Annotated in this window: 98 protein-coding genes, 2 tRNA genes and 3 pseudogenes (1 of these 103 running past the window's edge); 54 read left to right on the forward strand and 49 right to left on the reverse strand. The window is 63.3% G+C overall.

Annotated features, from left to right (window positions below; all coding sequences use genetic code 11):
• From NKI72_RS08845 to NKI72_RS08890, 10 genes are all read right to left on the reverse strand, one after another.
• A partial coding sequence (locus NKI72_RS08845; protein ID WP_352850060.1) for a transglutaminase family protein occupies window positions 1–1,946 on the reverse strand: 1,946 nt, incomplete at its 3' end.
• Window positions 1,947–2,391: 445 nt separating this feature from the next.
• Window positions 2,392–3,597, reverse strand: coding sequence for an acyl-CoA dehydrogenase (locus NKI72_RS08850; protein ID WP_352577767.1), 1,206 nt, complete (start codon window positions 3,595–3,597; stop codon window positions 2,392–2,394).
• 242 nt (window positions 3,598–3,839) lie between these two features.
• Window positions 3,840–6,152 carry a Tex family protein gene (locus NKI72_RS08855; protein WP_352850062.1) on the reverse strand — a complete coding sequence of 771 codons (2,313 nt, stop codon included), beginning with the start codon at window positions 6,150–6,152 and terminating at the stop codon, window positions 3,840–3,842.
• 119 nt (window positions 6,153–6,271) lie between these two features.
• Entirely contained in the window at window positions 6,272–7,453 is a 1,182-nt protein-coding gene (locus tag NKI72_RS08860; protein WP_352833786.1) for a serine hydrolase domain-containing protein, read from the reverse strand.
• A gap of 28 nt (window positions 7,454–7,481) precedes the next feature.
• Window positions 7,482–8,678: a serine hydrolase domain-containing protein gene (locus tag NKI72_RS08865; protein ID WP_352833783.1), complete on the reverse strand. Its 1,197-nt coding sequence runs from the start codon at window positions 8,676–8,678 to the stop codon at window positions 7,482–7,484.
• 62 nt (window positions 8,679–8,740) lie between these two features.
• Window positions 8,741–9,769, reverse strand: a complete 1,029-nt coding sequence (locus NKI72_RS08870; RefSeq protein WP_352524551.1) for an extracellular solute-binding protein — start codon at window positions 9,767–9,769, stop codon at window positions 8,741–8,743.
• 27 nt (window positions 9,770–9,796) lie between these two features.
• The gene (locus NKI72_RS08875; protein WP_352833781.1) at window positions 9,797–10,609 is read right to left on the reverse strand and encodes an ABC transporter permease; all 813 of its coding nucleotides are present in this window, start codon (window positions 10,607–10,609) and stop codon (window positions 9,797–9,799) included.
• Entirely contained in the window at window positions 10,602–11,531 is a 930-nt protein-coding gene (locus NKI72_RS08880; protein WP_352524553.1) for an ABC transporter permease, read from the reverse strand. The genes NKI72_RS08875 and NKI72_RS08880 overlap by 8 nt, the downstream gene beginning before the upstream one ends.
• Window positions 11,531–12,625, reverse strand: coding sequence for an ABC transporter ATP-binding protein (locus tag NKI72_RS08885; RefSeq protein WP_352767160.1), 1,095 nt, complete (start codon window positions 12,623–12,625; stop codon window positions 11,531–11,533). Before NKI72_RS08885 ends, NKI72_RS08880 begins: the two co-directional genes overlap by 1 nt.
• 139 nt (window positions 12,626–12,764) lie before the next feature.
• The gene (locus NKI72_RS08890; RefSeq protein ID WP_352814309.1) at window positions 12,765–14,432 is read right to left on the reverse strand and encodes an amidohydrolase; all 1,668 of its coding nucleotides are present in this window, start codon (window positions 14,430–14,432) and stop codon (window positions 12,765–12,767) included.
• 141 nt (window positions 14,433–14,573) lie between these two features.
• Between NKI72_RS08890 and NKI72_RS08895 the strand changes: the two are divergent.
• The 6 genes and pseudogenes from NKI72_RS08895 to NKI72_RS08920 all read left to right on the forward strand — a co-directional run bounded on the left by NKI72_RS08895 (window position 14,574) and on the right by NKI72_RS08920 (window position 21,471).
• A pseudogene (locus tag NKI72_RS08895) lies at window positions 14,574–15,604 on the forward strand (histone deacetylase family protein).
• Between the two features lie 237 nt (window positions 15,605–15,841).
• Window positions 15,842–17,485, forward strand: a complete 1,644-nt coding sequence (locus NKI72_RS08900) for an MFS transporter (protein ID WP_352469562.1) — start codon at window positions 15,842–15,844, stop codon at window positions 17,483–17,485.
• A gap of 137 nt (window positions 17,486–17,622) precedes the next feature.
• On the forward strand, window positions 17,623–18,483 hold the full coding sequence (locus NKI72_RS08905; protein ID WP_352742808.1) for an FAD binding domain-containing protein: 861 nt from the start codon (window positions 17,623–17,625) through the stop codon (window positions 18,481–18,483).
• Complete coding sequence (locus NKI72_RS08910; protein WP_352539334.1) at window positions 18,483–18,959, forward strand: (2Fe-2S)-binding protein; 477 nt, start codon at window positions 18,483–18,485, stop codon at window positions 18,957–18,959. Before NKI72_RS08905 ends, NKI72_RS08910 begins: the two co-directional genes overlap by 1 nt.
• A 2-nt stretch (window positions 18,960–18,961) precedes the next feature.
• Window positions 18,962–21,226, forward strand: coding sequence for a xanthine dehydrogenase family protein molybdopterin-binding subunit (locus NKI72_RS08915; RefSeq protein WP_352767312.1), 2,265 nt, complete (start codon window positions 18,962–18,964; stop codon window positions 21,224–21,226).
• Window positions 21,226–21,471: a MoaD/ThiS family protein gene (locus NKI72_RS08920; protein WP_023675441.1), complete on the forward strand. Its 246-nt coding sequence runs from the start codon at window positions 21,226–21,228 to the stop codon at window positions 21,469–21,471. The genes NKI72_RS08915 and NKI72_RS08920 overlap by 1 nt, the downstream gene beginning before the upstream one ends.
• A gap of 85 nt (window positions 21,472–21,556) precedes the next feature.
• Here the strand turns inward: NKI72_RS08920 and NKI72_RS08925 are convergent, their stop codons facing one another.
• Complete coding sequence (locus NKI72_RS08925; protein WP_352682548.1) at window positions 21,557–22,009, reverse strand: Lrp/AsnC family transcriptional regulator; 453 nt, start codon at window positions 22,007–22,009, stop codon at window positions 21,557–21,559.
• 118 nt (window positions 22,010–22,127) lie between these two features.
• On the opposite strand from NKI72_RS08925, the gene NKI72_RS08930 reads away from it, so the two are divergent.
• On the forward strand, window positions 22,128–23,138 hold the full coding sequence (locus tag NKI72_RS08930) for a nucleoside recognition domain-containing protein (protein ID WP_352837043.1): 1,011 nt from the start codon (window positions 22,128–22,130) through the stop codon (window positions 23,136–23,138).
• 57 nt (window positions 23,139–23,195) lie between these two features.
• On the opposite strand, the pseudogene NKI72_RS08935 reads toward NKI72_RS08930, so the two are convergent.
• A pseudogene (locus tag NKI72_RS08935) lies at window positions 23,196–23,396 on the reverse strand (chloride channel protein); the annotation flags it as partial.
• Between the two features lie 179 nt (window positions 23,397–23,575).
• On the opposite strand from NKI72_RS08935, the gene NKI72_RS08940 reads away from it, so the two are divergent.
• Window positions 23,576–23,860: an SCP2 sterol-binding domain-containing protein gene (locus NKI72_RS08940; protein ID WP_352448193.1), complete on the forward strand. Its 285-nt coding sequence runs from the start codon at window positions 23,576–23,578 to the stop codon at window positions 23,858–23,860.
• 60 nt (window positions 23,861–23,920) lie between these two features.
• Here NKI72_RS08940 and NKI72_RS08945 read toward each other — a convergent pair whose 3' ends face one another.
• Both NKI72_RS08945 and odc2 read right to left on the reverse strand, forming a co-directional pair.
• Window positions 23,921–24,523 (reverse strand): GNAT family N-acetyltransferase, encoded by a 603-nt coding sequence (locus NKI72_RS08945; RefSeq protein ID WP_352837053.1) that lies wholly within the window; start codon window positions 24,521–24,523, stop codon window positions 23,921–23,923.
• Between the two features lie 208 nt (window positions 24,524–24,731).
• Window positions 24,732–25,865, reverse strand: a complete 1,134-nt coding sequence (gene odc2, locus NKI72_RS08950; protein ID WP_352612858.1) for an ornithine/lysine decarboxylase — start codon at window positions 25,863–25,865, stop codon at window positions 24,732–24,734.
• A gap of 563 nt (window positions 25,866–26,428) precedes the next feature.
• On the opposite strand from odc2, the gene NKI72_RS08955 reads away from it, so the two are divergent.
• The 4 genes from NKI72_RS08955 to NKI72_RS08970 all read left to right on the forward strand — a co-directional run bounded on the left by NKI72_RS08955 (window position 26,429) and on the right by NKI72_RS08970 (window position 30,426).
• Entirely contained in the window at window positions 26,429–27,628 is a 1,200-nt protein-coding gene (locus NKI72_RS08955) for an amidase (RefSeq protein ID WP_352837046.1), read from the forward strand.
• A gap of 1 nt (window position 27,629) precedes the next feature.
• The gene (locus NKI72_RS08960) at window positions 27,630–28,529 is read left to right on the forward strand and encodes a LysR family transcriptional regulator (RefSeq protein ID WP_352469556.1); all 900 of its coding nucleotides are present in this window, start codon (window positions 27,630–27,632) and stop codon (window positions 28,527–28,529) included.
• 86 nt (window positions 28,530–28,615) lie between these two features.
• Window positions 28,616–29,284, forward strand: coding sequence for a DUF1007 family protein (locus NKI72_RS08965; RefSeq protein WP_352469555.1), 669 nt, complete (start codon window positions 28,616–28,618; stop codon window positions 29,282–29,284).
• Window positions 29,281–30,426 carry a nickel/cobalt transporter gene (locus NKI72_RS08970; protein WP_352682650.1) on the forward strand — a complete coding sequence of 382 codons (1,146 nt, stop codon included), beginning with the start codon at window positions 29,281–29,283 and terminating at the stop codon, window positions 30,424–30,426. The genes NKI72_RS08965 and NKI72_RS08970 overlap by 4 nt, the downstream gene beginning before the upstream one ends.
• A gap of 25 nt (window positions 30,427–30,451) precedes the next feature.
• Here NKI72_RS08970 and denD read toward each other — a convergent pair whose 3' ends face one another.
• From denD to NKI72_RS08990, 4 genes are all read right to left on the reverse strand, one after another.
• Window positions 30,452–31,429: a D-erythronate dehydrogenase gene (gene denD, locus NKI72_RS08975; RefSeq protein ID WP_352682541.1), complete on the reverse strand. Its 978-nt coding sequence runs from the start codon at window positions 31,427–31,429 to the stop codon at window positions 30,452–30,454.
• 1 nt (window position 31,430) lies between these two features.
• On the reverse strand, window positions 31,431–31,637 hold the full coding sequence (locus tag NKI72_RS08980; RefSeq protein WP_352539338.1) for a hypothetical protein: 207 nt from the start codon (window positions 31,635–31,637) through the stop codon (window positions 31,431–31,433).
• Between the two features lie 62 nt (window positions 31,638–31,699).
• The gene (locus tag NKI72_RS08985) at window positions 31,700–32,683 is read right to left on the reverse strand and encodes a cation diffusion facilitator family transporter (protein WP_352682539.1); all 984 of its coding nucleotides are present in this window, start codon (window positions 32,681–32,683) and stop codon (window positions 31,700–31,702) included.
• Window positions 32,684–32,796: 113 nt separating this feature from the next.
• Window positions 32,797–33,483, reverse strand: coding sequence for a GNAT family N-acetyltransferase (locus NKI72_RS08990; RefSeq protein ID WP_352469551.1), 687 nt, complete (start codon window positions 33,481–33,483; stop codon window positions 32,797–32,799).
• A gap of 83 nt (window positions 33,484–33,566) precedes the next feature.
• On the opposite strand from NKI72_RS08990, the gene NKI72_RS08995 reads away from it, so the two are divergent.
• Together NKI72_RS08995 and NKI72_RS09000 are read left to right on the forward strand one after the other, a co-directional pair.
• Window positions 33,567–34,751, forward strand: a complete 1,185-nt coding sequence (locus NKI72_RS08995) for a pyridoxal phosphate-dependent aminotransferase (protein ID WP_352568120.1) — start codon at window positions 33,567–33,569, stop codon at window positions 34,749–34,751.
• A 22-nt stretch (window positions 34,752–34,773) separates the two neighbouring features.
• Complete coding sequence (locus NKI72_RS09000; RefSeq protein ID WP_352837050.1) at window positions 34,774–35,154, forward strand: YciI family protein; 381 nt, start codon at window positions 34,774–34,776, stop codon at window positions 35,152–35,154.
• Here the strand turns inward: NKI72_RS09000 and NKI72_RS09005 are convergent.
• From NKI72_RS09005 to NKI72_RS09020, 4 genes and pseudogenes are all read right to left on the reverse strand, one after another.
• Window positions 35,151–35,458, reverse strand: a pseudogene (locus tag NKI72_RS09005) (transposase); the annotation flags it as partial. The gene NKI72_RS09000 and the pseudogene NKI72_RS09005 overlap by 4 nt on opposite strands.
• A 25-nt stretch (window positions 35,459–35,483) precedes the next feature.
• Window positions 35,484–35,936, reverse strand: coding sequence for a hypothetical protein (locus NKI72_RS09010; protein WP_352448203.1), 453 nt, complete (start codon window positions 35,934–35,936; stop codon window positions 35,484–35,486).
• A 191-nt stretch (window positions 35,937–36,127) separates the two neighbouring features.
• Complete coding sequence (locus tag NKI72_RS09015) at window positions 36,128–36,883, reverse strand: SDR family oxidoreductase (RefSeq protein ID WP_352469547.1); 756 nt, start codon at window positions 36,881–36,883, stop codon at window positions 36,128–36,130.
• A 221-nt stretch (window positions 36,884–37,104) separates the two neighbouring features.
• On the reverse strand, window positions 37,105–37,851 hold the full coding sequence (locus NKI72_RS09020) for a tellurite resistance TerB family protein (protein ID WP_352488764.1): 747 nt from the start codon (window positions 37,849–37,851) through the stop codon (window positions 37,105–37,107).
• A gap of 276 nt (window positions 37,852–38,127) precedes the next feature.
• Here NKI72_RS09020 and NKI72_RS09025 point away from each other — a divergent pair, with 276 nt between their 5' ends.
• Window positions 38,128–38,487: a YybH family protein gene (locus tag NKI72_RS09025; RefSeq protein WP_352539344.1), complete on the forward strand. Its 360-nt coding sequence runs from the start codon at window positions 38,128–38,130 to the stop codon at window positions 38,485–38,487.
• 22 nt (window positions 38,488–38,509) lie between these two features.
• Here NKI72_RS09025 and trhO read toward each other — a convergent pair whose 3' ends face one another.
• Window positions 38,510–39,430 carry an oxygen-dependent tRNA uridine(34) hydroxylase TrhO gene (gene trhO, locus NKI72_RS09030; protein ID WP_502898571.1) on the reverse strand — a complete coding sequence of 307 codons (921 nt, stop codon included), beginning with the start codon at window positions 39,428–39,430 and terminating at the stop codon, window positions 38,510–38,512.
• A 169-nt stretch (window positions 39,431–39,599) separates the two neighbouring features.
• Between trhO and NKI72_RS09035 the strand changes: the two genes are divergently transcribed.
• Entirely contained in the window at window positions 39,600–40,238 is a 639-nt protein-coding gene (locus NKI72_RS09035; RefSeq protein ID WP_352469543.1) for a 2-dehydro-3-deoxy-phosphogluconate aldolase, read from the forward strand.
• A 43-nt stretch (window positions 40,239–40,281) separates the two neighbouring features.
• Here NKI72_RS09035 and NKI72_RS09040 read toward each other — a convergent pair.
• From NKI72_RS09040 to NKI72_RS09050, 3 genes are all read right to left on the reverse strand, one after another.
• A tRNA-Gln gene (locus NKI72_RS09040) sits at window positions 40,282–40,355 on the reverse strand.
• A gap of 81 nt (window positions 40,356–40,436) precedes the next feature.
• On the reverse strand, window positions 40,437–42,290 hold the full coding sequence (gene mepK, locus NKI72_RS09045; protein WP_352850064.1) for a peptidoglycan L,D-endopeptidase MepK: 1,854 nt from the start codon (window positions 42,288–42,290) through the stop codon (window positions 40,437–40,439).
• Between the two features lie 359 nt (window positions 42,291–42,649).
• Window positions 42,650–44,212 carry a sigma-54-dependent transcriptional regulator gene (locus tag NKI72_RS09050; RefSeq protein WP_352832442.1) on the reverse strand — a complete coding sequence of 521 codons (1,563 nt, stop codon included), beginning with the start codon at window positions 44,210–44,212 and terminating at the stop codon, window positions 42,650–42,652.
• Window positions 44,213–44,364: 152 nt separating this feature from the next.
• Here NKI72_RS09050 and NKI72_RS09055 point away from each other — a divergent pair, with 152 nt between their 5' ends.
• The 13 genes from NKI72_RS09055 to NKI72_RS09115 all read left to right on the forward strand — a co-directional run bounded on the left by NKI72_RS09055 (window position 44,365) and on the right by NKI72_RS09115 (window position 58,892).
• The gene (locus NKI72_RS09055; protein ID WP_352850065.1) at window positions 44,365–46,200 is read left to right on the forward strand and encodes a M3 family oligoendopeptidase; all 1,836 of its coding nucleotides are present in this window, start codon (window positions 44,365–44,367) and stop codon (window positions 46,198–46,200) included.
• Window positions 46,201–46,590: 390 nt separating this feature from the next.
• Window positions 46,591–47,388 (forward strand): helix-hairpin-helix domain-containing protein, encoded by a 798-nt coding sequence (locus NKI72_RS09060; protein ID WP_352832446.1) that lies wholly within the window; start codon window positions 46,591–46,593, stop codon window positions 47,386–47,388.
• 157 nt (window positions 47,389–47,545) lie between these two features.
• Entirely contained in the window at window positions 47,546–48,697 is a 1,152-nt protein-coding gene (locus NKI72_RS09065; protein WP_352539351.1) for an aminodeoxychorismate synthase component I, read from the forward strand.
• Window positions 48,646–49,308, forward strand: coding sequence for an aminotransferase class IV family protein (locus tag NKI72_RS09070; protein WP_352469537.1), 663 nt, complete (start codon window positions 48,646–48,648; stop codon window positions 49,306–49,308). Before NKI72_RS09065 ends, NKI72_RS09070 begins: the two co-directional genes overlap by 52 nt.
• 17 nt (window positions 49,309–49,325) lie before the next feature.
• Window positions 49,326–49,613, forward strand: a complete 288-nt coding sequence (locus NKI72_RS09075; protein WP_352469536.1) for a YciI family protein — start codon at window positions 49,326–49,328, stop codon at window positions 49,611–49,613.
• A complete protein-coding gene (locus NKI72_RS09080) occupies window positions 49,610–50,566 on the forward strand; it encodes a heme-dependent oxidative N-demethylase family protein (protein WP_352832449.1) in 957 nt (318 codons plus the stop codon). Before NKI72_RS09075 ends, NKI72_RS09080 begins: the two co-directional genes overlap by 4 nt.
• Window positions 50,550–51,788 carry a hypothetical protein gene (locus NKI72_RS09085; protein WP_352832451.1) on the forward strand — a complete coding sequence of 413 codons (1,239 nt, stop codon included), beginning with the start codon at window positions 50,550–50,552 and terminating at the stop codon, window positions 51,786–51,788. Before NKI72_RS09080 ends, NKI72_RS09085 begins: the two co-directional genes overlap by 17 nt.
• 122 nt (window positions 51,789–51,910) lie before the next feature.
• Window positions 51,911–53,356: a homospermidine synthase gene (locus tag NKI72_RS09090; RefSeq protein ID WP_352448220.1), complete on the forward strand. Its 1,446-nt coding sequence runs from the start codon at window positions 51,911–51,913 to the stop codon at window positions 53,354–53,356.
• A gap of 187 nt (window positions 53,357–53,543) precedes the next feature.
• Entirely contained in the window at window positions 53,544–53,918 is a 375-nt protein-coding gene (omp10, locus tag NKI72_RS09095; RefSeq protein ID WP_023720183.1) for an outer membrane lipoprotein Omp10, read from the forward strand.
• Window positions 53,919–54,093: 175 nt separating this feature from the next.
• Window positions 54,094–56,121 carry a 5'-nucleotidase C-terminal domain-containing protein gene (locus tag NKI72_RS09100; protein ID WP_352850066.1) on the forward strand — a complete coding sequence of 676 codons (2,028 nt, stop codon included), beginning with the start codon at window positions 54,094–54,096 and terminating at the stop codon, window positions 56,119–56,121.
• Window positions 56,122–56,271: 150 nt separating this feature from the next.
• The gene (gene hemH / locus NKI72_RS09105; RefSeq protein WP_352832456.1) at window positions 56,272–57,336 is read left to right on the forward strand and encodes a ferrochelatase; all 1,065 of its coding nucleotides are present in this window, start codon (window positions 56,272–56,274) and stop codon (window positions 57,334–57,336) included.
• Window positions 57,337–57,466: 130 nt separating this feature from the next.
• Complete coding sequence (locus NKI72_RS09110) at window positions 57,467–58,417, forward strand: SPFH domain-containing protein (RefSeq protein WP_352539357.1); 951 nt, start codon at window positions 57,467–57,469, stop codon at window positions 58,415–58,417.
• A gap of 10 nt (window positions 58,418–58,427) precedes the next feature.
• Window positions 58,428–58,892 carry an NfeD family protein gene (locus NKI72_RS09115; protein ID WP_352539358.1) on the forward strand — a complete coding sequence of 155 codons (465 nt, stop codon included), beginning with the start codon at window positions 58,428–58,430 and terminating at the stop codon, window positions 58,890–58,892.
• 7 nt (window positions 58,893–58,899) lie between these two features.
• Here NKI72_RS09115 and NKI72_RS09120 read toward each other — a convergent pair whose 3' ends face one another.
• Window positions 58,900–59,901 (reverse strand): KpsF/GutQ family sugar-phosphate isomerase, encoded by a 1,002-nt coding sequence (locus NKI72_RS09120; RefSeq protein WP_352832537.1) that lies wholly within the window; start codon window positions 59,899–59,901, stop codon window positions 58,900–58,902.
• A 177-nt stretch (window positions 59,902–60,078) separates the two neighbouring features.
• Between NKI72_RS09120 and NKI72_RS09125 the strand changes: the two genes are divergently transcribed.
• Window positions 60,079–61,818 carry an outer membrane beta-barrel protein gene (locus tag NKI72_RS09125; RefSeq protein WP_502896416.1) on the forward strand — a complete coding sequence of 580 codons (1,740 nt, stop codon included), beginning with the start codon at window positions 60,079–60,081 and terminating at the stop codon, window positions 61,816–61,818.
• Between the two features lie 132 nt (window positions 61,819–61,950).
• On the opposite strand, the gene galU is transcribed toward NKI72_RS09125, so the two are convergent.
• Window positions 61,951–62,856 (reverse strand): UTP--glucose-1-phosphate uridylyltransferase GalU, encoded by a 906-nt coding sequence (galU, locus tag NKI72_RS09130; protein ID WP_352469528.1) that lies wholly within the window; start codon window positions 62,854–62,856, stop codon window positions 61,951–61,953.
• Between the two features lie 207 nt (window positions 62,857–63,063).
• On the opposite strand from galU, the gene NKI72_RS09135 reads away from it, so the two are divergent.
• The gene (locus NKI72_RS09135; RefSeq protein WP_352564889.1) at window positions 63,064–64,290 is read left to right on the forward strand and encodes a lytic murein transglycosylase; all 1,227 of its coding nucleotides are present in this window, start codon (window positions 63,064–63,066) and stop codon (window positions 64,288–64,290) included.
• Between the two features lie 26 nt (window positions 64,291–64,316).
• On the forward strand, window positions 64,317–65,564 hold the full coding sequence (locus NKI72_RS09140; protein WP_352818145.1) for an SGNH/GDSL hydrolase family protein: 1,248 nt from the start codon (window positions 64,317–64,319) through the stop codon (window positions 65,562–65,564).
• Between the two features lie 22 nt (window positions 65,565–65,586).
• Here the strand turns inward: NKI72_RS09140 and NKI72_RS09145 are convergent, their stop codons facing one another.
• Window positions 65,587–67,041, reverse strand: a complete 1,455-nt coding sequence (locus tag NKI72_RS09145) for a glutamate synthase subunit beta (RefSeq protein WP_352818148.1) — start codon at window positions 67,039–67,041, stop codon at window positions 65,587–65,589.
• Between the two features lie 143 nt (window positions 67,042–67,184).
• Window positions 67,185–71,915, reverse strand: a complete 4,731-nt coding sequence (gene gltB, locus NKI72_RS09150) for a glutamate synthase large subunit (RefSeq protein ID WP_352832460.1) — start codon at window positions 71,913–71,915, stop codon at window positions 67,185–67,187.
• Between the two features lie 475 nt (window positions 71,916–72,390).
• Here gltB and NKI72_RS09155 point away from each other — a divergent pair, with 475 nt between their 5' ends.
• Window positions 72,391–73,443, forward strand: coding sequence for a threonine aldolase family protein (locus NKI72_RS09155; RefSeq protein WP_352501928.1), 1,053 nt, complete (start codon window positions 72,391–72,393; stop codon window positions 73,441–73,443).
• Between the two features lie 90 nt (window positions 73,444–73,533).
• Here the strand turns inward: NKI72_RS09155 and NKI72_RS09160 are convergent, their stop codons facing one another.
• Window positions 73,534–73,998, reverse strand: a complete 465-nt coding sequence (locus tag NKI72_RS09160) for an Hsp20 family protein (RefSeq protein WP_023675381.1) — start codon at window positions 73,996–73,998, stop codon at window positions 73,534–73,536.
• Between the two features lie 475 nt (window positions 73,999–74,473).
• Between NKI72_RS09160 and NKI72_RS09165 the strand changes: the two genes are divergently transcribed.
• Together NKI72_RS09165 and NKI72_RS09170 are read left to right on the forward strand one after the other, a co-directional pair.
• Complete coding sequence (locus NKI72_RS09165) at window positions 74,474–75,448, forward strand: alpha/beta fold hydrolase (RefSeq protein ID WP_352818154.1); 975 nt, start codon at window positions 74,474–74,476, stop codon at window positions 75,446–75,448.
• A 133-nt stretch (window positions 75,449–75,581) separates the two neighbouring features.
• Complete coding sequence (locus NKI72_RS09170; protein ID WP_352469520.1) at window positions 75,582–76,040, forward strand: styrene oxide isomerase; 459 nt, start codon at window positions 75,582–75,584, stop codon at window positions 76,038–76,040.
• A 145-nt stretch (window positions 76,041–76,185) separates the two neighbouring features.
• On the opposite strand, the gene hisN is transcribed toward NKI72_RS09170, so the two are convergent.
• Window positions 76,186–76,959 (reverse strand): histidinol-phosphatase, encoded by a 774-nt coding sequence (gene hisN / locus NKI72_RS09175; RefSeq protein ID WP_352448234.1) that lies wholly within the window; start codon window positions 76,957–76,959, stop codon window positions 76,186–76,188.
• 327 nt (window positions 76,960–77,286) lie between these two features.
• The gene (locus tag NKI72_RS09180; RefSeq protein ID WP_352539364.1) at window positions 77,287–78,228 is read right to left on the reverse strand and encodes an N-formylglutamate amidohydrolase; all 942 of its coding nucleotides are present in this window, start codon (window positions 78,226–78,228) and stop codon (window positions 77,287–77,289) included.
• Between the two features lie 153 nt (window positions 78,229–78,381).
• Between NKI72_RS09180 and cpdR the strand changes: the two genes are divergently transcribed.
• Window positions 78,382–78,744 (forward strand): cell cycle two-component system response regulator CpdR, encoded by a 363-nt coding sequence (gene cpdR, locus NKI72_RS09185; protein ID WP_006199474.1) that lies wholly within the window; start codon window positions 78,382–78,384, stop codon window positions 78,742–78,744.
• Between the two features lie 104 nt (window positions 78,745–78,848).
• Window positions 78,849–78,923, forward strand: a tRNA-Val gene (locus tag NKI72_RS09190).
• Window positions 78,924–78,989: 66 nt separating this feature from the next.
• On the opposite strand, the gene fcl is transcribed toward NKI72_RS09190, so the two are convergent.
• On the reverse strand, window positions 78,990–79,952 hold the full coding sequence (gene fcl, locus NKI72_RS09195; RefSeq protein ID WP_352814368.1) for a GDP-L-fucose synthase: 963 nt from the start codon (window positions 79,950–79,952) through the stop codon (window positions 78,990–78,992).
• A gap of 162 nt (window positions 79,953–80,114) precedes the next feature.
• Window positions 80,115–81,269, reverse strand: coding sequence for a dihydrodipicolinate synthase family protein (locus NKI72_RS09200; protein WP_352832464.1), 1,155 nt, complete (start codon window positions 81,267–81,269; stop codon window positions 80,115–80,117).
• A gap of 244 nt (window positions 81,270–81,513) precedes the next feature.
• Here NKI72_RS09200 and NKI72_RS09205 point away from each other — a divergent pair, with 244 nt between their 5' ends.
• The 13 genes from NKI72_RS09205 (at window position 81,514) to NKI72_RS09265 (ending at window position 96,201) form a co-directional block, all read left to right on the forward strand.
• Window positions 81,514–82,569, forward strand: a complete 1,056-nt coding sequence (locus NKI72_RS09205; RefSeq protein ID WP_352832466.1) for a LacI family DNA-binding transcriptional regulator — start codon at window positions 81,514–81,516, stop codon at window positions 82,567–82,569.
• A complete protein-coding gene (locus tag NKI72_RS09210) occupies window positions 82,566–83,582 on the forward strand; it encodes a Gfo/Idh/MocA family protein (protein ID WP_352832469.1) in 1,017 nt (338 codons plus the stop codon). The genes NKI72_RS09205 and NKI72_RS09210 overlap by 4 nt, the downstream gene beginning before the upstream one ends.
• Window positions 83,579–85,180 (forward strand): acyl CoA:acetate/3-ketoacid CoA transferase, encoded by a 1,602-nt coding sequence (locus tag NKI72_RS09215; protein WP_352832471.1) that lies wholly within the window; start codon window positions 83,579–83,581, stop codon window positions 85,178–85,180. Before NKI72_RS09210 ends, NKI72_RS09215 begins: the two co-directional genes overlap by 4 nt.
• Window positions 85,173–85,949, forward strand: coding sequence for an enoyl-CoA hydratase/isomerase family protein (locus NKI72_RS09220; RefSeq protein WP_352832474.1), 777 nt, complete (start codon window positions 85,173–85,175; stop codon window positions 85,947–85,949). The genes NKI72_RS09215 and NKI72_RS09220 overlap by 8 nt, the downstream gene beginning before the upstream one ends.
• Before the next feature lie 15 nt (window positions 85,950–85,964).
• Window positions 85,965–87,476, forward strand: a complete 1,512-nt coding sequence (locus NKI72_RS09225) for an aldehyde dehydrogenase family protein (protein ID WP_352832477.1) — start codon at window positions 85,965–85,967, stop codon at window positions 87,474–87,476.
• 59 nt (window positions 87,477–87,535) lie between these two features.
• Window positions 87,536–88,789 (forward strand): ABC transporter substrate-binding protein, encoded by a 1,254-nt coding sequence (locus NKI72_RS09230; protein ID WP_352850068.1) that lies wholly within the window; start codon window positions 87,536–87,538, stop codon window positions 88,787–88,789.
• A 144-nt stretch (window positions 88,790–88,933) separates the two neighbouring features.
• Complete coding sequence (locus NKI72_RS09235) at window positions 88,934–89,893, forward strand: carbohydrate ABC transporter permease (RefSeq protein WP_352469510.1); 960 nt, start codon at window positions 88,934–88,936, stop codon at window positions 89,891–89,893.
• Window positions 89,890–90,834 carry a carbohydrate ABC transporter permease gene (locus NKI72_RS09240; RefSeq protein WP_023675367.1) on the forward strand — a complete coding sequence of 315 codons (945 nt, stop codon included), beginning with the start codon at window positions 89,890–89,892 and terminating at the stop codon, window positions 90,832–90,834. Before NKI72_RS09235 ends, NKI72_RS09240 begins: the two co-directional genes overlap by 4 nt.
• Window positions 90,835–90,838: 4 nt before the next feature.
• Window positions 90,839–91,954 carry an ABC transporter ATP-binding protein gene (locus NKI72_RS09245; protein ID WP_023675366.1) on the forward strand — a complete coding sequence of 372 codons (1,116 nt, stop codon included), beginning with the start codon at window positions 90,839–90,841 and terminating at the stop codon, window positions 91,952–91,954.
• Window positions 91,955–91,959: 5 nt separating this feature from the next.
• Window positions 91,960–93,480 (forward strand): GMC oxidoreductase, encoded by a 1,521-nt coding sequence (locus NKI72_RS09250; protein WP_352612924.1) that lies wholly within the window; start codon window positions 91,960–91,962, stop codon window positions 93,478–93,480.
• Window positions 93,477–94,238, forward strand: a complete 762-nt coding sequence (locus NKI72_RS09255) for a 3-ketoacyl-ACP reductase (protein WP_352612926.1) — start codon at window positions 93,477–93,479, stop codon at window positions 94,236–94,238. Before NKI72_RS09250 ends, NKI72_RS09255 begins: the two co-directional genes overlap by 4 nt.
• Before the next feature lie 12 nt (window positions 94,239–94,250).
• Window positions 94,251–95,879 carry a GMC family oxidoreductase gene (locus tag NKI72_RS09260; RefSeq protein WP_352832482.1) on the forward strand — a complete coding sequence of 543 codons (1,629 nt, stop codon included), beginning with the start codon at window positions 94,251–94,253 and terminating at the stop codon, window positions 95,877–95,879.
• 10 nt (window positions 95,880–95,889) lie between these two features.
• The gene (locus NKI72_RS09265) at window positions 95,890–96,201 is read left to right on the forward strand and encodes a Dabb family protein (RefSeq protein WP_352612930.1); all 312 of its coding nucleotides are present in this window, start codon (window positions 95,890–95,892) and stop codon (window positions 96,199–96,201) included.
• Here NKI72_RS09265 and NKI72_RS09270 read toward each other — a convergent pair whose 3' ends face one another.
• The 13 genes from NKI72_RS09270 to NKI72_RS09330 form a co-directional block, all read right to left on the reverse strand.
• On the reverse strand, window positions 96,202–97,047 hold the full coding sequence (locus NKI72_RS09270) for an EamA family transporter (RefSeq protein ID WP_352539371.1): 846 nt from the start codon (window positions 97,045–97,047) through the stop codon (window positions 96,202–96,204).
• A gap of 7 nt (window positions 97,048–97,054) precedes the next feature.
• Entirely contained in the window at window positions 97,055–97,969 is a 915-nt protein-coding gene (locus tag NKI72_RS09275) for an endonuclease/exonuclease/phosphatase family protein (RefSeq protein ID WP_352612932.1), read from the reverse strand.
• Between the two features lie 89 nt (window positions 97,970–98,058).
• Window positions 98,059–99,609, reverse strand: a complete 1,551-nt coding sequence (locus tag NKI72_RS09280; RefSeq protein ID WP_352539373.1) for a cation:proton antiporter — start codon at window positions 99,607–99,609, stop codon at window positions 98,059–98,061.
• Between the two features lie 176 nt (window positions 99,610–99,785).
• Entirely contained in the window at window positions 99,786–100,850 is a 1,065-nt protein-coding gene (locus NKI72_RS09285) for an ABC transporter ATP-binding protein (RefSeq protein ID WP_352612935.1), read from the reverse strand.
• 23 nt (window positions 100,851–100,873) lie between these two features.
• A complete protein-coding gene (locus NKI72_RS09290; protein ID WP_352539375.1) occupies window positions 100,874–101,665 on the reverse strand; it encodes an ABC transporter permease in 792 nt (263 codons plus the stop codon).
• A complete protein-coding gene (locus NKI72_RS09295) occupies window positions 101,662–102,576 on the reverse strand; it encodes an ABC transporter permease (RefSeq protein WP_023675356.1) in 915 nt (304 codons plus the stop codon). Before NKI72_RS09295 ends, NKI72_RS09290 begins: the two co-directional genes overlap by 4 nt.
• 64 nt (window positions 102,577–102,640) lie before the next feature.
• Window positions 102,641–103,747 carry an ABC transporter substrate-binding protein gene (locus tag NKI72_RS09300; RefSeq protein ID WP_352539376.1) on the reverse strand — a complete coding sequence of 369 codons (1,107 nt, stop codon included), beginning with the start codon at window positions 103,745–103,747 and terminating at the stop codon, window positions 102,641–102,643.
• Window positions 103,748–103,989: 242 nt separating this feature from the next.
• Window positions 103,990–105,162: an iron-containing alcohol dehydrogenase gene (locus NKI72_RS09305; RefSeq protein WP_352612939.1), complete on the reverse strand. Its 1,173-nt coding sequence runs from the start codon at window positions 105,160–105,162 to the stop codon at window positions 103,990–103,992.
• Window positions 105,163–105,200: 38 nt separating this feature from the next.
• Window positions 105,201–105,686 (reverse strand): DUF2569 domain-containing protein, encoded by a 486-nt coding sequence (locus tag NKI72_RS09310; RefSeq protein ID WP_352767095.1) that lies wholly within the window; start codon window positions 105,684–105,686, stop codon window positions 105,201–105,203.
• A gap of 42 nt (window positions 105,687–105,728) precedes the next feature.
• A complete protein-coding gene (locus NKI72_RS09315; RefSeq protein WP_352612942.1) occupies window positions 105,729–107,117 on the reverse strand; it encodes an aldehyde dehydrogenase family protein in 1,389 nt (462 codons plus the stop codon).
• 180 nt (window positions 107,118–107,297) lie between these two features.
• Entirely contained in the window at window positions 107,298–108,668 is a 1,371-nt protein-coding gene (locus NKI72_RS09320) for a glutamine synthetase family protein (protein ID WP_352850069.1), read from the reverse strand.
• A 100-nt stretch (window positions 108,669–108,768) separates the two neighbouring features.
• Window positions 108,769–110,331 (reverse strand): amino acid permease, encoded by a 1,563-nt coding sequence (locus NKI72_RS09325; protein ID WP_352850070.1) that lies wholly within the window; start codon window positions 110,329–110,331, stop codon window positions 108,769–108,771.
• Between the two features lie 22 nt (window positions 110,332–110,353).
• A complete protein-coding gene (locus NKI72_RS09330) occupies window positions 110,354–111,178 on the reverse strand; it encodes an N-formylglutamate amidohydrolase (RefSeq protein ID WP_352818212.1) in 825 nt (274 codons plus the stop codon).
• 146 nt (window positions 111,179–111,324) lie between these two features.
• Between NKI72_RS09330 and NKI72_RS09335 the strand changes: the two genes are divergently transcribed.
• From NKI72_RS09335 to NKI72_RS09345, 3 genes are all read left to right on the forward strand, one after another.
• Window positions 111,325–112,152, forward strand: coding sequence for a MurR/RpiR family transcriptional regulator (locus NKI72_RS09335; RefSeq protein WP_352832490.1), 828 nt, complete (start codon window positions 111,325–111,327; stop codon window positions 112,150–112,152).
• A gap of 506 nt (window positions 112,153–112,658) precedes the next feature.
• A complete protein-coding gene (locus NKI72_RS09340) occupies window positions 112,659–113,474 on the forward strand; it encodes an SDR family oxidoreductase (protein ID WP_352832493.1) in 816 nt (271 codons plus the stop codon).
• Window positions 113,475–113,512: 38 nt separating this feature from the next.
• Window positions 113,513–114,007 (forward strand): MaoC family dehydratase, encoded by a 495-nt coding sequence (locus NKI72_RS09345; RefSeq protein WP_031211357.1) that lies wholly within the window; start codon window positions 113,513–113,515, stop codon window positions 114,005–114,007.
• Between the two features lie 41 nt (window positions 114,008–114,048).
• Here NKI72_RS09345 and NKI72_RS09350 read toward each other — a convergent pair whose 3' ends face one another.
• Window positions 114,049–114,750, reverse strand: coding sequence for a hypothetical protein (locus NKI72_RS09350; protein ID WP_352469493.1), 702 nt, complete (start codon window positions 114,748–114,750; stop codon window positions 114,049–114,051).
• 189 nt (window positions 114,751–114,939) lie between these two features.
• Between NKI72_RS09350 and NKI72_RS09355 the strand changes: the two genes are divergently transcribed.
• Window positions 114,940–115,343: the 5' portion of a TetR/AcrR family transcriptional regulator gene (locus NKI72_RS09355; RefSeq protein ID WP_352850072.1), read on the forward strand. Its footprint extends 238 nt past the window's final position; the window shows 404 of its 642 coding nt (coding positions 1–404); the start codon lies at window positions 114,940–114,942; its stop codon lies beyond the right edge, outside the window.

The raw sequence follows: 115,343 nt of genomic DNA on the forward strand, positions 1-115,343 counted from the left end.
CCTTTCGACCCTGCTACCACACCCCCCCCCGCCGCCGCGGCGGGCCCCCCACAACCCCCGCGCCGGGGGGGGGCGCGCCCCCCCCCCCGGGCCCCCCCCCCCGCCCCGCCGATCTCGGTGATCTCCTGTTCGACGCGGTCCTGCTGGCCGGTAACGGCCGTAAAGGATACCGCCTGCTGGCGTCGTGCCATCTCGTCGGCGCCCTCCAGTTCGGCCGGAGAAGCAGAACCGGGCAAGATCGCCTCGCGCGCCGGCAATGGTCCGCGCGGCAGCGATGGATCGACCGGGACTATGTAGGGGAACTGCGCCGGCGGCACATAGGGCAGCGTGCCGAGCGGCAGGCGGTAGCCGACCGGCGAATCGCCGGGCACCAGGAACAGCCTGCCGCGCCGCGTCTTCCACTTCTCCGAGCGCCAGCGCGGTCCGGACGCCTGGCTGTTCCAGCGCTGGACAGGCAGCACATAGCCCGACGGCTTGGTCAGCCCGCGTTCGAACACCCGCGCCATGCGGCTGCGCTCCTCGGGGTCCTCCAGCTTCGAATTGGAAGGATCGACGTTGTCCGGCAGCTTGCCTTCCTTGAGCAGCCATTCGGCGGGATCCTCATAGGCTTCGCTGACCATCGTCTTGTCGATGCCGAGTTCGTCGGCGATCGCCGTCAGCAGGCCTTCGGCCTGCTTCGGTCCGACATCCGCCTCGCTCTTTTCATGCGCGATCAGCGACGGGTCGCTCCACACCGGCTCGCCGTCGGTGCGCCAGTAGAGCGAGAAGGTCCAGCGTGGCAGGCTTTCGCCGGGGTACCACTTGCCTTGCCCGTAATGCAGGAAGCCGCCCGGCGCGAAGCGTTCGCGCAGCCGGCGGATCAGGGCATCGGCCTTTTCCCGCTTGGTCGGCCCGACGGCGGCGGTGTTCCACTCTGCAGCCTCGAAATCGTCGATCGAGACGAAGGTCGGCTCGCCGCCCATGGTCAGCCGCACATCGCCGGCCCGGAGCGCAGCATCGACCTGGACCCCCAGCGCGTCCAGCGCCTGCCAGCTCTCGTCGGAGAACGGCTTGGTAATGCGCGGACGCTCGGCGATGCGGTCTACCCGCATGTCGAAGCCGAATTCGACATTGGCGAAGCTCGCCATGCCGGAGATCGGCGCGGCATTGCGGAAATGGGGCGTTGCCGCGAGCGGCACATGGCTTTCGCCGGTGAGCAGGCCGGAGGTCGGGTCGAAGCCGATCCAGCCGGCGCCCGGCAGATACACCTCGCACCAGGCATGGAGGTCGGTGAAATCGGTCGCCGTGCCGGGCGGCCCGTCGAGCGCAACGAGGTCGGGTTTGAGCTGGATCAGGTAGCCGGAGACGAAACGCGCGGCGATGCCGAGGTTCCTCAGTATCTGCACCAGGAGCCAGCTCGAATCGCGGCACGACCCCTTGCCGGCGGCCAGCGTTTCCTCGGGCGAGAAGACGCCGGTTTCCATGCGCACGATATAGGCGATCTCGCGCTGCAGCCGCGCATTGAGGTCGACGACAAAATTGACGGTGTTGGTCGGGTGGCGCGCGATGGTTTTCAGGAATGCCTCCAACAGCGGCCCCGCCGGTTCCGGCGTTCGGTAGATGGTCAGATCGTCCCGGATCTCTTCGGGGTATTCGAATGGAAACGTCTCGGCCGACGGTTCGACGAAGAAATCGAACGGATTGTAGACCGTCATGTCGGCAACGAGATCGACCTCGATCTTCAACTCCGTCACCGGCTCGGGAAAGACGAAGCGGGCCAGGAAATTGCCGTAGGGGTCCTGCTGCAGATTGACGAAGTGATTTGCCGGCCCGACCTTCAGCGAATGGCTGAGCACCTTGGTGCGGGAATGCGGCGCAGGCTGCAACCTTATGACTTGCGGGCCCAAGACGACCGGCCGGTCGTATTTGTAGTGGGTCAGGTGATAGACGGCTGCCAGAATTGCCATGGTGCCCCTGAAGTCGGCGTTTCAAAAGGAGTTCGCTGAACCCTGACACGAATGCTGACCATTCTCCAAGCAGAGATGTTGCGCTGCACCTAAATCAAGCAGCTTTCACAGCTTCACGAAACGGAGCGCCGACCCCGGGATTCCGCAGTGTGGCGGCAAGACGTTGCAACGCTGCAGAGCCGAAGTCCGGCGGGTCAGCACCGGGCGCTTCCCGCCGATATCGATGATCGGCAGCACACGCGATGCTTCGTCGAAAAGAGCGGAAAAGAAAAAACCCGCCTCGGCGGGCGGGTCGTTGGAGCCAATTAGCACCATACCCAGATTAGTAGCATAACTGCCGGCACAAAGCAAGAACAAAATGTGGCATGGTCGACGAAAGTTGCCGATCTCCCGCTTTGCGAGGGGAGATACCAGGCACGGGCATCCTGGAAGCGGAGCCTGAACCCTAAAAGAATGCCTGCAACCCGGTCTGCGCCCGTCCGAGGATCAGCGCATGCACGTCATGCGTGCCCTCGTAGGTGTTGACGGTTTCCAGGTTCTGGGCGTGGCGCATGACGTGATAACCGATCTGGATGCCATTGCCGCCATGCATGTCGCGGGCCTGGCGGGCGATGTCGAGCGCCTTGCCGCAATTGTTGCGCTTGACGAGCGAGATCATCTCCGGCGCCATCTTGCCTTCATCCATCAGCCGCCCGACGCGCAGGCTGCCCTGCAGGCCGAGCGCGATCTCGGTCTGCATGTCGGCGAGCTTCTTCTGGAAAAGCTGCGTACCGGCCAGCGGCTTGCCGAACTGCTTGCGGTCGAGGCCATACTGGCGGGCGCGGTGCCAGCAATCCTCGGCCGCGCCCATGGCGCCCCAGGAAATTCCGTAGCGCGCCCGGTTGAGGCAGCCGAACGGTCCCTTGAGACCCGAGACATTGGGCAGCAACGCGTCCTCGCCGACCTCGACGCCTTCCATCACCACTTCGCCGGTAATCGAGGCTCGCAGCGACAGCTTGCCGCCGATCTTCGGCGCCGATAGCCCGTTCATGCCCTTTTCCAGGACAAAGCCGCGAATCTGGTTGTCATGCGCGCCCCCACTTTCGTCGGACAACTTTGCCCAGACGACGAACACGTCGGCGATCGGCGCGTTGGAAATCCACATCTTCGAGCCGGAGATCCTGTAGCCGCTCGCGGTCTTTTCGGCCCGCGTCTTCATGCCGCCCGGATCGGAGCCGGCATCCGGCTCGGTCAGGCCGAAGCAGCCGATCCATTCGCCCGACGCCAGCTTCGGCAGGTATTTTTTGCGCTGCTCTTCCGAGCCATAGGCATGGATCGGATACATCACCAGCGACGACTGCACGCTCATCATCGAGCGATAGCCCGAGTCGATCCGTTCCACTTCCCGCGCGACCAGCCCGTAGGTGACGTAGTTGGCGCCGAGCCCGCCATATTCCTCGGGGATGGTGATGCCGAGCAGTCCGGCCTCGCCCATCTCGCGAAAGATCCCGGCGTCGGTCTTCTCCTCGAGATAGGCTTCCTCGATCTTCGGAGCGAGCTTGTCGGCGGCAAACGCCGCGGCGCCATCGCGCACCATGCGCTCGTCCTCCGAAAGCTGGTCCTCGATCAGGAAAGGATCATCCCAGACGAATGCGTTCTTGTCGGCGGCCATGGCTCTCGGTCTCCCAAACTCATGCATGTCGCCCAAAGCTTGCCCGCGGGCCTGACCCGAGGGTGTTCCGCAGCTTGGGGATAACGACATGCATCGAAACAGAAATTTTGAAACGCGCGGCTTATCGGCTCCCGTCCTGAAAAAATCAAACGAAATAGCTTCGCCGATCCATGAGCATTGGTGATGGATCATCAATGTCGAGCGCCGCCGTCTGACCTGGCGGCGCAGCCCGGCTCGCGAAATTACTTCCGCTTCAACGCATCGGCCAAAGCGGCGCCGAACGCGCCCTGCTGCACCGGCCGCTCCGGCTGGCGTTGGGGCGCGGGCGCGCGCGGCACCGGCCTGCCGCCATTGTCGCGCGGCTTCGGTGCGCCACCGCCACCATCCTTGCGCATCGACAGGCCGATGCGCTTGCGCTTGATATCGACATCGACGACACGCACCTTGACCACGTCGCCGGCCTTGACCACCTCATGCGCGTCCTTGATGAACCGATCGGCCAGTTGCGAGACGTGCACCAATCCGTCCTGGTGCACGCCGATATCGACGAAGGCGCCGAAGGCCGCGACATTGGTGACGGTGCCTTCAAGCTGCATGCCGGGCTTCAGATCCTTGATGTCGTCGATGCCGTCGGCAAAGGTCGCGGTCTTGAAGCCGGGGCGCGGATCGCGGCCGGGCTTTTCCAGCTCCGCCAGGATGTCGCGCACCGTCGGCAGGCCGAAGCGCTCATCGACGAAGACGCGCGGATCGAGCGCCTTGAGTGCGGCGCTGTCGCCCATCAGCGAGCGGACGTCGCGCCCGCAGGCCGCGACGATCTTCTTGGCAACGCCATAGGCCTCCGGATGCACGGCCGAGGCATCGAGGGGTTCGCTGCCGTTTGGAATGCGCAGGAAGCCGGCGCATTGCTCGAACGCGCGGGGTCCAAGGCGGGAGACCTTCAACAGTTCGCGGCGGCTGGCGAACGGGCCGGAGGCATCGCGATGCGCAACGATCGCCTCGGCCAGCGATGCGCCGAGACCCGAAACGCGCGCCAGAAGCGGTGCGGACGCCGTGTTGAGATCGACGCCGACGGCGTTGACCGCATCCTCGACCACGGCTTCCAGCGAGCGGCCGAGGCGGTACTGATCGACGTCGTGCTGGTACTGGCCGACGCCGATCGACTTGGGCTCGATCTTGACCAGTTCGGCGAGCGGATCCTGCAGGCGCCGCGCGATTGACACCGCCCCGCGCAGCGACACGTCGAGGCCTGGAAATTCAGCTGCCGCCGCTGCCGAGGCGGAATAGACCGAGGCACCGGCTTCGCTGACGATCACCTTGAGCGGCTTCGGCCCGGACCCGGCAGGCATATCAGCCAGCATGTCGGCCACCAGCCTTTCGGTCTCGCGGCTGCCGGTACCATTGCCGATCGAGATCAGCTCGACCTTGTGCAGCCGGATGAGCTTGGCCAGTTCGGCCTGCGTGCCGCGCACGTCGTTCTTCGGCGGGAACGGATAGACCGTTGTCGTCGCCAGCAGCTTGCCGGTGCCGTCCACCACCGCCACCTTGACGCCGGTGCGAATGCCCGGATCGAGCCCCATCGTCGGCCGCGAGCCGGCGGGCGCGGCAAGCAGCAAATCCTTGAGATTGCGGGCGAAGACATGGATGGCTTCTTCTTCGGCCCGCTCGCGCAGATCGCGCATCAGATCGAGCGTCAGGTGCAGCGACAGCTTTATGCGCCAGGTCCAGCCGGCGACCTCCATCAGCCAGCGGTCTCCCGGCAACTGGCGGCCGATGGCGTAGGCGTCGGCGATCATCCGCTCAACCGGTTTCACCGGAGAGGCGTCATCGGCATCGACTTCGATGTCGAGCGACAGAACCTCCTCGTTGCGGCCGCGCAACATGGCCAGCGCGCGATGACTCGGCACGTTGGCCCAGCGCTCGACATGGTCGAAATAGTCGGAAAATTTCGCGCCGGCCTCCTGCTTGCCGTCGACGACGCGCGAGCGCAGGAAGGCGCGTTCCTTCATGTAGGTCCGCAATCTGCCGACCAGGTCGGCATTCTCGGCGAACTGTTCGGACAGGATGTCGCGCGCACCCTCGAGCGCCGCCTTGGCGTCGGCCACGTCCTCGCTGATGTAGGCCAGCGCCAGCTCGGCGGGTACAGCCGTACGGTCGGCGAGAATAGCTTCCGCCAGAGGCCCGAGCCCGCGCTCGCGTGCGATCTCGGACTTGGTCCGGCGCTTCGGCTTGTAAGGCAGGTAGATGTCTTCGAGTTCGGCCTTGGTAGCGGCTGCAGCGATCTTTGCTTCGAGCTCCTCGGTCAGCTTGCCCTGCTCGCGGATCGAACCAAGGATGGTGTCGCGGCGCGCGTCGAGTTCGCGCAGATAGGCGAGCCGCTCGGCGAGGTCGCGCAGCTGCGTGTCGTCGAGGCCGCCGGTGACCTCCTTGCGGTAGCGCGCCACGAACGGCACGGTCGCACCGTCATCGAGCAAGCCGATCGCCGCCGCGGCCTGCTCGGGCCGGGCGGCGATCTCGGCGGCTATGATGGTTGCGATGCGCTTGATGTCGGCTGCCATGTCGTACCTGTCGCTAGTCGAAACGAGCAGCGACCATAGGCGCAGAGCACTGCCGCGCCAACTGCGCCATTTTCAACCCGGCGAGAGGTCCACAGGAAAGGTCGGGGCGTCTGGATGGATCAGACCATCCGGCTCAGCGCCTCGAAGAAAGAAATCATATCCAGATCGAGCGGATCGTCGACCGGTACCGGCTGCGACGACATCTTTGCGATTACCATTTCGGCCTTCGGATTGACGTAAAGCCACTGGCCGTGGATGCCGATGCCGCAGAAGGCGCCGCTTGCCGCGCCCGTCTGGTACCATTTGTTGCGATAGCGGCCACGCTGAAACAGGAACGCCATCGTGCCGCGCCGCCAGGCCCCGGCGTCACCGCCAGTTTCGGTCGTGTCACGCATCCAGGCTTCCGGGACGACGCGGCGGCCATTGGCCACGCCGCCTTGCCACATCATCTCGCCGACGCGTGCAAGGTCGCGCGGCGTCACCGAAATGCCGCCGGCAGTGCGCGCCGTGCCTTCCGTGTCGACTGTCACCGAGGCGTCGCTGACGGCGCCGAGAGGCTCCCATAATTTTTCGCGCATCAGATCGGCGAAGCGCCGGCCCGACGCACGTTCGAGCAGGATGCCGAGCAGGTCGGAATTGGGCGAGCGGTAGCGGAACGTCCGGCCATGCGGCTCGGCCAAGCCCTGCAGCGTCATGAGGAAAGTGGCCAGGCTCTCGATGCCCCCGCCCGGATTCCACAGCATGGCGCGGCGGTAGCGGGCGAAGGCGCTTTCCGGATCGAGATAGGCCTCTTCGAAATCGAGGCTGACACTCATGTCGAGCACGTGCCGCACACGCGCATCGCCATAGGCCGAGCCGGCGGCTTCGGGCAGATAGCGGCTTACCGGTGCCTGCGGATCGAAAATCCCCTCGCCTTCCAATATGCCGGCAACAATGGCGGTCAGCGACTTGCTGATCGAAAAGACGATGTGGCGCGCCCCAAACTCCATATGCGGCGCGAACCAGTCGCCGACGAATTTGCCGCGTTTCATGATCGTCAGCGCGTCGGTATCGGAGCGCCTGAGAAAAGCCGCGACCGTCTCCGCGCCGCCTGCAAGAGCGACCTTTTCGCCAAGTAGCCCGCCGAAATCCTGCGCCGGCGCCTCGCTGCTGCCCGGCCTTGCCGCCACGGCAGCGCTCGGCACCAGCTCGCCGACATTCTGGAACGACCACCGGCTGAACGGGCTTTCCCGCCAGTTGCCGAGCAGAACCTCATTGCGGGCAAAGCCATACCTGGTCTCGAACGCGGTCTTGCCAGCCATAGGCGCTTCCTTCCGGGTCTTTGGCGTTCTAGGCGAGCGCCGCGGCAATGGCGTGCACGGCTTTCAGAGTGGCCACCGAATAGGCGACGTTGGTAAAATCCGGATAGCTCGAAAGCTTCACCACGACCATTTTCATATTCCAGTCGATGTGGATCAGCTGCCCGAACACGCCCCGGCACATCAGCGCGCGCGAGCGCGGGTCCTCGATCCAGAACTGGTTGCGGTAGCTGCCTTCCGGCAGGCTGGGACTGAAATCCGGTCCATGCCTGCCATTGCGCGTCGCCTCGATCCAGTCGGCCGGCACGATGCCGCCCCCATTGTCGAGGATCAGCTGGCCGAAGCGGCCATAGTCGCGCAGCGTGGCGTTGAAGCCCCCGTCGGCGACCGCATAACCGGCGCTGTCGACGGTAAAGCAGGCACTTTCATCGGCGCCGAGTTTTTGCCAGAGTTCGTCCGAAACCAGCTGCGCCAGCCGTTTGCCGCTCACCCGTTCCATGATGAAGGCAAGCACGTCGGTCTCGATCGAGCGGTATTCGAAGGCAGCGCCGTGCGGCCGGCTCTTTTCCTTGACCCCCAGGATCAGTTCGAACATATGCGATGGCCAGCGGAAGGCCGGATCGCTGCCCGGCGGCACCGGCTTCCAGCTGGTGGCGACATCGACCTGGCCGATATCGGAATAGGGGTCGGTGTATTCCTCGGAAAAGCGCACCCCGCTCGTCATGTCGAGCACATGCTGCACGCTGGCGCCTGCCCAGCCGGTCGCTTCCAGCTCCGGCAGATAGGCCGTCACCGGCAAGGCCGGATCGATCAGCCCGCGCCCGACCAGTATGCCGAACACCGAGGCCGTGACAGACTTCGCCATCGACTGTGATAGATGCAGCGTCCGTTCGGCCATGCCGTTGAAATAGCGCTCATAGGCGACCTTGCCGTCCTTGAGCACGAGAAACCCGTCCGTATAGGTCTCATCGAGCAGTCCGGCGAGCGTCGTCGGCTGCCCCATGCTGTCATTCACCGACAGCGCGTCGAGATCGACCTCGGCGCGCTCGAAGCGATGCCGATGGCCATTGCCGCGCCAGACTTCGACGGTCGGCAGAAATTCGCGGATGTGCTGGAACGCCCAACGATTCCATGGCGGCCGGTCCCAGTCGAGCTTCGGCGGCACCATCCGCGGCGGCGAACCCTGCATGATCGGCGGCGCCGGTTCGCTGTTGCGATAAGATTTCATCCAATCCCCTTGTCGCAAAGAAGGGAGGCCGAAGCCTCCCTTCGATCGATCCCACGTCGAGCCTATTTGCGCAGATTGGTCCAGATCTTGTTGTAGATCTCGACCACTTCCGGTGGGCAAGGTGGCACGAATTCCGCAGTCGGCGCACCAGCCGGTGGATTGATTTCCGGCGCGCTGGCGAAATCCGGCGACAGGAACTTGTGACTGCCGGTAATGCCGTTGTCGTAGCCGGCGAATTCCGAAATCAGCGCCGCGTTTTCCGGAGCCATGACGAAGTCCTGGAACAGCTTCGCATTTTCAAGGTTCTTCGCGCCCTTCAACACGGCCACATTGTCCATCCAGCCTTCGATGCCTTCCTTGGGATAGGCGTATTTGATCGCCGGAATTTTCTGGCGCGCACGATAGGTTGCGCCGTTCCACGCCTCCGTGACGATCACATCGCCCGAGGTGATCTTGGTGATGGTGTCGTAGCTGAAGGTCTTCCATGACGGCTTGGCGGCCATGAGAATGTCGTTGACCTTCTTCAGATTGGCCTTGTCGGCGCCGCAACGCGGCACGCCGGCATAGCGCTCGGCCGCGTGCATCACGGTGTTGACATCGTCGAGCATGTTGATCTGGCCTTTCAACTCGTCCGGCGGGTCGAACAGGATTGCCAGCGTGTCGATGTCGCCCTTGTATTTGTCGGTGTTGACTTCGAACGCGGTGGTGCCGAACTGCCACGGCACGGTGTAGTGACGGCCACTATCCCAGTAGATGTCGACGAAGCGCGGGTCGAGGTTCTTGCCGTTCGGCATCGCATTGGGCTCGGTCTTTTCGAGCAGGCCCTCATCGATCATGATCTTCACGGTGTAGTCGGACGGGACGACGATGTCGTAGCCGGAATTGCCGGCGCGCACCTTCGACAGCATGGTCTCGTTGGAATCGTAGTCGTCCAGCGTCACCTTGACGTTGTATTGTTTTTCGAATTTCTCGATCAGCTTGGGGTTGGTGTAATCACCCCAATTGTAGATGTGCAGCTCACCATCGGCGAGTGCAGGTACTGCCCATAAAAGTGCTGCCGTCGAAACGGCAGCCATCAGTTTCCTAGACATCACAGTCTCCTTTGCCTTCCCATTGACTCACTTGGCGCGGCGGCGCGCGATCAGGAACGATATCGAGACGAACAGGATCGACACCAGCAGCAGGATGGTGGAGATGGCATTGATCTCCGGCGTCATCGGCCGCCTGATCTGGTTCCAGATGTAGAGGGGCAGCGTCGTCTGCCCGGGGCCGGCGACCAGCTGCGTGATGGTGAAATCGTCGAAGGAGACGATGAAGGCGAGCGCCCCACCCGACAGGATGCCGGGAACCAGCAATGGCAGCGTTATGCGCCGGAAAGCATGCCAGGGCGTGGCATAGAGATCGGCCGCGGCAGCTTCGAGCGTCAGATCCATGTCCTCGAGACGCGCCCGGATCGGCATATAGGCGAAAGGAATGCAAAAGACGGTGTGGGCGAGGATCAGATTGCCGATGCCGAAATTGAGCCCGAGAGTGCCCGCGATCAGCGCAAAGAACGAGAGCGTTGCCACCGCCGTAATGATTTCCGGCACCATCAGCGGCAGGTTGATGACCATGAAGGCGGCCGACAGCCCGCGCCACGGCTTCACCCGGGTCATGCCGATCGCCGCCAGCGTCGCCGCGATCGTCGAGATGATGGTGGCGCTCACCGAGATGATCAGCGTGTTCTTGGCGGCGTTGTGGAATTCCTCGTTGAGCAGCGCACTGCCATACCAACTAAAGCCGATGCCTTCCCAACGAGTGACCAGCGACCCGGTGTTCAGCGAAAAGATCATCAGGATCAGGATCGGCGCGTAGAGCACGCAAAGGCAGATGATGGCGATCGAGCGGAAGCCCGGTTGGTCCTTGATATCGGCGCTGCGGGGGTCAGCCATGCCTCATCTTCCCCGACGTGTTGCGGACATAGAAGTAGAGCGCGACCAGCACCGCTGCCATCAGGATCAGCGCCTGCGCGCAGCCGAGCGGCCAGTTGCGCCCGGAGCCGAATTGCTGGGCGATGAGATCGCCGATCATCAGGTGGATACCGCCGCCGAGGATCAGCGGCGTCACATAGGCGCCGAGGGCCGGAATGAACACAAGCAGGCAGCCGGCGATGATGCCGGGCAGCGACAGCGGGATGATCACCCGCCATAGCACCTGCCGACGGGTCGCATAGAGATCGTAGGCGGCCTCGACCAGCCGGAAATCCAGCTTCTCCAGGCTGGAATAGAGCGGCAGCACCATGAACGGCAGGAACGAGTACAACAGGCCGAGCTGGATGGCGAAGTTGGTGTAGAGCATGGTGATAGGTTTCTCGATCACCCCCAGAGCCATCAGTGCGTTGTTGATGAGGCCCTCGTCGCGGATGATGAACATGATGGCGAGCGTGCGCACCAGCAGGTTCGACCAGAACGGGATGGTGATCAGCAGCACCCACCAGTTGCGCTGCGCCGGCGGTCGCGTGGCCATGAAATAGGCTGTCGGAAAGCCGAGCAGCAGGCAGATGACCGTCGTCACCACGGCGAAGACGAACGAGCGCAGATAGATAATCAGAAAATCCGGCGTAAACTGCAGCGTGTCGTCGAAAATATCGCGCTGGAACAGGAAGTTCAGATAGGCGTCTGTCGAGAACTTCCACTGCACGCCGCCGTAAGGTGCTGCGGCAAGAAATGAATAGATGAGGATGATGAGAAGCGGCAGCACGCCGAAAATGCCGATGATTATCAAAGCTGGTAACGAAAGCAGGCGGTGGCGCCTGGCGCTGGCCTTCTCCGCCTCTGCTTCGAACAATGCAGCTTGGGAAAACGTGACTGCCATCAATCCCTCAGCACTTGCGCGGCGTCGTTGCCGATCGAGACGCCGACCTTGTCGCCCCGCTCGAAACCGCAGCCTGCGCTGCGCGTGTTCTGCTGGCGCACGGTGAAGGCTTCGCCGCTGTCCAGTTGGACATGAATATGCGTGTCGGTGCCGAAATAGACGATGTTTTCGACGGTTCCGGAAAGATCGCCCTTGCCGCCGGTCAGCTTGGCGTGTTCCGGCCTGACCACCAGCGTCGCATTCTCCTTCGGCTGGAAGCCCTCAGCCACCGTCGCGTCGATCGTCGCGCCGGATTTTAGTGTCGCGCGCGCCTTGCCGTTGCCGATGCCGGTGATGGCCGCGGTCAGGAAATTGGTTTCGCCGATGAAGTCGGCGACGAAGCGCTCGGCCGGCTTGTCATAGATGTCCCAGGGCGTGCCGACCTGCAGGATCTTGCCGGCCGACATCACGGCGATGCGGTCGGACATGGTCAGCGCTTCTTCCTGGTCATGGGTGACGAAGATGAAGGTGATGCCGGTCTGGTGCTGCAGCCGTTTCAGTTCGATCTGCATTTCCTTGCGCAGCTTGTAGTCGAGTGCCGACAGCGGCTCGTCGAGCAACAGCACTTTCGGCTGCGGCGCCAGCGCGCGGGCCAGTGCGACGCGCTGCTGCTGGCCGCCGGAGATCTGGCTGGTGCGGCGGGCACTCAGCGCCTCCATCTTGACCAACTTCAGCATCTCGGCGACGCGCGCCTTGATTTCGGTCTTCGGCTTGCCCAGCATCTCCAGCCCGAAGCCGATATTCTCGGCCACTGTCATGTGCGGGAACAGCGCATAGGACTGGAAGACGGTGTTGACCGGCCGCTTGAACGGCGGCAGCGGCGCGATGTCGTGGCCGTGCAGCAGGATTTCGCCTTCGCTGGGAAAATCGAAGCCGGCGATCAGCCTGAGCAGCGTCGTCTTTCCGCAGCCCGACGGCCCCAGCAGCGTGAAGAACTCGTTCTCGCGGATCGACACCGAAACCGTGTCGAGAGCGGCGACTTGTGCGTCCCCGGTACCGAACACCTTGCGGACGCTGCGGACCTCGATTGCACTCTTACCCGGTTGATCCGGCACGCATTACCCCATTTTCATGTCCGCTCTTGATGGCGGATCCAGTTCCCATTCGATTGTCAGCATATGCCGGTCGGCTTGGCAACCATGCATCTGGATCTCGGTTCAGAACGCAAGCCCCATGCCATAGTCAGCGCCATCATCAACCCCGGTAAGTGATCTTGCCGCCGCAGATGGTGCTGACCGAACGCACCTTGTGCAAGGAAGCCGGTTCAGTTGCCTCGATATCGGCCGACAGCACCACCAGATCGGCCAGATAGCCTGGTTTCAGCCGGCCCTTACGGTGTTCCATGAATTCGGCATAGGCCCCTTCGACCGTATAGCCCGCAAGCGCTTCCAGCAGCGAGAAGCTCTGGTCGGGATCGCCCTCTGCCCAAGGTTTGCGCAGCACCGCCGCCTGAATGCCCAGGATCGGGTCGACCCGCGACACCGGCCAGTCGGAAGCGAAAACGACATGCGCGCCCGCCTGCTTCAGCGTCCGCCAGGCATAGCTGAGCGGCCATCTTTCGCGGCCAATGCGCGAGAGCGTCGGCTCCAGCGGGAAGTCCATGGCGCCGGGCGGGTGCGGCGGCTGCATCGAGGCGACGACGCCGAGTTCGGCAAAGCGCGGCACGTCGGCGGCAGTGGTGACCTCGATGTGCTCGACCCGGTGCCGGCTGTCGCGCCTGCCGTTCTTCCGCCGCGCCGCCTCGTAACCGTCGAGGACCGCGCGCACAGCGCCGTCGCCTATCGAATGCACGGCGATCTGCAGGCCGCGCCGGTCGGCCTCCACTGCCACCTCGGCGAAATGCTCTGGCGTGAACAGCGGCTCACCGCGCCAGCCCGGCCGGTCGGCATAGTCGTCGACCATGACCGCGGTCCAGCCTTCCAGCACGCCGTCGTAAAACATCTTGACCATGCCGGACGACAGCCATTCCGATCGATAGGAGTTGGCCATGCTCGATGCCTTTTCCAGCTTGTCGAGCGTCATGAAGTTCTTGAAATGAAAAGGTATCTTGGTGCGGCAGAGCAGCCGCCCTTCCTGCTCCAAACCGGCAAGCAGTTCGAGCTGGTAGAGATTGCCGTCCATGTTCTGGATCGAGGTGATGCCGTGGCGGGCGCACCATTCCAGACCGCGATGCATCAGGTCGCGATCGGCCGCGACTTCGGCTGCGGAGGGGTACGGTTCGGGCTCGCCGCCTGTCGCAAGGCCGAGCCGCACGCGGTTCTGCCCGGAAAGCTCGAGGATCGGCCCAAACGCCTCGCCCTCACGCAATTCGCCGGCCGCGAGGCCGTCGGCGCCCATGACGATCTCGTTGCCGGGGCCGAGTTGCTTGCCGTGCAGGATGCCGGCCAGCTTCAGCGCCTTGGTGTTGGCCCACATCGTGTGGTGATCGGAAGCCGACATGGCGAACGGCCGGTCGGCGATGATGCGGTCGAGATGATGGCGGGTGACCGGCTCTTCCTTGGAAAGGATGGTATAGTCGACGCCGGCCCCAAGCAGCAATTTGGCGTTCGGCCGTGCCGCAGCGTAGGCGCGGATCGCGTCGCTCAGCGCATCGAAGCCATGCACGCCCTGAAGGTGCAGATTGTCCAGTTCGGCGGCGCCGCCGAAAAGGTGCATATGTGCTTCGATGAAGCCCGGCACCACCGAACCGCCTTGCGCATCGATGATCTTCGTGGCCGGCCCTTTCAGCGCCTCGATCGTCCGGCGATCGCCAACCGCCAGGATGTTGCCGTCCTTTATCGCCACCGCTTCGGCTGTCGGATTGCCTTCGTCCATGGTCAGCACACGGGCATTGGTGACGATCAGGTCGGCATTTGAACTCATGATTACCCGCAGGTCGGTTGCGCTGCCGGCAGGCTAGACGACCGGCTGCCGGGCCAGCAAGCCATGGCTGGTTGGCCCAGCGCCTTGTGAAAGGCAGTGCAGGACGGTTAGGGTCGCCGCGTCTCACCACGGAACAATTTCATGAAGACTGTTTTTTCGCCTTTCCATGCCGGCCATTCCGGCAATGTCGAATTGATCGCCGGCGCCATCGTGCCGGCCTTTGAAAAGCCGTCGCGCGCCGAGTTCATCAGGGCGCGGGTGGAGAGCGAGAAGCTCGGTCCGATCCTGCCGCCGGAAAGCCACGACCTCGCCGCCGCCAGGAAGGTGCATGCCAGCGACTACATCGATTTCCGCCGACCGTGTGGCCGCTCTGGGAAGCATCGGGCCGCAGCGGTTCGGCCATTCCCTTCACCTGGCCGACGCGCGGCCTGCGCGGCGACGTGCGCCCGAAAGGCATCGATGCGCTGCTCGGCTTCTACTCCTTCGACGGTGGCGCGACGTTCGTCAAAGGCACATGGGATGCGATCAAGTCGTCCTATGACGTCGCGTTGACCGCCGCCGCGCTGGTCAAGGCCGGTGAGCCTTCCGCCTTCGCGCTGTGCCGCCCGCCAGGGCACCATGCGGGGGCGGCCTTCATGGGCGGCTATTGCTTCATCAACAACGCCGCCGTCGCCGCGCAATGGTTCCGCGACCATGGCGCCGGGCGCGTTTCGATCCTCGACGTCGATTATCACCACGGCAACGGCACCCAGGAGATATTCTATCGCCGCGGTGACGTTCAGGTGCTGAACCTGCATGGCGATCCGATGACCGAATATCCCTTCTTCCTCGGCCATGCCGACGAGCGCGGCGAGGGCGACGGCGAAGGCTTCAACGACAATTACCCGATGCCCTTCGGCACCGGCTGGGAGGTGTGGAACGCCTCACTCGAGGACGCTTGCACGAGGCTTTCGGCTTATGCTCCTGATGTTGTCGTGGTTTCACTCGGTGTCGACACCTTCGAGAAGGACCCGATCAGCCAGTTCAAGCTGAAGACCCCCGACTATCCCAGGATCGGCCGCCGCATCGCCAGGCTCGGCCTGCCGACGCTGTTCGTCATGGAAGGCGGCTACGCCGTCGAGGAGATCGGCATCAACGCCGTCGGCGTGCTGACCGGCTTCGAGGACCGCTAGAAGTGCCGCCGGTGCCTGCCAATCAGATGGCAGCGCTCGGCAAGCGGTACCGCCTGCCTGACCGATCGTTCAGCCTGCGGCGGCACGCGCTGACCCGCCCGCTATCCTGTTGTTGGACCATGATGTTTTTCCAGAATGCGTTCGCCCTTTGCGAAATGATGTTCTATTTTTTGAACCCACGGCTTGCGGGGCCTATTGATCGGAAGAACAAACGCATTTGAGCCCGGGAAAGCATTTATGAACGACGACACACCGGAAAGCGAAAGCGCCTCGGCGCTGGCGCCGTTCCGGCACGGCATCTTCCGGGCGGTGTGGTCCGCCAGCCTCGTCTCCAACTTCGGTGGCCTCATCCAGGGCGTTGGCGCCGCCTGGATGATGACGACGATCGCCACCTCGTCCTACCAGGTGGCATTGGTCCAGGCCTCGACCACCTTGCCGATCATGCTCTTCGCGCTGCTGGCCGGCGCCATCGCCGACAGCTTCAACCGGCGCAAAGTCATGCTGATCGCCCAGATCTTCATGCTCGTCGTCTCGGCTCTCCTGACCGTCTTCACCTATCTCGACCTGATGACGCCGTGGACGCTGCTCGCCTTCACCTTCCTGATCGACAGCGGCACCGCGCTCAACAGTCCGTCCTGGCAGGCTTCGGTCGGCGACATGGTGCCTCGCACCAAGGTGCCGGCGGCGATCGCGCTCAACTCGATGGGCTTCAACCTGACGCGCAGCGTCGGCCCGGCGATCGGCGGCATCATCGTTGCCGCGGCAGGCGCTGCCGCGGCCTTCGCCGTCAACACGCTGAGCTATGTCGGCCTCATCGTCGTGCTGGCCCGCTGGAAGCCGGAACTGCCGGCATCGACCTTGCCGCGCGAGACGCTGGGCGCCGCCATGGGTGCCGGCCTGCGCTATGTCGCCATGTCGCCCAATATCGGCAAGGTGCTGGTCAGGAGCTCGGCTTTCGGCTTCAGCGCCGGCGCGGTCCTGGCACTGCTTCCGCTGGTCGCGCGTGACGTCGTCAAGGGCGATGCGCTGAGCTACGGCATCATGTTAGGGGCTTTCGGCATCGGCGCCGTCGGCGGCGCGCTGACCAGCGTCAGGCTGCGGCAGCTGCTGTCCAGCGAGACCATGGTACGCATGGCATTCGCCGGCTTCGCCGTCTGCGCCTTCAACGCCGCCGTCAGCGATCATGCCTGGCAGACGTCGCTCGGCCTGCTGCTCGGCGGCGCCTGCTGGGTGACGGCGCTGTCGCATTTCAACGTCACCGTGCAGATGTCGACGCCGCGCTGGGTGGTCGGCCGCGTGCTTTCGGTCTACCAGACCGCGACCTTCGGCGGCATCGCGCTCGGCAGCTGGGTCTGGGGTGTCGTTGCCGACGCGCATGGCGCCGAAGTCGCCCTGATGGCGGCCAGCGTCGCCATGCTGGCGGGAGGCGCCATCGGCCTGCTGCTGCCGCTGCCGCAGCAGGCCGTGCTCAACCTCGATCCGCTCAACCGTTTTCAGGAGCCGCATCTGGCGCTTGATCTCAAGCCGCGCAGCGGTCCCATCGCCATCATGATCGAATATGTCATCCGCAACGAGGACGTACCGGAATTCCTCGCCACCATGGCCGAGCGCGGCCGCATCCGCCGCCGTGATGGCGCCCGCAACTGGACCTTGGCGCGCGATCTCGAAAATCCCTCGATATGGATCGAGCACTACCACACGCCGACCTGGGTCGAATATATCCGCCACAATCGGCGCGCCACCTACGCCGACGCCGTCATCGGCGAGCGCATAAGGGCGCTGCACAGCGGCAACGAGCCACCGCGCGTCCGCCGCATGATCGAGCGCCCGACGACAGCCGGCACCGCGCTGGTGATGCCGAAGGGACCGATCGAGCATTAGTGGCTGGCGGTGCGTCCAGTTGGACGAGCAAAATGAGATTGCGGCGCCTGGCCCAATCCGCGAGTGCACGAACAGGATGGCCATTGTGGAGAGACGGTTATATCAGTTGGTGTGACTATGACCACTAAGGGGAGACGATGCGCTACATACGTCCGCTTTCAATGGAAGATGCCGTTGGCCAGTTGGCCGGATCAGCCGGCACGGCCGCCATCCTCGCCGGAGGCAGCGACCTCTTGGTGCGAATGAAAGGCGGGTTTATCGAACCCGACCTGATCGTCGATATCAAGGCGATCGACGGGCTTGGCGAGATCAGGGAAACAGCCGAGGGCTTCAGCATCGGCGCGGCGGTCTCCTGCGCATTGCTGGGCGAGAACACGGCCCTGCAGAAGGCATGGCCTGGCGTCGTCGAAGCGGCCAAGCTGATCGGCTCGAAGCAGGTGCAGGGACGCTGCACCATCGTCGGCAATCTGTGCAACGCCTCGCCGGCCGCCGACAGCGTGCCGGCGCTGGTCGCCGCTGGCGCCAAGGCTGTGGTCGTCGGCCCGGGAACCAGGCGCACGATTGCCGTGCAAGCGGTGCCGACTGGGCCGGGCAAGACGTCGCTGGCCAAGGGCGAGATCATCGAGGCAATCCTGCTCGACAGCCGTCTGCCGCGTTCGGGCGATGCCTATCTGCGTTTCATTCCGCGCACGGAGATGGACATAGCGGTGGTAAGCGCCGGCGTGAACTTGACGCTCGATGAGCAAGGTCGCGTCAAATCCGCCCGTCTGGCGTTGGGCGCCGTGGCGCCGACGGTGATTCTGGTCGAGGAGGCCGCCGAGGTTCTCATCGGCTCCAAGCTGGACGAAGCCACGCTGGAGAGGCTCGCCAAGGTCTGCTCGGGCGCCTGCCGGCCGATCGACGACAAGCGCGGCACCATCGAATTCAGACGGAAAGTCGCGGGTGTGCTGGCCAAGCGGGCCGCCACGACCGCCTATGCACGCGCAGGAGGCAAATGATGGCTGGTGTGGCAGTATCAACGACAATCAACGGCGACAATGTCGAGTTCCTTTGCCAGCCGGACGAGACGCTGCTTGATGTCCTGCGCGACCGCCTGGGGCTGACGGGCGCCAAGGAAGGCTGCGGCACCGGCGACTGCGGGGCCTGCAGCATCATCCTCGACGATCGGCTGGTGTGCTCGTGCCTGGTGCTCGGCGCGGAGGCCGAGGGCCGGCACGTCGAGACCATCGAGGGCATGGCGCACGGCGACAGGCTGCATCCGCTGCAGCAGAAATTCCTGGAGCACGCCGCACTTCAATGCGGCGTCTGCACGCCGGGCTTTTTGATAGCGGCGAAGGACCTTTTGGCCAAGAACCCCGATCCGACCGAGGAGGAGATCCGCTTCGGCCTCGCCGGGAACCTCTGCCGCTGCACCGGCTATGACAAGATCGTGCGTGCCGTTCAGGACGCGGCCAGCGTGATGAAGGGAGCATGACGATGAATTTCGATCCGCGTTACTCCGGACGCAATTTCACCTCTGTCGGCACGCGTCCCATCCGTCCCGACGGCGTCGACAAGGTGACGGGCCGCGCACGCTATGGCGCCGACTTCAACATGGCCGGGCAACTGGTCGGGCGCGTTCTCAGAAGCCCCCATGCGCATGCCACGATCAGGAAGATCGACACGTCGAAGGCGGAGAAGCTCGCCGGCGTCAAGGCCGTGATCACCGCGGCCGACCTGCCCGACCTCACCGACGGCGATGCCGCCATGTACGACATCCTCGACAACTGCATGGCGCGCAAGAAAGCGCTCTATGACGGCCATGCCGTGGCCGCGGTGGCTGCGGTCGATGCCCGCACGGCGAGGCAGGCACTGAAGCTGATCGAGGTCGACTACGAGGTGCTGCCGCATGTCACCGACGTCGACGAGGCGATGAAGCACTCCGCACCTCTGGTCAACGACGCCATCTTCACCGAGGGCCTCGAGCAAAAGCCCGTCAAGCCTTCCAATGTCACCAAGCGCACCCAGTACGGCCATGGCGACATCCACGTAGGTTTCGGCCAGGCCGACTTCGTCGTCGAGCGCTCCTTCAAGACCGAGCAGACGCACCAGGGTTATATCGAGCCGCATGCCTGCGTGGCCAATGTCAGCTCCGACGGCACCGCCGACCTGTGGGTCTGTACGCAAGGCCATTTTGTCTACCGCCAACATTGCGCCCAACTGCTTGGCATGGAAGCCTCGAAGCTGCGCGTCACCTCCTCGGAGATCGGCGGCGGTTTCGGCGGCAAGACCCATGTCTGGGCCGAGCCGGTGGCACTGGCGCTGTCACGCAAGGCCGGGCGGCCGGTCAAGCTGGTCATGACGCGCGACGAGGTGTTCCGCGCCTCCGGCCCGACCAGCGCCACCTCGATCGACGTTCGGATCGGCGCCCGCAAGGACGGCACGATCACGGCGGCCGAGGCGACGCTGCGCTATAGCTGCGGCCCCTATGCCGGTACGTGGGCCGAGATCGGCGCCATGACGGCCTTTGCCTGCTACAAGCTCGAGAACGTCAGGACGGTCGGCTACGAAGTGCTGGTCAACCGGCCCAAGACCGCGGCCTATCGCGCGCCGTCGGCTCCGATGGCGGCGTTTGCAGTGGAAAGTGCGGTCGACGAGCTGGCCAAGGAGATCGGCATGGACCCGGTCGAGTTCCGGATCAGGAACGCGGCGCAGGAAGGCACCAGATCGTCCTATGGACCGGTATACGGCCCGATCGGCATCGGGCCGACGCTGGAGGCGGTGAAGAACCATCCGCACATGAAGGCGCCGCTCGGCAAGAACCAGGGCCGCGGAATGGCCTGCGGCTTCTGGTTCAATTTCGGTGGCCAGACCTGCACCGACCTCAACATCGGCATGGACGGCTCGGTCTCGCTTGCCGTCGGCACGGTCGATGTGGGTGGTTCCCGCGCGTCGCTTTCGCTGGTCGCGGCGGAGGAGCTCGGCATCCCCTATGAGCAGGTCAAGGCGGTGGTCGCCGATACCTCCAGCCTCGGCTACAACGACATGACGGACGGCAGCCGCGGCACCTTCTCCTCCTCCATGGCGACGATCTCGGCCGCCCGCAACGCCATCAAGGTGTTGCGGGAACGCGCCGCACAGATGTGGGACATTCCCGTCGACGATGTGGTCTGGGAAAAAGGTCACGCGATTGCCAAGGGCGAGAAATACGGCAACCTTGCAGCATTGTCGCTGAAGGAGATCGCAGCCGCGTCAGGGAAGACGGGGGGACCGATCGCAGGCCACAGTGAACTCGTCGCCGACGGCGCCGGCGTCTCCTTCGCCACCCATATCTGCGATATCGAGGTCGATCCCGAGACCGGCTCCACCAGGGTGCTGCGCTATACCGTCGTTCAGGACGCCGGCAAGGCGGTGCATCCGACCTATGTCGAGGGGCAATACCAGGGCGGTGCCGCACAAGGCATCGGCTGGGCGCTCAACGAGGAGTATATCTACGGCAAGGACGGGCGGCTGCAGAACCCTGGCTTCCTCGACTACCGGATCCCGGTCTGCTCGGACCTGCCGATGATCGACACGCAGATCCTCGAGATCCCCAATCCCAACCATCCCTACGGGGTGCGCGGCGTCGGCGAGACCTCGATCGTGCCGCCGCTGGCGGCGATCGCCAATGCGGTGTCGAACGCCGCGGGCGTGCGCATGACCCATATCCCGATGTCGCCGCCGCGCATCCTGGCGGCGATCGAGGCGGAACGGGGAGGCTGATGGTCGAAGTAACGCTCTGGGGGTCGCTCGGCGCGATCGCCGGAGGCAAGAGCAAGGTCGAAATCGAGGCGAAGGATATTCGGGAGCTGTTCAGGAAACTGGCTGAGCAGTATCCCGGCCTCGAGCCCTACATCGATCGCGGCATCGCCGTCGCCATCGACGGGACGATCTACCGCGACACCTGGTCGAAAGAACTGCCGGAAGGGGCGGAGATTTTCCTGCTGCCGCGCCTTGCCGGGGGATGATTTGGGCTCGAGCTCAAGCCGCGCTCCGTGCGGCCAATGCTCGTTTATGAATTCGCGGCCTAGCAAGTCTATCGCAACCTAACATCTACAGTGGAATTGCGGTCACTTCTTTGGCCGTTCGGATCACGAACATCGTGTGGTACCGCGCGACGTTGCTTCGGTCTCGGAACAGTCGCTCGCACAGCGCATCGAACTCTTCCATATCCGTCAGGCGGAGCATGAGGACGGCGTCGGTTTCGCCGCTTACACTGTGGGCCTGAGTGACGGCCGGTTCCTGGGCGGCCAACTCGAGAAAGTCCCGCATATACTGCTCACCATGACGCTCCAGTTCGACGGTGACGATCGCCTTCAAGCCCCGGCCAGCCTTTGCCGGTGCGAGAAGCGCGACGACGCGGCTGATGACACCGCTTTTCTTCAGTCGTCGTATGCGGCGCAGGCAGCTCGAAGGGGAAAGCCCGATTAACCCCGCCAGTTTGGCGTTAGTTCGTGAGGCATCATCCTGGAGCAGGTTGAGAAGCCTTCTGTCGATCTTGTCCATGTCGGTCGCGCTCAGCGTCGGTGCGTTGCAATTTTATTGCACGGAATCGCAAACTTTGACCACAAATGCGAAGCGTCTCACGCTACTCAGATGGCTCCAGGGATGATGGAGCAGCATGATGGCAATTTGCGCCGCCTTCTATCGCAAGACATTGGAGACGCTTGAAATCTATTGGGAACTGGTTCGCGTGATCGTTCCGGTTGCGATTGCCACGCGGCTGCTGCAGGACCTTGGCGTCATCCAGGCGATTTCTCCGTTCTTCTCCCCGCTCATGTTGCAGGTGGGGTTGCCACCTGAACTCGCCTTTGCCTGGCTGACGGGATTGCTGGTCGGGATCTGGGGCGCGCTTGTGATCGTATTCACCTTGGTTCCGGTTTCGGCGCTCAGCACTGCCGACATGACGGTTCTTTCGGCTCTCTTGCTGTTTGCACATGCTATTCCGATCGAGCAACGGATCATTAAGAGGGCCGGGCCGAGCTTCCTGGTCACCGCGGCGCTTCGTATTGGCGGGGGTTTGGTCTTTGCTGTCCTTCTGCATCAGATATTCGCCGTGACCGGATGGCTGTCAGGACCGGTGAAGCCGGCGTGGATGCCGACAAATGAAAGCACCGACTGGGGCGGCTTTCTCCTGGGTACGCTCAAAACCCTGGGCATCATGCTCGTTGTTCTGCTTGCGCTGAGCTGGGTGATCGAGCTTCTCAAGATGTCGGGCATTTTGGAGTGGATGAACAGAGGGCTTGCACCGCTCTTTCGGCTCGCCGGCATCGAAAAGCAGACGGTACCTTTCGCCGCTGTCGGCCTGTTTCTCGGGATTTCCTATGGCGCAGGACTGCTGATCCGCGAGGCGCGCACGCCTAGCGCGGAGCCGCGTCAGATATTCCTTGCCTGCGTGTTCATGGGTTTTGCCCATAGCCTCATTGAGGATACGTTGGTCGTTGTCACACTTGGCGCTGATGTTACGAGCGTGCTTCTCGGTCGCCTAGCGTTTGCCGTGCTCGCGACCGCCGTGATCGCAAAAGTAATCAAGGCGGTTCCCGACGCTCTTTTCTTCAAGACACTCTTCCACAAGGAAGAAGACAGTCCGCGCAATCGGATTTCGGAGCCGGCGATTAGCGGGCCGTTGACGTGAGCCCTCCTTACGCAGCAGCCGACATGTGTGTCGAATCGCTATCGGGACAGGACGCGGCTACCCCTCGCCCGACAGATCGCGCCGCGCCTTGTCGAGTTCTTCGGCATAGCGCCGCATCAGGTGGCCTTCGGTCAGCAGCCCGACCACCTTGCGGTCGGTGAAATCCTCGACCGCCGCCAATTCCTCGGCGCCGGCGCGCTGGAAGGTCTCTGCCGCCGACTGCACGTTCATGCTCGGCACCAGCACCGCATCCCTGAATTTGGCGAAGGACAGCACCGGCAACCATGCCCGCGTGATGCTGCGGCGATAAAGCCCATCTTCACCTCGGGGAACTGCGTTGACGTAAACGTCAACCCGAAGCTATATGCGCCGGCGGCCGTGGCTGTAAAACCAGGCAAGCGGCGAGCGACAAACGCAAGCAGACGAGGAGAACCGCCATGAGCGTTCAGGAGATTGCCGACAACATCAGGTCGCGCGTGGCGAGTGCCGGGTTCGATCGCTCGGTGAAATTCGACACCGGCAGCGACGGCGTTATCGTCATCGACGGCGCCGATGTCTCGACCACCGATGCGCCGGCCGATTGCACCATAAAGCTGTCGCTCGACGATCTGGACTCGCTGATATCAGGCGACCTCAACCCGACGATGGCCTTCATGTCCGGCAAGATAAAGGTCGAAGGCGACATGAGCGTCGCCATGGCGCTGAGCCAGCTGATCGGCTGATCCACTCCGGTCAGGGATGAAAACAAGCCGCCGTGCAATGGGCGGCTTGTTTCTGATCCGTCACGCAGCGAGCGGCAGCCTCTGCGCCTTCAACTTGCGCCCTGCCGCCTTCAGGGTGCCTTGCGCGCCGTCGAGCGCGCCGACAACCAGTTCCCGCGCCAGCAGGCGGTGCCGCTCGTAAGGCCCCGGCATGGCCAGCGAGCCGGTCTTTGCGGCCGAAAACCCGAAGCGCTCGTAATAGGGCGCGTCGCCGACCAGCAGGATCGCCACATGGCCAAGCCGCTCGGCCTCGGTGACCGCATGGCGCATCAGCGCCGAGCCGATGCCGGCATTTTTCAGCGCCGGGTCGACCGCAAGCGGGCCGAGCAGCAGCGCTGCCGTGCCGCCCTCGCCCAGCACCACGTCCCACAGCCGCACCGTGCCGGCAACAGTGCCCGACGCATCGCGCGCGACAAAGGCAAGGCCCTCCGAAGGCCGGCGGCCGCGCCGCAGCTTTTCCGACGACTTCTTCCGGCGCTTCGGCCCCATGGCGCGATCGAGCAAAGCCTCGCGCGCCGGGACGTCGGCGGCGGTTTCGGCGACGACCGCAATCTCCGCCCTCGAGGGGGAGATGTCGCCGAAGGCGACAGAGGGGGTTGTCGCGCGTGAAGCGCCGGCCTCCATCTGCGGCAGGAGGCCGAGTCCAGTCGAACCGACCCCCTCTGGCCGCTTCGCGGCCATCTCCCCCTCGAGGGGGGAGATTCCCACGCCTTCAACAATGAGATCTGCAATGTTCATTTCCGCGATCCTGCACAAGCGGATTGTTCCACAGGCGAGCCCGGGCGGGCGACAGGCGCCCACCGGGGATGATCTGAGCAACTCTTGCGAGCCCTCAGATCACGTAGGATCGGAGAGGCTCGAAGCCGTTGAAGGCGACCGAGGCGTAGGTCGTCGTGTAGGCGCCGGTGCCCTCGATCAGCACCTCGTCGCCGATGGTCAGCGACAGGGGCAGCGGGTACGGCGTCTTTTCGTACATCACGTCGGCCGAATCGCAGGTCGGGCCGGCGAGCACGCAAGGCGCGGTCTCGCTGCCGTCATGCGCGGTGACGATCGGGTAGCGGATCGCCTCGTCCATCGTCTCGGCGAGACCGCCGAACTTGCCGATGTCGAGGAACACCCAGCGCACATTGTCGTTATCGGCTTTCTTCGAGATCAGCACGACTTCCGACTTGATGACGCCGGCATTGCCGACCATGCCGCGGCCCGGCTCGATGATCGTCTCGGGGATCGCGTTGCCGAAATGCTTCCTGAGCGCCGAGAAGATCGCCTGGCCGTAGGCCTGCGCCACCGGCACATCCCTGAGATAGCGGGTCGGGAAGCCGCCGCCCATATTGACCATCTTCAGCACGATGCCTTCGTCGGCCAGCGTCGCGAACACCTTCTTGGCGTCGGCCAGCGCGCGGTCCCAGGCGGTCAGGTCGGTCTGCTGCGAGCCGACATGGAACGACACGCCATAAGCATCGAGACCGAGCGCCCTGGCATGGCGCAGCACGTCGACCGCCATCGCCGGCACACAGCCGAACTTGCGCGACAGCGGCCATTCGGCGCCCTCGCCGTCGGTCAGGACGCGGCAGAACACGCGGGCGCCGGGAGCGACGCGAGCGATCTTCTCGACCTCCTCGACGCAGTCCACCGCAAACAGCTTGATGCCGAGCTGGTAGGCGCGCTGGATGTCGCGCTCCTTCTTGATGGTGTTGCCGAAGGAGATGCGGTCCGCCGGCGCACCGGCGTCCATCGCCATCTCGACTTCGGCAACGGAAGCGGTGTCGAAGGACGAGCCCATCGCAGCAAGCAGGCGCAGGATTTCCGGCGCCGGATTTGCTTTCACCGCATAGTAGATTTTCGAATCGGGAAGCGCCTTCTCGAAGGCGCGGAAATTGTCGCGCACGACATCGAGGTCGACGACCAGGCACGGGCCGTTCGGACGTCGGGTGGCGAGAAAGTCAAGGATGCGCTGAGTAGCCATCGGGTCTCTCCATCAGCGCCTTGCGGCGCGCACAAAGGCTTGCGGACGCGGGCTCTCGACCTCGCGAACACGCGGTGGACAAAGGCGGGACGTCAAATCCATGGAACCAGCCGGTGGAGACCCCGGAACCATGAAGCGCCGTCTCGCGGCGGTGAACCTTGGCCTTGCCCGGCCTCGGTTCGCTTTGTCTGCCTTGGCTTGGATGGGAGACCCGTCCGCACTGCCGGCAATGAAGGTGTGCCTCTTCAGTAACCCCGGTCTTTGGACGACCGGCAGAACACCAGAAAGGCCCGCACCGTCGTTGCTTCAAGGTGTCCTCGGTTGGCGGTTGGCCGCTAAACCGACTGGAGGGGTTGGCTCCAGTTACCTTACCGATTACCCTCACCATTCGAGGATCGGCGGACACCCACAGGCACGTGCGACTTTGGGCAAGCGCGATATAAGATCGAAAGATTTCACAATCAATAAAAATCGTATGGCAGGTTGTAAAATTTGTGGCATCGAACAATGCTGCGGCAACCAGGGGAACAATGCTGCGGCAAGCACATCCGGATATCGAACGCATGACAGGCACTCGCGGCCCGCTGAACGTTTTTCTCGATCTTGATCAAGTCCCTGTTACCAATGCGCAATCCGGCCCGCTTGCCGGCTTGCGGCTTGCCGTAAAGGACATCTTCGACGTCGCCGGCTACCGCACCGGCTGCGGCAATCCGCAGAAATACCGGGACGCTTCACCGGCCATGGCGACCGCGCCGGCCGTCCAGGCGCTGCTTGATTCGGGCGCCCGCTTCGTCGGCAAGACGCAGACCGACGAGCTCGCATTTTCCCTGCTGGGGCTGAACGCGCATTTCCCGTCGCCCATCAACCCGGCAGCACCCGACCGCGTCACCGGCGGCTCGTCCTCCGGTTCTGCCGCGGCAGTCGCCGGCGGGCTGGCCGACATTGCAACCGGATCGGACACCGGCGGCTCGATCCGAGCGCCGGCAAGCTTCTGCGGCCTGATCGGCCTCAGGACGACGCATGGCCGTATCCCACTCGACGGCGCCATGCCGCTGGCGCCTTCGCTGGACACATTCGGTTGGTTCGCAAGCGACATCGTCATCTACGAAAAGGTCGGCACGGTGCTGCTCGGCGACGATCCGCATTCCCATGAACTGAGACGCCCCGTCACTCTCGCTGCGCTGGACGGCCTCGTGCTCGGCCCGCACGAGGCCGACGAATATCGCGCCATGCTCCGCAGTGTCGCTTCGGTGCTGGGCGCACCGCGCAGCGTCGGCCCGCTGTCGCATTCGACCGACGATCTCTATTGGTGCTTCCGCAAGCTGCAAGGCTATGAAGCCTGGCAAAGTCACGGCGCCTGGATCGCCGGCGGCGACCGCATGCTGGGACCCGGTGTCAAGGAGCGTTTCGAGCACGGCGCGACAATCGACGCGGCAACCGCGCAATGTGAAACGGAACGTCGCGTTTCGTTTCGCCTCGAACTGGCCGGCCTGCTTGGCGACGACGGCGTTCTTGTGCTTCCAACCGCTCCTGGTGCCGCGCCGCTCAAGGCCGCGTCATTCGACGATTTGCAGACCTATCGCGAGCGGGCGCTGAGACTGCTCTGCCTTTCCGGCCTGTCCGGCTTTCCGCAAATCACGCTGCCGCTCGGCAAGACCGGCGGGGCGCCGTTCGGCCTTTCGCTGCTCGGTCCGAAGAACAGCGACCGGCAGCTGATTGCGCTGGCCGCCCGCATCCTTTCGGCCCACCAAGGAGGCGCATGACATGGATACGCTGACCCGCATGCGCGCCTTCATCGACGTGGTCGAGGCCGAAGGATTTTCGGCGGCGGCGCGCAAGATCGGCCGCTCGAAGGCGCTATTGTCGAAATATGTGCGCGAGCTGGAGGACGAGCTCGGCGCGCTGCTGCTCAACCGCACCACCAGGCAGTTTTCCCTGACCGAGGCCGGCCACACCTATTACCGGCGCGCCTCGGAGATCGTGCGCGAGGTCGACAGCCTTGCCGATGCGGTGCGCGAATCCTCCGGCGACGTGCGCGGCAGGATCAAGCTGTCGGCGCCGCGCACCTTTGCCGACGCGCCGATCGGCCAATCGCTGATCGACTTCGCCAAGCAGCATCCCGACATCGTGCTCGACATTCATCTCGACGACCGCTTCGTCGATCTGGTCGAAGAGGGTTTCGATCTGGCAGTGCGCATTTCGCGGCTGGAAAATTCCTCACTGATCGCCAGACGCCTGGCGCCATTTTCGGTACGGCTTTGCGCGTCTCCTGAACTGATCGCCAGGCACGGCATGCCGGTCAGGCCGCAAGACCTTGCCCGCGTGCCTTGCATCATCGACACCAATGGGCGCTGGCTCACCAACTGGCCGTTCAAAGGCGACAGCGGCGATACGGTGAGCGTTTCGGTTTCCGGCCCGATCGAGGTCAACAGCCCGATGGCGGCAAGGGCCGCTGCCGTGGCTGGATTGGGATTTTCCGTCCTGCCGGATTTCATCGCCGCGCCCGACATCGAAAGCGGCAAGCTGCTGACTGCGCTGGATGACCGCATTCTGCCCGGCGGCGGCATTTTTGCCGTCTATCCGCACCGGCGCTATCTGCCTGCAAAAGTTCGCGTTTTCGTCGACTTCCTGGTGCAGTGGTTCAAGACGCTGGACAACGCATGAGCTTTCAGCCGCGTTGCGGTCCCATTTTCGCCCGCTTTCTGGTAACTGTCGGCAATTCACCGAAGTCGATTGAATCGCGACCGAGAATGCACCTGAAACGGCAAGCAATCATGCTGGCTTCGGCCTTGACCGCGACGTTTGCCGCCGTCGGACCGGCTGAGGTGCATCCCCACGTCTTCGCCGAAGCCCGCCTCGAAGTGGTCCTCGGCCCGGATCACCAAACTGTGAAGGCATTGCGCCATGTCTGGCGCTTCGACGATTTGTTTTCGAGCACGGTGATGATGGAGTTCGACAAGAATTCCGACCTGAAACTCGACGACAAGGAGCTGAAGGATGTCGCCGACACCGTCCATGCCTCGCTTGCCGAATTCAACTATTTCCAGCTCGTCACCGTCGACGGCAAGGACGTGGCAATGACCCCGCCGCCGCATTTGATGGCCAATTTCGACAATGACCAGTTGATCATCCTGTTTGAATCTGAACCGAAGGTACCGATCAAACTGAGCGGCAAGATAGATATCGGCGTCTACGACCCGACCTTCTACACCGCGATCGATTTCACCGAGGATGCCAATCTGCAGGTCGATGGGTTGCCGCCGACCTGCACCAGCAAGGTTGTCCGCCCGAACCCGGACGAGGCGATCGCCCAGAACCAGAAGACCCTGACCGAGGCCTTCTTCAATGATCCGACAGGCACCGACATGAGCAAGATCTTTGCCACCAAACTTGAACTGACCTGTCAGCCGGAAGGATAGATCCAGTGACCAAACCGTCCCTGCGTTTGGCATTCGGTCTTCTGGCCGTCGCCTTTGTGATGACGCACTTTCTCGGCTCCGCCCACGCCCAGAGTTCACTCGGCATCGGCACCAATGACGGCATGGCTCCAACCGCCACCGGCCCGTTCGCCCACATCCTGATGTGGATCAATCTGCGCCAGCAGGAATTCTATCATGCGCTTGCCGGCGCGATGAAGGCGATGCGCCAGGACGGCAGCAAGTTGTGGCTGCTCATCGGCCTGTCCTTTGCCTATGGCATTTTCCACGCCGCCGGCCCCGGTCACGGCAAGGCGGTGATCTCTTCCTACATGGTGGCCAATGAAGTGGCGCTCCGGCGCGGCATCATGCTGTCCTTCGTCTCGGCCCTGCTGCAGGCGCTGACCGCGATCGTGGTGATGCTGGTCGCCTATTTCTTGCTGCGCGGCACTGCTGTCTCGATGACAGACGCCGCATGGTTCCTCGAAATCATGAGCTATGTCTTCGTCACTCTGTTCGGCGCCTGGCTGCTGTGGCGCAAGGCCGGCCCGGCCATCCTTCGCGTGTTCGGCGCAAATCCGGGCTACAGCCTCTCGGCTGCCCATGCCGGCCATTCACATGCCGGCCATTCACATTCCGCGCATGCCCATGCGGCACATTCCCACGCGCTTGATGCGCATGACCACCACGATCATGCGCATGACCACGGCGCCCACGACCACGCCCATGCTGCGCACGATCACCACAGCCATGCGGCGGGCGAGGTCTGCGAGACCTGCGGGCACTCGCATGCGCCCGACCCGGCGCTGCTTTCCGGTGATCGCTTCGATTGGCGCACGGCCTGGTCGGCTGTCGCTGCCGTCGGCATCCGCCCCTGTTCCGGCGCGCTGATCGTGCTGAGCTTCGCCCTGCTGAACGGGCTATGGTTCGGCGGCATCCTGTCGGTGCTGGCCATGGCCCTCGGCACCGCAATCACCGTCTCGGCTCTGGCGACTCTTGCGGTGACCGCGAAGAACTGGGCGGTGTATTTCGCCGGCGACGGCCGCATGGGCAACCGCATCCATTCCTTCGTCGAGATCGGCGGCGCCGCCTTCGTCTTCCTGTTCGGCCTGCTGCTGCTTTCGGCCAGCCTGACTGGCGCCTGACCTCGTTGCGTCCGATCGGGGCGCTTTAACTAGGGATATTGCCGCCCAACTCGTCTTCGATATGGACGCGGATGATCTCGTCGAAGCTCGTTTCGGCGGCAAAGCCAAGCTCCCTCGAGCGCCGCGCCTCGAAGCGCGTCGGCCAGCCCTTGACGATCGCCCAGATCGTCTCGTCGGGCTCCTCGCGGATCAGTTTCACCGCCTTGGCGCCGGCGACCCGTTCCAGCGCTTCGATCTGTTCGCCGACGCTGACGGCGACGCCCGGCATCGTCAGGTTGCGGCGTGGGCCGACGGCGGTACCGTCGATCTGAGCCGCATGGATCAGGAAATTCACCGCCGAACGCGGGCTGGCGTGTGTGTGTATGACCGAGCGCGGCACCGGCAGGATCGCTTCATGGCCGCTCAGCGGCTCGCGGATGATACCGGAGAAGAACCCTGAGGCCGCCTTGTTCGGCTTTCCCGGCCTGACGCAGATGGTCGGCAGCCTGATACCGATGCCGTCGAAGAAACCGCGGCGCGTATAGTCGGCAAGCAGCGCCTCGCCGATCAGCTTCTGCGTGCCGTAGGAGGTCAGCGGCGTCGGGTGGAACTCGTCCGGAATGATGTCGGGAAACGGTGCGCCGAACACGGCGATCGACGAGGTGAAGACGACGCGTGGCGTATAGGCGGCCAAGCGGATGGCATCGAACAGCGCCCTGGTGCCGTCGAGATTGACGCGATAGCCGAGATCGAAATTGGCCTCCGCCTCACCCGACACCACGCCGGCGAGATGGAAGATCACGTCGGGGCGCGGCGCGACCAGATTTGCGGTCGCTCCCGGTGCGGCAAGGTCGCCGGTGTGGAGGGTAATGCTGACACCTTCGAGCACCGGCGCTTGCGGCGGCACGATATCGTGAAGATCGAGCGCGGCGATCTTGCGGCCGCCGAGCGTCCCGTCCTTGGCCAACCTGGCGATGAGTTTGCGGCCGACCATGCCTGCCGCGCCGGTAATCAGAATGCGCATGTCACTTTCCCTTTTTGCGCTGGCTGCGGCTACGCAGCCAGAACACGACGAAGATTGCCACCATGAAGATCGCCGCGACGACACCGGCAAGCACCGTCGAGACCCTGCCGACCGCCAGCATCACTGTTGGAAGATAATAGGCTGCGATGCCGAACAGCAGCAAAACCCAAGCGGCGCCGATTGCCGCATTGCGGGTGTCGCGGTCCATCACGCGGCGCCAGGGTGGCGAGAGTTCATGTCGATCGTTGCCAATGCCCAGAACTCCCGAAGTCAGTGATAATGGCCGCGGTGCGGTGCCGCATCATGCGCGTGATCGTGCTCGTCATCATGCTCATGGCTGTCGGCACATCGGCCGAATTCCGGTTCGACCGTGGCATGGGCTATGCCATGTTCCGCCGCAAGCCGCTTCTTGATCGCGCTGACCGCCATATGCGCGTCGACGCCGTCATTGAGGCAGGCATGCAACGTCGCCATGTTGCTGGAACCGTCGATCGACCAGACATGCATGTGATGCACCTCGCGCACGCCCTTGATTGTCGCCTCGATGTCCCTGGCGATCAGGTCGCGGTCGAGGCTTGCCGGCACGCCTTCGAGCAGGACGTGGGCGGCTTCGCGCATCAGCGACCAGGCCGTGGACAGGATCAGCAGCGCGACAAGCACCGACAGGATCGGATCGATGGGCGTCCAGCCCGTCGCCAGGATCACCAGCGCCGCCACGATCGCCGCGGCCGAGCCGAGCAGGTCGCCGAGCACATGCAGGATGGCGCCGCGCATGTTCAGGCTGCCGCGGTCGCCGCCATGCAGCACGAAGAAAGAGCCGATATTGATCGCAAGGCCGGCGATGGCAACGACCAGCATCGGCCCGCCGAGCACGGGCTCAGGCGTCAGCAAACGCCCCCAGGCCTCGTAGACGATCCACAGCGCAATGGCGAAGATGGCGATGCCGTTGGTATAGGCGACCAGTGTCTTGACCCGGCCGAAACCATAGGTGAGGCGCACGGTTGCCGGCCGGCCCGCGAGATGGAAGGCATACCAGGCAAGGCCGAGCGCAATGCAATCGGCAAGCATGTGGCCGGCATCCGCCAGCAGCGCCAGCGATCCCGTCAAGAGACCGCCAAGCGTTTCGACGACCATGAAGCCGGCGGTCAGGCAGGCCGCGATCAGCACGCGCTTCTTGTCGGTCGAGCCGTGCACATGCCCGGCACCGTGACTGTGGTCGTGGCCCTGCGAAGCGTGGTCGTGGGTATGCGCCATCTATAGCCCCTGCTAGAGCCTGATCCATCCCGGCAGACTCGGGATGGAGGCTCTGTCTTCTTGTTTGACCATGATCTTATCCGAAAACCGGCGTCCACTTTTCGGGATCATGGTCAGGCGCCGAACTCAGCGCGAAAATCCTCGAGCCGCCGCCTTTGCTGGCCATCGCTGTCGAAATTAGCCGGATCGAGCCACGCCTCATAGGCTCTGCGCAGATCTGGCCATTCCCTGTCGATGATCGAATACCACGCGGTATCGCGGTTTTCGCCCTTGACCACAAGATGCTGACGGAAAATGCCCTCGAACTTGAAGCCGAAACGTTCCGCCGCGCGCTTCGACGGCTCGTTGCGGTTGTTGCATTTCCATTCGTAGCGGCGGTAGCCAAGCTCGTCGAAGACGTACTTCATGAACAGGAACTGCGCTTCCGTCGCCGCCGGCTTTCGCGAGATCAGCGGACCCCAATATATGTTGCCGATCTCGATGACGCCGTAGGCGGCGTCGATGCGCATCAGCGTCTGGCGCCCGGCAACCTTGCCGCTGGCCTTGTCGATGACCGTGAAGAACAGCGGGTCCTCGCTGGCTTCTGCCTTGTCCAGCCACGGCTGGAAGGCGGCACGGCTCTCCGGCGGGTAGTCTGGCAGCCAGGCGAAGCGATCGCCGGCATCGGCCACCGACGAGGCCTCGAACAAACCGTCACCGTGTTTTTCGGCGTTAAGCGGCTCCAGCCTGACAGTTCGCCCCTCCAGCACCTTGCGTTCGGGCCGCGGGCGCGGTTGCCAATTCTTGAGATTTTCCGACACCGAAAACTCCAATCCGTTTGACTTTTGCGGGCGGACGCTCACAAAAACGCACGCTCGCTGAAAGAACCACACGGACGGGAAAAATGCTCCACACGATTTCGGCCTTCGACCGCCTCGGCGAGGAAAATGCGTTCGCGGTGCTGGCGCGTGCCACGGCACTTGCCCATCAGGGCCGCGACATTGTCAATCTCGGCATCGGCCAGCCCGACTTCAAGACGCCGCAGCACATCGTCGAGGCCGCGATCAAGGCGCTGCGCGACGGCCATCACGGCTATACGCCGGCCAACGGCCTGCTGGCGACGCGCGAAGCGGTGGTACGCCGCACGCTGGCCACCACCGGCGTCGAAGTCTCGCCGGAAGCGGTGATGATCCTGCCCGGCGGCAAGCCGACCATGTTCGCGGCGATCCTGATGTTCGGCGAGCCGGGCGCCGAAATCCTCTATCCCGATCCCGGCTTTCCGATCTACCGCTCGATGATCGAGTTCACCGGTGCTGCCCCCATCCCGGTGCCGATGCGCGAGGAGAACGGCTTTGCCTTTTCGGCCGCGGAAACACTGGCGCTGATCACGCCGAAGACCAGGCTGCTGATCCTCAACTCGCCCGCCAACCCGACCGGCGGCGTCACCCCCCGCGCCGAGATCGAGAAGCTGGTCAAGGGCCTGGAAGCGCACCCGGACGTCGCCATCCTCTCCGACGAGATCTACGACGTGATGACCTATGACGGCGAGACGCACTGTTCGCTGCTCGCCTTCCCCGAAATCCGTGATCGGCTGATCGTGCTCAACGGCTGGTCGAAGACCTGGGCGATGACCGGCTGGCGCATGGGCTGGTCGATCTGGCCGAACGGCGACAAGGGCGCGCATCTCTATGACAAGGTGCGCAAGCTGGCGGTCAATTGCTGGTCCTGCGTCAACGCGCCGAGCCAGTATGCCGGCATTGCCGCCATCGACGGCCCGCAGGACGATGTCGACAAGATGATGCGCGCCTTCGACCGCCGCAGGAAGGTCGTGGTCGAAGGGTTGAATGCCTTGCCCGGCGTTTCCTGCATTACGCCGAAAGGCGCCTTCTATGCCTTCCCCAATGTTTCCAAGACCGGCTGGAAGGCCAAGAAGCTCGCCTCGGCGCTGCTCGAGGATGCCGGCGTGGCGCTGATCGGCGGCCCCGATTTCGGCATTCTCGGCGAAGGCTATGTCAGGCTGTCCTACGCCAATTCCGAGGAGAACATCCTGCGCGCGCTGGAGCGGATCGAGGCGTTCCTGGCGAAGTGAGGACGACGAAAGGAGAAGCCAGATGTTCTATGCCATTCTTGCCTATCACGAGGAAGAAGCGATTACGGCACTGACGCCTGAGCAGGATGCGGCGCTGATGACCGATCTTCTCCAGATCAACGATCGGCTCTACCGGCAAGGCACCCTTGGGCCGGCGGCCCGGCTCGGCGCGACACAAGACGCCTGCACCTTGCGCGGGCCAGGCACCGGAATGGTTATCGACGGCCCTTTCGCCGAGACCAAGGAACAATTGCTGGGGCTCTATGTCGTCGACTGCGCCAGCCGTGACGCCGCCATCGACATTGCGCGCGACCTTCGCCGCGTCAATCCGACAGCCGTCTACGAAATCCGCCCGATTTCGCTCTATCTTCCCGGCGTGCCGCTTCCGGTCACCCGGCCCTAGGACGTAGACTCATAGCTACGTGGCCAGATGCGGATTGCGACCAGTTTTAGGGCGGCAAGAAAGTTCTCAGCCAGCTTGTCGTAGCGCGTCGCGATGCGACGGAACTGTTTGGCTTTGTTGAAGAAGCGCTCGATCAGGTTACGGGCTTTGTATAGGAAGGGCTGAAGCAGATCGGGGCCTTGCGATAGGCTTTGGGCGGGATATTGGCCCAAGTGTTCTGGTCGGTGATGGCAGTGCGCAATGCGTTGGCATCGTAGCCCTTGTCGGCGAGCAGCATCGCACCTTCAGGCAAATCTTTGATCAAGTCCGCTGCGGAGGCAGACATTTGGCTATGAAAGTGCCGTCCAGACCACACTCTCAAGATCGGGAGAGTAGCGGGCGATGATAGCCTCTTGATCATTTTCCTGCGTAAGAATTATCTGCTTCCCAGTAGCGTCACCGAGCAATCGCATAAAGCGGTCAAGCTTCTCAACCTCGGTTTTTCCGCTGACTTGCCTTGGATCGAAGTCGAACTCAATTTCGACAGCGCTGAAGAAGTGACATGCAAGCTGGATTGGCCCGACGTAAAAAGACAGTAAGCTGCCTGTTTCGCTTTCCAGGGCCGCTTCGACGCCCAATGGCATCGACTCGATCTTGCCGGAGACACTGAAACTAGCAGGCGGGGTCCATTCGAGGAGGATGTCCCAGACGACCTGCCAATCTGCCTCAGACGTGTTCAGAACGTAGATGTCTCGCCAGGAGCCGTCCCAAGCGAAATCCGATGCTATCTGTTCCCAATTCATGCATGAACCATTCTCTATGACTGCAATTCAAGCATGACATGTGCCATGACCGCTTTCCACAAATCCCAAGCCCGCTTTCCACCTATCCCGGTCATTCCGCATTTATGAGTTTACGGCCTAGTCTAGTGCATGTCGCCCAAAGTGCGCAGCGGTTTTGGGACAACGACATGTATACAACCTGGACCGGTTGCCTACCCTCGCCCGACAAACGGCATCTTCGTCGCCATCACGGTCATGAACAGCACGTTCGCGTCGAGCGGCAGGCTGGCCATATGGAGGACGGCATCGGCGACGCGCTCGACATCCATCACCGCTTCGGCGGCAATGGTGCCGTTGGCTTGCGGCACGCCGACCGTCATCGCCTGCGCCATGTCGGTCAGCGCGTTGCCGATGTCGATCTGGCCGCAAGCAATGTCGAAGGGCCTGCCGTCCAGCGCCAGCGTCCTGGTCAGCCCGGTGATGGCGTGCTTGGTCGCCGTATAGGGCACCGAGCCCGGCCGTGGCGCATAGGCCGATACCGAGCCGTTGTTGATGATGCGGCCGCCCATCGGCTGCTGCCTGCGCATGGCGCCGAACGCGGCGCGAGCACACAGGAACGAGCCGGTGAGATTGACCCCGACGATGTCGTTCCACACGTCGACCGGGATGTCGTCGATCAATGTCGATTTGTAGCTCGTGCCGGCATTGTTGAAGAGCAGGTCGACGCGCCCGAAAGCCGCAGCCACCGTCTCGAACAGATCGTCGACCTGATCGGCCTTGCTGATGTCGCAGGCGAAGGCCAATGCCTTGGCCTGCGTCGGCCCGGCCGCGGCGATCGCATCCTCCAGCACCGGCTTGCGGCGACCGCAGAAGACCGTATTCCAGCCGGCCTTGAGCAGCGCCGTGGCGACGCTTTTGCCGATGCCCGTGCCGGCGCCGGTGACGATGGCGGTTTTATAGTCGGTCATGGCTGTACTCCCTGAAAGGGATGAGGCATCGCAAATGACGGGAACCATGGCAAGCCGGCCCAAAGCCTGTGCTCACAAAAAGGGCGGCCGTTGGCGACCGCCCCTGATCCGAACCGGGCATGGGAGGAGGAAAACCGATCCGACTGACTGAAATCATGCGCTCACCGGATTAACGAGAAGCTAACGCCAACGGCGCCGAGCTCCGAGGCTTCCTCTTCGAGCTACCAGCGCGAGCCTGCGACCGGCTTGGCCGTGCTGCCCGCTGCCGGCACCTTCGCCGCCGTCACCGTCGCCTCGACATGGTCGACCAGCGCATCCGGCAGGCCGAGACGGCCGGCAAGCAGGTCGAGATAGCCGCGTTCGGCCCGCGTGTCCGGATCGATGGCAAGACGCGAGGCGGTGTAGAGTTCCAGCTTTTGCGCATCGGTCTTGGCCCCGGCGATCAGCACATCCAGATCGAGCGGCGCCTCCAGTTCCGACATCAGGAATTTCTCCGCTTCGGCGCCGACGCCGGCGAGGCTGAGCTTGCCGGCGATCTTCTGCCGCTCTTCGTCATCGACGTGACCGTCGGCCTTCGCCGCCGAGATCATCGCCCTGACCAGCGTCAGCGTGAATTCGTCTTCGCCCTGCGGCGCTTGCGACGGATGGAAGGCGGTATCGGCCGGCGGCGGCAGCAATTCCGGTTCGCCTGCAGCTTGCGTCTCGGCCGGCGCGTTGCCGTTCTTGTAGTTCTGGTAGGCCTTGTAGGCGAGGCCGCCGATCGCAGCCAACCCACCAAGCTTCACCGCCGCACCGGTGACCTGGCGGCCTGGGCCGGTTCCGAGCAGCACCGCGGCCAGCGCGCCGGCGGCAAGCGGATTGTCCTTGGCCATCTGCACCGCCTGCCCCGCCTTGTCGCGGACAGTCGATCCGGTGCCGGGAACTTGCGAGCCGAGCAGATCGTCGAGGAGCTTCTTGGGATCGAACATCAATGCCTCCAGAATTGGCCCGGCCGAAGGTGCGCGGGCAGGTTTGCACGTCGAAGACCTAGGTCCCGCAGTTTGACATTACAATGACGCGGCGCATCCTTTTGCCCGCTGCCACGCATGACTTCGCACCGACATCTGCTGGGATTTCACGCGGAAATTATAATGCTGCAGCCTCCATCCGCGTCAAAAAACGCGCGACGCTCTGGACATCGGACGTGTCGAAACCGCCCCCGACTTCGACTAATGTCGCGGCATGTCGCTTGAGAGGAGCCTGGCATGACCGATGAGACAGACCGCCAGCCGGCACGCGACCCCCAGGAACTGGAGCGCCTGTTGATTTCACGGCAATGGGTCGGAGACATTGACGGCATGGCCGCGCTTTTCGAGCAGCATGCCGTCATCGACAGCGGTGGCGGACAGCTGACGTTCGGCCGCGAAGCCATCCGGGGGCTGTTCGCGGAGATCACCGCAACCGGCCGAAAATTTCAGTCCGGAGATCAGCGCCCGGCTGTCGTCAATGGCGACCTGGCGCTGACCTCGACCCGGCTTCCTGACGGCACCATCACCACCGAGGTCGCGCGCCGGCAGAACGACGGGACATGGCTGTGGGTCATCGATCGTTTCTCTGTTGCTTAACGTAAAGTTGCTTAACGTGAAGCTAACTTCCGATGTGGCGGTCGCCGCGCGCTTGCGCCAGCTCGACTTGGCGCTGGCGCTCGGCGTAGCGGGCGCGATCTTCGTCCGAGCGGGCATCGAAGCAATGCGGGCATGAAACGCCGGTGGCATATTGCGGCGACAGCCGGTCTTCCGCGGCTAGCGGATGCCGGCAGGCGCGGCAGAGTTCGGCCTCGCCTTCGACCAGCCCGTGCGATACCGAAACGCGCTCGTCGAAGACGAAGCATTCGCCTTGCCAGAGGCTCTGTTCGGCGGGCACGTCCTCGAGATATTTCAGAATGCCGCCCTTGAGGTGGAACACATCCTCCAAACCGAGCGACTTCACATAGGCTGTCGCTTTCTCGCAGCGAATGCCGCCGGTGCAGAACATGGCGACCTTGCGCCCGTCGAGCTCGTGCCGATGCTGCTCGACCCAGGCCGGGAATTCGCGGAAGCTGTTGGTGGCGGGATCGACAGCGCCCTTGAAGGTGCCGAGCGACACCTCGTAGGCATTGCGCGTGTCGATGACGATGGTGCCCGTATCCGAGATCAGTGCATTCCAGTCGGCCGGCGCGACATAGGTGCCTGCACCTGCCGCCGGATCGATATTCTCCACGCCCATGGTGACGATCTCGCGCTTCAACCGCACCTTCATGCGGTGGAACGGCATCGTTGCGGCGCTGCTGTATTTGATCTCGAGGCCGGCGAGACCGTCGATGGATTCGAGATGATCGATGAGCGCGGCGATTGCCGTTTCACTGCCGGCGACCGTGGCGTTGATGCCCTCACGCGCCAACAGCAGCGTGCCTTTGATGCCGCGTGCGTAGCAGAAGGCGGCGAGCGGCGCGCGCAGCGCCTCGAAGGTGTCGAGCCGGGCGAAGCGGTAAAGCGCGGCAACGCGGAAGGCTTGGCTGGGAAGTGTCATCACCAAGCCACTAGACGCTCACGACAGCCGGATCAAGGCAGAGCCGGGAGCGGTCTGATCGCGGAAGGTTTCGAACACCACGCGTGACATCGCGACACGCCGCGTTTCGTGGACAGAAAAACCTCCTTCTGCTAACCGGTCGACTTGATCAACAGAGGAGAGACGACGAATGCCCAGCACGACCGAAAAGCTCCTGTCGCTCCTCAACGGCCAGCCGGTCATACCGGTGCTGAAGATCGCCAATCCCGCCGACGCGGTGCCGCTGGCCCGGGCGCTGGCCCGCGGCGGCCTGCCGGCGATCGAGATCACGCTGCGCACCGCCGACGCGCTGGAGGCGATCCGCCGGGTGGCGGGCGAGGTTGAAGACGCCGTCGTCGGCGCCGGCACCATCCTGGACGCCCGCCAGTTCGGCGAGGCGGCGGCCGCCGGTTCGAAGTTCATCGTCAGCCCCGGCATCACCCGCGAGCTTCTCGCGGCAGCCAAGGACAGCGACGTGCCGTTGCTGCCCGGCGCCATCACGCCGGGAGAGGTCATGGCCGCCCGCGAAGCCGGCCTGCGCTTTCTGAAATTCTTCCCGGCCGAACAGTCGGGCGGCATCGCTTCGCTCAAGGCTTTCGCCTCGCCGCTTGCCGACGTGAAATTCTGCCCGACCGGCGGTATCACCGGCAAGAATGCCGCGGACTACCTCAGCCTGCCCAACGTCATCTGCGTCGGCGGTTCCTGGGTGGCGCCGGACGATCTGGTCAAGGCCGGCAAATGGGACGAGATCGAAGCCTTGGCGCGCGCGGCAAGCAAGCTCGGGCGCTAGCATCTTCTGCATCAAAAGCCGCCGCCGATCTGGTTCGCCGGGCTGGTTCCCGCTCATGGGCTCGAACCACGATTCACGCCTTCAAAGGGCGCTGTCCTACCATTAGACGAAGCGGGAGAATGCCGACCAGTGGTTAGCATCCCTGGATGAAGGAAGCCAGTGCCGGCGGTGGAGGCCGCGCGAGGTGCCCAGCGCGGCCTACTCGGTCTTGAAGCGGGCAACCGACATGAACTTGACGGCTTTGCCGGTGAACCGGTTTGCGTCGGCCATCTCGTTGCCCGGCTGGAAGCCTATCGTATAGACCTCGCTCGGTGCCGTACGGACGAAGTCGTAGGCGTAGCGCGGCGCCGTTGTCGCATCTGAAACAGTTGCGACATACTCACCGCTGTGCAGCGCCCACCGGGCGGCCTGCGGCGCGGCGGCGACCACCACCGGCTTGGGGCCGGGCTTCAGGTCGCGGGCGGTGGCCCTGGGTTCCTTGCGTGTGGTCTTCACGCCTGCACCGATGACGGCGGCCGGATCGGAGCCGGCCGGGCGGGCAACGATGGCCTCGCGCGGCGATGCCCCGTCGCTCGATGCCCCGTCGTCGCTCGCCGGTTCCTCGAACACCGATGCTTGCTCGGAAAGCGACGCGACCTTGTATTCGTCGGTCGCGCTGACCCTTTCCAGAACGGCCTTGACCTCGTCGGGCTGGGAACTGTCGGGCCGCGCCGACGGCAACACCGAGAATGCGTCGGTGGCGGTGTTGCTCCGCTCGGCCGCACTCGCCAGCGCCAGCAACACTTGCTTGTCCTGCGGCGCAAGACTAGCAGGCGAAAGATCGGCCGGCAGCGAATGATCGGGCCGCCAGCTCGGCACGGGAATGTTGTTTGCAGCGACCTGCACCGGGCCGGCCGCAGCAGACGGGTCTGCTATGCCGAACGGAACATTTGCCGGCGCCACACTTGCCGGCGCTTGCGCGGTCGCCACCGCCTGTTCAGTCGATCCAGCCGCATCCGCCACGCCGAACGGAACGTTCTCAGGCGGCTGGCCGCCGACGTCCGTCTTCGGGCGCTGAGCAAAATCCGGCAGCGGGATGCTGCGGGCAGGCAATGCCGCGATGATCGTCTCCGGCGTGTCGTTCTCCGGTTCAGGCGCAGGCGCCGGAGCATCGGCGACTTCCGGAATCTGAGCGCGCTTGGCATCCTGAGGCGCGACGATGGCAATGCCAGGCAGGTTGCTGCTCTTGGCGGACGGCGCCGGCTTCACGTTACGGGGCTTTGGCGCCGGCTCGGCCATCGCCACGTCGGCGCTGTCGTCCGCCTCGTCGTCGCCACCGCCGAAGAGGGCTGCCAAGAACCCACGGGATTTTTTGGCACCGCCGCTTGCGCTGGCGAGTTCGATGGCCGGCGCGCCGGCCCCCTTGCGGGCTTTGTAGGAGGCGAGCGCCTGTTGATAGCCAGGCAGCGGCTTGCCGTCGCTCGGCACATGCAGCGTCTTGCCGTTGGGGAACACGCGCGCCAGTTCCTGGCGGCTGATGCCGGGCCAGTGGCGTACATTGCCGACATCCATATGCACGAAGGGCGAGCCGGAGCTGGGATAGTAGCCGACGCCGCCGCCCTGCATCCTGAGGCCGACGTCGCGCAGCTTCTTCAGCGGCACGCCGGGAATATAGAAATCCATCGCCCTGCCGAGCATGTGCTGGCTTTTTTCGGCGACGCCCCTGCTGCGGCTGCGCAGCATCGAATTCGTGGCCGGCGAACGATAGCCGCAGACGACCTGTATGTAGTCGGTGGCGCCGCTCTCCCGATAGGCCTCCCAGACCAGGTCCAGCAGGCGCGGATCCATCTTGGTCGGCTCGTTGCGACGCCAGTCGCGCAGGATGATGTTGATCTTTCGCAAGCCCGCCTGGTCGTAGCGGCCGTTGCGCTTGTAGACGATCTCCGCCTTTTCATGCGTGTGGAGATGATAGAGCTTCAGCGAACGTGTCTCGGCGCTGGCGCCGGTTGCCGCCGCTGCAAGGAACCCGACGGCAACAATCACCGCTGCCAGCCATCTCGGCCAGACGCTCATGTGATAATGCCGCCCGTTTTCGTGTCGTTCGATTCTGTTCAAATCAAAAGGCCTTGCAGGCTGCCGTTTTGTCCCCGGATTTGACCAAACGGATGCGTGGTGTGTGCATCCGAATATCGATCCTAATGTTTAATCATCGCTTATTGAAGCCGAAATGCGGTAACACGGTGGCGATATCCCGCCAAAAATATTGCGCAGGATATCTTGGTAAACCGCTGGTTTAGATCATGTTTTGGCGCCAGCTCGAAACACGATCTGTTACCGTCCGCCTTAATACGTGAACACTGTGGCGAACACATCATTTCGAGGCGCAGTTGCGTGGGATGATGCCCGGATGAGAACCGGCTTGGCCCTGTGACTCAGGAAGCGAGCCGTTCGACGCGGCCGGTTTCCGGGTCGATGCCGTATTCCTTGAGCTTGCGGTAGAGCGTCGACCGGCCGATGCCGAGGCGGCGGGCGACTTCGCTCATCTGGCCGTTATAGTGATCGATGGCGAGCTTGATCATTTCGAGTTCGACGTCGGCCAGCGCACGCACATTGCCGCGCTCGTCGAGCGCCCGCAGCGTGCCGAAACGAGGCCTGGCCGGTGCATCGGGCTCGGCCGCGGCGACGCCGACGGCGGCCGGGACGTTATCACGCGGCTGGCTGCCCGAAGCCACTCCAGAAGCTGGCCACCCTGAAGCTGGCCCCACTGAATTGGGCAAGGCGATACCCGCATCGAGATTGACCGTGCCCTCGACCTGCGCCCGGATCTGCGGGAACTCTTCTTCAGTCAGCATGTCGCCGTCGGCAAGCACCGAAGCCCGGAAGACGGCATTTTCGAGCTGCCTTATGTTGCCCGGCCAGTCATAGGCCTGCAGCATGGCAAGCGCCGCAGCCGAGATGCCCCGCAGGCGGTGGCGCGGATCGGCGGGCGCCACCTTCTCCATGAAGTGCTCGACCAGATAGGGGATGTCGCCGCGACGGTCGCGTAATGGCGGCACGAAGATCGGATAGACGTTCAGCCGGTAGAACAGGTCCTCGCGGAACTTTCCGTCCTTGACCTGCTGCAGCAGGTTGCGATGGGTTGCCGAGATCAGCCTGATGTCGACCCTGACGGTCGAGCGCCCGCCAACCCGATCGACCTCGCCGTCCTGTACGGCGCGCAACAGCTTGACCTGCACGTCGAGCGGCAGGTCGCCGATCTCGTCAAGGAACAGCGTGCCGGTGTGCGCTTCGACGAACTTGCCGGTATGTTTTTCGGTGGCGCCGGTGAACGAGCCCTTCTCGTGCCCGAACAGGATCGATTCGACCAGATTGTCGGGGATGGCGCCGCAATTGACGGTGACGAAGGGTTTCGAGCGGCGGTCGCCGCTGCCCTGGATGGCGCGCGCCACCAGTTCCTTGCCGACGCCGGATTCACCTTCGATCAGGATCGGAATGTTGGACGCCGCCGCCTTGCTGCCGAGCCGGATCACCCGATCCATCGCCGGACTGTGGGTGATCATGTCCTTGAACGTCAGATGGCCGCCGCGCTGCCGTGACGAGCGCTTCACTTCGCCTTCGAGCGCTTCGACCTTGAGGGCGTTGCCGATCGACGCCTGCAGCCTGTCGGGAGAGGCCGGCTTGACGACGAAGTCGAAGGCACCGTGACGCATTGCCGAAACGACGGTTTCGATGCCGCCCTGCGCGGTCTGCACGATGACGGGAATGTGGATGCCACGCTCGCGCATCGCCTTCAGCACGCCGATGCCATCGAGGCCCGGCATCATCAGGTCGAGGATGATCACCGACACGTCGCGCGCATTGGGTCCGTCGACGAGATCGAGACCGGCCTCGCCGCCATCGGCGACGATCGCGGTGTGGCCGAATTTCGTCACCGCCGCCTCGAGCAGCCTGCGCTGCACGGGATCGTCATCGACTATGAGTATGGAAGCTGCCATGACTGATCCGACCGTGCCCGCCCGAGAATGCGCCCTATGGATCATCTTGGCACAGGGTTCTAAATAAGCTTTCAAAAAACCCGGTGAATGAATTCCTTAGGATTTGACCGGCTTCTCGTTTCCTCGAATTTTTGTGTCTGGAAGGATCGGCAATGCGCATGGTTTTTGCTCGAAAGCTGGCGGCGGCGCCCGGTCAGGGCGTGGCGGAGCTTGGCGACCTGCCGGAATGGAATCTGGCCGATCTCTATTCGGGCATGGAGGCGCCCGAGTTGAAGCGCGACATCGCCAAGGCCGCCGCCGATGCCATCGCCTTCGAGAGCCGTTGGAAAGGCACGCTCGCCGCCGAGGCCGGGCGTGGCGGCGCCGGCAGGCTTGGCGAGGCGCTTCAGGTCTATGAAGTGCTGGAGGAGCTGATCGGCCGCATCGTCTCCTATGCCGGGCTTGTCTATGCCGGCAACACGTCGGATCCGCAGCGCGCCAAGCTCTATGGCGACATCCAGGAAAAGATGACCGATGCCAGCGCGCACCTGCTGTTTTTCGCGCTCGAGCTGAATCTCATCGACGATGGTGCGATCGAAACCGCACTCGCCGCCGATACGGCCTTCGCCCATTACCGGCCCTGGGTGCTCGATCTGCGCAAGGATAAGCCCTATCAGCTCGAAGACCGCATAGAGCAGCTCTTCCATGAAAAATCGATCACCGGGCGCGGGGCCTGGAACCGCCTGTTCGACGAGACGATGACCGATTTGCGCTTCGACGTCGACGGCGAGGAGCTGACGCTGGAGCCGGCGCTCAATCGCCTGCAGGACGCAGACAGCGAGGTGCGCCGCCGGGCGTCCGAGGCGCTGGCCACGACCTTCCGCAAGAATTTGCGCGTCTTTACGCTGGTCACCAACACGCTGGCCAAGGACAAGGAGATCTCCGACCGCTGGCGCGGCTTCGAGGACATTGCCGATTCCCGCCATCTCGCCAATCGCGTCGAACGCAGCGTGGTGGATGCGCTCGCCGCCGCGGTTCGCGACGCCTATCCACGCCTGTCGCATCGCTATTACGCGATGAAGGCGCGCTGGCTCGGCATGGAGGTGATGAACCACTGGGACCGCAATGCGCCATTGCCCGCGACCCCACAGGCGGTCATCGGCTGGGACGAGGCCAAGAACACCGTGCTTTCCGCCTACCAGCGCTTTTCGCCCGACATGGCGGAGATCGCCAGAACTTTCTTCGACCGCAACTGGATCGATGCACCGGTGAGACCCGGCAAGTCGCCTGGCGCCTTCGCCCATCCGACCGTGCCTTCGGCGCATCCCTATGTGCTGCTCAACTACATGGGCAAGCCGCGCGATGTGATGACGCTGGCGCACGAACTCGGCCACGGCGTGCACCAGGTGCTGGCCGGCGGCCAGGGCGCCCTGATGGCATCGACGCCGCTGACGCTGGCCGAAACCGCATCGGTGTTTGGCGAAATGCTGACCTTCCGCTCGCTGCTCGAGCAGACCACCGACAAGCGCGAACGCAAGGCCATGCTCGCCCAGAAGGTCGAGGACATGATCAACACGGTCGTGCGCCAGATCGCCTTCTACGAGTTCGAGCGCAAGGTGCATGCCGAGCGCAGGAGCGGCGAACTGACCTCCGACAAGCTCGGCCAGTTCTGGTTGGAAGTGCAGGCGGAAAGCCTCGGGCCGGCGATCAAGCTGCGCGAAGGGTACGAGGTTTTCTGGACCTATATCCCGCACTTCATCCACTCGCCTTTCTACGTCTATGCCTACGCATTCGGCGATTGCCTGGTGAACTCGCTCTACGCGGTCTACCAGAACGCCGAGCGCGGCTTTCAGGAGAAATATTTTGCCATGCTGCGCGCCGGCGGCACCAAGCATCATTCCGAGCTTCTAGCGCCGTTCGGCCTCGACGCGGCCGACCCTGCCTTCTGGCAGATCGGGCTTGGCGTGATCAGCGGACTGATCGACGAGCTGGAAACACTGGACAAGTGATGCGCAACACTGGGCGATGCGCAACACCGGATGACCGGGTTTTCCAGAACAGTTTAGCAGCAACGCATATTGGCGATGGTCTATTCTTGTCTTGGTTATTTGTTCTTAAATAACTTTCCATGGAAGTTTTCCGTTAGATTCCCGTAAGCTGTATGATAGCGTCCGCCCTCAAGCTCAGCCGGGCACGAATGGATCCGGTCGGAAAATCCCGACCGGCCATGGCGTGTCGGCGGATGCGACAACGGTTGTTGGCCAGGGGCAAACCGGTCGCCGACAGCTCGATCGAAGCCGGCTGTTCTGCAAATTGCGGAACCACCATCGAATGGTCCTTCGCCGAGGTCATGGCTCTACAGGCCAGGGCGGACGGATCGGACTGGAGAGAGAAAGACAATGGGCACTTTTTTCTACATGCTCCTGGCGTTCCTGGTAGGTGTGTTGGTTGGCTGGTTCATTTGGGGACGCCTGCGTGGCGAACTCGACAGTTTGCGCGGCGATCTAGACCGCACGCGCAGCGAACGCGACAGATTGCGGGCCGATAGCGACCGTCTGACCGGTGAGTTGGATGCATGCGGCCGCGCCCGCGCCGATCTCGAACGCCGGCTGGGCGAGGCGAAAACCACCCAGGCGCCAACCGCGAAGGCGGCAACAGCCAAGGCGCCAGCCGCCAATGCCGGTGCGACCAAGGCGGCGATGCAGGCGCCGTCAACCCTGATTTCGACATCCGCACCAGCCAAACCGGCGCCGAAGAAATCTGCAACGGCGAAGGCCGCGACCGCGCCACGCGCAAGTGCCGCGAAAACGGCAACGCCGAAACCGCCTGCATCGAAAGCGAGCGTCGCGCCGACGGCAAGCAAGGCTGCGCCGGCGGCAAGCAAGGCCGCGCCGGCGGCAAAGAAAGCCGCGACCGGCAAGGCAACAGCTATTGCCCCAGGCAAAGCCAACGACCTGCGTCGCCTGATCGGCATCGGCCCGACCAACGAGCGGCTGCTCAAAGGGCTTGGGGTCACGACCTATGCCCAGATCGCCGCCTGGACACCCGACGATGTCAAGCGGATCGAGACGACGTTGAATTTCGACGGCCGCATCGAACGTGAACGCTGGATCGAGCAGGCGAAACTGCTTGCCGCCGGCGACGAAAAGGAATTTGCGCGCCGCTTCCCGACCGCGGGAGAAGCCAGCAACACCTGATCCATCGCAAGGCGGCATCGGGAACAAGGCGGCGCTCTCGGGCGCCGCTTTTGTTTTTGCCCGCCGCGCCTTTGCGTCTTGAGACGCCGTTCCCTCGATTGCGCACGGTCGAGCCCCCATATAGATCGATCGCTGGTGACCGCAGCATCCGAGCCTTATGTCCCTGCCCCTGCCCTTTGCAATTTTCAGGAACGACGAGACCGCGCGGCAGCTCGTTTTCGACCGGCCGGCCGAGATAATCGCAGCGCATGGCGAGGCGGATTTTTTACCGGCGCTGGAAGCCGCGCAGGCTGCACATGACGGCGGCAAATGGCTGGCCGGTTATTTCTCCTACGAGGCCGGTTACCTGCTCGAACCCAAGCTCGTTCCGCTGCTGCCGGCCGGCCGCCGCGCCCCGCTTTTTTGCCTCGGCGTGTTCGATGCGCCGGTCGAGCAGACGGTCGCGCCAGGCGATCCGCCGGCCAGCAACGGCCCAATCTTCGACGCCAAGGCAGCCTGGTCTTCGGACGACTACGCCAAACGCTTTGCCAGGCTGCATGACCACATCCGCAAGGGCGACTGCTACCAGGGCAATCTGACCTTTCCGGTCCATGCGCAGTGGTCGGGCGACCCGCTGGTCGCCTTCAACGCGCTGACCGAACGCCAGCCGGTGAAGTATGGGGCGCTGGTCGCGCTCGGCGATCCGATCGTCTTGTCGCGTTCGCCCGAACTGTTCTTCGAGGTGGACGCGGAAGGCATGATCGAGACGCATCCGATGAAGGGCACCGCGCCGCGCGGCGCAACAAAAGCCGAGGACGATCGCCTGAAAGCGTTCTTGCGCAACGACGAGAAGAACCAGGCCGAGAACCGGATGATCGTCGATCTCCTGCGCAACGACATCTCACTGATCAGCGAGGTTGGCACGCTCGATGTGCCGGAGCTTTTCCGCATCGAGAGCTACCCGACCGTCCACCAGATGGTGAGCCGCGTGCGGGCGAAACTCTTGCCCGGCCTCGCCATCCATCAGATTTTCGCCGCGCTGTTCCCCTGCGGCTCGATTACCGGCGCACCGAAGATCCGCGCCATGGAGATCCTGCGCGAGCTGGAAAGTGGCCCGCGCGATGTCTATTGCGGCGCCATAGGCTGGATCGCGCCCGGCGGCCGGATGCGCTTTTCGGTGGCGATCCGCACCATCTCGCTCTTTGCCAATGGCGAGGCGGTCTACAATGTCGGCGGTGGCGTCGTCTTCGATTCGACAGCCGAAGAGGAGTACCAGGAGTGTCTGCTGAAAGCCCGTTTCGCGACGGGAACACTGCCGATTTCGAACTGATCGAAACAATGCGCTGGGAACCCGGCTCGGGTTTCCTCCGTTTCGACCGCCATCTCGCGCGGCTTTACGGCTCGGCAAGCGAACTCGGTTTCGCCTGCGATCCGACAAGGGTCGGCGAAGCGCTGATGAATGCGGTCGGCCACCAACAGATCGCGTTGCGCACCCGCCTCGTCCTGTCGCGCAAGGGCGAAATGGCGGTGTCGGTGCAGCCCTACGAGCCGCTCGCCGCAGACAAGGTCTGGACCCTGCAGCTGGCGCGCGTGCGGCTTGATTCGAGCGATATGCTGCTGCGCCACAAGACCAGCCGCCGACAAACCTATACGCGCGCGCGCGCCGAATATCTCGCCGGGCGCGCCGACGAGGTGCTGCTCGCCAATGAGCGCGGCGAAATCTGCGAGGGCACGATCACTAATGTCTTTGCCGATTTCGGCGACGGCGTGCTGGCCACGCCGCGGCTCGATTGCGGCCTGCTGCCTGGCGTCCTGCGCGGCGAACTGCTGGATCAAGGCCGCGCCGGTGAAGCGGTCTACACGTGGAACGAACTGAAATCGGCCAAGGCGCTGTTCGTCGGCAACTCGCTGCGCGGATTGATCCCGGCGCGGCTGGGCTGAAGCATCTGGAGACAACAATGTTCGTGGTTTCGCTGAACTACAAGGTGCCGCTGACCGAGATCGACCGCCTGCAGCAAGCGCATGTCGAGTGGCTGAAGGCCTGCTATGCGCAAGGTATCTTTGTCGCCTCCGGGCCAAAGCGGCCAAGGACCGGCGGCATCATCATCGCGCGTGGTCCACGCGAAGTGCTCGAAGCCAGACTGGCGGACGATCCCTTCGCCAAGGCAGGTGCCGCCGATTACGAAATCACCGAATTCACGGCGAGAATGGCCGCCGCCGCACTGGAAGCCTACAAAGAGGCATGAGCTTCCGCCCGCCGACCCACACACCCTATGACGGCTCGTCGAAACTGTTCACCATCGGGCTGAAGCCGCTCAATCTCGATAGCTGGATCGAGGTCGACGAATATCTGGTGCCCTATCTTGCCGAGAAACGCCGGCTTTATGCGGAAATTCCCGGCAAGGTTTTTGTCGAGGAGCAAACAACGCGCGACGCTCAGCGCGAAGTGCTCGATCTGCTCGGTGCGCATCTGGCGGCGAACTTTCCTGAGACCCACAGGCGTACCGACAATGCGATCGAGGTGATCGGCGGCATCGACAATCTCGAGGGCTCAGGCACCTCAGCTTCTTTCAGCGATGCGCCGCTTGTCGCGGCCTCGTTGCTCGTCCAGGAGGATTTGATCCTGATGCGTCGCGACGAGAGCGGCTGGCGTCTGGCGGCCGGCTCGCTCTGCTTCCCGTCGTCATGGTCGCTGATCGAAAAATTCGGCAAGCCGCTGCAGCAGATCCACGCGCCGGTACCGGGTTTCGGCCCGGGCACACGCCCGGCCGATCTCATCAACCGCATGTTCGACGGCCTCCAGGGCCAAGCCGTCGAGCGCTACAACTGGTCGATCCAGGCGGGCGACGCGCTCTACCATCCGCTCTCCAACCTCGAACGCATCGACCGCGCCAGCAGTCGCCCGTCGAGATTCCCGGATGGCGACATCGACGCCCATGCCTTTATCCGCGTCGAGCGGCAGACGCTGAGAAAGCTCCCCGTTTCGGGCGACGTACTCTTCACCATCCGCATCCATCTCGACCCGCTCGCCGTGCTGGAACGCCACCCCGACCGCGCGGCGCTCGCGGCGTCCTTGGCCGAACAACTTCTGGCGCTGGACGAGGCACAACTCGACTACAAGGGGATGACCGCCGACCGTGACCGGCTGGTGGGAACACTGAAAATGATCGCTGGGGGGAACAATGATCCAGCATCTTAGCAGGCCGGTCACGTTAATGGCCGCGATCCTGGTACTGTCGACAGCAGCCGAGGCGGAGCCGGTGACTTATGCCGGCAAGCTTGGAAAGGCCGATATCGTCGTCGAATTCACCGGCGACCCCGTGGCGCCCGGCGGCCCGCTGGCCGGCCGCTATTTCTACCGCTCGAAGGGCGTTGACATCCCGCTGCAGGCCCGGTCTCAAAGGGGCAGCAAGTTCGAACTGGCCGAGGAGGAGGCATGCGGCACCGACAATTGCGATGACGGAAAGGCCGCGCCGATTGCCGCCGTGTGGCGCCTGGCCTCATCCAGTAACGGCAAGACCCTTGAAGGCAGCTGGAACGGAAAGAAGGCGCTGCCGCTCAGATTGGAACGGGTCGCAAGTCGGCAAGTGACCGGGAACGAGCCCAGCACCCCGCTCGATCTCTACGATTTCAGCTTCATGAAGTTCTTCGCCAATGACACGCCGCTCACTATGGAAACGTCCCCTTATGACTATCTGCGGATGGACACTCAGCTCGATAACGGCAAGACGACTGGTTGGCCGGACGCAACCTACCGCTATGTCGTCGACCCCCGCACCAGGTTTGCCACGCCGCGCATTGTCGAACTGTCCGGCGACGTTCCGATCGAGGCCGCGAATGCTCTGCTGCAAGAGAGGCACTGGCGCGCAAACATCGGCGCACTGGGCTGCGTGGCGGCGCAATATGCCGGTTTCAACGAAGGCGGGCCAATTGACGGTATGAACGGCGGCACGCTCGGCGGCTATGAGGACAGCACATTCGAAGTGACGTCGCTGACTCCGCGGCTGATGAGCTGGCGGGAGTCCGGCAGCATCTTCTGCGGCGGAGCGCATCCGACCAACTATTCGGACGCCTACATCATGGATGTGCGGCGCGGCGTCCTGCTTGGCCTTCAGGACATTTTCTCGGATACGGTGGATGGCAAGCCCGGTCCTTCCCTGGCCTCCTTCGTCAAGCAGCGGCGCAAGAAACCGATCGATCAGACCGATATCGATCACGAAGCCGAATGCGGCATTGACGATCTCATCGGCGAATATCTAGCGGTCAGCCTCTGGCGTGAGGGCGACAAGCAGGTTCTGGTTTTCGGGCTCCAGACCCTGCCGCATGCCATCCAGGCCTGCGCCGACGATCTGCTGGAACTGCCGGTCTCCGAGGCACGTGACCTCTTCAAGCCTGCATTCGCAAGACTAGTCGAGCCGTAGCCGGGATGGCGCGGCGTGAGGCCGGCCGTCCGCTTTTCGCTTTATTGTGACAATGATCTATGGTTTGTCGCGCCGCGGCCAAGCCGCTGTTCCGAAGCGTTTTTTGAGGGAGTAATCGATAAATGGCGAATGAAAACTGGCCCGTTTACGGTGAGATCACCGGCCCTGTAGTGATGATCGGCTTCGGCTCGATCGGACGGGGAACGCTGCCGCTGATCGAGCGCCATTTCAAATTCGACAAGTCGCGCATGACGGTCATCGACCCGCGCGACACCGACCGTAAATTGCTCGACGAGCGCGGCATCACTTTCATGCAGGATGCGGTGACCAAAAAGAACTACAAGAAGCTGCTGACACCACTTTTGACCAATGGCGGCGGCCAGGGCTTTTGCGTCAACCTGTCGGTCGACACTTCCTCGCTTGAGCTGATGAAGCTCTGCCGCAAGCTTGGCGTCCTCTATATCGACACGGTGGTCGAACCCTGGCTCGGCTTTTATTTCGACGAGAAGGCCGACAACGCCTCACGCACCAACTATGCGCTGCGCGAGACCGTACGTACTGAAATCGCGAAGAACCCGGGCGGCACCACGGCGATCTCGTGCTGCGGCGCCAATCCGGGCATGGTCTCGTGGTTCGTCAAGCAGGCACTGGTCAATCTCGCCACAGATCTTGGGCTCGATTTCTCGGAACCCGCGCAGCACGATCGCGAAGGCTGGGCCAGGCTGATGAAGAAGGCCGGCGTCAAGGGCATCCATATCGCCGAGCGCGACACCCAGCGCACCAAGAAGCCCAAGCCGATGAACGTGTTCTGGAACACCTGGTCGGTCGAAGGCTTCATTTCGGAAGGGCTGCAGCCGGCCGAGCTCGGCTGGGGCACGCATGAGGCGTGGATGCCGAAGAACGCCAAAAGCCACAAGAACGGTTCGAAGGCCGCGATCTATCTGGAGCAGCCCGGCGCCAATACACGCGTGCGCACGTGGTGTCCGACGCCCGGCCCGCAATACGGTTTCCTGGTGACACACAACGAAGCGATCTCGATTGCCGATTTTTTCACGCTGCGCGGCAAGAAGGGCAAGGTGCAATACCGGCCGACCTGCCATTACGCCTATCATCCCTGCAACGACGCAGTGCTGTCGCTGCACGAGATGTTCGGTGTCGCCGGCAAGGCTCAGCCCGTGCATCACGTGCTCGACGAAAATGAACTGGTCGATGGCGTCGACGAACTCGGCGTGCTGCTCTACGGCCACGCCAAGAACGCCTACTGGTACGGCTCGCAGCTGTCGCTGGCCGAGGCGCGCAAGCTGGCGCCCTATCAGAACGCCACCGGCATGCAGGTCACGTCGGCGGTGCTGGCCGGCATGGTCTGGGCGCTGGAAAATCCCGAGGCCGGCATCGTCGAGGCCGACGAGATGGATTACAAGCGCTGCCTCGACGTGCAGGGCCCCTATCTCGGGCCGGTCAGGAGCTATTATACCGACTGGACACCGCTCGACAATCGGCCTGGTCTGTTTCCCGAGGATCTCGATACCAAAGACCCGTGGCAATTCCGCAACATCCTCGTTCGATAGCAGCGTTGCCTCGACACTCGGCCAGCTTGCAATCGCCCGGAAATCGGGCGATTGAAGAGGGGCGGCCTAGAGCCACGTGCGTCCATTTGGACGCACAAAGTACGCTCTAGCACTTTGAATGTGCGCATCGTGCTTTCCGAAAATCGGATCGATTTTCGGGCCGATGCGAGAGGAGAGGATCTTGAAGATGACGATTGCGCAAAGACTGCTTTCGGCTGGCATTGCCGCGGCCGCTACGGTCGCGTTGGCGGCCTGCACGACAACCGGCCCAGGCGAGCCGCCGGTGATCACGGCCAAGGGGGTTGAAGGCTCCTGGATCGACGCGCAGGGCACGGGCTTGTCCACCTTCAAGGGCGGCAGCTTCGCGACCGTCGCAACCGACACCGGCCAGAAGCTTGCCGATGGCAGCTACACCATGACCGGCGGCACCTCGGTCGAGATCCATGGCACTTCGCTGATCCGCCAGACGCCAATCAGCTTCAACTGCCTGATGGTCTCCACCAGCCAGCTCAATTGCACCAGCGCGAGCGGGCAGAATTTTGTGCTGACCAGGCGCACCTGAAATTCGATTCCGAATTGACTTTGCACAAGACGGCGGCTTCAAGCCGCCGTCTTCTTACGCCGGCAAAGCTGATGCCGATTTCCGCTTGCATCGACTGAAACGCGATGTGAACATAGCCCAACCCAGTCAAACAAGAGCGTTAAACGCCTCTGGTCAAGTTATCCGGGAGACGAGAATGAAGAAGATTGCTGCCATCGCCGCGCTGTCGGCATCGGCGCTTGGCCTGTCGGCAGGGGTATCCTTTGCCGACTATACGCTCAACATCCTGCACATCAACGACTGGCATAGCCGCATCGAGAGCAACAACAAGTACGAATCGACCTGCTCGGCCGAGGAGGAGACCAAGGGCGAATGCGTCGGCGGCGCCGCCCGCCTGGTCACCGCGATCGCGCAGGAGCGCAAGAAGCTGGAAGGCCAGAACGTGCTGCTGCTCAGCGCCGGCGACAATTTCCAGGGCTCGCTCTTCTACACGACCTACAAAGGCAAGACCGAAGGCGAATTCCTCAACCAGATGAAATTCGATGCCGAGGCTCTCGGCAACCATGAGTTCGACGATGGCGAGTCGGCGCTGGCGCCGTTTCTCGACATGATCCAGTTTCCGATGCTCGGCGCCAATGTGAAGGCCAATGCGCAATCCAAGCTCGGCGACCGCGTCAAGCCGTCGATCGTGGTCGAGGTCGGCGGCCAGAAGATCGGCATCGTCGGCGCGGTCACCAACGACACGCCGGAGCTTGCCACCCCTGGCCCGAACATTGCCATCGAAGACGACGTCAAGTCGATCACCGCTGAGGTCGAGAAACTGAAGCGAGAGGGCGTCAACAAGATCATCGCGGTCACCCATATCGGCTACAAGCGCGAGCGCGACGTGATCGCCAAGATCCCCGGGATCGACGTGGTGGTCGGCGGCCACAGCCATTCGCTGCTGTCCAACACCGACCCTAAGGCGGAAGGCCCATATCCGACGATGGTCGACAATCCGGACGGTTACAAAGTGCCGGTCGTCCAGGCGGCGTCCTATTCGAAATATCTCGGCGAGTTCAAGGTCGTGTTCGACGACAACGGCGTCGTCAAGGAGGCAAGCGGCGATCCCATCCATCTCGACAAATCGATCACGCCCGACCCCGCCGTGCTTGCCCGCATCAAGGAACTCGGCGCGCCGATCGAGGCCTTGAAGAACAAGGAAGTCGCCGAGACCACCAAGGCGATCGACGGCAGTCGCGAAAACTGCCGCGCCCGCGAATGCGAGATGGGCAATCTGGTCTCCGACGCCGTCCTCGACCGGGTCAAGGGCCAAGGTGTCGAGATCGTCATCTCGAATGGCGGCGGCTTGCGCGCCTCCATCGACCAGGGCACCGTCACCATGGGCGAGGTTCTCACCGTCCTGCCGTTTCAGAACACGCTGGCGACCTTCCAGATCTCCGGCAAGGATTTGGTTGCCGGCCTCGAAAGCGGCCTCAGCCAGGTCGAGGACGGCGCCGGGCGCTTCCCGCAGGTTGCCGGCCTGAAATATGCGTTCGACAAATCAGCGCCGCCTAACGGACGCGTCAAATCGGTCGAGGTCATGGAAGGCGGCGCCTGGACGCCGATTAAGCCGGACAAGGATTACCTGGTCGCCACCAACAACTATGTCCGCCAGGGCGGCGACGGCTACAAGGTGTTCGCCGAGAAGGCCAAGAACGCCTATGATTACGGCCCGGGGCTGGAACAGGTCGTCGCCGACTACCTAGGCGCGCACCGGCCCTATACGCCGAAGCTCGACGGCCGCATCACCGAGATCGCCGCGACCGTGGCCCCGGCCGCAGAACCTGCCAACCCTGCCGAACTGCCAAAACCTGCTGAGGCTGCGCCGGCAAAGCCCGTTGAGCCGGCAATGCCCGAAATGCCGGCCGGCTCCGGCGACATTTCCAAGACGCCGCCGGCCGTCCCGGCTGAAACAGCGCCGGCACCCGCACCCGCCGAGCCGGCCCAGCCGGCGGCACCTGCGGCTCCAGCCACACCGGCTCCGGCGACCCCTGCTCCGGCTGAGCCGGCACCGGCCGAAAGCAGCCATGTAATCGTCGCCGGCGATACCTATTGGGATCTCGCGGTGAAGGCTTATGGCGACGGCACCAAATGGAAAATAGTCTCCGATGCCAACAAAGCCTACGAGCCACGCCGCCTTCCGGTCGGCGCAACCTTGACGATCCCGGCGGCCTCAAAGTAATCCGGCCGCAGGAACGCAATGCACCCGCCCGGCAGACCGGGCGGGTGTTGCATTTCTGGGATAAGGTGCGCCCAGACGCAGCATTTGAAAACCGGCGCGGCATCGCTACTTTCGCCGCGGCACCGTTGGTTCGCGGTGTTGGAGAACCTCATGACGCTTGCCAACCCTGCTGAAATCAACGCCGAGAAGACTGCCGCCTCGCCGTCGGCAGGGCGCCCTCTGGTCAGGACCGGCAAGGTCGGTGTCATGCTGATCAATCTCGGCACCCCGGACGGCACCGGCTTCAAGCCGATGTGGCGCTACCTCCGGGAGTTCCTGTCCGATCCGCGCGTCATCGAGCTCAACAAGGCGATCTGGTATCCGATCCTCTACGGCGTGGTCCTCACCACCCGGCCGAAGAAATCAGGGGCCAACTATGCCAGGATATGGAACCGGGAGCGCAACGAGTCGCCGCTGCGAACCTACACCCGCGCCCAGGCCGAGAAGCTCGGGCTCGCGCTCGGCGAGCTACCCAATGTCGTCGTCGACTGGGCGATGCGCTACGGCAACCCTTCGACCGAGAGCGTGGCCGAGAGACTGGTCGAGCAAGGCTGCGACCGCATCCTGTCTTTCCCGCTCTATCCGCAATATTCGGCGACGACGACTGCGACTGCCAACGACCAGCTGTTTCGCGCGCTGATGAAGATGCGCCGCGCCCCGGCCATTCGCAGCGTGCCACCCTATTACAACGAGCCGGCCTATATCGAGGCGCTCGCCCGTTCGGTCGAAAAGCATCTGGCGAGCCTCGGATTCGAACCGGAAATTGTCATTGCTTCCTATCACGGCATTCCGAAACCCTATTCCGACAAGGGCGACCCCTACCAGGCCCATTGCCTCGAGACGACCCGACTGCTGCGCGAAAAGCTCGGCTGGGATGAAAACAAGCTGATTACCACCTTCCAGTCGCGCTTCGGCGCGCAGGAGTGGCTGCAGCCCTACACCGACAAGACGGTCGAAAGACTAGGGCGCGAAGGCGTGAAATCGGTCGCCATCGTCAATCCAGGATTTTCCGTCGACTGCATCGAGACGCTGGACGAGATCGGCAGGGAAGCGTCCGAGACCTTCCATCATGCCGGCGGCGAAAAGTTCGCACACATCCCTTGCCTCAACGACAGTGCCGAGGGCATGGCGGTGATCGAGGCGATGGTGCGGCGCGAGCTGTCCGGCTGGGCCTGAACAGATCACCCGTCTATGCACCCGCAATCCGTGATCACCTGATTGTAACATTGCTGAAACACACTTAAGTGTTTGGTGGAATCGGTCGCGTGGAATATCCAACATGGCCGGCCTTTGAGGGGAGAGCCAAATGGGTTTCAGTGGTTTTGATATCGCGCTTCTTGTTCTTGTCGCCCTTGTCGTGCTGGTGCTTATCAAGGGCATCCGAACAATTCCGCAAGGCTATAATTATACCGTCGAACGTTTTGGCCGTTACACCAAGACATTGAACCCGGGCCTCAACCTGATCGTGCCTTTCGTCGACCGTGTCGGCGCCAAGATGAACATGATGGAGCAGGTGCTCGACGTACCGACGCAGGAGATCATCACCCGCGACAATGCCACCGTTGCAGTCGATGGCATCGCCTTCTATCAGGTGCTCAACGCGGCGCAGGCCGCCTACCAGGTCTCCGGCCTGCAGAATGCGATTCTCAATCTCACGATGACCAACATCCGCACCGTGATGGGCTCGATGGACCTCGACGAACTTTTGTCGAACCGCGACGCCATCAACGAGCGCCTGCTGCGCGTCGTTGACGAGGCGGCGCATCCCTGGGGCATCAAGATCACTCGTGTCGAGATCAAGGACATCAACCCGCCGGCCAATCTCGTCGAATCGATGGGCCGACAGATGATGGCCGAGCGCAATAAGCGCGCGCAGATCCTCGCCGCCGAAGGCCTCAAGCAATCGCAGATCCTGGAGGCCGAAGGCCGCAAGGAAGCCGCCTTCCGCGATGCCGAGGCGCGCGAGCGCTCGGCCGAGGCTGAAGCACGCGCCACGCAGGTGGTGTCGGAGGCGATTTCCAAAGGCGACGTGCAGGCGCTCAACTACTTCGTCGCGCTGAAATACACCGAAGCGCTGACCAGGATCGGCTCAGCGACAAACAGCAAGCTCGTGCTGATGCCGATGGAGGCCTCATCGCTGATCGGCACGCTCGGCGGTATTGGCGAAATCGCCAAGGAAGTTTTCCGAAGCGAAGGCACCGCCGGTGCCGCACGACAGGCCGCCCGCCCGCCGGTCGTTCGTCCGAGCGAAACCTGAGGCCACAGCCATGCTCGGCCGCATTGTTTCTGAACTCGGCCCGTGGAGCTGGATGGTCCTCGGCTTCGTCCTGCTGGTAATGGAGGTCATCGCGCCGGGCATTTTCATGCTGTGGATCGGCATTGCCGCGCTGTTGATCGGCGTCGTCTCACTGCTCGTCTGGGATGCCGGTTTCTGGACCTGGCAGATCCAGGTCCTCGCCTTCCTCGCGCTGTCGCTGGTCTCGGCCTATGTCGGAAAGCGGCTGGTGGGCGGGCGCCATGATGAAACCGACCAGCCCCTGCTCAACCGTCGCGGCGCACAGATGGTCGGCCGGACGGCGACCCTTGCCGAGCCGATCAAGGACGGGCGCGGCCGCATAAAGCTGGGCGACACGTTGTGGCGCGTCTCCGGCCCTGACCTGCCGGCCGGCACGCAAGTGCGCGTGACGGGCGCCGCTGATACCGACCTGGAACTGACGGTCGAGGCGGTCTAGGAACCCGCTAGGCAGCACCGATGCGCAGCAGGTCGTGCAGATGGACGAGCCCGATCGGCTGCCTGCCTTCGACCACCATCAGGCTGGTGATAGCCGAGTCGTTGATTGTCTGCAGCGCCGTCGCAACAAGCGTGTCGGGCGAAGCCATTTTCGGCTCTCTGGTCATCACCTGATCGACGCTCATTGCCAGGAGATCGCTGCCGATATGGCGCCTGATGTCGCCATCGGTGATGATGCCGATCAGCTTGCCGTCCGCGGCAGTCACGGCCACGCAGCCAAACCCCTTGCGCGACAATTCGAGGATTGCCTCGCGCATGCCGGTACCTGACGACACCAGCGGCAGCCTGTCGCCGACATGCATGATCTCGCGGATCTGCGTCAGGTTGGCTCCGAGCTGGCCGCCGGGATGGAACGTGCGGAAATGGTCCGGGGTGAAGCCGCGTGCCTCGAGCAGCGCGATGGCCAGCGCATCGCCCATCACCATTTGCAATAGTGTCGAGGTCGTCGGCGCAAGCCCGTGCGGGCAGGCTTCCGGTGCTCGCGGCAGCAGAAGCACAACGTCGGCCGCGCGCGCCAGAGCCGATTTTTCACCCGCGGTGACCGCGACCAGCGGGATCGAGAAGCGCCTCGAATAGGCGATGATGCCCTTGAGCTCAAGGCTTTCGCCCGACCACGAAAGCGCGATTATGGCGTCGTTTCTGGCGATCATGCCAAGGTCGCCGTGATTGGCTTCGGCAGGGTGGACGAAAAAGGCCGGCGTGCCGGTCGAGGCGAGCGTTGCGGCGATCTTCGAGCCGATATGGCCGCTTTTGCCAACCCCGGTGACGATGACGCGGCCATCGATCTGCGACACCATGCCGACGGCTCGTGCGAACGGCTCGGCCAGCCCGTTTTCGAGAGCGTCTGCCAGTGCCGCGACGCCGGCCTGCTCCGTCGCCACGGTTCTCAGCGCCGAGGCAATCGCGGCCTGCCCGTCATGCCGCTTCCTGTCTGGGGATTTCACGTTCATGGACGATGCGATTAGCGCTTCGGCGCGCGCCTGTCCAACGGAATTGCCGTGCCGAACCTCCTGATGGGCCATGCCTCAACGCTCCGTTAACCATCCCCATTTACGGTTTCGTAAGTATGGCGCGCGTGCGCCGCGCAAGCAGTGGTGCCGATGTCCGGGTTTCAGCCTCAAAACAAAATGGGACGAAAGGGCAAGGCGGTCTGCGCTTTGCTGCTGGCAACCAGTGTCTTTGCGTTGTCGCGGCCGGCACTGCTTTGCGCCCAGGAAACCGAGCTGCGCGGCGAGGTTTCGGAATCGACAATCCTGGACGAACAGCAGTACAAGATCAGGCAATCGAGCATAGCCGGAACCCAAGCCGCGCAGGCTGCTGCAACCGCCAACGACAATACGCCGCTGCCTACCTATCGCCCGGCCAGCCAAGGGGCGTTGCCTGACGACGGCACGGGCGAGGCGGCCACAACCGGCGGCACTTTCGATCAACCAGCGGCCAGCGGCGACCCATTTCCCGACAACCCTGCTCCGCCACCCCGACGGCGGCCAAGCGCGACGCCACGCGCCGCCAATGCGGCCAACGCCGAAGACGAGACCGCTGACAGCCAGAAGCGCAAGAGAGCCGCGACTGCAGCCGCGGCGGCGACCGATGACACCGATACCGCCGCTATAGACGAGCAGGATACGGTCAACCGCCGTGCCGTCACCATCGATTCCGCCGAGAGGCTCAGGCTCGACCCCGGTGCCGAGCGCACCGAAGCCATCGAAGGCCAGAACAAAAAGAACGAGGACGACCCGTTCGCCGCCACCGGCATCAAGCTCGGCTCTTTCGTAATCCGGCCGACGCTCGAGCAAGGCCTGACGTCTTCGACAAACGCCGATTCGAGCAGCCTCGGCAAGCCGGCCTTGCTGTCGGAAACGACACTGCGCTTCAACGCCGTCTCCGACTGGAGGGAGAATTCGGCGACGGTTGAGGGCTATGGCATCTTCCGCGAAACCTTGTCCGGCTATGACATTCACGAGGCGCAAGGCCGCGTCGACGGCACACTCAACATCGATCTCGACAATGATCTGCGCGCCATCGCCAAGCTGGGCTATGAGGCCGTGCCCGAATCGGCCTCGGCGCCGGACGCGGTCGTCGGCGCCGTTGGCCAGCCGGTGCGCCAGACCGTGAACGGCAGTCTCGCCGTCGAGAAGGATGCCGGCAAGATGCGCTTCGCGCTGACCGGCGCGATCGAGCACGACATCTTTGGCGACGCCAAGCTTTCGTCGGGCGGATCGCTGTCGCAGAAGGGCCGCGACTCGACGCTCTACACGGCCATTTTGCGTACCGGTTACGAGATCTCGCCTGCCATCACCCCGTTCACCGAAATCGAGATCGGCCGGCGCGCTTATGATTTGCGCGTCGATCCAAACGGCTTCCAGCGCTCCTCGACCAGGCTTGGCGCACGGGCCGGCGTCGAGCTCGATCTCCGCGAGAAGCTTACCGGCGAGTTCTCGGTCGGCTGGCTGCGCGAAGCTATCGACGACGATGCCCTGCCGGCTATTTCGGGCGCGACGGTCAATGCCGATCTCAAATGGTCGCCGGAACGCGGCACCACGATCGGGCTCACCGCACAGACGACCGCCGAGAACACGACGAATGCGGGCGAAAGCGGCGACATGCTCTATTCCGGCAGCCTCACCGGCGAGCGGCAGATCCGCGCCAACCTGACCGGAAATGCCGCTCTCGGCCTCGAATGGCGCGACTATACCGGCTCCGACGATCATGATTTGACGCTGAGCGCCGAGGCTGGGCTGACGTGGTGGCTGAACCGCTACACCGGGCTCACCACCCGCGCCAGGACTGAAAAACTGACCAGCAACCTGATTGGGCGCGACTACACGGCCAACAGTATCTTCGTCGGCTTGAAGTTGCAGCGCTAAATGCATGTCGCGCAAAAGTGTGCAGCGGTTTTGCGATAACGACTTGCCTAAAACAAGAACCTAAAGCGCGTCGCATGAGGCCGGTCGAACGCGGCGCGCTTTGGCCGATCAGCGCGGCAACCGGTGTTGAAACTACAAGGCTATGCCGCGGCGTTCTGACGGCGCGAGTTCGTCGAGAAGCGTGCGAATGACACCGGCCATGCTCGCATTCATGTCTCTGCGCCACAGTGCGAAGGCAACGTTGGCCTCGACGAAGCCTTCGGGCGAGCCGCAGTCGAACGTCCGCCCGCGGTAGTGGTAGCCGTAGAAGGGCTGTTGCTTCTGCAGCTTCAGCATTGCATCGGTGAGCTGGATCTCGTTGCCGGCGCCTTTTTCCTGACCTTCGAGTATCTTGAATATCTCCGGCTGCAGGATATAGCGCCCGTTGATGTAGAGGTTCGACGGCTCCGTGCCGGTCTTCGGCTTTTCCACCATGCCGGTGATGCGGAAACCGTGATGCGCGTCCTCGCCGCGGCCGACAATGCCGTATTTGTGCGCCTCGGCCGGATCGCATTCCTGCACGGCGACGATGTTGTTGCCGGTCTCGGCGTAAAGCTCGACCATGTCCTTCATGCAGCTTTTTTCCGACTGCATGATCATGTCGGGCAATAGCAGCGCAAAGGGCTCGTCGCCGACGAGCTCGCGCGCGCACCAGACGGCGTGGCCAAGGCCGAGCGGTACCTGCTGGCGGGTGAAGCTGGTCTGCCCCGGCGCCGGTTGCAGCCGCTGCAGGCGGGCGAGCTGGTCGTCCTTGCCGCGCTGCGCAAGCGTGTCGTAGAGCTCGAACTGGACATCGAAGTGATCCTCGATGACCGCCTTGTTGCGGCCGGTCACGAAGATGAAATGCTCGATCCCGGCATCGCGCGCCTCATCGACCACATACTGGATGACCGGCCTGTCGACGACCGTCAGCATTTCCTTGGGAATGGCCTTGGTAGCAGGGAGAAAGCGCGTGCCGAGACCGGCAACCGGGAACACTGCCTTGCGAACTCTCTTCATGTGCCAATTATCCATTTGCATGCCTGTTCGGCAATCCCGATTCGAGACATTTTCATGCCGAAATCGAGGATTACTGAACGGCGGGTCATAAATCTCAGCTGGTAAAGCATTGACGCATCTTTTCACCCCGCACGGCACCTATGGTAAACCAAATGCTAACCGGGTTCGGCGATGAATAGTCTTCCTGAGATGAAGAAGGAGGAAAAGATGTCCGTTCGCAACGCCGCAAGGCGCTTCACCAGCGTCCTGACGGCCGCCAGCCTCTCGCTTGCTTTGCTCATGCCCAGCGGGCCGGCTTTTGCCGATGCCGGCTTCCGCCAATGGGTCGCCAGCTTCCGTGCTACCGCCGTGGCGAGCGGCGTTTCCGGCTCCGTCTACGACCAGGCATTCAAGGGCATCAACGATGCTGACCCGGTGGTACTGGAAAAGGCCCGTACTCAACCCGAATTCACCGCACCCGCCTGGGATTATTTCGACAACCGCGTCCATGACCAGTCGGTCGCCGTCGGCCAGCAGATGGCAAGGAAATGGAAGCCTTGGCTGGACAGGATCGAGGCAAGATACGGCGTCGACCGCTACATCCTGCTGGCCATCTGGTCTATGGAATCGAACTACGGCGAAACTCTCAAGCGCGATGATATCATGCGCAATGTCGTGCGCTCGCTGGCGACGCTTGGTTATGCCGATCCGAAGCGAGCGAAATTTGCCCGCACCCAGCTGATCGCGGCGCTGAAGATCCTGCAGACCGGCGACATCGACGAAAGCCATCTCAGCGGCTCATGGGCCGGCGCGATGGGCCATACCCAGTTCATCCCCACCAGCTACCAGTCCTATGCGGTCGATATGGACGGCAACGGCAAGCGCGACATCTGGAATTCGATTCCCGACGCACTGGCGACAGCCGCCAATTTGCTGAGGAAGAACGGCTGGCAGGCAGGCAAGACCTGGGGTTATGAGGTCAGCCTTCCGGACGGCAAGAAGCTGCCCGGAGGCTCAAAGTCGCTGTCGCAATGGCAGGCGCTGGGGGTCAGCCGTGCCAACGGCAAGCCGTTCAAGAACGGTGCGGACAAGGCGACGTTGAAGCTGCCCGGCGGCAGCGGCGGGCCGGCTTTCCTGATGATCAAGAATTTCTCGGTCATCAAGCGTTACAACAATGCCGACAAATATGCGCTCGCCGTGGGCCTTCTTGCCGACGAAATTGCCGGCTATGGCGGGCTTGTGCAGGACTGGAAGCGACCGTTTACCAAGCTCTCCTTCGAGGAAAGGCAGGAGCTTCAGAAGCGACTTTCCGAGCACGGCTATTACGACGGCAAGTTCGACGGCAAGATCGGTGACGGATCGAAAACCGCCATCATGGCCTTCCAGGCAAAGGCTGGCTTGACCCAGGACGGGTATCCGAGCAAGGAAGTGCTGAAATGGCTCAGGCAGAACTAGAGCCGGTTGCGGGATGGAGAGGGTGATTGGTTTCGGCTGCGCGCATCCGGTTAATCGTTCGTCGCGTGCCGATCCTCGTTCTGGCGATCGCCGTTCTGGCGGTCGGCGGCGCCAGTGCCTTTCATACCGCGGCCATGGCGCAGGAGCCGGAAAGTCGTGGCTGGTCGCTGCGCGACCTGTTGTTTCCGCGCAGAAGCGAGCGGTTTGAGCAGCCGCCGCCCGAATACCAGCGAGAATTCCAGAGAACAAAGCCCAGGCCCAAGCTGAGAAAGCCCCGGTCAGTTAGCCGGCCGCCGCCGGCCGAGCCGACAACCCCAGTGGCCGAGAAGGCGCCGGGTGCACGCGTCGTTCTGGTGGTCGGCGATTTCATGGCGTCTGGGCTGGCTGAGGGGCTCGACGCCGCGTTTGCTGAAAACACCGGCGTCAGGATCGTCGTCCGTGCCAACGGATCGTCGGGCTTCGTGCGTGACGATGTCTACAACTGGCCAGAACAGGTCAAGTCGCTGATCGCTGCCGAAAAACCGGCAGCCGTCGTCGTCATGCTCGGATCCAACGACCGGCAGCAGATGCGCGTCGGCGATGTACGCGAGCAGCCGCGATCCGAAAACTGGACCAAGGAATACGAGCGCCGGACCGATGCGTTCGGCAAGGCCATCGCCGCAACCAAGGTGCCGTATCTGTGGGTCGGCATGCCGGCCTTCCGGGTCTCGAAAATGACCTCCGACATGCTGGCCTTCAACGACATCTTCCGCTCGTCCGCCGAAAGCCACGGCGGCGAATTCGTCGACGTCTGGGACGGGTTCGTCGACGAGAACGGCGCCTTCATCACCAGCGGACCGGACATCAACGGCCAATCGGTGCGCCTGCGCTCCGACGACGGCATCAACATGTCGAAGGCCGGCAAGCGCAAGCTCGCCTTCTATACCGAAAAGCCGCTGATGAAGATCCTGGGGCTGGCCGCGCCAGGAAGCGTGGTGACGGCTTCTGCCCCGGCCGGCGCTCCCGTCGAGGCGCCGGCACCTGCCGCGGCACCGATAGCTGTCGATCGCACCGTGCCGATGCTGCTCAGCGATCCGGCGCTGGACGGCGGCTCGGAACTTCTCGGCGCCGCCCCGCCGGCAAAAGCTGACAAGAATTTGCCGGGCGAAAGGCTGATCGTCGAGGGCAAGGCGCCCGACGCCTCACCGGGCCGCGCCGACGATTTCTCCTGGCCGCCCAAGACACAGCCTGCGACGGCGGCCGCATCCGATACGACGACGGCGATCCGCCAGTAAACAGAACCTCTTCGGAACGGGCTCAGCGCGGCAGCACGCTCGATCCCATCAGCGCCTCGTCGATGGCGCGCGCCGCCTGGCGACCCTCGCGGATCGCCCAGACGACCAGCGACTGGCCGCGCCGCACGTCGCCCGCCGCATAGAGCCTTTCGACGCTGGTCCTGTAGTCCCGGTCATTGGCCTCGACATTCTTCGAACGGCGGCTGTCGATGACGATCTTCATCTGCCCGTCGAGTTCCGAGATCGGCCCGCGAGCGGCTGGCCCGGCAAAGCCGATGGCGATGAACGCGAGATCGGCGCGGATGACGAATTCCGTGCCCGCGATCGGCTTGCGCTTTTCGTCGACCTCGCAGCATTTGACCCCGGTCAGCTGGCCGTCTTCGCCGATGAATTCAAGCGTCGCCACCTGGAATTCGCGCTCGGCGCCTTCGGCCTGCGACGACGACGTGCGCATCTTGGTCGCCCAGTAGGGCCAGACCGACAGCTTGTCCTCCTTTTCCGGCGGCTGCGGCCGGATGTCGAGCTGGGTGACGCGCACCGCGCCCTGGCGGAAGGCGGTGCCGACGCAGTCTGAGGCAGTGTCGCCGCCGCCGACGACGACGACGTGCTGGCCGCCGGCGACGATCGGGCGCGACGGCCATGCCACCGACTGGATCGGCTCGCCGCCGATACGCTTGTTCTGCTGCACCAGATACGGCATGGCGTCGTGCACGCCGTCGAGATCGTCGCCCGGGATGTTGGCCGGACGCGGCGTTTCGGAGCCGCCGCAATAGAGCACGGCGTCATATTCGGCGAGCAGTTCGGCGACCGGCTTGTCGACGCCCACATTGACGCCACAATGGAAGCTGACACCTTCGCCCTGCATCTGCTCGATGCGCCGGTCGATATAATGCTTCTCGATCTTGAAATCGGGGATGCCGTAGCGCATCAGCCCGCCCGGCCGGCTCTCGCGCTCATAGACGTGAACGTCATGGCCTGCGCGGCCGAGTTGCTGGGCAGCCGCCATGCCTGCCGGCCCCGAGCCGATGATCGCGACGCGCTTGCCGGTCTTCCGTTCCGGCGGATAGGGCCGGATATGGCCGGTTTCATAGGCTTTGTCGGCAATGGCCTGCTCGATGGTCTTGATGGCGACCGGAATATCCTCGAGGTTCAGCGTGCAGGCTTCCTCGCAAGGTGCGGGGCAGATGCGGCCGGTAAATTCCGGAAAATTGTTGGTCGAATGCAGGTTGCGGATCGCGTTTTCCCAGTCGCCATTGTAGACGAGGTCGTTCCAGTCCGGGATCTGGTTGTGGATCGGGCAGCCGGTCGGTCCATGGCAATAAGGAATGCCGCAATCCATGCACCGCGCGGCCTGTTTCTCGACCTCCTTGTCCGACATCGGCAGCGTGAACTCGCGGAAATGCCGGATGCGGTCGGAAGCCGGCTGGTACTTGTGCACCTGCCGGTCGATCTCGAGAAACCCTGTTACCTTGCCCATAGTCCAGTCCCTGCTGTCCGGAAGGCACGCCTGGCGACGCACCCGTTAACCTCATAAGGCAGCTGTGGCAACCTTCAGTCCGAGGTCAGGATTGTTGATGAAGATGGTTGCCGGGACGCATGGCCTCCCGGCAATTTCCAAATCTATTCCGCCGCCACGTTCATGCGCATCCGCTCCATCTCGATCAGCGCGCGGCGGTATTCGACCGGCATGATCTTCCGGAATTTCGGCCGGAAAGTCGCCCAGTCGTCGAGGATTTCGCGACCTCGTACCGAGCCGGTGTAGTGGACGTGGTTGGAGATCAGCTGGTAGAGCCGCTCCTCGTCATGGCTGGTCATATCGCCGGATACGTCGACACGGCCCTTATGGTCGAGATCGCCGCCATGGTGGAGCAGCTTTTCCATCAGGTCGTCCTCTTCCGGAACCGGCTCCAGCTCGACCATCGCCATGTTGCAGCGTTCGGCGAAATCACCCGCCTCGTCGAGCACATAGGCGACGCCGCCCGACATGCCGGCGGCGAAGTTGCGGCCGGTCTGGCCGATGACGACGACGATACCGCCAGTCATGTATTCGCAACCATGGTCGCCGACGCCTTCAACGACGGCGGCGACACCCGAATTGCGCACGGCAAAACGCTCGCCGGCAACGCCGCAGAAATAGGCCTCGCCCTCGGTTGCGCCGTAGAGCACGGTATTGCCGACAATAATGGACTCGGCAGCAACGATTTTCGTGTTCTCCGGCGGGCGGATGACGATGCGGCCACCCGACAGGCCCTTGCCGACATAGTCGTTGGCGGCGCCCACCAGTTCGAACGAGACACCGCGCGCCAGGAAGGCGCCAAAGGACTGGCCGGCCGTGCCGGTGAGCTTGACCGAGATCGTGTCCTCGCGCAGGCCCTTGTGCTTGAAGCGCTTTGCCACCTCGCCCGACAGCATGGCGCCGGTCGAACGGTCGACGTTGCGGATCGGCAGTTCGATACTGACCGGCTGCCTGGCTTCGAGCGCCGGCTTTGCGAGGTCGATCAGCTTGCGGTCGAGCACGTCGTCGATCGGATGCTTCTGCCGCTCGGTCCAGTGCACCGCCTCGTGCGGCGCATCGGGCTTGTAGAACATCTTGCTGAAGTCGAGCCCGCGTGCCTTCCAGTGCTGGATCAGCTCGCGCTTTTCCAGAAGGTCGGTGTCGCCGATGATCTGGTCGAGATGGGTGTAGCCCATCTCGGCAAGCAGCGCCCGCACCTCTTCCGCCACATAGAAGAAGAAGTTGATGACGTGCTCGGGCGTGCCCTTGAAGCGCTTGCGCAGCACCGGGTCCTGTGTCGCGACGCCGACGGGGCAGGTGTTGAGATGGCACTTGCGCATCATGATGCAGCCGGCCGCGATCAACGGCGCGGTCGAAAAGCCGAACTCGTCGGCGCCGAGCAGTGCGCCGATAATGACGTCACGCCCGGTGCGCAGGCCGCCATCGACCTGCAGCGCGACGCGCGACCTGAGGCCGTTGAGCACCAGCGTCTGGTGCGTCTCGGCAAGGCCCATCTCCCACGGGCTGCCGGCATGCTTGAGCGAGGTCAGCGGCGAGGCACCGGTGCCGCCGTCATAGCCTGATATGGTGATGTGGTCGGCACGCGCCTTGGCGACGCCGGCCGCAACCGTGCCGACGCCGACTTCCGAGACCAGCTTGACCGATACGTCGGCCGCCGGATTGACGTTCTTCAGGTCGTAGATGAGCTGCGCCAGATCCTCGATCGAATAGATGTCGTGATGCGGCGGCGGCGAGATCAGGCCGACGCCCGGCGTCGAGTGCCTGACCTTTGCTATGGTCGCATCGACCTTGTGACCCGGCAGCTGGCCGCCCTCGCCTGGCTTCGCCCCTTGCGCGACCTTGATCTGCATCATGTCGGAATTGACAAGATACTCCGCCGTGACGCCAAAGCGTCCCGAGGCGACCTGCTTGATCGCCGAGCGTTCGGGGTTCTTGCCGCCGCCCGGCAGTGGCAGATAGCGATCGGCCTCTTCGCCGCCCTCGCCGGTGTTCGACTTGCCGCCGATGGCGTTCATGGCGCGCGCCAGCGTCGTGTGCGCTTCCCTTGAGATCGAGCCGAAGGACATCGCCCCGGTCGAGAAGCGCTTGACGATATCGGCCGCCGGCATCACCTCGTCGAGCTTGACCTTCTTGCGCCCGGTCTCTTGCGCAAGCTTGATCTTGAACAGGCCGCGAATGGTCTGCGCCTGCGCCGTCTCGCTGTCGATCTGGGCGGAATAGTCCTTGAACGTCTCCCACGAGCCTTGGCGCACGGCGTGCTGCAAGGTCGCCACTGCGTCGGGCGACCAGATATGGGCCTCGCCGCGCATGCGGAACATGTATTCGCCGCCGACCTCGAGGCTGTTGCGCAGCACCGGGTCGTTGCCGAAGCCGTCGGTGTGGCGGCTGACCGTTTCGGCGGCGATCTCGTCCAGCCCGACGCCTTCGATCAGCGTCGCCGTGCCGGTGAAGTACTTCTGCACGAAATCCGACTTGAGCCCGATGGCGTCGAAGATCTGCGCGCCGCAATAGGACTGGTAGGTCGAGATGCCCATCTTGGACATCACCTTGAGGATGCCCTTGCCGATCGACTTGATGTAGCGGGAGACGACCTCGTAGGCATCGACCTCCGCTGGCAATTCGCCACGCTTGTGCATGTCGAGCAGCGTGTCGAAAGCGAGATAGGGATTGATCGCCTCGGCGCCGTAGCCGGCGAGACAGCAGAAATGATGCACCTCGCGCGGCTCGCCGGATTCCACGACGAGCCCAACCGAGGTGCGCAATCCCTTGCGGATCAAATGATGGTGCACGGCCGCCGTTGCCAGCAGCGCCGGAATGGCAATGCGATCCGGCCCGAGCTGACGGTCCGAAAGGATGATGATGTTGTAGCCGCCTGCGACCGCCGCCTCGGCGCGCTCGCACAGCCGGTCGATGGCGCCCTGCATGCCGGCCGCGCCTTCATTCGAACCGTAAGTGATGTCGATCGTCTTGGTGTCGAAACGGTCTTCGGTGTGGCCGACGGAGCGCAGCTTCTCCAGATCGCCGTTCGTCAGGATCGGTTGGCGCACTTCGAGCCGCTTGCGGCGCGAATTGCCGACAAGATCGAAGATGTTGGGCCGCGGCCCGATGAAGGACACCAGGCTCATCACCAGCTCCTCGCGGATCGGGTCGATCGGCGGATTGGTGACCTGTGCGAAATTCTGCTTGAAATAGGTGTAGAGCAGCTTCGATCTGTCCGACATTGCCGAAATCGGCGTGTCGGTACCCATCGACCCGACGGCTTCCTGGCCGGTGGTCGCCATCGGCGACATCAACAGCTTGGTGTCCTCCTGGGTGTAGCCAAACGCCTGCTGGCGGTCGAGCAGTGAGACATCCCTGCGCAGGGCGCGCGGCTCGACCGGGTTCAGATCCTCGAGGATGAGCTGTGTGTTGGCGAGCCAGCTCTTGTAGGGATGCCTGGTCGCGATCTCCGACTTGATTTCCTCGTCGGAAACGATGCGGCCCTTGTCCAGGTCGATCAGCAGCATGCGGCCGGGCTGCAGCCGCCACTTCTTGACGATCCTTTCCTCCGGCACTGGCAGCACGCCGGCTTCCGAAGCCATGATGACGCGGTCGTCATCGGTGACGATGTAGCGCGCCGGCCGCAGCCCGTTGCGGTCGAGCGTGGCACCGATCTGGCGGCCGTCGGTGAAGGCAACCGCCGCTGGCCCGTCCCACGGCTCCATCAGCGCTGCGTGATACTCGTAGAAGGCCTTGCGGTCCTGACCCATCAGCTTGTTGCCGGCCCAGGCTTCCGGGATCAGCATCATCATGGCGTGGGCGAGCGAATAGCCGCCCTGCGTCAGGAATTCGAGCGCATTGTCGAAGCAGGCGGTGTCGGACTGCCCTTCATAGGAGATCGGCCACAGCTTCGAGATGTCGTTGCCGAACAGTTCGGAATCGACCGAAGCCTGCCGCGCCGCCATCCAGTTGACGTTGCCGCGCAGGGTGTTGATCTCGCCATTGTGGGCGACCATGCGGTAGGGATGCGCCAGCTTCCACGACGGGAACGTGTTGGTCGAGAAGCGCTGGTGAACCAGGATCAGCGCCGTCTCGAAACGCGGGTCGGTGAGATCCTTGTAGTAGGCGCCGACCTGATAGGCCAGGAACATGCCCTTGTAGACGATGGTCCGCGACGACATCGAGACGACATAGAAGCCGTTGTCGACGCCTTTGGTCTCTTCGTGGATACGGCCGGAAATGACCTTGCGCAGGATGTAGAGCCGCCGCTCGTAATCGTCGTCGTTCTCGATCTCGGCGCCGCGGCCCAGGAACACCTGCCGGTGCACCGGCTCGGAAGCGGCTATGTCGGGCGCCTTCGACAGCGACGAATTGTCGACCGGCACGTCGCGAAAGCCGAGCAGCGGCTGGCCCTCGAGCTGCGCCACCTCGGCGATGATGCCTTCGATATGCGCCTGCAGCTCCGGGTCGCGCGGCATGAACACGTGGCCGACGGCGTAGTGGCCGGGCTTCGGCAGTTCGACCCCTTGCTTGGCCATCTCCTCGCGGAAGAAGCGGTCCGGCAGCTGCACCAGCACGCCGGCGCCGTCACCCATCAGCGGATCGGCGCCGACCGCGCCGCGATGCGTCAGGTTTTCGAGCACGGCAAGGCCGTCCTCGACGATCTGGTGCGACTTCACGCCCTTCATGTTGACGATGAAGCCGACGCCGCAGGCATCATGCTCGTTGCGCGGATCATAGAGGCCGTGCGCAGCATAGCCGGTGCTGGTTCGCCGAATATTGGTCAGGGACGGATTTTTGACGGCTGCCGCTGTCGTCTGCGCGGCCTTCGTCGCAGATGGCGTCATGTCCGTCATCGTCCTGTCCTCCGTTCCGTCCCCTTCGGGCGCTGGTTTCCGTCGGGAAGCGCGTGGCTCCCCTTTCAATCTGCGGCACGTCTTGCGAAATTCTTGCCGACCGTGCGGCTTTCCGCATGGTTCGCATATGGTATTCGTACAGGCCGGAGCCAGACTGTCTAGCTGTCGCTCGCGGCAATGGCCGCAGAGGCGCAATCATATGCCAATGCGGCCAGTTTTGTGCGACAAAATAAGACAGCACTACTGTCCTAAATTTTTATGACAGAAATTTTGGATGCACACAAGACCGATTCACAAATTTCTTGAAGCTTTCGCGACAGAAAATTGCGCGGAACGCCGTGTCAGCGTAACCTTCCGTCGCTGCATCTACGCTCATGCGTTTCACTGGCTTTAGCGGATTTTCGGTATCTGCCCCTTGCGACCGGCATGCGAAAGCGGCCAAGCTCGCACCGATTTCCCCAGCATAGGCAGACGCATGATTTTCGCTTCCGACAATTGGGCAGGCGCCCATCCCCGTATCGCTGCCGGCCTGTCGGCCCATGCCGACGGCTTCTCCACCGCCTATGGCGACGGTGCCCTCGACAAGACCGTTTACCAGCGCTTCAATGAGATCTTCGAATGCGAGGTCGCGGTGTTTTTCGTCGCCACCGGCACCGCTGCCAATTCGCTGTCGCTGACTACCTATAACAAGCCAGGCGGCATTTCCTTCTGCCATCGCGAATCGCACATCATCGAGGACGAATGCGGTGCACCGGAATATTTCACCGGCGGTTCGCGGCTTTGTACAGTCGAAGGCGCACTCGGCAGGATCGATGCCGGCAATCTGGAACGGGCGGTGGACCGTTTCGCACCCGAAAACGTCCATTCCGGGCGGCCGGTTGCCGTTTCGATCACCCAGTCGACCGAAGTCGGCACCGTCTACACGCTGAACGAAATCGCCAGGATTTCGGCGATCGCAAAGCAGCATGGACTGCCGCTGCACATGGATGGGGCCCGCTTTGCCAATGCGCTCGTCGCGCTGGAAACGACGCCGGCCGAAATGACCTGGAAGCATGGCGTTGACATCCTCTCCTTCGGCGGCACCAAGAATGGCTGTTGGTGCGCCGAGGCGATCGTGCTGTTCGACCTCGAGCGAGCCAAGGAATTGGCCTTTTTGCGTAAGCGCGCGGCCCAGCTGTTCTCGAAATCGCGCTTCATCGCCGCGCAATTCGATGCTTATTTCAGGGGTGGGCTGTGGCTCGACACAGCACGGCACGCCAATGCGATGGCGGCACGGCTTGCCGCGGCGATAGAAGATTCCCCTTCCGCCCGGCTGGCCTGGCTGCCGCAGGCGAACGAGGTCTTCGCGGTCATGAAAAAGGCCGAGGCCGAAAGAATGCAAGCGGCAGGGGCGGCCTTCCACGACTGGCACAGGCCGCTCGGCTACGACGGCTACATCGGCGAAGACGAAGCGCTCTATCGCTTTGTCACCAGCTTCGCGACCACGCCCGACGAGGTCGACCGTTTCGGCTACCTGCTCGCCGGATAGCAAGCCTTGCCCACCAGCAAAAAGAGCGGCGCATTGCTGCACCGCCCTTTCTTCCCGGGGAGTTGGCGTCCCGGAGTTTAGCTGCCTGGCTTAGGCCGCAGTCTTGGCCTCGATCTGCTTGGCCTTGGCCGGAGCCGAGGTGATCGCGATCTTGCGCGGCTTCAGCTCTTCGGGGATGTTGCGCTTGAGGTCGACGAAGAGCAGGCCGTTCTTCAGCGCGGCGCCGACAACCTCGACGTGATCGGCAAGCTGGAAGCGGCGCTCGAAGGCTCGGCTGGCGATACCGCGATAGAGCAGTTCGGAGCCTTCGCCATTGCCTTCCTCCTTGCGCTCACCCTTGACGGTCAGCACATTGCGGTGAGCTTCGATCGAAATCTCATCTTCCGAGAAGCCGGCCACAGCCATCGAGATGCGATAGGCATCCTCGCCCGTGCGCTCGATGTTGTAAGGCGGATACGTCTGCCCTTCCGGCTGCGCAAGCGAATCGAGCATGGTGAACAACCGGTCAAAACCGACGGTCGAACGGTAGAGCGGGGAAAAATCAACGTGACGCATGGTGTGTTCTCCTGTTGAGCAACAAGGTTGCGTATGGCCGGTGCGAAACCCGTGACGGCGTTCCGGATGGGCCAGCGGCCCCGACATTGGCGACCGCATGACAAATTTGGGAAGCCGGCGACGGCATTTCAAGATTTTCCCGCGTCCGAACGGGACCGGTCCCGGCCCACGTCCCGATGCCGATGAACGGCAGATGAACCGTGGCTTCGGCGAGCGTTCAGCCAGGCGGCATTAAAACTGTTCTCGAGATAACGAACAGGTCGCGAAAAAGGCGACACGACGAGGCCGAACCGGGTGTAACGTCCCTTCCTCCCGGTCGACAGAGGCCGGAAGCACGCCAAGGCTGCTTCCGGCCTTACTTTGTTCGCTGCCTGGCGGTCGAGCTCCCCGGCGTCCCAAATTCCTTTGCTTTTGGCGCATGGGCGTTTATGCCTGACTTGCGCCCACGCCGGCACCGACACCAACCAAAAACCGCATGACCGATCTTCTCCACCAGCCCCCTCTCTTCCAGGAAAGTCCGGGCAATCCGCTGCCGGAAAACGCGGCCGGCGGCTTCTTCACCACGCGCGACGGCAAGAAGATCCGCTATGGGCTGTTTGCCGCGGTTGCCCGCCCAATGAAGGGCACCGTCGTCGTCCTGACCGGCCGCAACGAGTGCATCGAGAAGTATTTCGAGACCATTCGCAACCTTGCCGACCGGGGCTTTGGCGTGGCAACCCTCGACTGGCGCGGACAGGGCGCTTCCGACCGGCTGATCGGCGACCGACAGCGCGGCTTCGTCCGGAGCTTCTTCGACTACACCGGCGATCTGGAGCAGTTCTTCGAGGAGATCGTGCTGCCCGATTGCCGAGGACCCTACTACATACTGGCCCACTCGGCCGGCGCGGTGATTGCGCTGCTCGCCGCGCCCTCGATGGCGAACCGCGTGCGCCGCATGGTGCTGATCGCACCGTTCTTCACCGTGCCGGACCTGCCGGTTTCGGTAAAAACCGTCCGCCGCCTCTGTTCGCTGTTCTGCCTTCTCGGCCTTGGCCGGCTCTATGCCGCATGGGGGCCGCGGCCCAAGGAATCGGTGCCCTTCGCCATAAACAAGCTGACCAGCGACCCGGAACGCTATCGGCGCAACACGCTGATCTACGAAACCTATCCGCAGCTGGCGCTCGGCGGACCGACGATCCGCTGGCTGAAGGCGGCCACCGAGGCATCCTTGATCGTCAGCGACCCGGATTTCATGGCCAAGATCCAGGTGCCCTTGCTGATGATCGCCGCCGGCGCCGACCAGGTCGTCTCGACCAGGGCAGTCGAAGCCTATGCGAGACGTCTGCGCGTCGGCTCGCTAGTGATGATCGACGGCGCCCGCCATGAGATCCTCCAGGAAGCCGACCTCTATCGCGAGCAGTTGTTTGCGGCATTCGATGCCTTCATCCCCGGAACCGGCGACGCTGTTTGACCGCTTCGCCGGCGCCCGCCAACAAAGCCCGCACGGGTCGCTTGTCCGGCGCAGCCCCTTATTCCCGTTAAGGCATCGAGCGCTAGGTTGCTGCCAAAGAGAATGGAGGCCATTCGCCGGGAGAAAAACGACCATGAACGCATCGAATACGCTGTCACGTCAGGGGCATCGGCTACTGCAGATTGGCGTCGCGCTGCTGCTGTTTTCGTCATTCGAAGGGTTTGCAATACCGTATCTCGCCGCACCGCGGCTCGGACTGTCCGCGCACACGCTCAGCGCCCTGGAGGGCGTTCTCTTGCTGGCTCTAGGCCTCACATGGTCTAGGCTCAATCTCGGCGCGGCGACGTCGCGGATTGCTTTCTGGCTGCTGATCTATTCGGCTTTGGCGATCCTGGCCGCCTACGTGATCGCCAGCGCCTGGGCGGCCGGCAACGAGACTATGCCGTTGGCGGCCGGAGCCTTCCACGGAAGTGCCTTTCAGGAAGCTGTGATCAAAGGTGTGGCGTATTCGTCCGCGCCGACCGGCCTCATCTCTTTCGTGCTCATTTTGTGGGGCCTGCGTCTCTCGGACGCTTGGCCTGCCGACAGCTAATGCATGTCGCGCAGCGGTTTTGCGATAACATGCATAAAACAAGCGCGTCACATGAGTTCACTCAAACGCGACGCGCTTTGCTTTAGGACCGTACCGCGGTTTCCGTCGGATTTGCGCAAAACAGACGCGTGGGTGCACCGGATGCTCAGCCGCGCAGCGCCGCCATCGCGGCTGCGTGCAGCTCCGGTGTCGCCGCCGCCAGGATGTCGCCGCCGTTTTCCGCCGGCCCGCCTTCGAAGGTGGTGACAACGCCGCCTGCCTTCTCGATGATCGGGATCAGCGCGACGATGTCGTACGGTTTCAATCCGGGATCGGCAACGATATCGACGCTGCCCGCCGCCACCATCGCGAAGGCATAGCAGTCGGTGCCGTAACGGGCGAGCTGGACCTGTTGCTCGAACAGGTCGTAGCGCAGGCGCGCGTCTCCCTTGAACAGCGCCGGCGTGGTGGTGAACAGCGTCGCCTCGGCGAGATTCGTCGTCTTGCGCGTAGCGAGTTTTCGGGAGCCACCGGGACCTTCATAATGCGAGCCGGAGGCATTGGCGTAGAACAACTCGCCGGTGAAGGGCTGCGACATCATGCCGGCGACGGCATCGCCGTCGACCGTCAGCCCGACCAGCGTGCCCCATACCGGCAGGCCGGAAATGAAGGCGCGCGTTCCATCGATCGGATCGATCACCCAGACATGCCGGCTGGAGATGTTTTCGCTGCCATGTTCCTCGCCGAGAATGCCGTGATCGGGGTATTGCGCTGATATCAGCGCCCGGATGGCGCGCTCGGCCTCGCGGTCGGCCTCGGTGACCGGGTCGAAGCTGCCGCGCTCCTTGTTGGTGACCGCGCCCTGGTTGCGGAAGCGCGGCAAGGTCTCGGCTGCGGCGGCACGCGCAATGCGCCGCATGAACTCGATGTTGATGTCCAACTGATTCTCCCGCTCCAGCATGTTTGGAGATACCCGTTTGCCTACGGATTTATGCCGAAACAAGGGCGTTCGGAGCCTTTCGCATGGTGCCAACTGTTGCTCGAATGCAACGCCGCCGTCATGGAAATGCAGTTTCCACTTCACAGTGAATTAAAAAAGCCGGAACGCGCCTTGACATTTGTGCAGCGCACAATACGTTTGTTCTCGGACAGGGGTTCCTGTCCATGCCCTCCTTGGGCGTTTCCTCCCTAGACTTCGACCGTGTCGTGCAAACGATGCGGTCTTTTTTTACGCTGCCGCATGAGCGGCGGTACCGCGATTCCGCGGCTATTCGGCGGCCAGCGGCAGATCCATGAAATTGTGATCGGGCATCGCCATCAGTTCGGCCGAAAACCGCGCCAGATCGTCGGCCAGTGCGTCGAAACCAGCCGATCTCTGGAACGTCCGCTCATTCATGTAGAGCCCGCGATTGACCTCGATCTGCAGCGCATGCAGATGGCGCACGGGGCGGCCATAGTGCTCGGTAATGAAGCCTCCGGCATAGGGCTTGTTGTGGGCGACGCTGTAGCCCATGCCGGTGAGCAGGCCGATCGCCGTCTCGGTCAACGCCGCCGCGGCCGAGATGCCGAAACGGTCGCCGACGATGAAATCCGGCCGCAATCCGCTGTCGCCGACCCTTATGCTTGCCGGCATCGAGTGGCAGTCAATCAGCACGGCGTAGCCGAAGCGCGCATGGGTTCTGGTCAAAAGCCGTTTCAGCGTCTCGTGATAGGGCTTGTAGACCGCTTCGATGCGCGCCACGGCTTCCGCCAGCGGCAAGCGGCCGGAATAGATGTCGAGCCCCTCGCCGACCAGCTTGGGCACGGTGCCGAGCCCGCCGGCCACCCGCGCCGAGCGGATGTTGCAGAATGACGGCACCGGTTCGGCGAACATGCGCGGGTCGAGTTCCCACGGCTCCCGATTGACGTCGAGATAGGCGCGCGGGAAGTTTGCCGCCAGCATCGGCGCTCCGAGCGCGACGGCGCCGCCGAACAATTCCTCGACATAGCAGTCCTCGGAGCGGCGGATGGCGTTGCGGTCCAGCTTGGCCATAGCCATGAACCGGTCCGGATAGTAGCGGCCGCTATGCGGCGAGTTGAAGAGGAAGGGAACGCGCTGTTCGGCGCCCGATCGGATTTCGAAGGGTGGAACGACCGAAAAATCCTCGGCTGCCGTTTTCAATTTGGACGAACCCGGGAATACCAATGCATCATGATGGGAAAGTGCCACCTCGCCGCCCGCATGTCCAGCCGCCGAAGCGCCAGCCAAATCAGGATTGTGCGGCCAACGTTCACTTGATGTTTACCGTCACCTCCTCATATACAGCATGGTTAACGGGCTTGCCGCACGGCATTGTCGGTTGGGTGATTCGGACGGGACAACATGGCACGCATTCTGCTGGCGGAAGACGACGACGACATGCGCCGGTTCCTCGTCAAGGCGCTGGAGCGCGCCGGTTATCAGGTCAGCGATTTCGACAATGGCGCCAGCGCCTATGAGCGGCTGCGCGAGGAACCTTTTTCGCTGCTTTTGACCGACATCGTCATGCCCGAGATGGATGGCATCGAGCTCGCCCGACGCGCCACGGAGATCGATCCCGACCTCAAGGTGATGTTCATCACCGGCTTCGCCGCCGTCGCGCTGAACCCTGATTCCAAGGCGCCGAAAGACGCCAAGGTGCTATCGAAGCCGTTCCACCTGCGCGACCTCGTCAACGAGGTCGAAAAGATGCTGCAGGCCGCCTGACGCGCTTTTTGTCGCGTCTTGACCGACGCCGCAAGCCAGGCGTTCTTTCCCTTTTCCCGCTATTGACGTGCCGAACCAAAAATGGTGTATGCGCGGCTTCGGATGGGCGTGTAGCTCAGCGGGAGAGCACTGCATTGACATTGCAGGGGTCACAGGTTCAATCCCTGTCACGCCCACCATCCAAATAATCCCTCAATTGGCCGTCGGTATTTTTCGTCGACTGATGTTCCCGGCCAATACCGGCCTCAGGCCGCACCGAGGCGCAGATCGCCGGTCTCGACGTGCTCCAGAAACCAGGCATAGGTCTGTTCCAACCCGCTGCGCAGCGAGTAACGCGGGCGCCAGCCGGTGGCGAACAGACGCGACACGTCCATCAGCTTGCGCGGCGTGCCGTCCGGCTTCGTCGCATCGAATGTTATTGCGGCATCGGCGCCGGCGACCGACACGATGGTGCGGGCAAGATCGGCAATGGTGATGTCTTCCCCCGAGCCGACATTGATGTGGCTGTCGCCCGAATAATTCTTCAGCAACCAGACCAGCGCGTCGGCGGCGTCGTCGACATGCAGGAATTCGCGCATCGGCGTGCCTGATCCCCACACCTCCAGGCTCTTGCGGCCGGCGCGTCTGGCCTCGTGCGCCTTGCGCATCAGAGCGGGCACGACATGGCTGGAATTGAGGTCGAAATTGTCGCCCGGACCGTAGAGATTGGTCGGCATCGCCGAGATGTAGTCGACGCCGTACTGGCGCCGATAGGCCTGGCACAGTTTCAGCCCGGCGATCTTGGCGATCGCATACCATTCGTTAGTGGGTTCGAGCGGCCCGGTCAGCAAGGCGTCCTCGGAGATCGGCTGCGCCGCGAATTTGGGATAGATGCAGGATGAACCGAGAAACAGCAGCTTCTGCACCTCGTTGCGGAAGGCGCTGTCGATGACATTGTTCTGCATGACGAGATTGTCCTGCAGAAAATCGACCGGAAGCCTGTTGTTGGCCAGGATACCGCCAACCTTGGCCGCCGCCATCACCACTGCATCCGGCTTGCGGTCGGCCATCCAGCGCCGCACGCCGGCCTGGTCGAGAAGATCGATCTCGGCGCGCGAGGCGGTCAGGACCTCGCAATCCTCGTCGGCCAATCGGCGCAGGATGGCCGAGCCGACCATGCCGCGATGTCCGGCCACGAAAACGCGCTTACCCTGAAGGTCGAAGGTCATCAGCTTACCCCAATGCAGAACGGCAGCTATGCCAGTTGGCCGGCGGAGCGCCGGATCGGCTTCTCTGTTGCCGGACGCATACCGCATACAGATTTGCCCAGACAAGGCAAATCGCAAAGCCACCCGAAGCAACCTTTGGATCGGACGCTGTAGCGCTCGCGATCAGACGCCCGCTACCGCGCACAGGCTTGTCATTCTGGCAATGGCAAGCCCGGGGTCGGCCAGCAACCCTGCCTGGTCGGCAAGGCGAAAGACATCGGCATAGTGACGGACGCCGCGCGCCGATTGCATGCCGCCGACCATCGAAAAATGCTCCTGATGGCCGTTCAGCCATGCCATGAAGACGATGCCGGCCTTGTAGTATTCGGTCGGCGCCTCGAAGATCTTGCGCGACAGCGGCACTGTCGGGGCCATCAGCGCGTCGTAGCCCGCGCGGTCGCCGTCGGCCAGCTTTGCCAGCGCCGCATTGGCGACCGGCGCGATGGCATCGAAAATGCCGAGCAGCGCGTGCGAATGTCTGTCGCCGTCGCCGGCGATCAGCTCGGGGTAATTGAAATCGTCGCCGGTGAACATCAGCACGCCCTCGGGCAGCCGATCCCTGAGCGCAATCTCCTTGCCGGCATCGAGCAGCGATATCTTTATGCCTTCGACCTTGCCGGCATGGCATTCGATGATCGCGACCACCGTCTCCAGCGCAGTTTCGAGGTCGCTGCTGCCCCAGTAGCCTTTCAGCGCCGGGTCGAACATGTCGCCCAGCCAGTGCAGGATGACCTTGCCGGAGGCCTGGGACAGGATGCGGTCGTAGACGCCGATATAGTCGTCGGGGCCTTTGGCGACCGCCGCCAGCGCCCGGCTGGCCATCATGATCGCCTTGCCGCCAAGCCCTTCGATGAAGCCGAGCTGTTCTTCATAGGCCGCGATGACATCGTCTAGCCTGCTGGCGCCCCCCGGCGCCAGATGGTCGGTGCCGGCGCCCGACGCAAGATCGGCGCCTTCGACGCTGCGCGCCTCGGCGATCGAGCGGCGGATCAATTCCTTGGCATTCGCCCAGTCGAAACCCATGCCGCGCTGAGAGGTGTCCATCGCTTCGGCGACACGGAAGCCAAGCCGCCAGAGGTGACGGCGAAACGCCATCGTCTTGTCCCAGTCGACCGCGGGCCTCGACCACGGATCGGTCATGGCGAGGGGATCGGCAACTACATGGGCGGCGGCGTAGGCGATGCGCGAGAAGCGAGCGCCGGCCACAGGCTGCACCGGCTGGCCGACAAGCCGGTAGCGGACACGGCCGGCGCCTTCCCCGGGCAAGGTGATGTCCATGGCTCTCTCCCTTACCAACGCCTATTAAATGGAACGTTCCAACAAATCAAGAATATTTTGCCGCCTGCCTCGTGCAGCGAAAATTGCTGCATCGCAGTAGCCGAAAGCCCTGCTTGCTGGAGGATTGCGCCGCCGAGCCGCATTTTTTCCCGGCTTCGCAAAAACGCGATTGACTTAAATGCGCCGCATGGATTAGATCGTTCCAATAAAATCGCACAAGAAACCACCGGGAGGACAGATCTGGATGGCCAGCCGGGCCAAGGCAACGATACTCGACATCGCCCGTGAGGCGGGCGTGTCCAAATCGACGGTATCGCTGGTGCTGCAAGGCAGCGGGCTGATCCGGCCCGAAACCGCGCTCAAGGTGCGCAAGGCGATCGAGGACGTCGGCTATGTCTACAACCGCGGCGCCGCCAATCTGCGCAAGGCCCATTCCAACGTCATCGGCATGGTCATCAACGATCTCACCAATCCGTTTTTCGCCGAGCTCGCGGTCGGCATGGAGCGCGTCTTCCAGTCGGCCGGCGTCGTGCCTTTCATCGCCAATACGGCCGAAAACCCGGTGCGCCAGGAAGAGGTTCTGAAATCGCTGATGGAGCAGGGTGTCGCCGGGCTCGTCGTGTCGCCGGCGCGCGGCACCACGCCTGGCGCGTTCCGCCGCCTTGAGACCGCAGGCGTTCCGGTCGTCTTCGTCATGCGCCGCCTCCCCGAAAGCCGTATCCCGGTGATCACGCCCGACAATCATCGCGGCGCTTATCTTGCCACCGCCCATCTGATCGGCAAGGGCCACAGCCGGCTGGCCTTCTTCGGCGGCTCGTCCGACCTTGTCGTCTATCACGAACGCCTGGGGGGCTTTCGCGAGGCCTGTGAAGCGCTCGGCATCGATCCGGCCGACAGACTGGTCTTCGAGGGCGAAACCAGCCGCAAGGGCGGTATTGCCTGCCTGGAAACCGCACTTGCCATGGCCGCGCCGCCGACCGCGGCCCTTTGCTTCAACGATGCGGTCGCCTTCGGCGTCTTGCTGGCGCTGCGCAAGCGCGGCCTGGAACCCGGCGCGGACTTTGCCGTCGTCGGCTTCGACGACGTCCCCGAGGCCGAGCACTATATGCCGGCGCTGACCAGCGTCGCGGTGAACACCGCCGGCCTCGGCGAGCGCGCCGCCCATGTCGTGCTGAAGATGATCCAATCGCGCACCACGCGCGCCGAGGATCATATCGGCGCCGTCAACCTCGTGGTCAGGGAAAGCTGCGGCCCCGATCGCAAGGAGCATGGCTGCGCAGGAATGGGAGACGCGGCATGACCGTCAGTTGGGGGCTGATCGGCGCCAGCACGATCGCAAGACAGTTCATGATCGGCGCCATCCGCGCGCAGCCGGACGGCGAGATCGCCGCAGTGATGAGCTCCAGCCCGGAGCGGGCTACCGCCTATGCTCTGGAAAACCGCATTCCGGCGGCGGTCGCGACGATTGATGAATTGCTCGGCTCCGACATCGACGCCGTCTACATCTCGACCACCAACGAATTGCATCTCGAACAGGCACTCGCCGCCATCGAGGCGGGAAAGCATGTGCTTTGCGAAAAACCACTGGCGCTGACCAGCGCCGACGCGCGCAAGATGGTCGCGGCGGCCAGGGCCGCCGGCGTCGTGCTCGGCACCAATCACCATCTGCGCAATGCCGGCTCGCATCGGGCGATGCGCGAAGCGATCGCTGGCGGCCGCATCGGCAGGCCGATCGCCGCGCGCGTCTTCCACTCCGTCTATCTGCCGGAAAACCTGCAGGGCTGGCGCATCACCAGGCCGGACGCCGGCGGCGGCGTGGTGCTCGACATCACCGTCCACGATGCCGACACGCTGCGCTTCGTGCTCGGCGACGATCCGGTCGAGATCTCGGCATTCACGCAATCGGCCGGCATGGCCGCCGGCGGGCTGGAAGACGGCGCCATGTGCCTCTGGCGCTTCGCATCGGGCGTCATCGCCCAGTCGCACGAGGGCTTTACCACCAAATTCGCCGGCAGCGGCTTCGAGGTGCATGGCAGCGAAGGCTCGCTGATCGCCAAGGACGTGATGACGCAGAAGCCGCTCGGCTCTGTGTTGCTTCGCACGGCACAGGGTGAGGAGGAATTGAGCTTCGACCGCGAAGACCTCTATGCCCGTTCGCTGCGCCAATTCCACGCGGCGATCCGCGGCGAGGGCCAGCCGTCCGCCACCGGCGAGGACGGCGTCTGGTCGCTGACATCAGCCGAAGCGGCATTGCAATCGGCCAGGTCCGGCAAGGCCGTTGCCATCGACCCGAAGCTCGGGAGCGCAGCGTGAGCAAGCTCGTTTCCGCGGCTGAGGCTGCCGGCCTGATTAGGGATGGCGTGGTCGTTTCCGTGTCGTCGTCGAGCGGCCTCGGCTGCCCGGATGCGGTGCTTGCCGCGATCGGCGAGCGCTTCGACGCCGACGGCCATCCCAGGGACATTACGACGCTGCACCCGATCGCCGCTGGTGACATGTACGGCATCAAGGGCATCGACCATGTAGCCAAGCCCGGCCTGTTGAAGCGCACTTTGTGCGGTTCCTATCCGTCCGGCCCGTCATCTTCCGAACCGCCGCAGATCTGGAAGATGATCGGCAACAATACGGTTGCCGCCTACAACGTGCCGTCCGGTATCCTGTTCGACATGCATCGTGAGGCCGCCGCCAAGCGCCCCGGCGTGCTGACCAAGGTCGGGCTCGACACCTTTGCCGACCCGCGCCACCAGGGCTGCGCCATGAATGCTGCCGCCAGCGAGCCGATCGTTTCGGTGCAGCAGTTCGACGGCGAGGAATGGCTCTATTTCCGCTCGATCGTACCGCAGGTCGCGATCATCCGCGCCACCACGGCCGACGAGCGCGGCAACCTTACCTATGAGCATGAAGGTGCCTATCTCGGCGGCCTCGAACAGGCGCTGGCCGCCCGCAACAATGGCGGCATCGTCATCGCGCAGGTCAAGCGCGTCGTCGAGAACGGCACGCTGAAGCCGCACGATGTGCGCGTGCCCGGCGTGCTGGTCGACCATATCGTGGTGGCGCCCGACCAGTTGCAGACGACGCTGACGCCCTACGATCCGGCCATCTCCGGCGAGATTTTCCGGCCGCTGTCGAGCTTTCGCAACGCCGAGATGAACGTCCAGAAGGTCATTGCGCGCCGCGTCGCCATGGAGCTTGCCGACGGCATGGCGGTCAATATCGGCTTCGGCATCTCGGCCAATGTGCCGCGCATCCTGCTCGAGGAAGGCCAGCACGGCAAGGTCACCTGGGTCATCGAACAGGGTGCGGTCGGCGGCGTGCCGCTGCTCGACTTCAAGTTCGGCTGCTCGTCGAACGCCGACGCCTTCATGCCCTCGCCGCACCAGTTCATCTATTTCCAGGCCGGCGGCTTCGACGCCTCGCTGCTGTCCTTCCTGCAGATCGACCGGCACGGCTCCGTCAATGTCTCGAAGCTTTCGGCGCGGCCCCACGTCACCGCCGGCGCCGGCGGCTTCGTCGACATCACCGCGCGGGCGAAGAAGATCGTCTTTTCCGGTTTCTTCAATGCCGGCGCCAAGTTGTCGCTTGCCGGTGGCGGCATCCGCATCGACCAGGAGGGCAAGGTCAAGAAAGTCGTCGGTGAGGTCGAGCATATCTCCTTCTCGGGCAAGCGTGCCGTCGCGCAGGGACAGGATATCACCTATGTCACCGAGCGCTGCGTGATGAAGCTGACGCCTGCGGGGCTGATGGTGACCGAGTTGGCGCCGGGCATCGACCTCGAGCGCGATGTGCTGGCGCAGGCCGAGATCCCGCTCGCCGTCGCCAACGACCTGAAAGTGACGCCGGATGCGCTCTACCGGGACCGGCCGATCGGCCTGTCGCTCAATGGCGGCGCGTCGCTTGGAGGCGCACATGGCTGAGCGTCTGGTAACCTTTGAAACCGACGGCGCCATCGGCATTGTCACGCTGCGCCGGCCGGAGAAATTCAACGCGCTCGATATTCCGATGCTGCGGGCGCTGGAAGCGGCACTCGACGAGGCCGAGACAGCAACCGGCGTCCGCGTCGTGCTGGTCTGCGGCGAAGGCAAGGGCTTTTGCGCCGGCGGCGACGTCGAGGCTTGGGCAGAAATGAGCGCTGCCGATTTCCAGGTGCAATGGGTGCGCTACGGCCACCGCGTCTTCGACCGGCTGGCGCGGCTGCGGCAGCCCACGATCGCCGTTCTTGCCGGCCATGCGCTGGGCGGCGGGCTGGAACTGGCGGCGGCTTGCGACTTTCGCGTGGCGGAAACGCAGGTGAAGTTGGGGTTCCCCGAAACCTCGATCGGCGTCGTTCCCGGCTGGTCCGGCACACAGCGCGCCGTGCGCCGCTTCGGCGCGCAGGCAGTGCGGCGGATGGCGCTCGGCGGCGAGGTGTTTCTGGCGACCGAGGCTCTTGCTCTGGGGATTGTCGACCGGGTGGTCGACACCGGCAAGGCGTTCGCCGAAGCCAAGGCCTGGGCCGGCAAGATCGCCGAGCGCGGGCCACTGGCAACCGAGGCCGCCAAGCTGATGATTGCCATTGCGGAAAGCGAGGAGAGTGCTGCCGCGACCGAAGCGCTGGCCAGCAGCTTCATCGCGCAGACAAACGATCTCAGGGCCGGCGTCGAGGCTTTCAAGGCCAAGCAGAAGCCGGCCTTCTCAAGATCTTAGGAACCTGAAACTCACATGAACGCACCTCTCAACATCGCCATGCCCGCCGAGGCAGCCGCAGCGCCGAAAAACTACCGGCTGCTGATCGGCGGCAGGTTCGTCGACGCCCAGGACGGCCGCACGCTGGAGCGCAGCAGCCCTGGCCACGGCTTCACCGTCTCGCGCTATGCACAAGCCGGCGCGGCGGACGTGGAGGCTGCGGTACAGGCCGCGCACAGGGCCTTCGAGACCGGCCCGTGGCCGCGCATGAAGGCCGCCGAGCGCGCCGCGATCCTGCTCAAGGCTGCTGACCTGATCGAGGCGCGGCTGGACGAGATTGCCCGGCTCGACGCACTGGAATCCGGCAAGCCGATTGCGCAGGCGCGCGGCGAGATCGGCGGCGCCGTCGATATCTGGCGTTATGCCGCGGCACTTGCCCGCACGCTTCACGGCGAAAGCTACGCCAATCTCGGCGATGCCATGCTCGGCGTCGTGTTGCGCGAACCGATCGGCGTCGTCTCCATCATCACGCCGTGGAATTTCCCGTTCCTTATCGTCAGCCAGAAACTACCCTTCGCGCTCGCCGCCGGCTGCACGGCGGTGGTCAAGCCGAGCGAGATGACCTCGGCCTCGACCTTTGTGCTCGGCGAGATCCTGATGCAGGCCGGCCTGCCGGATGGCGTCGTCAACATCCTTGCCGGGTTGGGCGCCGATGTCGGCGCACCGATGGTCAGCCATCCGCTGGTCGAGATGGTGTCGTTCACCGGCTCCACCCGCGTCGGCAAGATGACCATGGCGTCTGCCGCCAACTCGCTGAAGAAACTCGCGATGGAGCTCGGCGGCAAGAACGGCCAGATCGTCTTTCCCGATGCCGACCTCGAGGCCGCCGCCGACGCAGCGGTGTTCGGCGGCTTTTTCAATGCCGGCGAATGCTGCAATGCCGGCAGCCGGCTGATCGTCCATGAGGCGATCGCCGACGAGTTCCTCGGCGCCGTCAATGCCCTCACCGCCAAGGTGATTGTCGGCGACCCGCTCGACGACCGCACCAAGGTCGGCGCGATGATCTCCGCCGACCATATGGCCAAGGTCACCGGCTACGTGACGGCAGCGGAAAACGGCGGCGGCCGGATCTGTAGCGGCGGCAATCAGCTTGCTTCGAGCGCCGGCCAGTATCTTGATCCGACCATCGTTCGCGATGTCACCGAAGACATGGCCATTGCACGCGAGGAAGTGTTCGGTCCGGTGCTCTCGGTGCTGACTTTTGAATCGATTGAAAGGGCGTTGCACATCGCCAACAACACGCCCTATGGTCTGTCGGCGGGCGTGTGGAGCGCCAGCATCGATACCTGCATGTCGGTGGCGCGGAATGTGCGTTCGGGAACCGTTTGGGTGAACACGTTCATGGAGGGTTACCCCGAGCTGCCTTTCGGCGGCTACAAGCAGTCCGGTCTCGGACGCGAACTCGGCAAGCGCGCCGTCGAGGATTATACCGAGGAAAAGACAATCCAGTTTCATCGCGGCCAGCGCACCGGATGGTGGGTCGGCTGAGTTGGGAAGAACCCGGCGGGCATCCGCCGGTCGTGTAAGTTCAACAAGGGAGGAAGTACATGTTGCGCAAACTGCTTATCGGGACGGCTCTCGCATCGGGCGTTGCGTTCGCGGCCCATGCCGAGGACGTCAAGGAAGTCCAGATGCTGCATTGGTGGACGTCGGGCGGCGAAGCTGCCGCTCTGAACGTGCTCAAGCAGGATCTGGCCAAGGAAGGCTTGGCCTGGAAGCACGTGCCGGGGGCGGGCGGCGGCGGCGACGCCGCCATGACCGCGCTGAAGGCGATGGTGGCAGCGGGCAACTACCCGACCGCCTCGCAGATGCTTGGCTATACCGTGCTCGATTACGCCGCAGCCGGCGTTATGGGCGACCTGACCGAGACGGCGATAAAGGAAGGCTGGGACAAGTCCGTTCCCGCGGCCCTGCAGAAATTCTCCGTCTATGACGGCAAGTGGGTCGCGGCTCCGGTCAACGTCCACTCGGTCAACTGGCTATGGATCAACAAGGCGGTGATGGACAAGATCGGCGGCACCGAGCCCAAGACCTTCGACGACTTCATTGCGTTGCTGGACAAAGCCAAGGCGGCGGGCGTCATCCCGCTCGCGCTGGGCGGCCAGAACTGGCAGGAAGCGACAATGTTCGACTCAGTCGTGCTGTCGACCGGCGGGCCTGAGTTCTACAAGAAGGCCTTCAACGACCTCGACGAGGAGTCGCTGAAGTCCGACACGATGAAGAAGTCGTTCGACAATCTCGCCAAGCTCGTCACCTATGTCGACCCGAACTTCTCGGGCCGGGACTGGAACCTCGCCACCGCCATGGTCATCAAGGGCGATGCGCTGGTGCAGGTGATGGGTGACTGGGCCAAGGGCGAATTCAACGCCGCCAAGAAGGTCCCGGGCACCGACTTCCTGTGCTACCGCTTCCCGGGCACCGACGGCAGCGTCGTCTACAACTCCGACATGTTCGGCATGTTCAACGTTCCGGAGGACCGCAAGGCCGCCCAGATCGCCCTGGCCACCGCCACGCTGTCGAAGAGCTTCCAGTCGGCCTTCAACGTCGTCAAGGGCTCTGTTCCGGCCCGCACCGACGTGCCGGACACCGATTTCGACGCTTGCGGCAAGAAGGGCATGGCCGACCTGAAGGCCGCCAATGAAGGCGGCACGCTGTTCGGTTCGCTGGCGCAGGGCTATGGCGCGCCTCCCGCGGTTGCCAACGCCTACAAGGATGTCGTCTCGAAATTCGTGCACGGCCAGATCAAGACCTCGGACGAGGCCGTGACCCAACTGGTCAGCGCGATCGAAGACGCCAAGTAAGGCACCCGCCCATGTGAATGATCTCCCCGGCGCAAGCCGGGGAGATCCCCTGCGGCGAGGTTTTGCGGTTGCGCCGACCGGCACGCTTTCGTGCCGCAGAGCCCGAGACAGCAGAATTCCGGACCCGCCATACGGAATGGACAGATGAGCACAGTTGCTGAAACCAGTATCACGCTGACGCCGGAGCACGATGCCCGTCCGGGCGCCACGGTGCGCTCGCGCCTTCAGAATGCGCTGCCGAAGCTCGTGCTGGCGCCGAGCTTCGCCGCCACAATCGTCTTCGTCTACGGCTTCATCCTGTGGACGATCTATCTGTCCTTCACCAATTCCAAGACCTTTCCCTCCTATGCGATCACCGGGCCACGCGCCTATCAGCGGCTATGGCGCTGGACTTTCGAAAGCGATCCGCCGTCCTCCTGGTACACGTCGATCACCAATATGGGGATTTTCGGCTTCCTCTACATTTCCATCTGCCTGGCGCTCGGCCTGTTCCTGGCGATCCTGCTCGACCAGAAGATCCGCGGCGAAGGTGTGCTGCGGCCGATCTACCTCTACCCGATGGCACTGTCGTTCATCGTCACCGGCGTTGCCTGGAAATGGTTTCTGGACCCCGGCCTCGGCCTCGAGCAGACACTGCACCAATGGGGCTGGACGAGCTTCCATTTCGACTGGATCAAGAACAAGGATTTCGTCATCTACACGGTGGTCATCGCCGGCGTCTGGCAGGCGTCGGGCTTCATCATGGCGATGTTCCTGGCCGGCCTGCGCGGCATCGACGGCGAGATCCTGAAGGCGGCGCAGATCGACGGCGCCACCACCTTCCAGCTCTACCGTCGCATCGTCATCCCGCTGCTGCGGCCGATCTTCCTGTCCGCCTTGATCGTCCTCGCGCATCTCGCCATCAAATCCTACGATCTGGTGGTCGCGCTGACCAGCGGCGGGCCGGGCGGTTCGGCCTGGCTGCCGTCCAACTTCATGTATGAGTACACCTTCAAGCGCAACGAGATGGCCGTCGGCTCGGCCAGCGCCGTGATCATGCTGATGACCATCACCGCGATCATCGTTCCCTATCTCTATTCCGAGCTTCGGGAGAAGCCGCGATGAGCGCCGTGGCCACTCCTGCTCGCCAGAGCACTGGCGGTATCAGCGCCAGGACGGTCAACCGTATTGTCATCTACGGGCTGCTGGCGCTGTTCGCGCTGTTCTATCTGATGCCGCTGTTCGTCATGCTTGTGACCTCGTTCAAGACCATGGACGAAATCCAGAACGGCAACATGCTGGCGCTGCCGCAGGAGCCGACCTTCGCACCTTGGATAAGGGCGTGGAGCGAGGTTTGCTCGGGTCTCACCTGCGTCGGCATGAAGGGTTATTTCTGGAACTCGATCAAGATGGTGGTTCCGGCCGTCATCATCTCGACCCTGCTCGGCGCGCTCAACGGCTATGTGCTGACGAAGTGGCGCTTTCGCGGGGCGACGCTGGTGTTCGGGCTGATGCTGTTTGCCTGCTTCATTCCGTTCCAGTCCGTCCTCTTGCCGATGGCAACGATCCTCGGCAGCCTCGGCCGGTTCGGCGTCAAGCTGCAGAACGCGACCGGCCTCACCTTCGGCTTCGGCAATCCGACCGTGAACCTGGTGTTCGTTCACGTCGTCTACGGCATCGGCTTCACCACCCTGTTCTTCCGCAATTATTACGAAGCGTTTCCGAACGAGCTGGTGAAGGCGGCGCAGATCGACGGCGCCAGCTTCTTCCAGATCTTCCGGCGCATCATGCTGCCCAACTCGCTGCCGATCATCGTGGTGACGGTGATCTACCAGTTCACCAACATCTGGAACGACTTCCTCTTCGCTTCCGCCTATGCCGGCTCAGGCGACGTGATGCCGATGACGGTGGCGCTGAACAATGTCGTCAACACCTCGACCGGCGTCGTCGAATACAACGTCAACATGGCGGCGGCGATGATCGCCGCGCTGCCGACGCTCCTCGTATACGTGCTCGCCGGCCGCTATTTCGTGCGCGGCCTGATGGCCGGCGCCGTCAAAGGATAATCGCATGGCTTTTCTGGAAATTGACGGGCTGAAGAAGCGTTTCGGAGCGGTCGAGATCCTGAAAGGCATCGACCTCGACCTGGAAAAGGGCGGCTTCCTCGTGCTGGTCGGGCCTTCCGGTTGCGGCAAGTCCACGCTGCTCAACACTATTGCCGGCCTGGAAACCATCACCGAAGGGGAAATCCGCGTCGACGGACGCACGATCAACGATCTCCACCCCTCCAAGCGCGACATCGCCATGGTCTTCCAGAGCTACGCGCTCTATCCGAACATGACGGTTGCCGGCAATATCGCCTTCGGCATGGAGATGCGCGGCGTGCCGGCCGGCGAGCGCCAGAAGGCGATCGACAAGGTGGCGAAGGTCCTGCAGATCGGCCATTTGCTGAAGCGCAAGCCAAGCCAGCTCTCCGGCGGCCAGCGCCAGCGCGTCGCCATGGGCCGGGCGCTGGTGCGCGATCCAAAGCTGTTCCTGTTCGACGAGCCTTTGTCCAATCTCGACGCCAAGCTGCGTGTCGACATGCGCATCGAGATCAAGCGCCTGCACGCCACCACCGGCACCACCATCGTCTACGTCACCCACGACCAGATCGAGGCGATGACGCTGGCCACCAAGATCGCGGTGATGCGCGACGGCGAGGTGCAGCAGTTCGGCACGCCAGCCGAAATCTATAACAATCCGGTCAACCTGTTTGTTGCCGACTTCATGGGCTCGCCGGCGATGAACCTGATCCCGGCGACGATCGGCAGCAACGGCAGCGGCTTCTCCGTCGTCATGGAGCGCGAGGCGCGCCAGCCGATCTCGCTGCCGCTGGGCAATGCGCCGGCCGGCCTGTCGGCATTCCAGGGAAAACCGATCATCTTCGGCGTCCGCCCGGAAGCACTGACCGATCCCGAGGGTGCCGAACGCAACGCCTCGAACATCGCCCGCGCCGACTGTCACATCGAGGTCATCGAGCCGGCCGGCTCGGATACGTTCGCGGTCACCAATCTCGGCGGCAAGGCGGTGGTGGCGCGGCTGCGCGCCGATGCCAAAATCCAGCCCGGCACGGTCACGCCGCTCGCCTTCAACCTGACCAAGGCGGTGTTCTTCGATCCGGCGACCGAGAAACGCATCGTCTAACGGCCATGACAAATCCCGACATCGTCATCATCGGCTCCGGCATAGGCGGCGCCACGATCGCCTCCGGCCTTGCCGGCAGTGGCGCCTCGATCCTGATGCTGGAGCGCGGCGAAGCCCTGCCGGCAACGCCGCACACACGCGACACCCGCGCGATCTTCGTCGATGGTCATTATCGGCCGAAGGAGATGTGGCTCGAGGCCGGCGGAGCGCCTTTCAACCCGGGCAATTACTACTATGTCGGCGGCAATTCGAAATTCTACGGCGCTGTGCTGATCCGCTACCGCAGGGAAGACTTTTCGGAGATGGAGCACTATGGCGGCATCTCGCCGGCCTGGCCGTTTTCCTATGAGGAATTCGAACCCTGGTATTCCAGGGCCGAGCAGCTTTTTCGCGTGCGCGGTGCACTCGGCGAAGACCCGACCGAGCCGTTCCACTCTACGCCCTACCCTTTCGGGCCGGTACCAGACGAGCCGCCGATCGCGCGTGCGCGCGCCGAGTTGAAGAGCCTAGGCCTGCATCCGGCATCGCTGCCGCTCGGCGTCGACATCGAAGCCTGGCTGAAAGATGGCAGCACGCCGTGGGACGCGTTTCCCAACACCGGGACCGGCAAGATCGACGCGCAATCCGGGCCGTTGGCAGCAGCCCTTGCCGATCAGAATATCCGGCTTGAGACCGGCGCCCATGTCGAATATCTCGAGGCATCGCCGGACGCCAGGACGATCGAGACCGTCCATTACCGCCAGAACGGTGCGCTGAAGAAAGTCGCGCCGAAGCTGGTGATCCTGTCGGCCGGCGCGGTCAATTCAGCCGCCGTCCTGCTGCGTTCGCCTTCCCCTTCTTCCAAGGGCAAGGGAGGTGGCAAAGGCCTGGCCAACCGTTCCGACCAGGTCGGCCGCAACTTCATGAACCACAATTCGAGCGCCATGCTGGCGATCGATCCGCGCCGCAGGAACAAGTCCGTCTACCAGAAGACGCTGATGCTGAACGATTATTATCTGTCCGACGGCAAGGGCGGCAAACCGCTCGGCAACGTCCAGCTTCTAGGCAAAGTCGACGGCAACATCCTCAAGGCCAATGTCAGGCGCGCGCCCAAATTCGCGCTGGATTTCATGGCCGGCCACGCCGTCGACTGGTATCTGATGTGCGAGGACCTGCCCGATCCCGACAGCCGCATCATGGTCGACGGCAAGGACATCGTCATGCAGTGGCGGCGCTCCAACATGCAGTCGCTCGACGGACTGACCAAGGTGATGCGCGAGAATTTCCGCGCCTGCGGCTATCCGATCGTCCTGTCACGTCCGTTTGACAAGCGCACGCCCTCACATCAGTGCGGCACGGTGAAGATGGGCAACGATCCAGCGACCTCGCCGCTGGATCCGTTCTGCCGCTCCTTCGACCACAGCAATTTGTTCGTCGTCGATGCTGGCTTCCTGCCGAATTCGGCCGCCGTCAATCCGGCGCTGTCGATCGCCGCACAGGCGCTGCGCGTCGCCGATCATATCCGCAAGACGGAGCTTGCAACATGAGCCGCCCGGCAGCGATCGTCACCGGCGGCGCGCGCGGCATCGGCCTTGCCTGTGCCGAGGCGCTGGCCGGCGCAGGCTTCGACATCCTCGTCGCCGACCTTGCAGACGAAGCCGCAGACGGGCTCGCCGCCGACATCACCGGGCGCGGCGCGAAATTCGCCTATGTCAGCTGCGACATCGCCGACCTCGACGGCCACGCAGCGCTGATTGATGCCGCGACAAGCGCCTTCGGCCGCATCGACTGCCTGGTCAACAATGCCGGCATCGGCACTGTCCTGCGCGGCGATCTGCTCGAGCTCAAGCCGGAAAATTTCGACCGGGTGCTCGGCATCAATCTGCGCGGCACCGTATTCCTCAGCCAGGCCGTCGCCAAAGCGATGCTCGGCCTGCCAAGCGATGGTGCGAGATCGATCATCACCATCACTTCGGTCAGCGCCGCCATGGCCTCGCCGGAACGTTCCGATTACTGCATCTCCAAGGCTGGGCTTTCGATGTGGGTGAAGAACCTGGCACTGCGGCTCGCCGCCGAAAATATCGCCGTGTTCGAGGTGCGCCCGGGCATCATCCGCACCAACATGACCGCCGGTGTGACCGCCAAATATGACGGGCTGATCGACGGCGGGCTGGTGCCGGCGATGCGCTGGGGCGAGAGCGAAGATATCGGTGCCGCCGTGGCGGCGCTCGCCGGCGGCAAGTTCGGCTTTTCGACCGGCTCGGTCATCAATGTCGACGGTGCGCTGTCGGTGCCGAGGCTATGAACAGGTGACGCCATGACCGACTACATAATCGTCGGCGCCGGCCCGGCCGGGTGCGTACTCGCCAACCGGTTGAGCGAAGATCCGTCGCATCAGGTGCTGCTGCTCGAAGCCGGCGGCAAGGACTGGCATCCGCTGATCCACATGCCGGCCGGTTTTGCCAAGATGACCAAGGGCATCGCCGCCTGGGGCTGGTCGACAGTGCCGCAAAAGCATATGAAAGACCGCGTCTTCCGATACACTCAGGCCAAGGTGATCGGTGGCGGCTCTTCGATCAACGCCCAGATCTACACGCGCGGCAACGCCCGCGACTACGACGCCTGGGAGAAGGAAGAAGGCCTTGCTGGCTGGGGCTATCGCGACGTACTGCCCTATTTCAAGCGCGCCGAGAACAATCAACGTTATGCCAACGATTTCCACGGCGACCAAGGCCCGCTCGGCGTGTCGAACCCGATCGCGCCGCTGCCGATCTGCGAGGCCTATTTCCGTGCCGGACAGGAGATGGGCATCCCCTTCAATCCCGACTTCAACGGGGTAGCCCAGGAGGGCGTCGGTTACTATCAGCTGACGCAGAAGGACGCGAAGCGCTCCTCCGCCTCTGTCGCCTATCTCCGGCCGATCCGCGAGCGAAAGAATCTCACCGTCAGGACCGGCGTTCTGGTGACACGCATCGTCGTCGACAAGGGCCGCGCCGTTGGCGTCGAGATCGTCGACAGGCCGGGCGGCCAGCCAACGATCCTGCGCGCCGAGCGCGAGGTGATCGTCTCGTCCGGCGCCATCGGCTCGCCGAAGCTTTTGCTGCAGTCGGGCATCGGCCCGGCCGACCATCTGGAGGCGGTCGGCGTGACACCGGTGCACGATCTGCCCGGCGTCGGCTCCAATCTCCAGGATCATCTCGACCTGTTCGTCATCGCCGAATGCACCGGCGATCACACCTACGACAACTACGCCAAGCTGCACTGGACGGCTTGGGCCGGCCTGCAGTATCTGCTCCTGAAGAAAGGCCCGGTAGCCTCCAGCCTGTTCGAGACCGGCGGCTTCTGGTACGCCGATCCGACCGCCGCCTCTCCCGATATCCAGCTGCATCTCGGCCTCGGCTCCGGCATCGAGGCCGGCGTCGAGAAGCTGAACAATCCGGGCGTGACATTGAACTCGGCCTTCCTGCGCCCGCGCTCGCGCGGCACCGTGCGGCTGAACAGTGCCGACCCGGCCGACCGCCCGTTGATCGATCCGAACTATTGGTCCGATCCCTATGACCGCGACATGTCGATCAAGGGGCTGAGGCTGGCGCGCGAGATCATGCGGCAGAAGGCGCTGCAGCCCTATGTACTGCGCGAGGTACTGCCGGGACCCGACCTGCAGAGCGGCGACGAGCTGTTCGACTACGCCTGCCGCAGTTCCAAGACCGACCACCACCCGGTCGGCACCTGCCGCATGGGCCACGATGCGATGAGCGTGGTAACGCCAGATCTCAGGCTGCGCGGTATCGAGGGCCTGCGCGTCTGCGACGCCTCGGTGATGCCGCGCATCCCCTCCTCCAACACCAATGCCCCGACGATCATGGTTGGCGAAAAAGGCGCCGATCTGATCCTTGGCCGCGAGCCGCTGCCGCCGGCGGTGTTTTCCACCAACCGAGCGGCATGAGGGACAAAGAATGATCAGGCACTGTGTCTTCGTCAGATTTCGCAACGATGCCGCCGACGCCGAGCGCGCGGCAATCCATGCCGATCTCGAAGTGTTGCGGGCCGTGATCGACGGCATGGGCAAGGTCGAATTCAGCGCCAATACCAGCCCGGAACCCTTCGCCCGCGGCTTCACGCACGGCTTCACCATCGACTTTCGCGACGCTGCGGCACGCGATGCCTATCTGGAGCATGAAGCGCATCAGCGAGCCGGCGCAAAACTGGTCGCGGCGCTCGAAGGCGGCACCGACGGGCTGATGGTGTTTGATCTGGAGATCGCGTGACTATCCCATTCTCAGCGCAACGACGCCGGCAACGATGCTAAGCACCGCGGCACCTCGCCATGCCGTCATCTTCTCGCCGAGCGCGAACACCGAGATCATCATGGCGAACAGGATCGATGTTTCGCGCAGCGACGCCACCGAGGCGATCGGCGCCTTGGTCATCGCCCACATCACGATCCAGTAGGCGCCGCCGCTGAGCACGCCGGTATAGATTCCGGCCTTCCAGTCGCGCGCCAGCACCGGCAGCGCCTGTGGGCCGCGAGAGACGACGCATAGCACCAGCGCCCACAGCGCATCGCAGACGAACAGCCAGGCGGCATAACTCGACGCGGTGGCGGCCAGCCGCGCGCCGCTGCCGTCCGACAGCGTGTAGCTGGCGATGAAGATCGATGTGCCCAACGCGAAACCGACGGCGCGCAGGTTCAATTTCTCCAGATGCGCGCCGCCGCGAAACGACAGCACCAGCGTGCCCGCCGACAACAAGAGGATGCCGAGAATGGCGAGCGGCGCCGGCATCTCGGCAACCACCACAACGCCCCCCAAAGCGGCCAGCAATGGCGCGGTGCCGCGCGCCAGCGGATAGGTCTGGGCGAAATCGCCGGCCTTGTAGGCGCCGATCAGGAACGTCCTGTAGCCCATGTGGAAGACAACCGAGGCGAGGATGTATGGCCACACTTCCGGCTTCGGCACCTCGACGAAAGGCAACGTCACCAGCGCAGCGGCACCCATGCCGAGCGTCATCAGTGTGATCGACAGGAAACGGTCGAGGTGGACCTTGACCAGCGCGTTCCAGATCGCATGCATGGAAGCGGCGGCGAGCACCGCGAAAAAGACAAACAGGCTCATCGGCGGTTCATCCGCCGCCCGTCCCGATGACGATCGGCGTCTCCAGGTCGATATCGACCCAGAGCGGAAAATGGTCGGAAGCGATTTGGCCGATATCGGCGCTGACCGAGCGCACGCGCCCGGCAAACATGCCGCCGACGAAGCAATGGTCGAGCCGGCGCTTTGCCAGCCTGCCATCGATAGTCTTCACATGGGTGTGGAAATCCGCTGTCGGTTCCATTGCGACGGCGGCGACATCGACAAAACCGTCGAGATAGGCGGCACCGCGATGATAGGGCGCGCTGCCGACAATGCGCCGGTACTCGGCGCTATCCGGCTCCATGTTGAAGTCGCCCAACCAGATCGCCGCTACGGGGTTTTCTGGCTCCTGTTCGCCATTGCTCCAGTTGCGCGCCGGCTCGTCGTCGGCGCCGCTCCATGGGCCGCCCTCGGACGGCGCGCGGCGATGCTCGGCGAGCAAATAGTCGATCTGCTCCAGCCGCTCCTCGGCCGCGATATGCGCCAGATGCAACGACAGCACCCGCACCGGACCGGCAGGGGTGCGGATCATGCATTCGAGTGCGGCATTGCGGGTGTTGAGCGGCCGCAGCGTGCGCCTGAGCGGCAGCGTATGCAGCCGCGACCAGACGATCGGAAGCTTCGACAGAACCATGGTGCCGAATTGCCGCCGCCGGTTGACGATGCGGCCTTCACGCCGGTGGCTGGCATCCATGTCGAAGGCCGGCCCGTAGACCCAATGGTAGTCGGGCAGAAATTGCGAAAGAAGTTCCGGCTGGTCGTCCTCGTTGCTGCGCAACCAGTGCCGTTCCACCTCCTGCAAGGCGATGATGTCGGCGCCGGCCACGACCTTGGCACAACGCGCCAGGTCGTAGCGGCCATCGCTGCCGAAGCCGTACTGGATGTTATAGCTGACCAGCTTCATTGCTTATCCGGCTCAGTTTCCTGCTGGCAGTAGCCGTTCGCTGACAGCCTTGCAATGTGCAGCCGGGCGGAGGGAGCTTGGGCCAGATGCTAAGTGGTCAGCGGCTGGAACCGACCGGGCGGGGATGCTGCCAGTTCCGACCAGTCGATTTCTTCCTCAAGGCGGTGGTAGGCTTCGTCGCCGATCGTTCCGTCGATGCGCAAACGCTCCAGCGCATCGCGCTGGCTCTTGATGGCGTAGAGACGCAATCTGTCATACTCGGTCGCCGCCTGGGCATCCTCGGGGTTTTCGGCGATGGCGCGCTGGGCGGCATATTGCTCTCGCACCGCCCCGGCCGCGCTCGATGTCTTGCCGCTGAGCACGTCCAGCGCCGCCTGCATGATGGCGACGCGCGCCTGCGCCACCTCCCGGTCGACCGTCCGGTCGAGGTCGAGATTGAGCAGAAGCAGCAACGGTTTCAGGCTGACGCCTTGCAGCACCAATGTGCCGAGCACGACCGTGAAAGCGGCGAGCACGATCGGATCACGGCCCGGAAAGTCGGCCGGCAAGGCGAAGGCTGCCGCAAGCGTCACCAGGCCGCGCATGCCGCACCAGCCGATGAGCACGCCGCCGCGGAATGTCGGTGCGTCCTTCCGCCTGTCCTCGTCGCCCAGACGTGCCAGCGCTCTGAGGATCGCGCCGCAGCCCAGAACCCAGACGAGCCGCGATACGATGACGACGGCCAGCACAGCCAGGGCAAAGACGAACGCCTCGCTTTGTCCTTGCTCGGCAAGTCGGCCGACGATGGACCGCGCTTGCAGGCCCATCAGAACGAAGGCCAGCACGTTGAGCACGAACACCGCCGTCTCCCAGACCGAGTAGGAACTGACACGATTCCTTGCCGGCATGCGGCGCGGCGATGTACGTGCGATCGTCATGGCGTAGACGACGATCGTGATGATGGCGGAAAGCCCTATCCTGTCGGCCAGGATCCAGACGCCGAAGGTTGAGGCGAATTGCACCACGGTGCCGCTCGCCGGGTCGTCGATGCGGCCGAGTATGGCGAGAGACAACCGGCCGAGCACATAGCCTGCGGCAAGGCTGCCGACCGTCGACAGCAGGATCATTGGAACGGCACTGCTCAACAGGATGGTGCCGGCGGCTGCGGAAACCGACATCCTGTAGATCAGCAGCGCCGTGGCGTCGTTGAGAAGGCTCTCGCCTTCCAGGATGGCGGTGATGCGGTGCGGCACCTTGAACTGTCCGAGCACGGCCGCCGCCGCCACCGCATCGGGCGGCGCTACGATCGCGCCGAGCGCTATGGCGGCGGCGATGGGCAAGCCTGCCATCGTCCAGCCGACCAGCGCGACCGTCACGGTGGTGAAGATGACGGCGCCAAGCGCCAGCAGGATGAGCGAAACCTTGTAGCGGTTGAGATCGCGCAGCGACGTGTCATAGGCCGCGTCGAGCAGAACCGGCGCGATGAACAGAGCGAGCGCCAGCCCCGGGTCGATCTCGATGGTCGGGGCAAACGGCAGGAAGGCGATGCCGGCGCCGGCCAGCGCCAGCAATGACGGATAGGGAATCTGCAGACGCCGCGACAACGCGGTCAGGGCGACCGCGATGAGAAGCAGGACAAGGGTGAGTTCAAAAAGCGCCATGCCTTATCGTAGCGGTGAAGCCGGGCGATTGGCACTGCAAAAACGACGACGGCTTTGGCTGCTGGTGAATGGTGAATGGTGAATGGTGAATGGTGAATGGTGAATGGCTGCGTGCAGAGGAATTTCGGCGCGTAAAGCGCATTCTTACTATTCACTGTTCACTATTCACTCTTCTCCTAATGCAGCACCAGCATGTCGCCCGACGAGAACGAAATCTCGGCCTTTTCGCCGACGGCCGGCGGCGGTGTGGCCGGACTGTTGAACGTGTCGAGCGAGACCGTGCTGCCGCCGATGCCGACGCGAACCCGGATGACCGAGCCGAGGAAATGCACCTCGGCGATTTCGCCCCAAAGGCTGGAATCGCGACCGGGGTGTCGGCCGAGCGAGATCGCCTCGGGCCGCAACGCCAGCGACAGCGTGTCGCCGGATTTCGAGCCGTTGAGCTTGCCCTTGAGCGAGACCTCTTGCGAGTTGACGCGCACCTTGCCCGAAGCGGCGTCGGTGACCGTGCCTTCGAGCACGTTCAGCGTGCCGACGAAATTGGCGACGAATTTGGTTGCCGGCCGGTTGTAGATCTCGAACGGCGTGCCGACCTGCTCGGCCTTGCCGCCATACATGACGGCGATGCGGTCGGAGATCGACAGCGCCTCTTCCTGGTCGTGGGTGACGAAGATGGTGGTGATGCCGAGCTTCTTCTGGATCGAGCGGATTTCCTCGCGCAGCGACACGCGCACCTTGGCATCGAGCGCCGACAGCGGCTCGTCGAGCAGCAGCAGTTTCGGCTTGGGCGCAATCGCCCGCGCCAGCGCGATGCGCTGCTGCTGGCCGCCGGACAGTTGGTAGGGATAGCGGTCGCCCATCTGCGGCAGCTTGATGATGTCGAGCATCTCGGCAACGCGCCTGTCGGCATCGGCCTTCGGCATACCGGCGACCTTCAGCCCGAAGCCGATATTCTGCGCCACGGTGAGGTTCGGAAACAGCGCATAGGCCTGGAACACCATGCCGATGTTGCGCTGGTTGGGCTTGAGCCGGGTGACGTCCTTGCCGGCCACGACAATCTTGCCGGCGGATGGCTCCTCGAAACCGGCGACCATGCGCAGCACCGTCGTCTTGCCGCAGCCCGACGGGCCAAGGAAGGAGACGAATTCGCCCGGCTCGACGTCGAGGTTGAAATCCTGCACCACAATGGCGGCGCCGAAGGATTTTCGCACCTGCTGGATTGAGAGGAATGGCTCGGCCATGGCTTTTTCTTTCGGCTTTTCGATCAGTTCGGGCTGTTCGCCGATCGCGGAGCGAAGCGCGACAGGATCTGGATCAGCGACATGCAGCCCCAGGTAATGGCAAAGGCGATGATGGCAAGCGCCGCCGGCTCATAGGCGCGATTGGCGCCGACGTTCTGCAGATAGGGTCCGAAAGCAGGCCGGTTGAGCAGGCTGGCCATGGTGAATTCGCCGATGACGATGGCGAAGGTCAGGAAGGCGCCCGACAGCACCGCGATCAGCACGTTGGGCAGGATGACCCGAGTGATGATCGTGCCCCAGCCGGCGCCGAGGATCTGCGCCGCCTCGGTCAGTGTCCGTACGTCGATTGTGCGAAGCCCGGTGTCGACGGCACGATACATATAGGGCAGCGCCAGTGTCGCATAACCGATGACCAGCAAGGCATTGGCTCCTGTCTCGCTGGCCAGGAACGGCAGCGGTGAGTTCGACCCGTACATTCTGATGTAGCCGAAGACGATAACGATGGCCGGAATGACCAGCGGCAGCAGCGTGATGAACTCGACGACGGGCCTGATCTGCGGCAGCCGCAGACGAATCCAGTACGCCGCCGGCACCACCACCAGCACGCCAAGGACGATGGTGAAGATGGCGGCGACCACCGAATAGATGAAGGTCGCCTGGAAGCGGGGATCGCCGAGCACGACCTGATAGGCATCGAAGGAATACGCGCCGCGCCGCATGCGCATGGAGAATTCCACGGTCGCGATCAGCGGAATGAAGAAATAGGCCGCGCCCAGCGCGAAGACGATCCAGGCCCAGAATCTGCCGGACTTCATTTGAGCCACCTCTCAGAGCGCGTCCGGAACCAGATGTAGAAGACATTGGCCAGCCCAGTGATGACGATCATGCCAAAGGCGATGGCGTAGCCGAGATGGGCATTGTGCAGCACGTCACCGCGGATCTGCGCGTAGAGCAGGATAGGGACGATGTTAAGCGAGGAGCCGGTCAGAGCGTAAGCGGTGGCGATGGCACCGAAGGCGTTGGCGAACAAGAGGATGACGGTGCCGAGGAAACTTGGCCAGATCACCGGAATGACGACCATGCGCCAGAACTGCGCCTGGGTCGCGCCAAGCGTTGCCGCCGCTTCGCCCCATTCCTTCTTCAGCCCATCGATCGCCGGCACGATGATCACCACCATCAGCGGGATCTGGAAATAGACATAGGTCAGCGTCAGGCCCCAGAACGACAGGATGTTGAAACCATGGGCATAAATGTTGAAGCCGACCAAGACGTTGAGCAGCACCGTGGCGAGCCCGAGCCGGCCGAGCGTCGCGAGAAAGGCGAAGGCCAGCGGCACGCCGGCAAAATTGGAGGCCACGCCGGAAAAGGTCAGTGTCGCCGAGCGTATCCACTCCGGCAGCCCGCCGCGCACGATGGCGATGGCAATGGCAAGTCCCGCGAAAGCACCGATCAGCGACGAGGCGAGGCTGACCTTGATTGAGATCCAGTAGGCGGCAACGATCGACGGCTGCGCCAAGGCCGCTATGTTTTCGAAAGTGAATTCGCCGGCATCGTTCCGGAATGCGCCCAGCATCAGATAGAGCGTCGGCAGGATCAGGAACATGATGGCGAAGATGAAGAAAGGCGCAACGCCAAGCCATTGCGTCGGCAGCCGCATGCTGCGGGCGTCGGCAGGAGGCGCGGTCTTCCCGGCAACAGCGTGATCGGACAACGAGATATCGGTCATGCGCCGGCTACCGTCCTGGAGGTATGCCGGGCGGCCATCTAAGCCGCCCGGCTGATCTCAAGTCTTACTTGACGTTGGCGCCGACGACGGCATCCCAGTTCTTGGTGATGGCTTCCTTGGCCTTGCCCTGCTCGTCGAGCGTCGGGAACACCGCGGCTGCATAGGACTCGGCCGGCGGCAGCTTGGCCATCACGTCAGCCGGGAGCTTGCCATTCTTGGCGAGGTCGTTGAAGCGGATCGGGTGACAATAGCCCTTCAGCCAGCCGACCTGGCCTTCGTCGGAATAGAGATATTCCAGCCACAGCTTGGCAGCATTCGGGTGCGGCGCATAGGCGCTGATCGCCTGAACATAGACGCCGGCGACGACACCGGTCTTCGGCACGACGACGTCGACCGGCGGATTGCCCTTCAGCGTATCACGGCCGGCAAGCGCGTTGTAATCCCAGGTTACCAGGATTGGCGTCTGGCCTTGAGCAAGCGTCGCGGGCTTGCCGATGACCGGCACGAAATTGCCGGCGGCGTTGAGCTTCTTGAAGAAGTCGAGACCAGCCGTGCCGGCGGCTTCGCCGGCAGCCGCACCGCCGGAAAGCCCGGCGGCATAGACTGCCTGGATGGCCTGGTTCGAAGCACGCGGGTCGCCGGCGAGCGCCACGGTATTGGCGAATTCCGGCTTCAGCAAGTCGGCCCAGTCGGCCGGCGCTTCCTTGACCAGGTCCTTGTTCACCAGAAACGAAAGCACGCCGTAATAGTCGCCGGTCCAAAAGCCTTCGGCATCCTTGGCGCTGTCCGGGATCGAGTCCCAGGTTGATACTTTATAAGCCTGGATCAGGCCATCCTTCTTGGCGGTCGGGCCGAAGCTCAGGCCGACGTCGATGACGTCGGGCGCTTGCGGGCCCTTGTTGTCCTTGTTGGCCTTGATCGCCTCGACCTCGTCGCCGGAGCCGGCATCGGGGTTGAGCTCGTTGACGGTGATCCCCGGATATTTTGCCTTGAAGCCGTCGATGACCGCGCCGTAGCCGCACCAGTCATGCGGCAGCGCGATGGTGGTGAGCTGGCCTTCAGCTTTGGCTGCGGCGACCAGTTCATCCATGGACTGGGCCGACGAGATGGCAGAGGTCGCCATCAGGGCGACGGCCGAAAGGGAAAGCAGTTTTCCCGTGAATTTGAACATGTGTTCTCTCCGTTGAACTGACGCCGTTGGACGCCTGCGATGCGGTATCGTTTTCGTGTGACAGCCAGATGAAAGCTTTGTGAAAGCGATGCCCCGCAGTATGAAAAAGTAAACTCTTTTTAACCGGCTGTAGCAATCGCTTCGCGATTCTTTTTCCGGCTAACTAGTTTCGATCTTGCCTTTCATCTTTCCCCCTTTCCTTTGCCTCTTTTCTCAAGTCGATTTCCGATGCGAAAATTGTCTCAGACGGTGCCGGCGATGGCGTTTTCGAGCAGCGTCAGCGCCGCCTTCTTGGTCAGCTTGACCGGGTTGCCGCCGGCGGTCGGATCGACCACCGCCATGTCGGCAATCAGGCCCTTACGCTTCTTGTCCATGTCGAGCCCCTTGATCAGGCCGGGCAGCGCATGCGGCACCTTGAGCTCCTTGCGCAGCTTGATGATCGCCTTGGCAAAACCGTCGAAGCCGCCCTTGATGCCGCAATAGGCGGCAAGCCGGGCGATGCGCGGCTCGATCGCCTCGCGGTTGAAGGCCAGCACGTAGGGCATGAACACGGCGTTGGTCATGCCGTGGTGGCTATCGTAGAGCGCGCCGATCGGATGCGACAGCGAATGAATCGCTCCAAGCCCTTTCTGGAAGGCGGCCGCTCCCATGGCAGCGGCGCTCATCATGTTGGCGCGGGCGACCAGATCCTTGCCGTTGGCATAGGCTTTCGGCAGGTTTTCGAAGACCAGCCTTATGCCTTCCACGGCGATGCCGTCGGCCATTGGGTGATAGCCCGGCGCGCAATAGGCTTCGAGACAGTGAGCGAGCGCATCCATGCCGGTGCCGGCGGTGATGAAGCCCGGCATCCCGACCGACAGCTCCGGATCGGCAATGACGATCGCCGGCAAGAGCTTTGGATGGAAGATGACCTTCTTGGTATGGGTCGCTTCATTGGTGATGACGCCGGCGCGGCCGACTTCCGAGCCGGTGCCGGCGGTGGTCGGCACGGCGATGATCGGCGCGATCGCATCGGCATCGGCGCGTGTCCACCAGTCGCCGACGTCCTCGAAATCCCAGACCGGCCGTGTCTGCCCGGCCTGGAAGGCGATCAGCTTGCCGAGGTCGAGCGCCGAGCCGCCGCCAAAGGCAATGACGCCGTCATGCTTGCCCTTCTTGAACACGGCAATGCCGGCGGTCAGGTTGGAATCCACCGGGTTCGGCTTGACCTCGGAAAATACGCCATAGGGCACCGTGGCGTCGTCGAGGATCTTCAGCGTCGAGGCCACCACCGGCAGCCTGGCCAGTCCCGGATCGGTGACGAACAGCGGCCGCTTGATGCCGGTCGCCGCCAGCACCTCCGGCAGCTCCTTGATGCGTCCGGCGCCGAAGCGGACGGTCGTCGGGTAATTCCATTTGGAAACGAGTTTTGTCATTTCGACCTTCTTGACTGCTTTCGTGCTCTCGGATGTCGTCAATTCACAAAGGTATTGGCCACACGGTCTGACCGCATCATGTACGGAATCCAGATGGCTGCGGCCCAGACGGAACGGTAAATTCCGCGCATCGTTTCGCTGTCGAACGCATCAGCCAAGGTTGGAAAGCTCTCGCGAAAAACCAGATGCGCGGCCCATGGGTCGAGGATGGCATATACCGGCATCGCGACTGCCCAAATCATGTACCAGCCCGGGAATATCTCCCAGCGCTTGAACATGAAGAACAATAACAGGACCGGGGCTGTAAGGCTTAGAACGCCTGCTGTCACCAGTTCGGCAACGAGCAGCGCACCTTGAGAAAAACTGAAGGCCTGCCAGTCGAAGCCGAGATAGTCGGTATTGTGCAGTTGTACCAACCCCAGTATCGGCGTGAGCATCAACCCGAGCATCGGCAGGACAAGCCATCCGCCGATACCCTCGGGACCCTCACCATCTGGCAGCGCCGATTGTTGTGTATCCGCCATTACTCCCCCTCAACAGCGATCGCATGCCTGTCGATCGCCACCTTAGATCACCTCGCGCAGATGGTATGATTTCGGCCTGGTCAGATTGTCGTAGCCGATGGCCGACAGTGCCGCGCCCTTGCCGGTGTCCTTGACGCCGGTCCAGACCAGCGCCGGGTCGAGATAGTCGCAGCGGTTCATGAACACGGTGCCGGTCTCGACACGATCGCCGATCGCCGCCGCATGCTCAATGTCGCGCGTCCAGATCGAGGCCGTCAGCCCATAGGGGCTGTCGTTCATCAGCGCGATCGCCTCCTCGTCGTTGCGCACCTTCATGATGCCGACGATCGGGCCAAAGCTTTCCTCGCGCATGACGCTCATCTGGTGGTCGACCTGGGTCAGCACTTCCGGCGCCAGATAGGGCGAACCTTGCCTGTCGTTGGCCACCTTCATATCGATGTGCGCCTTGGCGCCCTTGCGCAACGCCTCGGCCTTCTGCTCGCGGATCAGGTCGGCGAAGCGCGCCTGCGCCATCGGCCCCATGGTGGTCGCCTGGTCGAGCGGATTGCCGACGACGTAGTTCCTGGTCTCGGCAATGAAGCCCTCGACGAATTCATCGTAGACCGTCTCATGCACATAGACGCGCTCGATGCCGCAGCAGCACTGGCCGGAATTGTAGAAAGCGCCGTCGACCAGATTGGCAACGGCATGGTCCATCTTTGCGTCCGGCAGCACATAGGCCGGATCCTTGCCGCCGAGTTCGAGGCCGAGCGTCATGAAGGTGCCCGCCGCCGCCTTCTCGATGGCGCGGCCGCCGGCGACCGAGCCGGTGAAGTTGACATGGTCGATCTTGCCGGAGCCGAGCAGCCTTTCGGTCTGCGCGTGGTTCAGGACGAGGTTCTGGAACAGGCCCTTGGGCAGGCCGGCCTTATCAAACGCCTGCTGAAACCGCTCGCCGACCAACAATGTCTGTGCCGCATGCTTGAGGATGACAGCGCTGCCCGCCATCAGCGCCGGCACGATGGTGTTGACGGCGGTGAGATAGGGATAGTTCCACGGCGCGATCACCATGACGACGCCGAGTGGCACCTTCTTCACATAGCGGCGAAAGCCGTCCTTCGGATTGGAGGCCATGACCGGCTTCAGGGCCGCCTCGGCGATCTCGACCATGTAGCTGACGCGTTCCCTGACGCCGCCGAACTCGCCGCCATAGCGCACCGGCCGGCCCATCTGCCAGGCGATCTCCGGCACGATCTCGTCGGTCATGGCGACCAGCGCTTCCAGCATGGCAAGCATGTATTTGCCGCGCTCGATGACCGGCGTCTCAGCCCACTTCTCCTGCGCCGCCTTGGCACGTTCGACCGCGGCACCGATCGCCTGGTCGGTGGCAAGAGGCCGTTCGGCATAGATCGAACCGTCGACGGGGGATTTCATCTTGACCGTTTCGGTCATGCCTTGGGTCCTCGCATTCTACAATAATGTCGTTGGTTAGCGCCGCCCCTCATCCGCCTGCCGGCACCTTTTCCCGTATACTGACGGGGAGAAGGGACAAGCTCAGCGCCGGGCCGCCTCTCCCCCGTTCTTCACGGGAGAGGCTGAGGGTGAGGAGCGGCGCCAACGTTGCCAGATTATTCAATACCGCTCGAACCCCCTGTGCAGTTCCCAGTCCGTAATCCGGCGGTCGTACTCGAACTGTTCCCAGTGTGCCGTGTGGACGTAATGTTCCAGCACATCGTCGCCGAGCGCTTGCCTCAGCATTTTCGATTCCGCCAGCGTCGCGGTGGCGTCGCGCAATGTCTTTGGAATTTCAGGCAGCTGCGAGGCCTGGTAGGCATCACCGACGAAGGGCTTCTGCAGTTCAAGCTTTTCATCGATGCCGGCAAGCCCGGCCGCGATCAGCGCGGCGAAAGCCAGATAGGGGTTCAAATCGGCGCCGCCGATGCGGCATTCCATGCGGATGCCCTTGGTGCCCTCGCCGCAAAGACGGAAACCGGCGGTGCGGTTGTCCTCGCTCCACATGATCTTGGTCGGCGCAAAGGTGCCGGCCTGGAAGCGCTTGTAAGAGTTGATGTAGGGCGCGAGGAACCAGGTGAATTCCTTGGCATATTTGAGCTGCCCGGCCGCCCATTGCTGGCCGAGCGTCGACAGCGTCCACTCGGCATTTTTGTCGTAGAACAACGGCGTCTTCCCGTCGGCGCTCCACAGCGAATTATGGATGTGGCTGGAATTGCCGGCGAGCCCGTAATTGTACTTGGCCATGAACGAGATCGCCTTGCCTTCGGACTCGGCGATTTCCTTGGCGCCGTTCTTCAGGATGACGTGGCGGTCGGCCATGTCGAGCGCCTCGGCGTAGCGGACATTGATCTCCTCCTGGCCTGGCCCCCACTCGCCCTTCGAATTCTCGATCGGGATGCCGGCCGCCTCCATCTCGTTGCGCAGCCGGCGCATCACGCCTTCTTCCTTGGTGGTGATGCCGATCTGGTAGTCGCCGATATAGGGCGATGCCGTCTCGAGGCCCTGCCAGTGCTTCTTGCGGGCGGAATCGTAGGTTTCGCTGAACAGATAGAATTCGAGCTCGGAAGCGAAATAGCCGATAAAGCCGCGATCCTGCAGCCGCTTGACCTGCTTCTTCAGCATGGCGCGCGGCGAATGCGCCAGGTCATCATGGGTATGGTGGTCGAGCACGTCGCAGATCACCAGCGCCGTCTTCTCCAGCCACGGAACGCGCCGCAGCGTCGCAAGGTCCGGCTTCATGACGAAATCGCCATAACCCTTCGACCAGCTCGCCGCCTTGTAGCCGGGCACCGGTTCCATATCGATGTCTGCGGCCAAGAGATAGTTGCAGCCATGCGTCTCGTCATGCGCGGAATCGACGAAATAGCGGGCCAGGAACCGCTTTCCCGCGAGCCGCCCCTGCATGTCGACGATGCAGGCCAGCACCGTGTCGACCTCGCCGCCGGAGACCGCTTGCTTCAACTGATCGAACGAGAAATTTCCGGCCATTCCTTTGGCACTCCAGCGCTTGTCGTTTCGGGCTTGTCACTTTGAAAAGGAAACGGAAACCCATGGCCGGCACGATGCCGGCCATGCTCATCAGAGAGCGTCAGGCGCCGGCCTCGCCGACAGCTATCTCGGCTGCCTTGATCGCCGCCTGGCGCTTTGCGATCTGGTCGCCGATGGGCGGACCCTGGAAGCGGCGGTTCTCGAAACCGAACCAAAGCACGGCGGTCAGCACAATGAAGCCCAAGGTGATATAGAGCACTTTGTCGTTCGGCGGCTGGATGGCGATGTAGAAGATGATCGCCATGCCGATGACCGACAGGATGCAAAACAGCTTGAACAGGCCGGCGCCGAGGTTCCATGGGCCGGGGTTCGGCCATTTTTCCGTTCCGAAAGCCATCATGCCGAGCACGATCGGAATGATGAAGGACAGAAACAGGAACACCAATGTCGAATTGACGACGATGGTATAGATGTTCGTGCCGCCGACCGAGATGAACTGGGCAAGAAAGACATAGATTACCTCGAGCACAGCAGCCGTCCAAATCGCATTGACCGGCGTGCGCCAGGTCGGGCTGACCTTGGCTAGCGAGGCCGAGCCGACCGGCATGCCGCCGTCACGCGAGAAGGCGAAAAGCATGCGCGAGGCAGAGGTGACCGTTGCCAGACCGCAGAGGAACTGCGCGATCAGGATGCCCAGATAGAGCAGTGTCTTCAGCCACGCCGGCAAGATCGCGTCCATCGTGGCGAAGAACACGCTCCAGCCCTGCTTGGCGCCGGCCGCCAGATCCGGAATCGCCAGTACGATCGCGCACAGCATCACCCAGCCGATCAGCGACGACCAGACTACGGACGAAACGATTGCCCGCGGAACCGAGTGCGCCGCCCTCAACGTTTCTTCCGAAGTATGCGCCGACGCGTCATAGCCAGTGATGGTGTAAACCGGCAGCAGCAGGCAGAGCAGGAAGAGATACGTCATGGAATCGGACTGCGGGAAAACACCGCCGCCCGCGTCGCCCGAATAGTTCGTGAACGTCCACAGCCGCGTGATGTCGATCGCTGGAGCAAACATCAGGCAGGCGACGATCAGCACGGCTGTCGTTGCCAGGATCAGGAAGCCGGAGGCGTCCGTCAACATAGCCGTCAATTTGATGCCGAAATGATTGAGCAGCGCCTGCAACATGGTGATGAAGGCGACAAACCCGACGATCTCACCAGGCGTGCCAGTCATGCCGAAGGCTCCGCCGAAAGTGCCGACGAAGAAGAAAGCAGTACCGATGTTGATGGCGCCGAGCACGGTGATCAGGCCGAGCAGATTGAGCCATGCGGTGAGCCAGCCAGTGAAACGGTTCCCTAGGATGGATGCCCAGTGATAGAGGCCGCCGGCGGTCGGAAATGCAGAGGCGATCTGGGCCATGGCGAGCGCGAAAAATCCCGAAACCATGCACCCGACGATCCAGCCGATGCCAGCGCCGGCGCCACCGATGGACGACGTCGCTTGCGCGAAGGAATTGATGCCGCCTGAGAGGATGCAGATGATCGAGAACGAGATCGCGAAATTCGAGAAGCGGCTCATGCTTCGCGACAGTTCCTGAGCATAGCCCATTCCGTGGAGAACTTTCAGGTCCTCCTTCTTGTCAACTTCGCTGTAACCCGGTGCTACCATTTTAAAGTCCCCTTTTGGTTTCTTAGCTGGCCGATTGAACTGACTTTCCGACTGCGCTTGGTCTGGAGTCCTTGGCCGCTTCGGGCTCCAGATTGAGAAAAATACCGGTGAGCAGATCCGCCCATTTCCGCTGCCCGGCCGCGCCGGCGATCTCGTCGTTGCGGATTTCAATCATTGCGCAGGGCAGCCCGCGCGAGCGCGCATGGCGTTCCAGCGTGAAATAGACCCGGTCGGCCGGCGAATAGGGTTCGTTGACGCCGACGCTGACGCCGGCAAGCCGCTTCAGTGTCGCGATCAGCGGCGCCGCCAGCCGGCGATCCTCGTCGTGGATGATGCCGATGTGCCAGGGCCGGCTTTTGCCTTTGTAGAGCGGCGTGAAGGAATGGATCGAGACCAGCCTGGTCTCCCGCCCGGCCGCCAGGCGCTCGTCGATGACCGTTGCGATCCGCTCGTGAAACGGTCGCCACGCCAGCGCGATGCGCGCCTCCCGCTGGTCGGCCGAAAGTCCCTGGTTGGCCGGGACCACGGTTTTTTCGCTGGCGCTGACCGTCACTATCAGGTCCGGCGCGTCGAGCGGCCGGTTGCAGTCGATGACGAGCCGCGAGATGCAGGTCTCGACCAGCGTCGCATCGAGCGCCTCGGCCATGCGGCGCGCCACCGGCAAGGCGCCGGGATCCCAGGCGATGTGGCGGGAAAGTTCCTCGGCGGCAAGGCCGAGCGTTCCGAATTCCGGTGGAAGGAAATTGGAGGCGTGGTCGCAGGTCAGCACGAAAGGGCTTGATCCGCCGGGGTTCGTCACCCTTACGGTTTCAGGCGATGCAAGGCTGGCGGGCCGTGCTGTCTCCATTGTCTGCTGTCCCCGGGGAGCGCTGTATCGTATGTTACGTATTTTGCCTCATTGCGTCCCTGCGGATGATTTCATACAGTTTGGCCGGCTTTGTCAAACGCGATTTCGATAATGCGCTAACGGCACGGCCAGGGTGGGGAAAAAGCATGGTTTCGAGCATTGCCGAACTGATCTCCGACCGTATCGGCACCATGCCGGCCGGCGAGCGGCGCGCAGCGCAAGCGCTGATCGCCAGCTATCCGCTGATCGGGCTGAAGACAGTCGCCGAATTCTCGGCTACGGCCGGCGTATCATCGCCGACGATCCTGCGTTTCGTCGCCCGGCTCGGCTTCCAGAACTATCCGGAATTCCAGTCGGCGCTGCAAGACGAACTGGCGGCGCAATTGCAGTCGCCGGCTTCGCGCACCCTCAATCCGCCATCGCAGGGCGCCAGCGCCGTCTCGCCAATGCTGGAGGCGACGCTCGACAACATGCGCGAGACATTCCGGCATCTCTCGGACAAACAGCTTGCCGACATCGTCGCCAAGCTAGCCGACCGGCGCGGCAAGACATTCCTGATCGGCGGCCGCTTCACCGACCCGCTGGCGCGCTACATGGCCGCCCACCTCGCCATCATCCAGCCCAACGTTTTTCACCTCGGCGGGCAGGAAAGCGTCTGGCGCGACCGACTGATCGACATGGGCAAGCGCGACGTGCTGGTGATCTTCGACATCAGGCGCTACCAGGACAGCTTGGTCCGTTTCGCCGAGACGGCCAACCAGCGCGGCGTGCAGATCGTGCTGTTTACCGACCAGTGGCTGTCGCCGATCGCCCGCTTCGCCCGCCATGTCATCGCCGGGCGCACCGCCGTGCCTTCGGCCTGGGACTCATCCGCCGCGCTTTTCGTCGTTGCCGAAGCCCTGATCGGCGCGGTCACAAGGCAGCTCGAAGCCGACGGCGCCAAACGCATCCGCGAACTGGAAAGCCTGCGGTAGAGCTCCTCCGGAAAGGCACGCCTTTCGCTTCGGTCTAGTCCACTAGAAAACTGATCATCTGCAGGATCAGGATCAGCAAAAGGACGCCAAAGACAGTCGCAACCACCGCTGCCAGCAGGACGGTGCGTTGTTTCTTACCCATGGCTTCCCCCCCGACAGCATAGTCCCCGTCCACGACTGCGAATATCAGTCCCGCCCCACTGCTCGGCCACCTCCCAACTCCTCAAGACCCGCCTGCGGCTTGGGCGGAGGAGTAATGACGACTGGTTCACGTGCGAAATGAACCGCTTACCAAGGTGCTCGCTAACGGGCACGGCCGCATCATTCATCCGACCCATGTCACGGCCGAATGACCACCTTGCATTTCGGGCTTAACCATTCAGCCGCTAAGCGTGCCCCACTCCAGCTACTTTACCCATGGCAAGCATGATCGAAGTCCGGCTAACCTTGTCGACGTGAAGCCGCTTCCTTGAACCAAAGCGCGGTGAACTGCGCGGAGGAATTCGATGAGCTATCTGGACGAGCTGTTCTCAGTCGCCGGCAAGACGGCGCTGGTCACCGGCGCCGCGACCGGCATCGGCCGCATGGCGGCGACCGCTCTGGTCATGGCCGGCGCCTCGGTGATGATTGCCTCGCGCAAGGGCGAGGACTGCGCCAAGGTTGCCGGCGAGTTGAACGGACTTGGCGCATCCGGCCGGGCGGAAGGTTTTGCCGGCGACGTCTCCAGCGAGGCCGGCATTGCGGCGCTTGTGGCCGAGGTCAGGGCGCGGACCGAGCGGCTGCATATCCTGGTCAACAATGCCGGCATCTCCTGGGGCGCGCCGCTGGAAAGCTTTCCCTACCATGCCTGGGCCAAGGTGTTCGGCGTCAACGTCAGCGCGGTCTTCCACCTGACGCGCGAATTGCTGCCTCTGCTCGAGGCGGCCGCCGGCGATGCCGACCCGGCCCGGGTGATCAACCTCGGATCGGTGATGGGCACGCAGCCGTTGGCCGAAGATGCCTACTCCTACTCGGCCTCGAAGGCCGCGGTTCACCACCTGACGCGCATCCTGGCAATCGAGTTCGCCGCCCGCCGCATCACCGTCAACGCCTTTGCGCCTGGCCCTTTCCAGAGCCGGATGACGGCCTTCGCCACCGGCACCGAGGACCAGGCAAGACACATCGGCAACCACGTTCCGATCGGCCGCATCGGCGCACCGGATGACATTGCCGGCGCAACGCTCTATTTGTGCAGCCGGGCCGGCAGCTATGTCACCGGCGCCATCCTGCCGATCGATGGCGGGCAGTCGGTGCAACACGGGCTGACATTGTTCAAGGAATGAGACGCACGCCATCCGGCAACGAAATGCCGGGGGTGAAGATGGAGGACATCAGCGTGGAACCGATCAGTCTCGATGTGCTTCTGGCCAACGTCGGCAAGGAAGTCGGCGTGTCGCCATGGCGGGTCGTCACCCAGCGCATGATCGACCAGTTCGCCGATGCCACCGACGACCATCAGTTCATCCATTGCGATCCGGAACGCGCCAGCCGCGAAACACCGTTCGGCGGCACCATCGCGCATGGCTTCCTGTCGCTTTCGCTGTTGTCGGCGATGACCTTCGAAACCATGCCGCCGCTGGAAAACAGCAAGATGGGCGTCAATCATGGCTTCGATTCGCTGCGCTTCCTGGCGCCGGTGAAGACCGGCTCGCGCATCCGCACCCGTTTCGTGCTGGCCGACGTCAAGGTCAGGCCGTCGGGGTGGGTGCAGACGGCGCACGACGTGACGATCGAGATCGAGGGCTCGAAGAAACCGGCGCTGACCGCGCGCTGGCTGACGCTGACGCTGATCGAACGCCAGCCGGAAGCGGTCTGACTCTCGTCGGGCTGAGAAGCCCGAATCTATCTGTGCCAAATCTATTTGGCTTCGGCCGCGACGTACTTCATGTGGCGGCTGACCTGCAGCGCAATGTAGACGACCAGTGAACAACCGATTGGGAACACGATCTCGTTGAGGCCGGTTGCGATCGCCTGCGGCATTGCGAGAGCAGCGTCGTTCGCCGCGGCCGTCTCGATGGTCAGCACCGTGATGCCGCCGCCGAATACCGCGCCTATCAGGGCGCCTGCCAGCGCGAAATGGAGCGGACGCGGTTCTTCCTTCGATGCCAGCGACGCCAGTGCCCAGCCGAGCAGCCCGTATTCGATCGCCCGCAGCACACCGAGCGTCGTGAGCGACAGGATGGCCGGCTTTGCCGCCGCGTCCAGCGCGCTGACCATAACCTTTTGCGTCCCTTTGGCGATGCCCATCGCCAGTGGCGCCGAAATCGCACCGATCAGGCCACCGAGCGAGGCTCGCACCTTGGTGAGCGCCGTGCCGAGGCTGACGCCCGCGCAGACGAAGAACGACCAGGTCACGCCTTGCGCCAGTTCGATCAGAACCTGCGTCGTCGCCGGGTAGGCACCTGCCGCAAATCTGACGGTCAGAATGAGAGCTTCCATGGCGAAGCCGAGCGCGATCGCCAGCCATGCGACCATGACGACGCGCCTGAGCGCCATCCTGGCGCGATGAGAAAGCGGGTCCACGTCCGGCACGCCGGACGAAAGCTCAGTTCCGGTCATAACGGCCTCCCGAAACGAAATTTTTGCAGAGCCGCGAATTAGTCTTTGTCTGTAACAGTCCGATGTTGCCGGCTTTATTGCCTGGTTACATCGTTTTGTGAGGTCAAGCCTCTGCTTCACACCGCCCTTGCCCGACGCCGTACAGCGTATATATGCTGCATCCAGCATCAGTCATAAGGCAGTAGAAAGTTGCAGCTAAGCGTCCAGGAGCGCCGCGAAAAACAAAAGGCCGAACTGCGTTCCGAACTTGTCGACGCCGCGCGCAAGCTTGTCCAGGAAGAAGGCTATGACGGCCTCACCATCCGCAAGCTCGCCAAGCGCGTCGGCTATGCGCCGATGTCGGTCTATTCCTATTTCGCCGACAAGCAGGACATCCTGTTCGCGCTGGCCGAGGATGCCTTCGAGACCCTGGCCAGGCGCATCGCAAATCATACGGCCGACGACCCGATCGAGGCGCTCAAGGCGGTGCTTGTCGAATACGCCGCCTTCGGGCTGGAAAATCCCAACGAGTACCGCACCGTCTTCATGACCGAAAAAGTCAAGCCGCCGACCGGCAAGACCTTTGCCGAGATGGAAGGCGGCAACCCGGCGAT

Origin of the sequence: Mesorhizobium sp. M0437, from assembly GCF_040321335.1 — a bacterium.
Lineage (GTDB): Bacteria > Pseudomonadota > Alphaproteobacteria > Rhizobiales > Rhizobiaceae > Mesorhizobium.

Coding starts and splice junctions, on each gene's coding strand:
- NKI72_RS09010 (WP_352448203.1), bottom strand. CDS start 35,936: ATGAATTGGGAACAGATAGCATCGGATTTCGCTTGGGACGGCTCCTGG.
- NKI72_RS08925 (WP_352682548.1), bottom strand. CDS start 22,009: ATGGACAAGATCGACAGAAGGCTTCTCAACCTGCTCCAGGATGATGCC.
- NKI72_RS08955 (WP_352837046.1), top strand. CDS start 26,429: ATGACAGGCACTCGCGGCCCGCTGAACGTTTTTCTCGATCTTGATCAA.
- NKI72_RS09205 (WP_352832466.1), top strand. CDS start 81,514: ATGGCCAGCCGGGCCAAGGCAACGATACTCGACATCGCCCGTGAGGCG.
- NKI72_RS09235 (WP_352469510.1), top strand. CDS start 88,934: ATGAGCACAGTTGCTGAAACCAGTATCACGCTGACGCCGGAGCACGAT.
- NKI72_RS08930 (WP_352837043.1), top strand. CDS start 22,128: ATGGCAATTTGCGCCGCCTTCTATCGCAAGACATTGGAGACGCTTGAA.
- NKI72_RS09200 (WP_352832464.1), bottom strand. CDS start 81,269: ATGGACATCACCTTGCCCGGGGAAGGCGCCGGCCGTGTCCGCTACCGG.
- NKI72_RS09165 (WP_352818154.1), top strand. CDS start 74,474: ATGACCGATCTTCTCCACCAGCCCCCTCTCTTCCAGGAAAGTCCGGGC.
- NKI72_RS08900 (WP_352469562.1), top strand. CDS start 15,842: ATGAACGACGACACACCGGAAAGCGAAAGCGCCTCGGCGCTGGCGCCG.
- NKI72_RS09075 (WP_352469536.1), top strand. CDS start 49,326: ATGTTCGTGGTTTCGCTGAACTACAAGGTGCCGCTGACCGAGATCGAC.
- NKI72_RS09230 (WP_352850068.1), top strand. CDS start 87,536: ATGTTGCGCAAACTGCTTATCGGGACGGCTCTCGCATCGGGCGTTGCG.
- NKI72_RS09330 (WP_352818212.1), bottom strand. CDS start 111,178: ATGGAGACAGCACGGCCCGCCAGCCTTGCATCGCCTGAAACCGTAAGG.
- NKI72_RS09155 (WP_352501928.1), top strand. CDS start 72,391: ATGATTTTCGCTTCCGACAATTGGGCAGGCGCCCATCCCCGTATCGCT.
- cpdR (WP_006199474.1), top strand. CDS start 78,382: ATGGCACGCATTCTGCTGGCGGAAGACGACGACGACATGCGCCGGTTC.
- NKI72_RS09255 (WP_352612926.1), top strand. CDS start 93,477: ATGAGCCGCCCGGCAGCGATCGTCACCGGCGGCGCGCGCGGCATCGGC.
- NKI72_RS08850 (WP_352577767.1), bottom strand. CDS start 3,597: ATGGCCGCCGACAAGAACGCATTCGTCTGGGATGATCCTTTCCTGATC.
- NKI72_RS08890 (WP_352814309.1), bottom strand. CDS start 14,432: ATGAGTTCAAATGCCGACCTGATCGTCACCAATGCCCGTGTGCTGACC.
- NKI72_RS08905 (WP_352742808.1), top strand. CDS start 17,623: ATGCGCTACATACGTCCGCTTTCAATGGAAGATGCCGTTGGCCAGTTG.
- NKI72_RS09160 (WP_023675381.1), bottom strand. CDS start 73,998: ATGCGTCACGTTGATTTTTCCCCGCTCTACCGTTCGACCGTCGGTTTT.
- fcl (WP_352814368.1), bottom strand. CDS start 79,952: ATGACCTTCGACCTTCAGGGTAAGCGCGTTTTCGTGGCCGGACATCGC.
- NKI72_RS09135 (WP_352564889.1), top strand. CDS start 63,064: ATGTCCGTTCGCAACGCCGCAAGGCGCTTCACCAGCGTCCTGACGGCC.
- NKI72_RS09325 (WP_352850070.1), bottom strand. CDS start 110,331: ATGGTAGCACCGGGTTACAGCGAAGTTGACAAGAAGGAGGACCTGAAA.
- NKI72_RS09245 (WP_023675366.1), top strand. CDS start 90,839: ATGGCTTTTCTGGAAATTGACGGGCTGAAGAAGCGTTTCGGAGCGGTC.
- NKI72_RS09020 (WP_352488764.1), bottom strand. CDS start 37,851: ATGTTCGATCCCAAGAAGCTCCTCGACGATCTGCTCGGCTCGCAAGTT.
- trhO (WP_502898571.1), bottom strand. CDS start 39,430: ATGACACTTCCCAGCCAAGCCTTCCGCGTTGCCGCGCTTTACCGCTTC.
- NKI72_RS09035 (WP_352469543.1), top strand. CDS start 39,600: ATGCCCAGCACGACCGAAAAGCTCCTGTCGCTCCTCAACGGCCAGCCG.
- NKI72_RS09120 (WP_352832537.1), bottom strand. CDS start 59,901: ATGAACGTGAAATCCCCAGACAGGAAGCGGCATGACGGGCAGGCCGCG.
- NKI72_RS08880 (WP_352524553.1), bottom strand. CDS start 11,531: ATGGCAGTCACGTTTTCCCAAGCTGCATTGTTCGAAGCAGAGGCGGAG.
- NKI72_RS09145 (WP_352818148.1), bottom strand. CDS start 67,041: ATGGGCAAGGTAACAGGGTTTCTCGAGATCGACCGGCAGGTGCACAAG.
- gltB (WP_352832460.1), bottom strand. CDS start 71,915: ATGACGGACATGACGCCATCTGCGACGAAGGCCGCGCAGACGACAGCG.
- galU (WP_352469528.1), bottom strand. CDS start 62,856: ATGAAGAGAGTTCGCAAGGCAGTGTTCCCGGTTGCCGGTCTCGGCACG.
- NKI72_RS08945 (WP_352837053.1), bottom strand. CDS start 24,523: ATGGAGGCCGGCGCTTCACGCGCGACAACCCCCTCTGTCGCCTTCGGC.
- NKI72_RS09055 (WP_352850065.1), top strand. CDS start 44,365: ATGCGCATGGTTTTTGCTCGAAAGCTGGCGGCGGCGCCCGGTCAGGGC.
- NKI72_RS09250 (WP_352612924.1), top strand. CDS start 91,960: ATGACAAATCCCGACATCGTCATCATCGGCTCCGGCATAGGCGGCGCC.
- NKI72_RS09270 (WP_352539371.1), bottom strand. CDS start 97,047: ATGAGCCTGTTTGTCTTTTTCGCGGTGCTCGCCGCCGCTTCCATGCAT.
- NKI72_RS09315 (WP_352612942.1), bottom strand. CDS start 107,117: ATGACCGAAACGGTCAAGATGAAATCCCCCGTCGACGGTTCGATCTAT.
- NKI72_RS08910 (WP_352539334.1), top strand. CDS start 18,483: ATGGCTGGTGTGGCAGTATCAACGACAATCAACGGCGACAATGTCGAG.
- NKI72_RS09290 (WP_352539375.1), bottom strand. CDS start 101,665: ATGAAGTCCGGCAGATTCTGGGCCTGGATCGTCTTCGCGCTGGGCGCG.
- NKI72_RS09275 (WP_352612932.1), bottom strand. CDS start 97,969: ATGAAGCTGGTCAGCTATAACATCCAGTACGGCTTCGGCAGCGATGGC.
- NKI72_RS09300 (WP_352539376.1), bottom strand. CDS start 103,747: ATGTTCAAATTCACGGGAAAACTGCTTTCCCTTTCGGCCGTCGCCCTG.
- NKI72_RS09305 (WP_352612939.1), bottom strand. CDS start 105,162: ATGACAAAACTCGTTTCCAAATGGAATTACCCGACGACCGTCCGCTTC.
- NKI72_RS08865 (WP_352833783.1), bottom strand. CDS start 8,678: ATGAAATCTTATCGCAACAGCGAACCGGCGCCGCCGATCATGCAGGGT.
- NKI72_RS09080 (WP_352832449.1), top strand. CDS start 49,610: ATGAGCTTCCGCCCGCCGACCCACACACCCTATGACGGCTCGTCGAAA.
- NKI72_RS09000 (WP_352837050.1), top strand. CDS start 34,774: ATGTTCTATGCCATTCTTGCCTATCACGAGGAAGAAGCGATTACGGCA.
- denD (WP_352682541.1), bottom strand. CDS start 31,429: ATGCGCATTCTGATTACCGGCGCGGCAGGCATGGTCGGCCGCAAACTC.
- NKI72_RS09350 (WP_352469493.1), bottom strand. CDS start 114,750: ATGACCGGAACTGAGCTTTCGTCCGGCGTGCCGGACGTGGACCCGCTT.
- NKI72_RS08855 (WP_352850062.1), bottom strand. CDS start 6,152: ATGGCAGCCGACATCAAGCGCATCGCAACCATCATAGCCGCCGAGATC.
- NKI72_RS09085 (WP_352832451.1), top strand. CDS start 50,550: ATGATCCAGCATCTTAGCAGGCCGGTCACGTTAATGGCCGCGATCCTG.
- NKI72_RS09345 (WP_031211357.1), top strand. CDS start 113,513: ATGGAGGACATCAGCGTGGAACCGATCAGTCTCGATGTGCTTCTGGCC.
- NKI72_RS09015 (WP_352469547.1), bottom strand. CDS start 36,883: ATGACCGACTATAAAACCGCCATCGTCACCGGCGCCGGCACGGGCATC.
- NKI72_RS08940 (WP_352448193.1), top strand. CDS start 23,576: ATGAGCGTTCAGGAGATTGCCGACAACATCAGGTCGCGCGTGGCGAGT.
- NKI72_RS09220 (WP_352832474.1), top strand. CDS start 85,173: ATGGCTGAGCGTCTGGTAACCTTTGAAACCGACGGCGCCATCGGCATT.
- NKI72_RS09065 (WP_352539351.1), top strand. CDS start 47,546: ATGTCCCTGCCCCTGCCCTTTGCAATTTTCAGGAACGACGAGACCGCG.
- NKI72_RS09125 (WP_502896416.1), top strand. CDS start 60,079: ATGGGACGAAAGGGCAAGGCGGTCTGCGCTTTGCTGCTGGCAACCAGT.
- NKI72_RS08995 (WP_352568120.1), top strand. CDS start 33,567: ATGCTCCACACGATTTCGGCCTTCGACCGCCTCGGCGAGGAAAATGCG.
- NKI72_RS09335 (WP_352832490.1), top strand. CDS start 111,325: ATGGTTTCGAGCATTGCCGAACTGATCTCCGACCGTATCGGCACCATG.
- NKI72_RS09260 (WP_352832482.1), top strand. CDS start 94,251: ATGACCGACTACATAATCGTCGGCGCCGGCCCGGCCGGGTGCGTACTC.
- NKI72_RS09295 (WP_023675356.1), bottom strand. CDS start 102,576: ATGACCGATATCTCGTTGTCCGATCACGCTGTTGCCGGGAAGACCGCG.
- NKI72_RS09285 (WP_352612935.1), bottom strand. CDS start 100,850: ATGGCCGAGCCATTCCTCTCAATCCAGCAGGTGCGAAAATCCTTCGGC.
- NKI72_RS08920 (WP_023675441.1), top strand. CDS start 21,226: ATGGTCGAAGTAACGCTCTGGGGGTCGCTCGGCGCGATCGCCGGAGGC.
- NKI72_RS09225 (WP_352832477.1), top strand. CDS start 85,965: ATGAACGCACCTCTCAACATCGCCATGCCCGCCGAGGCAGCCGCAGCG.
- NKI72_RS09265 (WP_352612930.1), top strand. CDS start 95,890: ATGATCAGGCACTGTGTCTTCGTCAGATTTCGCAACGATGCCGCCGAC.
- NKI72_RS09310 (WP_352767095.1), bottom strand. CDS start 105,686: ATGGCGGATACACAACAATCGGCGCTGCCAGATGGTGAGGGTCCCGAG.
- NKI72_RS09340 (WP_352832493.1), top strand. CDS start 112,659: ATGAGCTATCTGGACGAGCTGTTCTCAGTCGCCGGCAAGACGGCGCTG.
- omp10 (WP_023720183.1), top strand. CDS start 53,544: ATGACGATTGCGCAAAGACTGCTTTCGGCTGGCATTGCCGCGGCCGCT.
- NKI72_RS08875 (WP_352833781.1), bottom strand. CDS start 10,609: ATGGCTGACCCCCGCAGCGCCGATATCAAGGACCAACCGGGCTTCCGC.
- NKI72_RS08980 (WP_352539338.1), bottom strand. CDS start 31,637: ATGGACCGCGACACCCGCAATGCGGCAATCGGCGCCGCTTGGGTTTTG.
- NKI72_RS09090 (WP_352448220.1), top strand. CDS start 51,911: ATGGCGAATGAAAACTGGCCCGTTTACGGTGAGATCACCGGCCCTGTA.
- NKI72_RS09110 (WP_352539357.1), top strand. CDS start 57,467: ATGGGTTTCAGTGGTTTTGATATCGCGCTTCTTGTTCTTGTCGCCCTT.
- NKI72_RS09240 (WP_023675367.1), top strand. CDS start 89,890: ATGAGCGCCGTGGCCACTCCTGCTCGCCAGAGCACTGGCGGTATCAGC.
- NKI72_RS09320 (WP_352850069.1), bottom strand. CDS start 108,668: ATGGCCGGAAATTTCTCGTTCGATCAGTTGAAGCAAGCGGTCTCCGGC.
- NKI72_RS09115 (WP_352539358.1), top strand. CDS start 58,428: ATGCTCGGCCGCATTGTTTCTGAACTCGGCCCGTGGAGCTGGATGGTC.
- NKI72_RS08985 (WP_352682539.1), bottom strand. CDS start 32,683: ATGGCGCATACCCACGACCACGCTTCGCAGGGCCACGACCACAGTCAC.
- hemH (WP_352832456.1), top strand. CDS start 56,272: ATGACGCTTGCCAACCCTGCTGAAATCAACGCCGAGAAGACTGCCGCC.
- NKI72_RS09170 (WP_352469520.1), top strand. CDS start 75,582: ATGAACGCATCGAATACGCTGTCACGTCAGGGGCATCGGCTACTGCAG.
- NKI72_RS08960 (WP_352469556.1), top strand. CDS start 27,630: ATGGATACGCTGACCCGCATGCGCGCCTTCATCGACGTGGTCGAGGCC.
- NKI72_RS09210 (WP_352832469.1), top strand. CDS start 82,566: ATGACCGTCAGTTGGGGGCTGATCGGCGCCAGCACGATCGCAAGACAG.
- NKI72_RS09100 (WP_352850066.1), top strand. CDS start 54,094: ATGAAGAAGATTGCTGCCATCGCCGCGCTGTCGGCATCGGCGCTTGGC.
- odc2 (WP_352612858.1), bottom strand. CDS start 25,865: ATGGCTACTCAGCGCATCCTTGACTTTCTCGCCACCCGACGTCCGAAC.
- NKI72_RS09025 (WP_352539344.1), top strand. CDS start 38,128: ATGACCGATGAGACAGACCGCCAGCCGGCACGCGACCCCCAGGAACTG.
- mepK (WP_352850064.1), bottom strand. CDS start 42,290: ATGAGCGTCTGGCCGAGATGGCTGGCAGCGGTGATTGTTGCCGTCGGG.
- NKI72_RS09060 (WP_352832446.1), top strand. CDS start 46,591: ATGGGCACTTTTTTCTACATGCTCCTGGCGTTCCTGGTAGGTGTGTTG.
- NKI72_RS08915 (WP_352767312.1), top strand. CDS start 18,962: ATGAATTTCGATCCGCGTTACTCCGGACGCAATTTCACCTCTGTCGGC.
- NKI72_RS09280 (WP_352539373.1), bottom strand. CDS start 99,609: ATGGCGCTTTTTGAACTCACCCTTGTCCTGCTTCTCATCGCGGTCGCC.
- NKI72_RS08870 (WP_352524551.1), bottom strand. CDS start 9,769: ATGTCTAGGAAACTGATGGCTGCCGTTTCGACGGCAGCACTTTTATGG.
- NKI72_RS08860 (WP_352833786.1), bottom strand. CDS start 7,453: ATGGCTGGCAAGACCGCGTTCGAGACCAGGTATGGCTTTGCCCGCAAT.
- NKI72_RS09050 (WP_352832442.1), bottom strand. CDS start 44,212: ATGGCAGCTTCCATACTCATAGTCGATGACGATCCCGTGCAGCGCAGG.
- NKI72_RS08965 (WP_352469555.1), top strand. CDS start 28,616: ATGCACCTGAAACGGCAAGCAATCATGCTGGCTTCGGCCTTGACCGCG.